General features: G+C 40.9%; 96 protein-coding genes, 5 tRNA genes, 2 pseudogenes and 2 riboswitches (2 of these 105 only partly in view). Of the genes and pseudogenes, 43 read left to right on the forward strand and 60 right to left on the reverse strand.

The genetic code is table 11. The annotated features are described in order from the left end of the window. The 4 genes from HXT44_RS04025 to HXT44_RS04040 all read left to right on the forward strand — a co-directional run. A protein-coding gene (locus HXT44_RS04025; protein WP_421782545.1) for an adenine-specific methyltransferase EcoRI family protein crosses the window boundary here: on the forward strand, positions 1-201 show its final stretch. 1,083 nt of this gene lie to the left of the window's left edge; 201 of the gene's 1,284 nt are visible here — the last part of the coding sequence; the start codon falls outside the window, past its left edge; the stop codon is at positions 199-201. Between the two features lie 12 nt (positions 202-213). Continuing rightward, the gene (locus HXT44_RS04030; RefSeq protein ID WP_421782547.1) at positions 214-1,380 is read left to right on the forward strand and encodes an HNH endonuclease family protein; all 1,167 of its coding nucleotides are present in this window, start codon (positions 214-216) and stop codon (positions 1,378-1,380) included. Between the two features lie 182 nt (positions 1,381-1,562). Then, complete coding sequence (locus HXT44_RS04035; protein WP_421782548.1) at positions 1,563-2,006, forward strand: RipA family octameric membrane protein; 444 nt, start codon at positions 1,563-1,565, stop codon at positions 2,004-2,006. Between the two features lie 10 nt (positions 2,007-2,016). After that, positions 2,017-2,406, forward strand: coding sequence for a TIR domain-containing protein (locus HXT44_RS04040; protein WP_421782550.1), 390 nt, complete (start codon positions 2,017-2,019; stop codon positions 2,404-2,406). A 343-nt stretch (positions 2,407-2,749) separates the two neighbouring features. On the opposite strand, the gene HXT44_RS04045 is transcribed toward HXT44_RS04040, so the two are convergent. Next, positions 2,750-2,899, reverse strand: coding sequence for a hypothetical protein (locus HXT44_RS04045; RefSeq protein WP_421782552.1), 150 nt, complete (start codon positions 2,897-2,899; stop codon positions 2,750-2,752). 915 nt (positions 2,900-3,814) lie between these two features. Here HXT44_RS04045 and HXT44_RS04050 point away from each other — a divergent pair. The 14 genes from HXT44_RS04050 to HXT44_RS04115 all read left to right on the forward strand — a co-directional run bounded on the left by HXT44_RS04050 (position 3,815) and on the right by HXT44_RS04115 (position 18,356). Then, a tRNA-Gly gene (locus HXT44_RS04050) sits at positions 3,815-3,887 on the forward strand. Positions 3,888-3,915: 28 nt separating this feature from the next. Then, positions 3,916-3,986: transfer RNA gene (locus tag HXT44_RS04055), tRNA-Cys, on the forward strand. A gap of 30 nt (positions 3,987-4,016) precedes the next feature. Beyond that, a tRNA-Val gene (locus HXT44_RS04060) sits at positions 4,017-4,088 on the forward strand. Positions 4,089-4,127: 39 nt separating this feature from the next. After that, a tRNA-Val gene (locus HXT44_RS04065) sits at positions 4,128-4,200 on the forward strand. 234 nt (positions 4,201-4,434) lie between these two features. Further along, positions 4,435-4,524, forward strand: a riboswitch (TPP riboswitch). A gap of 173 nt (positions 4,525-4,697) precedes the next feature. Then, positions 4,698-5,939, forward strand: coding sequence for a hydantoinase/carbamoylase family amidase (locus tag HXT44_RS04070; RefSeq protein WP_103013869.1), 1,242 nt, complete (start codon positions 4,698-4,700; stop codon positions 5,937-5,939). Positions 5,940-6,251: 312 nt separating this feature from the next. Next, a complete protein-coding gene (allW, locus tag HXT44_RS04075; protein WP_421782554.1) occupies positions 6,252-7,736 on the forward strand; it encodes an allantoin permease in 1,485 nt (494 codons plus the stop codon). 1 nt (position 7,737) lies between these two features. Beyond that, the gene (allB, locus tag HXT44_RS04080) at positions 7,738-9,114 is read left to right on the forward strand and encodes an allantoinase AllB (protein WP_421782556.1); all 1,377 of its coding nucleotides are present in this window, start codon (positions 7,738-7,740) and stop codon (positions 9,112-9,114) included. A gap of 60 nt (positions 9,115-9,174) precedes the next feature. Continuing rightward, complete coding sequence (gene thiS / locus HXT44_RS04085; protein WP_004106666.1) at positions 9,175-9,372, forward strand: sulfur carrier protein ThiS; 198 nt, start codon at positions 9,175-9,177, stop codon at positions 9,370-9,372. Continuing rightward, the gene (gene thiF, locus HXT44_RS04090; RefSeq protein WP_004108962.1) at positions 9,373-9,996 is read left to right on the forward strand and encodes a sulfur carrier protein ThiS adenylyltransferase ThiF; all 624 of its coding nucleotides are present in this window, start codon (positions 9,373-9,375) and stop codon (positions 9,994-9,996) included. Further along, on the forward strand, positions 9,986-10,753 hold the full coding sequence (locus HXT44_RS04095) for a thiazole synthase (protein ID WP_004108959.1): 768 nt from the start codon (positions 9,986-9,988) through the stop codon (positions 10,751-10,753). Before thiF ends, HXT44_RS04095 begins: the two co-directional genes overlap by 11 nt. 143 nt (positions 10,754-10,896) lie before the next feature. Then, a tRNA-Gly gene (locus HXT44_RS04100) sits at positions 10,897-10,972 on the forward strand. Positions 10,973-11,146: 174 nt separating this feature from the next. Further along, positions 11,147-14,398, forward strand: coding sequence for a tetratricopeptide repeat protein (locus HXT44_RS04105; RefSeq protein ID WP_101886048.1), 3,252 nt, complete (start codon positions 11,147-11,149; stop codon positions 14,396-14,398). A 58-nt stretch (positions 14,399-14,456) separates the two neighbouring features. Further along, positions 14,457-17,225 carry an NAD-dependent DNA ligase LigA gene (gene ligA / locus HXT44_RS04110; RefSeq protein WP_421782558.1) on the forward strand — a complete coding sequence of 923 codons (2,769 nt, stop codon included), beginning with the start codon at positions 14,457-14,459 and terminating at the stop codon, positions 17,223-17,225. Between the two features lie 3 nt (positions 17,226-17,228). Beyond that, the gene (locus tag HXT44_RS04115) at positions 17,229-18,356 is read left to right on the forward strand and encodes an Mrp/NBP35 family ATP-binding protein (protein WP_064621697.1); all 1,128 of its coding nucleotides are present in this window, start codon (positions 17,229-17,231) and stop codon (positions 18,354-18,356) included. A 93-nt stretch (positions 18,357-18,449) separates the two neighbouring features. Here the strand turns inward: HXT44_RS04115 and HXT44_RS04120 are convergent, their stop codons facing one another. Beyond that, entirely contained in the window at positions 18,450-19,820 is a 1,371-nt protein-coding gene (locus tag HXT44_RS04120) for a DUF349 domain-containing protein (RefSeq protein WP_421782561.1), read from the reverse strand. A 96-nt stretch (positions 19,821-19,916) separates the two neighbouring features. Between HXT44_RS04120 and hisS the strand changes: the two genes are divergently transcribed. The 12 genes from hisS to HXT44_RS04180 all read left to right on the forward strand — a co-directional run bounded on the left by hisS (position 19,917) and on the right by HXT44_RS04180 (position 34,886). Beyond that, positions 19,917-21,317 (forward strand): histidine--tRNA ligase, encoded by a 1,401-nt coding sequence (hisS, locus tag HXT44_RS04125; RefSeq protein WP_004108947.1) that lies wholly within the window; start codon positions 19,917-19,919, stop codon positions 21,315-21,317. 88 nt (positions 21,318-21,405) lie between these two features. Next, positions 21,406-23,202, forward strand: coding sequence for an aspartate--tRNA ligase (gene aspS / locus HXT44_RS04130; protein ID WP_119522778.1), 1,797 nt, complete (start codon positions 21,406-21,408; stop codon positions 23,200-23,202). 146 nt (positions 23,203-23,348) lie between these two features. Next, a complete protein-coding gene (locus HXT44_RS04135) occupies positions 23,349-24,161 on the forward strand; it encodes an amino acid ABC transporter ATP-binding protein (RefSeq protein ID WP_012914189.1) in 813 nt (270 codons plus the stop codon). A gap of 70 nt (positions 24,162-24,231) precedes the next feature. Then, positions 24,232-25,065, forward strand: coding sequence for a glutamate ABC transporter substrate-binding protein (locus tag HXT44_RS04140; protein ID WP_102155150.1), 834 nt, complete (start codon positions 24,232-24,234; stop codon positions 25,063-25,065). Between the two features lies 1 nt (position 25,066). Next, positions 25,067-25,744 carry an ABC transporter permease subunit gene (locus HXT44_RS04145; protein ID WP_004108938.1) on the forward strand — a complete coding sequence of 226 codons (678 nt, stop codon included), beginning with the start codon at positions 25,067-25,069 and terminating at the stop codon, positions 25,742-25,744. Between the two features lie 5 nt (positions 25,745-25,749). Continuing rightward, a complete protein-coding gene (locus HXT44_RS04150; RefSeq protein ID WP_064621584.1) occupies positions 25,750-26,835 on the forward strand; it encodes an amino acid ABC transporter permease in 1,086 nt (361 codons plus the stop codon). Positions 26,836-27,044: 209 nt separating this feature from the next. Continuing rightward, positions 27,045-28,484, forward strand: coding sequence for a UTP--glucose-1-phosphate uridylyltransferase (locus tag HXT44_RS04155; RefSeq protein WP_064621583.1), 1,440 nt, complete (start codon positions 27,045-27,047; stop codon positions 28,482-28,484). Between the two features lie 293 nt (positions 28,485-28,777). Beyond that, complete coding sequence (locus HXT44_RS04160) at positions 28,778-30,697, forward strand: helix-turn-helix transcriptional regulator (protein WP_004108930.1); 1,920 nt, start codon at positions 28,778-28,780, stop codon at positions 30,695-30,697. A 2-nt stretch (positions 30,698-30,699) separates the two neighbouring features. Next, the gene (locus HXT44_RS04165; RefSeq protein WP_064622067.1) at positions 30,700-31,041 is read left to right on the forward strand and encodes a hypothetical protein; all 342 of its coding nucleotides are present in this window, start codon (positions 30,700-30,702) and stop codon (positions 31,039-31,041) included. A 27-nt stretch (positions 31,042-31,068) separates the two neighbouring features. After that, positions 31,069-33,702 (forward strand): DEAD/DEAH box helicase, encoded by a 2,634-nt coding sequence (locus HXT44_RS04170; protein ID WP_421782563.1) that lies wholly within the window; start codon positions 31,069-31,071, stop codon positions 33,700-33,702. A 109-nt stretch (positions 33,703-33,811) separates the two neighbouring features. Continuing rightward, a complete protein-coding gene (locus HXT44_RS04175) occupies positions 33,812-34,159 on the forward strand; it encodes an RNA polymerase-binding protein RbpA (RefSeq protein WP_004106625.1) in 348 nt (115 codons plus the stop codon). After that, positions 34,152-34,886 carry an HAD hydrolase-like protein gene (locus HXT44_RS04180; protein ID WP_050770710.1) on the forward strand — a complete coding sequence of 245 codons (735 nt, stop codon included), beginning with the start codon at positions 34,152-34,154 and terminating at the stop codon, positions 34,884-34,886. The genes HXT44_RS04175 and HXT44_RS04180 overlap by 8 nt, the downstream gene beginning before the upstream one ends. A 645-nt stretch (positions 34,887-35,531) precedes the next feature. Here the strand turns inward: HXT44_RS04180 and HXT44_RS04185 are convergent. The 19 genes from HXT44_RS04185 to uvrA all read right to left on the reverse strand — a co-directional run bounded on the left by HXT44_RS04185 (position 35,532) and on the right by uvrA (position 56,226). Further along, entirely contained in the window at positions 35,532-36,137 is a 606-nt protein-coding gene (locus HXT44_RS04185; protein ID WP_102703127.1) for a MerR family transcriptional regulator, read from the reverse strand. After that, positions 36,115-36,555 carry an FHA domain-containing protein gene (locus HXT44_RS04190; protein ID WP_004108920.1) on the reverse strand — a complete coding sequence of 147 codons (441 nt, stop codon included), beginning with the start codon at positions 36,553-36,555 and terminating at the stop codon, positions 36,115-36,117. The genes HXT44_RS04185 and HXT44_RS04190 overlap by 23 nt, the downstream gene beginning before the upstream one ends. Before the next feature lie 18 nt (positions 36,556-36,573). Beyond that, positions 36,574-37,410, reverse strand: coding sequence for a DUF881 domain-containing protein (locus tag HXT44_RS04195; protein WP_004108919.1), 837 nt, complete (start codon positions 37,408-37,410; stop codon positions 36,574-36,576). A 3-nt stretch (positions 37,411-37,413) separates the two neighbouring features. Continuing rightward, positions 37,414-37,746: a small basic family protein gene (locus HXT44_RS04200; protein WP_004106615.1), complete on the reverse strand. Its 333-nt coding sequence runs from the start codon at positions 37,744-37,746 to the stop codon at positions 37,414-37,416. A 2-nt stretch (positions 37,747-37,748) separates the two neighbouring features. After that, positions 37,749-38,798 (reverse strand): DUF881 domain-containing protein, encoded by a 1,050-nt coding sequence (locus HXT44_RS04205; RefSeq protein ID WP_081378935.1) that lies wholly within the window; start codon positions 38,796-38,798, stop codon positions 37,749-37,751. A gap of 15 nt (positions 38,799-38,813) precedes the next feature. Further along, positions 38,814-39,422 (reverse strand): CDP-alcohol phosphatidyltransferase family protein, encoded by a 609-nt coding sequence (locus tag HXT44_RS04210; RefSeq protein WP_064621630.1) that lies wholly within the window; start codon positions 39,420-39,422, stop codon positions 38,814-38,816. Positions 39,423-39,547: 125 nt separating this feature from the next. Then, on the reverse strand, positions 39,548-40,213 hold the full coding sequence (gene rpe, locus HXT44_RS04215) for a ribulose-phosphate 3-epimerase (RefSeq protein WP_415693735.1): 666 nt from the start codon (positions 40,211-40,213) through the stop codon (positions 39,548-39,550). Positions 40,214-40,292: 79 nt separating this feature from the next. Then, positions 40,293-41,210 carry a prolipoprotein diacylglyceryl transferase gene (gene lgt, locus HXT44_RS04220; protein ID WP_004108913.1) on the reverse strand — a complete coding sequence of 306 codons (918 nt, stop codon included), beginning with the start codon at positions 41,208-41,210 and terminating at the stop codon, positions 40,293-40,295. Positions 41,211-41,252: 42 nt separating this feature from the next. Continuing rightward, entirely contained in the window at positions 41,253-42,284 is a 1,032-nt protein-coding gene (locus HXT44_RS04225) for a phosphatidate cytidylyltransferase (RefSeq protein ID WP_004108908.1), read from the reverse strand. Between the two features lie 33 nt (positions 42,285-42,317). Further along, positions 42,318-42,872 (reverse strand): ribosome recycling factor, encoded by a 555-nt coding sequence (gene frr, locus HXT44_RS04230; protein ID WP_004106603.1) that lies wholly within the window; start codon positions 42,870-42,872, stop codon positions 42,318-42,320. 19 nt (positions 42,873-42,891) lie between these two features. Continuing rightward, a complete protein-coding gene (gene pyrH, locus HXT44_RS04235) occupies positions 42,892-43,641 on the reverse strand; it encodes a UMP kinase (protein ID WP_004108906.1) in 750 nt (249 codons plus the stop codon). A gap of 174 nt (positions 43,642-43,815) precedes the next feature. Next, entirely contained in the window at positions 43,816-44,667 is an 852-nt protein-coding gene (gene tsf / locus HXT44_RS04240) for a translation elongation factor Ts (protein ID WP_004106601.1), read from the reverse strand. Between the two features lie 100 nt (positions 44,668-44,767). Beyond that, entirely contained in the window at positions 44,768-45,586 is an 819-nt protein-coding gene (rpsB, locus tag HXT44_RS04245; protein WP_032842488.1) for a 30S ribosomal protein S2, read from the reverse strand. Positions 45,587-45,895: 309 nt separating this feature from the next. Beyond that, positions 45,896-46,384, reverse strand: coding sequence for a peptide deformylase (locus tag HXT44_RS04250; RefSeq protein ID WP_004108893.1), 489 nt, complete (start codon positions 46,382-46,384; stop codon positions 45,896-45,898). 62 nt (positions 46,385-46,446) lie between these two features. Further along, entirely contained in the window at positions 46,447-48,486 is a 2,040-nt protein-coding gene (locus HXT44_RS04255) for an AMP-dependent synthetase/ligase (protein ID WP_076002885.1), read from the reverse strand. Between the two features lie 284 nt (positions 48,487-48,770). Next, positions 48,771-49,361, reverse strand: a complete 591-nt coding sequence (locus tag HXT44_RS04260; protein ID WP_004108888.1) for a hypothetical protein — start codon at positions 49,359-49,361, stop codon at positions 48,771-48,773. A gap of 363 nt (positions 49,362-49,724) precedes the next feature. Continuing rightward, positions 49,725-50,855 (reverse strand): GuaB3 family IMP dehydrogenase-related protein, encoded by a 1,131-nt coding sequence (locus tag HXT44_RS04265; RefSeq protein ID WP_064622111.1) that lies wholly within the window; start codon positions 50,853-50,855, stop codon positions 49,725-49,727. Positions 50,856-50,893: 38 nt separating this feature from the next. Further along, positions 50,894-53,233 carry an excinuclease ABC subunit UvrC gene (gene uvrC, locus HXT44_RS04270; protein WP_421782567.1) on the reverse strand — a complete coding sequence of 780 codons (2,340 nt, stop codon included), beginning with the start codon at positions 53,231-53,233 and terminating at the stop codon, positions 50,894-50,896. A gap of 101 nt (positions 53,234-53,334) precedes the next feature. Then, a complete protein-coding gene (gene uvrA / locus HXT44_RS04275; protein WP_415707588.1) occupies positions 53,335-56,226 on the reverse strand; it encodes an excinuclease ABC subunit UvrA in 2,892 nt (963 codons plus the stop codon). A 283-nt stretch (positions 56,227-56,509) separates the two neighbouring features. Between uvrA and HXT44_RS04280 the strand changes: the two genes are divergently transcribed. Then, the gene (locus tag HXT44_RS04280) at positions 56,510-58,111 is read left to right on the forward strand and encodes an ABC-F family ATP-binding cassette domain-containing protein (RefSeq protein WP_012914200.1); all 1,602 of its coding nucleotides are present in this window, start codon (positions 56,510-56,512) and stop codon (positions 58,109-58,111) included. 46 nt (positions 58,112-58,157) lie between these two features. Beyond that, entirely contained in the window at positions 58,158-60,374 is a 2,217-nt protein-coding gene (locus tag HXT44_RS04285) for a beta-carotene 15,15'-monooxygenase (protein ID WP_421782569.1), read from the forward strand. Between the two features lie 19 nt (positions 60,375-60,393). Here the strand turns inward: HXT44_RS04285 and HXT44_RS04290 are convergent, their stop codons facing one another. The 3 genes from HXT44_RS04290 to HXT44_RS04300 form a co-directional block, all read right to left on the reverse strand. Then, on the reverse strand, positions 60,394-61,581 hold the full coding sequence (locus HXT44_RS04290; protein ID WP_004108878.1) for a pyridoxal phosphate-dependent aminotransferase: 1,188 nt from the start codon (positions 61,579-61,581) through the stop codon (positions 60,394-60,396). A 93-nt stretch (positions 61,582-61,674) separates the two neighbouring features. Further along, positions 61,675-62,448, reverse strand: coding sequence for a polyphosphate--glucose phosphotransferase (gene ppgK, locus HXT44_RS04295; RefSeq protein ID WP_004108876.1), 774 nt, complete (start codon positions 62,446-62,448; stop codon positions 61,675-61,677). A gap of 93 nt (positions 62,449-62,541) precedes the next feature. Then, the gene (locus HXT44_RS04300) at positions 62,542-63,576 is read right to left on the reverse strand and encodes a glycosyltransferase (protein ID WP_004108875.1); all 1,035 of its coding nucleotides are present in this window, start codon (positions 63,574-63,576) and stop codon (positions 62,542-62,544) included. Between the two features lie 72 nt (positions 63,577-63,648). Next, positions 63,649-63,795: riboswitch (FMN riboswitch) on the forward strand. A 6-nt stretch (positions 63,796-63,801) separates the two neighbouring features. Between HXT44_RS04300 and HXT44_RS04305 the strand changes: the two genes are divergently transcribed. The 3 genes from HXT44_RS04305 to HXT44_RS04315 all read left to right on the forward strand — a co-directional run bounded on the left by HXT44_RS04305 (position 63,802) and on the right by HXT44_RS04315 (position 67,239). Beyond that, positions 63,802-64,371: an ECF transporter S component gene (locus HXT44_RS04305; protein ID WP_004108872.1), complete on the forward strand. Its 570-nt coding sequence runs from the start codon at positions 63,802-63,804 to the stop codon at positions 64,369-64,371. A 47-nt stretch (positions 64,372-64,418) separates the two neighbouring features. Then, positions 64,419-66,743 (forward strand): energy-coupling factor transporter ATPase, encoded by a 2,325-nt coding sequence (locus HXT44_RS04310; RefSeq protein WP_004108869.1) that lies wholly within the window; start codon positions 64,419-64,421, stop codon positions 66,741-66,743. A gap of 190 nt (positions 66,744-66,933) precedes the next feature. Then, complete coding sequence (locus tag HXT44_RS04315; RefSeq protein WP_004108863.1) at positions 66,934-67,239, forward strand: YhbY family RNA-binding protein; 306 nt, start codon at positions 66,934-66,936, stop codon at positions 67,237-67,239. Between the two features lie 13 nt (positions 67,240-67,252). Here HXT44_RS04315 and HXT44_RS04320 read toward each other — a convergent pair whose 3' ends face one another. From HXT44_RS04320 to HXT44_RS04335, 4 genes are all read right to left on the reverse strand, one after another. Continuing rightward, on the reverse strand, positions 67,253-68,641 hold the full coding sequence (locus HXT44_RS04320; RefSeq protein WP_004108860.1) for a replication-associated recombination protein A: 1,389 nt from the start codon (positions 68,639-68,641) through the stop codon (positions 67,253-67,255). Between the two features lie 87 nt (positions 68,642-68,728). Next, entirely contained in the window at positions 68,729-71,257 is a 2,529-nt protein-coding gene (locus HXT44_RS04325; protein WP_004108857.1) for a DEAD/DEAH box helicase, read from the reverse strand. Positions 71,258-71,307: 50 nt separating this feature from the next. Continuing rightward, positions 71,308-73,512: a bifunctional cytidylate kinase/GTPase Der gene (gene der, locus HXT44_RS04330; RefSeq protein WP_116431662.1), complete on the reverse strand. Its 2,205-nt coding sequence runs from the start codon at positions 73,510-73,512 to the stop codon at positions 71,308-71,310. Continuing rightward, the gene (locus HXT44_RS04335; protein WP_004106562.1) at positions 73,509-74,282 is read right to left on the reverse strand and encodes a pseudouridine synthase; all 774 of its coding nucleotides are present in this window, start codon (positions 74,280-74,282) and stop codon (positions 73,509-73,511) included. Before HXT44_RS04335 ends, der begins: the two co-directional genes overlap by 4 nt. Before the next feature lie 246 nt (positions 74,283-74,528). Between HXT44_RS04335 and HXT44_RS04340 the strand changes: the two genes are divergently transcribed. After that, positions 74,529-75,500 (forward strand): MIP/aquaporin family protein, encoded by a 972-nt coding sequence (locus HXT44_RS04340; RefSeq protein ID WP_004108851.1) that lies wholly within the window; start codon positions 74,529-74,531, stop codon positions 75,498-75,500. 8 nt (positions 75,501-75,508) lie between these two features. On the opposite strand, the gene HXT44_RS04345 is transcribed toward HXT44_RS04340, so the two are convergent. The 15 genes from HXT44_RS04345 to HXT44_RS04415 all read right to left on the reverse strand — a co-directional run bounded on the left by HXT44_RS04345 (position 75,509) and on the right by HXT44_RS04415 (position 90,533). Beyond that, positions 75,509-75,826 carry a hypothetical protein gene (locus HXT44_RS04345; RefSeq protein ID WP_012914210.1) on the reverse strand — a complete coding sequence of 106 codons (318 nt, stop codon included), beginning with the start codon at positions 75,824-75,826 and terminating at the stop codon, positions 75,509-75,511. Between the two features lie 141 nt (positions 75,827-75,967). Then, positions 75,968-77,638, reverse strand: a complete 1,671-nt coding sequence (gene purH / locus HXT44_RS04350) for a bifunctional phosphoribosylaminoimidazolecarboxamide formyltransferase/IMP cyclohydrolase (RefSeq protein WP_004108847.1) — start codon at positions 77,636-77,638, stop codon at positions 75,968-75,970. A gap of 33 nt (positions 77,639-77,671) precedes the next feature. Continuing rightward, positions 77,672-79,045, reverse strand: coding sequence for a DUF6350 family protein (locus HXT44_RS04355; protein ID WP_033888439.1), 1,374 nt, complete (start codon positions 79,043-79,045; stop codon positions 77,672-77,674). Positions 79,046-79,134: 89 nt separating this feature from the next. Next, the gene (locus tag HXT44_RS04360; RefSeq protein WP_012914213.1) at positions 79,135-79,716 is read right to left on the reverse strand and encodes an adenine phosphoribosyltransferase; all 582 of its coding nucleotides are present in this window, start codon (positions 79,714-79,716) and stop codon (positions 79,135-79,137) included. A 140-nt stretch (positions 79,717-79,856) separates the two neighbouring features. Further along, the gene (gene yajC, locus HXT44_RS04365; RefSeq protein WP_004108823.1) at positions 79,857-80,258 is read right to left on the reverse strand and encodes a preprotein translocase subunit YajC; all 402 of its coding nucleotides are present in this window, start codon (positions 80,256-80,258) and stop codon (positions 79,857-79,859) included. A gap of 59 nt (positions 80,259-80,317) precedes the next feature. After that, positions 80,318-81,322, reverse strand: a complete 1,005-nt coding sequence (ruvB, locus tag HXT44_RS04370; RefSeq protein WP_217431467.1) for a Holliday junction branch migration DNA helicase RuvB — start codon at positions 81,320-81,322, stop codon at positions 80,318-80,320. A 94-nt stretch (positions 81,323-81,416) separates the two neighbouring features. Beyond that, positions 81,417-82,046, reverse strand: coding sequence for a Holliday junction branch migration protein RuvA (gene ruvA / locus HXT44_RS04375; protein WP_004108817.1), 630 nt, complete (start codon positions 82,044-82,046; stop codon positions 81,417-81,419). Positions 82,047-82,133: 87 nt separating this feature from the next. Beyond that, positions 82,134-82,715, reverse strand: coding sequence for a crossover junction endodeoxyribonuclease RuvC (ruvC, locus tag HXT44_RS04380; protein ID WP_012914216.1), 582 nt, complete (start codon positions 82,713-82,715; stop codon positions 82,134-82,136). A gap of 6 nt (positions 82,716-82,721) precedes the next feature. Further along, on the reverse strand, positions 82,722-83,480 hold the full coding sequence (locus tag HXT44_RS04385) for a YebC/PmpR family DNA-binding transcriptional regulator (RefSeq protein ID WP_004108813.1): 759 nt from the start codon (positions 83,478-83,480) through the stop codon (positions 82,722-82,724). 62 nt (positions 83,481-83,542) lie between these two features. Beyond that, positions 83,543-84,199, reverse strand: coding sequence for a CDP-alcohol phosphatidyltransferase family protein (locus tag HXT44_RS04390; protein ID WP_421782573.1), 657 nt, complete (start codon positions 84,197-84,199; stop codon positions 83,543-83,545). 215 nt (positions 84,200-84,414) lie between these two features. Beyond that, the gene (gene thrS / locus HXT44_RS04395) at positions 84,415-86,445 is read right to left on the reverse strand and encodes a threonine--tRNA ligase (RefSeq protein WP_421782575.1); all 2,031 of its coding nucleotides are present in this window, start codon (positions 86,443-86,445) and stop codon (positions 84,415-84,417) included. A gap of 182 nt (positions 86,446-86,627) precedes the next feature. Then, positions 86,628-87,521 (reverse strand): metal ABC transporter permease, encoded by an 894-nt coding sequence (locus HXT44_RS04400; protein WP_004108805.1) that lies wholly within the window; start codon positions 87,519-87,521, stop codon positions 86,628-86,630. After that, entirely contained in the window at positions 87,522-88,478 is a 957-nt protein-coding gene (locus HXT44_RS04405; protein WP_285089378.1) for a metal ABC transporter permease, read from the reverse strand. Between the two features lie 6 nt (positions 88,479-88,484). Beyond that, a complete protein-coding gene (locus HXT44_RS04410; protein WP_004574322.1) occupies positions 88,485-89,207 on the reverse strand; it encodes a metal ABC transporter ATP-binding protein in 723 nt (240 codons plus the stop codon). Positions 89,208-89,351: 144 nt separating this feature from the next. Beyond that, entirely contained in the window at positions 89,352-90,533 is a 1,182-nt protein-coding gene (locus HXT44_RS04415; RefSeq protein ID WP_285089380.1) for a metal ABC transporter substrate-binding protein, read from the reverse strand. Between the two features lie 473 nt (positions 90,534-91,006). Here HXT44_RS04415 and HXT44_RS04420 point away from each other — a divergent pair, with 473 nt between their 5' ends. From HXT44_RS04420 to HXT44_RS04435, 4 genes are all read left to right on the forward strand, one after another. Beyond that, positions 91,007-92,146 (forward strand): ADP-dependent NAD(P)H-hydrate dehydratase, encoded by a 1,140-nt coding sequence (locus tag HXT44_RS04420; RefSeq protein WP_285089386.1) that lies wholly within the window; start codon positions 91,007-91,009, stop codon positions 92,144-92,146. Positions 92,147-92,244: 98 nt separating this feature from the next. Continuing rightward, positions 92,245-92,895 (forward strand): HAD family hydrolase, encoded by a 651-nt coding sequence (locus HXT44_RS04425; protein WP_004119121.1) that lies wholly within the window; start codon positions 92,245-92,247, stop codon positions 92,893-92,895. Positions 92,896-93,075: 180 nt separating this feature from the next. Further along, positions 93,076-94,008: a LysR family transcriptional regulator gene (locus HXT44_RS04430; RefSeq protein ID WP_064621592.1), complete on the forward strand. Its 933-nt coding sequence runs from the start codon at positions 93,076-93,078 to the stop codon at positions 94,006-94,008. A 215-nt stretch (positions 94,009-94,223) separates the two neighbouring features. Next, a complete protein-coding gene (locus tag HXT44_RS04435) occupies positions 94,224-94,673 on the forward strand; it encodes a Panacea domain-containing protein (RefSeq protein WP_004108773.1) in 450 nt (149 codons plus the stop codon). A gap of 261 nt (positions 94,674-94,934) precedes the next feature. Here HXT44_RS04435 and HXT44_RS04440 read toward each other — a convergent pair whose 3' ends face one another. The 3 genes from HXT44_RS04440 to lepA are packed head-to-tail and all read right to left on the reverse strand — an operon-like array spanning position 94,935 to position 98,647. Then, positions 94,935-95,390 (reverse strand): hypothetical protein, encoded by a 456-nt coding sequence (locus HXT44_RS04440; RefSeq protein ID WP_004108771.1) that lies wholly within the window; start codon positions 95,388-95,390, stop codon positions 94,935-94,937. 57 nt (positions 95,391-95,447) lie between these two features. Beyond that, positions 95,448-96,770 (reverse strand): radical SAM family heme chaperone HemW, encoded by a 1,323-nt coding sequence (hemW, locus tag HXT44_RS04445; protein WP_004108768.1) that lies wholly within the window; start codon positions 96,768-96,770, stop codon positions 95,448-95,450. Further along, complete coding sequence (gene lepA, locus HXT44_RS04450) at positions 96,767-98,647, reverse strand: translation elongation factor 4 (RefSeq protein ID WP_012914227.1); 1,881 nt, start codon at positions 98,645-98,647, stop codon at positions 96,767-96,769. The genes hemW and lepA overlap by 4 nt, the downstream gene beginning before the upstream one ends. Before the next feature lie 262 nt (positions 98,648-98,909). Here lepA and rpsT point away from each other — a divergent pair, with 262 nt between their 5' ends. Beyond that, on the forward strand, positions 98,910-99,170 hold the full coding sequence (gene rpsT, locus HXT44_RS04455) for a 30S ribosomal protein S20 (RefSeq protein WP_004106518.1): 261 nt from the start codon (positions 98,910-98,912) through the stop codon (positions 99,168-99,170). 97 nt (positions 99,171-99,267) lie between these two features. Here rpsT and HXT44_RS04460 read toward each other — a convergent pair whose 3' ends face one another. The 6 genes and pseudogenes from HXT44_RS04460 to HXT44_RS04485 all read right to left on the reverse strand — a co-directional run bounded on the left by HXT44_RS04460 (position 99,268) and on the right by HXT44_RS04485 (position 103,862). Then, positions 99,268-99,546 (reverse strand): hypothetical protein, encoded by a 279-nt coding sequence (locus HXT44_RS04460; protein ID WP_064621803.1) that lies wholly within the window; start codon positions 99,544-99,546, stop codon positions 99,268-99,270. A 1-nt stretch (position 99,547) separates the two neighbouring features. Continuing rightward, positions 99,548-100,105 (reverse strand): hypothetical protein, encoded by a 558-nt coding sequence (locus HXT44_RS04465; protein WP_064621801.1) that lies wholly within the window; start codon positions 100,103-100,105, stop codon positions 99,548-99,550. A 310-nt stretch (positions 100,106-100,415) separates the two neighbouring features. After that, positions 100,416-100,811, reverse strand: a pseudogene (locus HXT44_RS04470) (transposase-like zinc-binding domain-containing protein); the annotation flags it as partial. A 153-nt stretch (positions 100,812-100,964) separates the two neighbouring features. Continuing rightward, entirely contained in the window at positions 100,965-101,678 is a 714-nt protein-coding gene (locus tag HXT44_RS04475; protein WP_064621797.1) for a trimeric intracellular cation channel family protein, read from the reverse strand. Between the two features lie 142 nt (positions 101,679-101,820). Further along, positions 101,821-102,990 (reverse strand): branched-chain amino acid aminotransferase, encoded by a 1,170-nt coding sequence (locus tag HXT44_RS04480; RefSeq protein WP_004108753.1) that lies wholly within the window; start codon positions 102,988-102,990, stop codon positions 101,821-101,823. Positions 102,991-103,238: 248 nt separating this feature from the next. Beyond that, positions 103,239-103,862, reverse strand: coding sequence for a 50S ribosomal protein L25/general stress protein Ctc (locus HXT44_RS04485; RefSeq protein WP_064621621.1), 624 nt, complete (start codon positions 103,860-103,862; stop codon positions 103,239-103,241). 326 nt (positions 103,863-104,188) lie between these two features. Here HXT44_RS04485 and HXT44_RS04490 point away from each other — a divergent pair, with 326 nt between their 5' ends. Beyond that, positions 104,189-106,237: an AMP-dependent synthetase/ligase gene (locus HXT44_RS04490; protein WP_004108746.1), complete on the forward strand. Its 2,049-nt coding sequence runs from the start codon at positions 104,189-104,191 to the stop codon at positions 106,235-106,237. Positions 106,238-106,417: 180 nt separating this feature from the next. On the opposite strand, the gene era is transcribed toward HXT44_RS04490, so the two are convergent. The 6 genes from era to HXT44_RS04520 form a co-directional block, all read right to left on the reverse strand. Further along, positions 106,418-107,479 carry a GTPase Era gene (gene era / locus HXT44_RS04495; RefSeq protein WP_064621622.1) on the reverse strand — a complete coding sequence of 354 codons (1,062 nt, stop codon included), beginning with the start codon at positions 107,477-107,479 and terminating at the stop codon, positions 106,418-106,420. A 22-nt stretch (positions 107,480-107,501) separates the two neighbouring features. Further along, positions 107,502-109,001, reverse strand: a complete 1,500-nt coding sequence (locus HXT44_RS04500; RefSeq protein ID WP_421782579.1) for a hemolysin family protein — start codon at positions 108,999-109,001, stop codon at positions 107,502-107,504. Positions 109,002-109,021: 20 nt separating this feature from the next. Further along, positions 109,022-109,582 carry an rRNA maturation RNase YbeY gene (gene ybeY / locus HXT44_RS04505; protein WP_421782581.1) on the reverse strand — a complete coding sequence of 187 codons (561 nt, stop codon included), beginning with the start codon at positions 109,580-109,582 and terminating at the stop codon, positions 109,022-109,024. A gap of 3 nt (positions 109,583-109,585) precedes the next feature. Continuing rightward, positions 109,586-110,779 (reverse strand): PhoH family protein, encoded by a 1,194-nt coding sequence (locus tag HXT44_RS04510; protein ID WP_421782583.1) that lies wholly within the window; start codon positions 110,777-110,779, stop codon positions 109,586-109,588. Positions 110,780-110,782: 3 nt separating this feature from the next. Continuing rightward, entirely contained in the window at positions 110,783-111,145 is a 363-nt protein-coding gene (locus tag HXT44_RS04515; protein WP_004108733.1) for a histidine triad nucleotide-binding protein, read from the reverse strand. A 113-nt stretch (positions 111,146-111,258) separates the two neighbouring features. Continuing rightward, positions 111,259-112,056 (reverse strand): 16S rRNA (uracil(1498)-N(3))-methyltransferase, encoded by a 798-nt coding sequence (locus HXT44_RS04520; RefSeq protein ID WP_103013857.1) that lies wholly within the window; start codon positions 112,054-112,056, stop codon positions 111,259-111,261. A gap of 94 nt (positions 112,057-112,150) precedes the next feature. On the opposite strand from HXT44_RS04520, the gene HXT44_RS04525 reads away from it, so the two are divergent. Next, a complete protein-coding gene (locus HXT44_RS04525; protein WP_064621626.1) occupies positions 112,151-113,245 on the forward strand; it encodes a succinate dehydrogenase/fumarate reductase iron-sulfur subunit in 1,095 nt (364 codons plus the stop codon). Position 113,246: 1 nt separating this feature from the next. Here the strand turns inward: HXT44_RS04525 and HXT44_RS04530 are convergent, their stop codons facing one another. Both HXT44_RS04530 and HXT44_RS04535 read right to left on the reverse strand, forming a co-directional pair. Then, positions 113,247-114,050 (reverse strand): TIGR00730 family Rossman fold protein, encoded by an 804-nt coding sequence (locus HXT44_RS04530; RefSeq protein WP_421782586.1) that lies wholly within the window; start codon positions 114,048-114,050, stop codon positions 113,247-113,249. A 73-nt stretch (positions 114,051-114,123) separates the two neighbouring features. After that, positions 114,124-115,343 (reverse strand): annotated as a pseudogene (locus HXT44_RS04535) (Na+/H+ antiporter NhaA); its annotated part runs 19 nt beyond the window's last position; the annotation flags it as partial.

A 115,343-nucleotide genomic window follows, 5' to 3' on the forward strand; every position in this document is an offset into this window, starting at 1 on the left:
AACGTCGATTCCAGGGATGATAAAGAACGCAGAAGGAAAGATAAATGGGCATCCTACTTACGCGAGAATAACAATCATCCACAAAAGACACCTGTAGAGATTATTTTTCCACTAGCAACGAATTTACAAAATGGGCTTATAAATGATTGCACTATTGATGGGAAGAAAACTTACGTCAGGATGTTAATAAAGAAAAAGTAGAGGTAACTAGTTATGAAAACAACACTTGTAACTGATTGGACAGTTGGAGATATTTGCAAAGGCTTTATTTACGATAAAAATGAAGATAAGGGTCTATTCGGTTTAGACGGTAAGCTTATTATTCAACCTGAGTACCAAAGAAATTATATTTATGGTGACGGTAAGAAAGATGTTGCTGTTGTCGATTCTCTGCTCAAAGGTTATCCGCTTGGTTTAATTTACTTTGTGAAGAATAATGACGGCATGTATGAAGTGCTAGATGGACAACAGCGTATTACATCATTCGCACGTTTTGTTAATCAATCGTGGCAGTTTGCTATTGAACGTGATGGCAAACCAAAATATTTCAACAGTCTTGCCAAAGATGAACAAGATTTAATTAGTAATACAAAGCTTACAATTTATGTATGTGAAGGAACGCCTTCAGAAATTGAAGCATGGTTTGAAACTATTAACATTGCCGGAGTTCCACTAGTAAAACAAGAACTAAGAAATGCAGCTTATCATGGTAGTTTTGTAACGCTTGCTAAGGAAGAATTTTCAAATACTTCTAATTCTAAGCTGAATATGTGGCAAACGTATGTGAAAGGCGATCCTAAACGTCAAGCAATTCTTGAAACAGCTCTCGACTGGGTGAGTGATGGAAACATCGACGATTATATGGCTCAACATAGAAACGATGCAGATATTAAACAGTTGAAAAATCACTTTGATACTGTAATAGATTGGATAGATTCAATATTTGACTATACGGGAAATGAAATGTGCGGCCAAGAATGGGGCAGGCTGTACTCTACGTATCATAAAAATGCTTATAGTAAAGCTCAGATCGCAGCACGAGTATCTGCACTTATGGAAGATTCTCAAGTTCAAAATAAACGTGGTGTTATCGAGTATGTACTTGGTGGAGAATCTGACAAAACTCTTCTTAACATACGAGTATTTGACGAGAAGACAAAAAAGCAAGTGTATGCTCGCCAAACGGAAGCTGCTAAAGAAAAAGACATATCGAATTGTCCGCTTTGTGCTTTGGGCAGTGACAACAATTCTAAACGTATCTATAAATTGAGCGAAATGGACGCAGACCATGTAACAGCTTGGAGCAAAGGTGGTGCGACAAACGAGTCAAATTGCCAAATGCTTTGCAAAACGCACAATAGAGCTAAAGGCAATAAGTAAAATTATATTTCGGTCACAATGTAAAGCGGTATAAAACGCGTTACAGCCTTTTTGCGATGTCTCTGTTGTTAAAAAATGCAGATATACTACTATTCTCTCAATCCACGTGAAAATCGCTGGCATAACAAAAATGACCACCTCAATACGCATATATTTACACATAGAAAGGAGTGAATAACACAATGGATGATACGAATCATGACAGCAACAAAAGTGAAATTATATTAGCTCAATGGCGAACATGTGTAGAAATGGCAAACTCTGTTAGCCAGAGGCGTGATTCGATGAATAATATTTTTATAACACTGAATTTAGCTATTCTTGCGACAATATCAATAGCGTGGAATATTAAGTCTATATTCCTCTTACTATCAGGGATTGTTTTCTGTAGTGTATGGATATTATTTATCAAGAATTATAAGCTACTCAATTGTGAAAAATTTAAAGTGATTGACAGCCTTGAGAGTCAATTGCCTGCGCATCCATTTAGAGAAGAGTGGGATAAATTACAGAAAGTCAAGAAATACAAGGATGGTACTTTTTTAGAAAAAGTACTGCCCGTAACGTTCATCTGCATATATGGGTTTGCCCTTTTGCTTATGGTAATAACTAAATTTTTTGCATAAGAAGGATTTTATGATTTACAACCTATTTATCAGTCATTCTTGGGCTCATTCAGATAATTACGATGGATTAGTAAACTTATTGGACAGCAATCCATATTTTAATTACAAAAACTATTCTGTCCCTAAGGATGATCCTATTCATGATGCAGAAGATGATTATCAGTTAAAGAAAGCAATTAAAAACCAGATGCAACATGCCAGTTGTGTTCTTATATTGGCAGGAGTTTATTCAACGTACAGTAAATGGATCAACATTGAAATTGAGCTAGCACAAGAAATGGGAAAAAAGATTATAGCTGTTGAACCATATGCTGCTGAAAGAACTTCAAGTGTTGTAAAAAATGCTGCTGATGTAATAGTTAAGTGGAGCACTGATTCTATAATTTCAGCTATTAGATGATATTAATAGGTTATTTGAAATTGCTGTTCTTACAAAGCTCATACACTTCCTCAAGCATTGCTTGTGTGTATATATATTGCTCAGTATTTGGAGTATAGCAAGCCCCATTCGAATAACTTTTAGGCAAAACGTATGAAAGTAATGTGGCTTGGCAAATACCACTATAATTACCAAAAAAACAAGGAAAGCCTACTTCATGCAATATGCACTAGGTAGGCTTTCTTATGTTCCCGCTTAAAGGCTTTCAGTCGGTTTTCTTTTAATCCATTACTAAAAACTCATTAAGGGGAGCTAACTCATATAAGAATTAGCTCCCCTTAGCTAATCAATTATGCAAATTGCCTTATTTAGAACTTTTTTTAGTTTGAGATAAAGCACTTCCAGCAACGGACTTAGAAATTTTACTAAATCTCCCATCATGCAAAACTTTACTAGCTTTAGAAGCAACAGACTTAGAAGTTTGCTTCGTATTTCTGATACTATTTCTGGCCATACAATCACCCCCCTCCTTAAAAAAGTTCTTACTATTTATGTAGTATAAATACCCCGCCCCCCTTCATATATAGTACCACATGAATCTAAATTTAACAAAATGTAGTAAATAATGTTTAATGATAAATCTGGTATTGATAATTTATTTACTACAGAAAAGTGATATTTAATTCAAAATAAGTCAACTAACAGATACACTTTTGGGATTATAGGCCAAAAGTGTGTAAGAAATCATGTCTCACGCATTGCAATACAAGGGTTTTGCGGTAATCGAATCTGTTTTCTGCACATTCGCCACCTGGACAAAAAGTGTGTAAAAAATAAGCTCATAAGCCTTATAGCAGTAGGGGCTTATGATATATCGAATGTGGGTATTCTTATGCGCATTGGCGCTCGAGGCATGTATTAGCTGAGTATTTAACAATAAATCGTCAAACGCTGTTACTGGTGCAGTTTATGTACTGCACCAGTAACGTATAACCCCGCTTATTCGTTATTAACGCAGTTTATGTACTGCACCAGTAACATATGACCGTTTTTTCTCAGTCAGTTGACTGAGTTAGTAACAGTGTTTAGATCGTGGATTATAGACACAGAATATTCATCAGCCTAGCTTTACGCACTTTTGGGCCTATAACCCCCTTATTGATTACGCGAGAATAAAAAAAGCAAAAAGCGGGTTATAGGCCAAAAAGCTCTAGGCATAACGCCTAGAGCTTTCGCCGACCGAGTACTCCCAATCCATTTGTTCCATCATTGTATCATATATAATCTTATTTACTAACAAACATCCAACCAACGCACGCAAACACCACCAAACGACACGCCAAAATAGGCGAGGGCTTGCATTTGAGAATATTTCGGGTATAGTAGTTACTCGTGCTTCGGCGCTGACATTGGTCAGTAAAGTTGCATTGCGGACATAGCTTAGTTGGTAAAGCGCAACCTTGCCAAGGTTGAGACCGCGGGTTCGAGTCCCGTTGTCCGCTCTAGGTCCGATGAGTTATTCGACCTTACGGTGGGTTAGCCAAGCGGTTAGGCAGCGGCCTGCAAAGCCGTATAGATGAGTTCGACTCTCGTACCCACCTCGATTAAGCTTCAAGCTTAATTAACAACCTGGGCGGTTGGCGCAGTGGTAGCGCACTTCCCTGACACGGAAGGGGTCACAAGTTCGAACCTTGTATCGCCCACTCGAAAGGATTGCCTTTCACGCATAATTAAAAAATTTTGGGTGATTGGCGCAGCGGCTAGCGCACTTCCTTCACACGGAAGGGGTCATAGGTTCGATTCCTATATCACCCACAATATGTTCGCAGTGTAGAAGCACTGCGTTTTTTGTTATCTGGCTATTTTTTATTTGCTAACCTTCATATGAAAATTTTTCGCAGCCGAACACACATGCAACCACAAATGGAAGCAATATCTCATAGCAGTCAACCAATCAGTCAACCAACCAATCATTTCTTCACAGAAACACACATGATAATGTTCATTTTGAGTTCATTTAATATCGTGCTATACTCATCCGAGTACAAGTGAAAATTGCAGGGGTACTGGAAACAGTTGAGAAACACCCTTTGAACCTGTTTTGTTAAGACATGCGTAGGGAGCAATTACAGTAAGTGATTTCTTTCTATCACGATTTTCGTGATATCTTGCGTTGCCACAAAGTAGTAGCAATTACACGAGTATCAACTAAACAATTAAAAAAAAACTAAACAACCAAAACCAAAACCAAAAAATATCCGCCTGAATGTCACTTTTGGGGAAACTTGCACAAGTGAGGAGGAATACTGCAGATGATTAATAGCAGCATAAGTGCTGAAACTATAGAATCAGCCATAAGCTGGCTTGCAGGATTCACAGAAAAACCAGGAGAACAAGGAGTTACTCGACCTCTTTACACAAAATCTTGGAAACAGGCTCTTTTTGCTCTTCGTCAACGATTTGAAAAACTCGGTATGACTGTAGAATTCGACCAAGTTGGAAACCTAATTGCAACTGTTGAAGGATGCGAAAAGCCAGAAAGCATAATAGCTTGTGGATCGCATATTGACACAGTTTCAAGAGGAGGTCGTTTTGACGGTCAACTTGGAATAGTTGCAGCATATTTAGCAATTAAGAATTTACTTACTAGATATGGAAAGCCAAAGAAAAGTCTTCGCATTATCTGCTTAGCAGAAGAGGAAGGCTCACGTTTCCCATACGTATTCTGGGGTTCAAAGAATTTCTTCGGACTAGCCAAAAAAGAGGACGTAGAAAATATTTGCGACAGTGAAGGTGTTCCTTTCGAAACAGCAATGCGTGAAGCTGGGTTCAATTATCAAACAACTCAACCTAAGTTCGCAAATCTTGAAGCCTGGATTGAGCTACACATTGAGCAGGGACCAACGCTTTACAGCAATCACGAAGATTTAGGTATTATCACTAGCATTGCTGGTCAGCATCGTTGGGATATTCATCTTAAAGGCGTACAAAATCACGCTGGCACAACAATGATGTCCTACAGGCACGATGCAGTAGATTGCATGTCTCATATAATCGCCAAGAATCTTGACAAAGCTAAGCAAGCAGGCGACCCACTGGTACTTACTTTCGGTAGAATCAGCGTAGTTCCAAATCAAGTAAATATTGTTCCTGGAGAAGTTACTTTTTCAATGAACTGCCGTCATACAGATAAAGCTTTTCTTGATAAATTCTTGCAGGAACTCGACGAGGATATTCACGAAACTGCCAAGTCTTATGGCATTACAGCGCAGATTGATAAGTGGATGTCTGACGATCCTACACCACTTAGCAACGATATTATTAATCTTTTGAAAGATCAAGCTAATAAGCAAGGTTATGCGTACAGAGTCATGCATTCAGGTGCTGGTCAAGATACGCAAATTTTTGCTCCGTTTGTAAAATCCGGAATGATTTTCGTTCCTTCAAAAGATGGTATTAGTCACGCCCCAGAAGAGTACACAGATCCACAAGACGCTGTTCACGGAGTAAAGCTTTTACGAGATGCTCTGCATAGTTTGGCTTATGAGGACTAACTAAAACCAACTAAAAAATAACGAAAAAACCAAACGAAAACCAAAAAGAAATAGAAATTTAGGAAGGAAGCAAAAGGCATATACGATGCCAACTTCACTGCTTAATTAATCGCAGCGAAGAAAAGTGAATATCGAATGAGAGTACAACGCTTATTCACGAATAAGAGGCTGATACGAAGGGGCGCACCACCACGGGTACGAAATCCTTTCGTATCTTTTTTTATTTTTGAGCAAAGTTGCGATTATTACTTTCAAAAAACTCAAAACACAAAAAAGAATCAAATTACAAACAAGAAAAGTAAGGAGGTGCGCATGCAAATTAGTAAACTGCTACAAGACGAGCCAGTAGCTAGTAAAAACTTGGAATGTTACCGCGAGCGCGGCTACACCAACGAAGATTTACTGCCAAAGCCGCAAGAAAAACGCACAATGAGCGCTCTTAATTTCTGCACTTTGTGGATGCAGTCTGTACACAATATTCCTAATTATGCTGCAGTTGGCGCATTCCTTTTAATGGGATACTCTCCAATTTACGTAATGATTGGTATCATGCTTGGCGCAATTCTTACAGCAATTGTCATGGTTGCTAACGGTGTTGTAGGTTCCAAATACGGCATACCGTTTTCTATGCATTTGCGCGCAACATACGGAAAAGCAGGCGCTCAACTACCAGGATTCCTCAGGGGAGTAGTTGCTGCAATATGCTGGTATGGCATTCAAACATATATAGGTACGAAAGCTTTAGAGATTCTAGTTGGCAAAATTTGCCCTGAGTTTCTTACTTTTGGAAACAAAATACCATTTGTAGGTTCGCACATACCTATTATTATTTCCTTCGCAATATTTTGGTTGCTTAACTTGGCGATTGGTTTAGGCGGAGGAAAGACTCTTAATAAGCTAACTGTAGTATTAAGCCCACTTATTTACGTTGTTTTTGGTTGCATGAGCGTATGGGCTATTAGCTGTGCTGGTGGATTATCTGCAATCATGCAATATCATGCTACTGTTCAAGCGCCAACTAATTACGGTCTTGGGCTTTTCATGATGATGGTTGTAAATTCTGTACTGGGCGTTTGGGCTGCTCCTGCCGTTTCTATTGCTGATTTTACGCAAAACGCAAAGTCAACTATGGCTCAACTAAAAGGTCAAATTGCTAGCTTCTTGCTAAGTTACGCGCTTTTTGCTTTTACAAGCGTAGTTATTTTAGTGGGCGGATCGCTTTTTTACCATGAAACCATTACAGATGTTCTTGTTATCATAAACAAGTGGGATAATCTTCCTGCAATTGCAATAGCTACTGGGTTGCTTCTACTTACTACAGTTTGCACAAATGCTACTGGCAATATTGTTCCTGCAGCATACCAGCTAACTGCTTTAGCTCCGCGATTTGTAAATTATAAGCGTGGCGTAGTTATTGCAGCTCTTGTAAGCACTGTGTTAATGCCGTGGAAGTTTATGGCTAATATTACAGGCTTCTTGAATCTTATTGGTATGCTTTTAGGCCCTATTGCAGGTGTTCTACTTGCCGACTATTACGTAGTAAAGCGCACGCATATTGATCTTGATCAAATTTATTACGATACAAATAGCTCGTCAAAATCTGCTTATTCTGGAACTAACTGGATATCTTATACTGCTACGATACTTGGGCTTTTATTTGCTCTTTCCGGGCAGATAATTCCTCTACTTTCACCACTTACTCAAATCTCATGGATCGTGGGATGCGCTGTAGGCTTCGTGTGTCAAATATTACTATCAAAAGTTTTTCAGCCAACAATGGCTAAAGAAAGGAAATAATATGAACTACGATGTAGTAATCACAAACGGTTTGGTTGTATTCGATAATGAAGCAACTAAAGCCGATATAGCAATTAAAGACGGCAAGTTTGCCGCTTTTGGAAGCAACTTTACAGCCGATAAAACTATTGACGCAACTGATTTAATAGTTGTTCCTGGAAAAGTTGATTCTCATGTTCATATTAACGCTCCAGGCGGCGGCGTTCGCGACGATTGGGAAGGTTTTGTAACCGCAACTTCTGCCGGCGCAAAAGGCGGTATTACTACAATGCTGCAAATGCCTTGCAATCAAATTCCTGCTACTACTGATGGAAAATCATTTGAGGCAGTTTTAAAAGAGGCTGAAGGAAAACTAAAAGTTGACGTTGGTCAAACTGGTGGTTTGGAGCCACAAAATCTAAACGGTGGAATATGCGAGCAAGATAAGCAAGGTGTTGTTAATTACAAGGCATTCCTTGGAACTACAGGCGACAAGGATTTGCAAGTTGATTTATACAATTGCGACGATTACTCCTTGTACACAGGTATGCAGCAGATTGCTAAAACAGGCAAAATTTTGATTATGCATTGCGAAAACGCTCCTATTACAGACCAGCTTGGAAAGAAAGCTCATCAAATGGGAGCTAGAAAGCTTTCTGAGTTCGTAGCAACCAGACCTGTTTTCACTGAAGTTGAAGCGATTGAACGCGCTTGTCTTTTTGCTAAAGAAACTGGATGCAGAATTCATATTGTTCATGTTTCTTCACCAGAAGGTGCTCAAGCTGTTGCTGACGCTCGTAAGAATGGCGTAGACGTAAGCTGCGAAACTTGCAACCATTACCTGTATTTCGACACTTCTGAGCTTGACGAGATTGGAAATATCGCTAAGTGCACTCCGCCAATTCGTGACAAGGAAAACCAGAATGGCTTGTGGGAAAAGGTTTTTGACGGTTCTATTAACTTCATTGTTTCCGACCATTCACCAGCTCCTTTGAGTTTGAAGCAAACTGATGATGCTTTCACAGCTTGGGGTGGTATTGGTAGCGTTCAAAACGATGTTGATGTGTTCTTTGATGAAGCTGTGCAAAAGCGCGGAATGTCATTAACTCAATTTGTGGCATTGAATTCTAGCAATTCTGCAAAACGCTTCGATTTGAAAGGAAAAGGCAGCATACGTTTGGGTTATGACGCAGATCTTGCATTCATTAAACCAAATGCTCCTTATGTTCTTAAAGCTGAGGATCTTGAGTATCGAAACAAGTTCAGCCCGTACGTTGGTCGCACTATTGGCTGCCAGGTGGTAAGAACTTTGCTTCGCGGTGAAGAAATTTACAGCCAAGAAAATGGAGTTTGCAAAGACTTTAAGGGCAAGTTTATTCTTCATCCAGCTAAGGATTAGGTAGAATCTTTAAACGTAATATTCAAAACTTAAAGCATATTCTACAGAAAGGAGGTAAGTGTGCTGAAACTTAATCACGATACTGTGGATTATGTTGAGAACGAGAATTTACTTGAACTACTTAAGCGCGAAGGCTACGACAGTACTTTTGTTGCAATAGAAGTTGATGGTGAATTAGTAAAACGCAAAGATTTTGAAACTTTCATAGTTAAAGATAACGCAAAAATTGAAGTATTTAGCATTATGGGAGGAGGATGAATGGAAAGTGACGATATTCGCGCAAAAGTTCTTAAACGTCAGCTAAAGGAAGATAATGATTTGTTTGCTCAACAATCAGTTTCAATACTTGGCTGCGGCGGTTTGGGATCAAATATTGCGTTAATGCTTGCGCGAGCCGGCGTAAAAAAGTTGTACATTTACGATTTTGACAGTATCGAGTATTCGAATTTAAACCGTCAAAATTATACGATTAACGAAATTGGACAACACAAAGTATATGCTACTAAAGCGCGACTTAATGAAACTTTGCCGTACGTTGAAGTAGAAGCTTTTGTGCAAAAAGTTACGCCGGAATCGTTGGATGAGATTGCTGAACGCTCCGACTTGTTTATTGAAGCATTCGACAATCGCGAATCGAAAGCAATGGTTCTTGACTATTTCATGAATCATCCTAACAAATATGTTATTACTGCTTCTGGCTTATCTGGACTAGGAGATATTAGGAACGTAAAAATTAAGCATCTTTCAAACGTGTGCTTAGTGGGTGATTTTAAGTCTTCTCCCGAAGAAGGCTTGTATTTGCCTTATGTTTCGATTATCGCAAGTTTAGAAGCCTTAGAAGCGTTGAAATGGATAAAAAATGGAGGAAATTATGGAGAATGAAGATTATTTAGAATTGGGCGGTAAGAAGTTTACTTCTCGATACATTTTGGGTTCTGGAAAGTATTCTGAGGAGCTTATTGATGCCGCAGTAAATAGTGCTAAAGCTGAAATGATTACTGTAGCAATTCGCTATAGCGAGAAAGCTGCAGGAATTTTAAAGCATATTCCAGAAGGCGTTACCATTCTGCCTAATACTAGCGGATGCGTAACTGTAGAGGAAGCAGTTAACACTGCACATATTGCTCGCGAAATGGGTTGCGGAAACTTCATCAAGCTTGAGATTATTCCTGATCGCAAGTATTTGTTGCCAAACAATGAAGCTACTTTGCAAGCAACAAAGATTTTGGCTGACGAAGGCTTTACTGTTCTTCCTTACATGTATCCAGATTTGTACTTTGCTAAGGCAATGCGCGACGCTGGAGCTGCTGCAATTATGCCTCTCGGCTCTTTGATTGGCTCTAACAAGGGTCTTGAAACTAAGAAGTTTATTCAGCTTATTATCGACGAAATCGATCTTCCTGTTATTGTCGATGCCGGCATTGGCGTTCCAAGCCAGGCTGCTGAAGCAATGGAAATGGGTGCTGCAGCTGTAATGGCAAATACTGGAGTTGCTACTGCAAACGATATTGTGCTTATGGCTAAAGCATTCAAGCTTGGTATTGAAGCAGGCCGCGCAGCTTATCTTGCAGGCCCTGGTCGAGTGCTTGAAAAAGGTGCAACACCATCTTCTCCAAAGCGCGATGACGAAAGCAAGTAAGCAAACAAATAAAATAAGTCTTCAACTTAAAACACTGAAAATCTGAAACAAGTAAGCCTTACAAGTGCAGCCAGTACTTGTAAGGCTTGCGACATACCTAATTTGCACTTTTTATGAAAATGATATAAGGTATTCACTTGTTTGCGGACATAGCTTAGTTGGTAAAGCGCAACCTTGCCAAGGTTGAGACCGCGGGTTCGAGTCCCGTTGTCCGCTCCATTTGAAAATAAAATATCCACAATTCTGCAACATTCACACATCGAACATGCGTTTCCTATATACTACTTATATACTGAACTATGATGTGACGAGTGCAGTCAGCGCATAAGATTAAATGCTGAATGCTTACGAACGCAACTTGCATTATGTCAACGACTTGAAAGAATGGGGATTATGGCTGAAGACGTGCAATCTACCGAGCAGACACACTCTAAAGAAGATCGTATGTCAATCATGTCAGACGCTATTGATTCCTTATGGCAACAAGGCGAAATTACTTCCATTCCTACTTTTTCTAAACACCGTATTTTTCGTGATTTTCCAGGACTTCCAGCAAATACCCAACTAGCTTGGTTTAAAATCCCTGGGAAACTATTTGGAATTGCACTAGGTTTATGCAAAGATGATGGAAAACATTTTCGTCAACTTGCAATCGCAGACAAAGATGGGAGAGTTTACACAGGAGATAAAGTAACTCCTGTAGAAGCAATTGAGCGCATACCACAATTGTCATTTATTGAGCAAGGGTCTTTTAATCTATATAACAAAACTAGATTCTATGGATCTAAGCAAATACAAGCATCACATAACTTTACAAAACAACTACAAAGCGTATTTAAAAATTTACGAAAAAAGAAAGTAAATAAGAATACTTCAAGCTCATACGCAAAACAAAACATTAACGATAAGCCTTTTGTCTATGGCGATGTTGTTATGCAAGTTTCTTTAGATGATGGCTTGCATCAAGTTGCTTCATGGATTTGCTTAAACAATGGAAAGCATAAAAAATATACTATTGAAGGCACACGCGTATCGTTGAGTGACGATTTTAGATGCAATCTTTCATATGAAGACGCTATTGCTACAGTATTTTTTGCGACTTTTTTTGTGCCAGATTTACACCAATCATTAGTTGGTTTTGGATATTTTCACGTATTACACCGCTTGCATACAGAAGCTCCTCTTGGCGCAATAAGAAGAAGCGTTTCCGATATTAAAACTGCGCGCAAAGAAGGTTTTAGAGTTTCCGGTTTGGAAGAATACTACGAACGCGTCATGCGCGACGTTGGAGCATTAGAGCAAACTCACAGTCTAGAAGCAGTCCATGCAGCGGAAAGATTACACTTACAACCTGCACAGAAAACTTCAGCACATTACTTGATTTGGGATGATTCATTAGAGCCTTCTGCAGCTTTGAAAGTGTTGCGCATTGAAGGTGCATTAAACAGACTACAAGCAATTTATCAATGCATTCAAGCAAACGCATCGCAAGGTGGTAAAAGTTTAGAAGATAATATTACTTGCGAGCGCATTTGTGCTATCGATAACTCATTTATTGAAGATCCAGCTTTTATTGCTAGCGAAGATTTAGGAATGCAAAGTTTCGGAGATCCTACGCAAGATGACTGTATTCGCCCATTAATGCATTTATGGCGCAAAGCTCGCAAGTGCCAACAGTCTGCATCGTATTTAAAACAGACTGAAGCAGGAGAGTGGTTGTATCGCCAATCTTTAGCTGAACTTATTCGTAGCTTGTATTTACCGTTCCGTTTTGATGCAGATTTTCGCTCTAATTTAGGAGATGGGAAAGTTGCATTAGCTTTTACAGCAACAGGATCATCACTAATGCCAAGAAGTATCTACGATACTCATAAAAATAAGTGGCATGAGTATAGCGATAGCGAAAAGTCCAATATTTCAGTAAATTACAATTTGAGAATTGGAATTATGCTTGCAACTCTCGCTTTTGGTATTAGCGATAAAATACAGCAAGTTTCTATTAGACTTGACTCTATAGGTTTAGAAGAAATGGTTGCTGCACAAGATAGCGCTATTAGCAATCTACTAAATCGTACGCTAAGAGCACTAAATAGAATTGATAACAATAGTACGCACGAAAAAGGTGAGCCAAAAGATGGAGACATTCATGGTGACCCTTCTAAGTTGCAAGATTTGCAACACCTACCGTTTGCTGATGTTGTAGAAGCTGCGCAATCATTAGTAGATGAGCATAGTGATGATTTAACAAGCGCGATGGAAGTCGGAAACAATGAAAACAACGCAAACAACACAAATAACACAAATCCTTTAGCAGCATTTAGCGAACCGCCAGAAGTGCGAACTTTAATGACCGTCACTTTCGAACGTGACAATTTCGTAAAACATATTCGTTCGCACGGATTACAAAATCCTATAGAATTCTACAAAAAATCTAACGCGCGTATAAGCTTAAACGAAAATTGCAAGCTTAACACTGTAGAACCATCATTCGATTTGCATGACACTTGCTTCTCGCCTAACGGCGCACAGGAAGAGCCAGAGTTTTCAGACACACTATTTAACGAAGAACAAGAAGAAATACTCGGAACAGAACATGCTAAAGGTCTTTCTATACAACGAGAAGACTTGCTACAGCAAGCAGTCGCCGATTTTCATCATATTGCTTCACAACCATTGCTAACAACAGCTGAAAAAGCTCGTGAAGCAATGAATATCATCGAACAAATTGGCGACCCAGAGCTTAACAACCAAGCAGATATAGTAACTCGTTCACTTATTGACGAAACTACAATACCGGAACTTCATTTCAAAGCATCTCAAAATATAAGGGATATGCGCATACACGCCCAAGAACAACTCATAGAGGGCGACATTAAACAAGCATTAGAATCTTATGAGAACAATATTGCAAAATTTGACACCATGTTCACAATAGATAATGCTGTGCCACGTTACTTTAATTCATATGCAGAACGAGTAGTGTACAACCGCTTATTCGCAACACCAGACGAGCAAACACTACTTATTCCAGACGGATTATTCTACGCCCACATGGAATTAGCAGATTTGCTCTCACAACTACATCAATATGATGCGGCGTTAAAACATTTAAACACAATGGTTTCATACGCTCCAACATACGCATTATCGCATTTGCGACTTGCAGCAGCATTATCGCAACAAGAAGATTGGACGTCAACAGTAGCAGCATGTCTAAACGCACTTCGAGTCGCATTAGACAAAGACGACGCAGCATTCGCATACTATAGATTAGCTTATGCAGCTTGGATGCAAGACAAGTTCACTCTGGCAGCAAGCGCTTACCGAATGGCAGACTATTTAGCTCCAGGAAGAATAGAACCGCTACAAATGGAACTAGAAGAATTATTATCACGAATGCGCTCGCAGTGTTATAAAGCTCCTACTAGTATGGATGATGTCAGACATTGCTTTATGAGTGACGATATTCCTGTCTGGCCTAATATTGAAGCAAATCATATTATTGGAAAAGCTGCAAAGCTAACTGTTGACGATGGAATGTTTGTAATTGCAAGAACTTTGTGTGTAGCACATATTCGAATGTCACTGAATGACGATTGTGAAGGTGCAGTACAATCACAGTTCTTACGTTCATTAAATGCGTAAATGGTAAGTGACATAATCTATATAAAGCAACAGCTGATTTGAAGGGGGTTTCATGAGTATGGCTCACGATGATATCGAGTCAAAAAACGCACAATGGACTCTTTTTGACGATTTTGACGAGCAAAATGAGACTCATGAAAATACGCAAAAAACAGATACGTGGATTGCTCAACTTCAGCCAACAGACACTGATGCGTTGGCTCTTGGAAACTTGCAGCCAGCGACGCTTACTATAGAGCAAGCTGCGAAACTTTGGGCAAAATTGGCAGCTTGGGCACAATCTGATCAAATTGCTTATTACGTAGAAGATTCTCCGACTAGTTCAGACGCAGCATATGATGCAAGAATGCGAGCGCTAAGCGCTTTAGAAGCTGCCTTCCCAACTTTAGACACACCTCAATCTCCAACACATCGCGTAGGTGGAACTTTTTCTAACGATTTTACTTCTGTAAAGCATCCGTCTCGAATGATGAGTTTGGATGACGTATTTTCAATTGAAGAATTACACGATTGGTATAACAGCGTAATTCGCGATTTACAATGGGATGAGTCTCAACCTCTTCCTATGACTTGCGAAGTAAAAATTGATGGTCTTGCTTTAAATCTTATTTATCGCAACGGTACTCTTGAACAAGGTCTTACTAGAGGCGATGGCGTAACTGGCGAGGATATTACATTAAACGTAAGAACGATTGAAGCAATACCAACACAGCTTCATTCTGATAATCCTGACGATATTCCTGAGTTCGTGGAAATTCGTGGCGAAGTTTTTATGAAATGGGAAGACTTTAGAAAATTAAATGATGAACAAGAAAATGCTGGACGAGTTGCTTTTGCAAACCCTCGTAACGCTGCAGCTGGCTCTTTGCGCCAAAAAGACCCACGAATTACAGCCACGCGTCGATTAAGCTTTTTTGCACACGGACTAGGTGAGCTTCGTTGGAAAGAAAATACAAGCCATAACAATAGTGAAACAAAATTTAATCAGTCTGACGCATATAAGCTCTATCAACAGTGGGGAATACCTGTTTCTCCGTACACAAGAAAAGTCACAAATTTTTCTGAAATAGAAGAAATGATTGACTATTACGGAAAGCATAGAGCAAATATTTTGCACGCTTTAGACGGCATAGTTGTAAAAGTTGATGACAGAGCATTACAGCATCAACTAGGAGCTACTTCTAGAGCTCCACGATGGGCTATTGCATACAAGTATCCTCCTGAAGAAGTTAATACTTATTTGAAGGATATTATTGTCCAGGTTGGAAGAACTGGAAGAGTAACTCCTGTAGCTGTTCTTGAACCTGTTACTGTAGCAGGATCGACAATTTCTCGCACAACTCTTCATAATACTTACGAAGTTGAACATAAAGGTGTGCTAATTGGCGATACTGTCGTAGTTCGTAAAGCTGGGGATGTTATTCCAGAATTAGTCGGACCGGTACTTAAAGCTAGGGAAGGGCGAGAAAGTGAACTTAGAAAGTTTGTTATGCCAGAATACTGCCCATCTTGTGGAACTAAGCTAGCTCCTGCAAAAGAGGGAGATAAAGACATTCGTTGCCCAAATGTAGAAAACTGCCCAGCTCAACTTACAGAACGAATAATTCACTTGGCTTCCAGACAAGCTTTTGATATTGAAAATTTGGGCGATAACGCTGCGCTAGCTCTTACAAATCCTGAGGATTGCAGACCTACAACTGCAGAAGTTTACTGCCCAGATATGGATAAAATTATAATTCAGCGAGGAGCAACTCAACAATCATATATACCGGCACCAGATTTAACGCTACCTGAACCACAAACTCCAGTACTTAGAAATGAAGCTGGATTATTTAGTATTACTGCCGACGATTTGCAAAATGTAATGGTTTGGAAAGAAATTCCTCTTGTTGAAGAGTGGAAAGAAGTTAGTAAAGACGGTAGCTTTAAAAAGCGTACACGCAAAATAGGCGGATCTGGTCTTTGGCATCAAGTTAGAGCATTTTGGACTCGCACAATCGAAGCAAAGTTATCTACAAATTACGAAGCAGAAGGAACTCCCGAAAAAACTACTTCACCAAACGAACAATGGGATCCTCAATATCCTAAATTCCAAGTTCCAATTGACGCTAAAGTGGTACTTTGGAAAAATAAGCGCATTACTAGAAATGCTAAAACTAGCGACAACGCTAAAGAAACAATAAATGTGCCATGGTATACAAGACCTTCTGAAACTACTCGTAGTATGCTTGAAGAAATAGCTCAAAAAGGCAAAAATGCAGCACTGTGGCGAGTTTTGGTTGCTTTATCTATTCGTAGACTAGGTCCACCAACTGCACGTCTTATAGCGGCAAATTTTGGATCTTTAGACAATATTTCCAAAGCATCTATTGAAGAACTTACACAAATTGATGGAGTTGGTCCTGAAATTGCGCAAGCAGTATACAACTGGTTCCAGCAAGCTAAAGACCCTGCTAATTGGCAATTTGAAGTATTAAAATCGTGGCAAGAAGCAGGTGTAGTAGGGAAAGTTGAAACATCATCTTTCGCTCAAACATTAGTAGGTAAAACAATAGTTGTTACAGGATCTTTGCAAGGATTTACACGAGACAGCGCAAAAGAGGCTATAGTCTCAAGAGGCGGCAAAGCATCAGGATCAGTAAGCAAGAACACATATTGCGTTATTCTAGGCGAAAATGCAGGATCCAAGGCAACTAAAGCGCAAGAACTCGGCATTCCTATGCTTAACGAACAACAGTTTAATGCTCTTTTAAAAACTGGGAACTTAGAAGAAATACTACAAATTACAAATAATACTGTGTCAAATCTCATTGCTGAGGAATCATAACGCATGAATACAAGTGAACTCGAAAAACAAGTTTACGATTTGCTGGGTAGCGTTATTGATCCAGAATTAGGTCGCTCTGTTACCGAATTAAATATGGTAACTGGAGTGCATGTGATAAAAAAAGCTGAAACTATTGATGCAACAAAGTTTGCTTATGATGTAGAAATAAATCTTGAACTTACTGTGCCAAATTGCCCTCTTGCAGAAGTGATTACAGGACGAGTTCAAGAAGTTATATCTAAATATCCTCAAGCAATACTCATACCGCACGTTAACGCTACTGCAATGAGTAAAACTAAATTAGAAAAGTTAGTTGCAGATTTAAAAGCTGAACGCAAAGAAAATCCATTTAATAAAGCTGGCACTCGCACGAGAATTTTTGCTATAGCTTCTGGGAAAGGCGGAGTGGGAAAATCTTCTATAACTGCTAATTTAGCTGCAACTTTTGCAGCATTAGGTTACGATACTGCAGCTATCGACGCCGATATTTACGGCTTTTCTTTACCGCGAATGTTTGGAGTTAATTCTCAACCAACAAATTTAAACGGAATGCTTATGCCTGTAGTTGCTTGGGGAGTAAAGCTTATTTCTATTGGAATGTTTGCTGGAACCGATCGTGCTATTTTGTGGAGAGGACCACGATTACAACGTTCTTTAGAACAGTTTCTTTCCGATGTTTGGTGGGGCAACCCCGATGTTTTACTTCTTGATTTAGCTCCAGGCACAGGAGATATGGCATTAGCTGTAGCACAATCCTTACCAAATGTAGAGCTTGTTGTAGTAACAACTCCACAGCCTAGTGCATCAGATGTGGCAGTTAGATCAGGTCTTATGGCTTTGCAAATTCCTGTAAAAGTTCGCGGAGTTGTTGAGAACATGAGCTGGTTTGAAAATAACGGCGAGCGCTTAGAATTGTTTGGTTCAGGAGGAGGAAAGAGAGTAAGCGAACAACTTTGTAACGCTCTTGACACTAATGTGCCTCTTTTAGCTCAACTTCCTTTAGATCCTGCGCTTAGAGAAACTGGTGAAGCAGGGCGACCTGCTGTTCTAACCGAAGATGGAAAATTGGCAGATTCTAATTTAGCTAATACTTTTATTCATTTAGCTAAATCTTTAATAAAAAACTCTTAAAAGCAAATAAATCTTAAAATACAGCCGAAAAATAAGTATGGGGTCGCTTGATTTTTAAGCAACCCCATACTTTTAATTAGTTATAAAACTAATTTACTTAACAGCGTTAAGCCACTGCTCTTTAGTAGCCTTTTCAGCTTCCAACTTAGCTTTACGCTTATTATCGGTTTCCTTAGCAATAGCAGCGTTAAGCTCTTCGAGTTGCGCTTCCAACTGTAAAGCAAAACTGGATTTACGAGCATTAGCTTCAGGATCAGCCTCACGCCAAGCAGCGTCTTCAACAGCCTTAATCTTTTTATCAACGTCGTTCAAGCGAGACTCAATACGACGCATATCTTCACGAGGAACGAAACCAATAGCATCCCATTCTTCCTGAATCTGAGACAAAGCCTTACGAGCCTTCTTAGCAGCTTCTTCATTTTCTACTGGCAACAAAGCCTCTGCTTTTACGAGCAAAGCTTCCTTCTTAGCAAGATTTTCGTGTTCTCCAGCATTAACCTTTTCACGGTCATTTTGACGAGCATGATAGAAAGCATCAGCAGCTTCGCGGAACTTAGCCCACAAAGCATCATCGTGCTGACGACCAGCATTGCCAGCTTTCTTCCAACGATCCATCAAAGCATTGAACTTCATAGAAGTTTCACGCCAATCTTTTGAATCTTTTAAGCTTTCAGCTTCTGCAATAATAGCTTCCTTAAGCTGCTTAGCAGTATTACGCACATGCTCACGTTCTTTAACCCAAGAATTGCGAGCCTGAGAGAACGCAGAACGAGCCTTTGAAAAACGCTGCCACAAAGCATCGGCATCAGACTTATTCAAATGAATAGTAGTACGCTGATGCTCCTGCCATTCGTCAAATAAAGCACGTAACTTATCGTTTAATTCACGCCAGTTTGTAGATTCATTCATTTGTGCTACTAACGATTCTGCACGTTCTACAATATTTGTACGTTCTTTCAAAGCTTTTTCTAGAGCTTCTTTTCGAGCTTTAGAGATTGCTTCTTTCTTTTTATTACCTTTTGCAGCCAATTCGGCGTGTCGCGCACGTAAAGCAGCAATATCGCCTACGGCAGCAGGATTTTCCAATTCAGCTTTCAAAGTATTAAGCGTTTCGTCAATTTCTTTTGCTTTTACATTGGAAGCTTCCAAGCGCTTAGCGAAAAGATCAAGCTTAATCTTCAAATCAAGATAACGATGAATATAGAAAGTCAACGCTTCTTCAGGAGTGCCAGTGGAGTATTGACCAACCTCACGCTCAGCACCGTTTTCAGTAACGTAAACAGTGCCATTTTCATCAACACGGCCAAAGGTTTTTGCGGCTTTAATATCCTCTTCACTATAAGAAATGGTTGGTGCTTGAGCAACAACACGAGTCTTATGCGCGAAGCTTGCTGGAGATGGAGCAACTGGCTTTGGCGCGGTAGTAGTTTTAGTAGTTTCTTCAGGTTTAGTCTGTTCGGTCACGGGACGACTCCTTACAGCAGATGCACGGTAACATTGTTACGAATAAGTATGACGGTAAGCCATGATTTTTCCGCAACACCACCTATTATAGTGGACATGGTACAAGGCTCATCAATATCGGGTTTCCCTGAATGGCTTCCTAGTGAACGCGCTGTTGAACAGCAAGTAATTGACACACTAAGAGAAGTGTTTGAACTCAACGGTTTTATTGGAATTGAAACACGTGCAGTAGAACAGGGTTCAAGCTTATTAAAAAAAGGCGAAACCAGTAAAGAAATTTATTTATTGTCGCGTTTACAAGAAGTTGGTCACGAATCCGACACTCCTGTAGAAGAACGCATTGGTTTACATTTCGATTTAACAGTTCCGCTCAGCCGTTACGTCGTTGAGCATACTGGTGATTTGACGTTCCCATTTAAGCGCTGGCAAATGCAAAAAGTTTGGCGAGGGGAGCGTCCACAAGAAGGTCGTTTCCGTGAGTTTGTTCAAGCTGATATCGATGTAGTAGGAAATGGCGAATTACCTTCACACTACGAAGTTGAACTTCCACTTGTTATGGTTGAAGCTCTTGAACGTTTACGTAAGTTTGGTCTTCCTAAGGCAACTGTTCATGCTAACAATCGAAAGCTTTCTGAAGGTTTTTATCGCGGTATTGGATTAAGCGATATTGAGGGAGTTCTTCGAGAAATCGATAAGCTAGACAAAATTGGTGCTGAAGAAGTATCTAAGCTTTTGGTAAAAGAATGCGGCGCTACGGCTTCTCAAGCTGATGCATGCTTAGAATTAGCTGAACTTACTGCCGAAACAGGAGATGAGTTGAAGTCTCGTTTCGACGAATTATGCGATAAGCATAATATTTCTCGAAGCGATGATAACGAGTCTTACGTTTTAGCTTCTCAAGGTGTTGAAACTCTTGCGATGATTGTAGACGAAGCAGCACGTATCCGTCCAGGTGCTGTTGTTGCTGATTTGAAGATTGCTCGTGGACTTGACTACTATACTGGTTCTGTTTACGAAACTTTCCTTGACAACGCAGAATCTCTTGGTTCAATTTGCTCTGGCGGTCGTTACGATAATTTAGTTTCACAAGGCAAGAAGAAGTATCCAGGCGTAGGACTTTCAATCGGCATGTCTCGACTGCTTTCTTATATGCTTCACACTGCAGGTGCTACTGTTTCTCGAGTTTCTCCTGCTGCAGTACTTGTTGCAGTTTGGAATGAAGAAGATCGCCCTGCATGCAATGCTATTGCTAAAACTTTACGAGATCGAGGCATTGCAGCAGATGTTGCTCCTAGCGCAGCAAAGCTTGGTAAGCAAATAAAATATGCTGACAAGCTCGGCATTCCTTATGTGTGGTTCCCTGCTGATAGCACTGAATCAGAGTCATCTCACGATGAAGTAAAAAATATTATTACTGGCGAACAGGAAACCGCGGATGCCACGTCTTGGCAACCGGATACTGTTTATGCCCGGCAGACAGTTTCTTGCGCTAAATAATGTCTTGCAAATTTGCTTGAATATTGTGCGCAAAATCATGTCAATAGAAACAAATGAATATCAATTAGATTGTAGAGGAAGTGGACTTATGAGCCAGACGGCGTATCGCACACATCATGCCGTTGAAGTGACTGAAGAATTAGTCGGGCAAAAAGTAACCATCGCTGGTTGGGTTGATCGTCGCCGCGATCATGGTGGAGTTGCCTTTGTTGATGTCCGTGATAACACAGGCTTAGTGCAAGTTGTTATTTACGATGAAGAAACTGCACGACCATTGCGTAGTGAATTCGTTGTGCAAGTGACCGGCGAAGTTCGCTTGCGCCCAGATGGCAACGAAAACGATCATTTAGCAACCGGTAAAATTGAGATTGTTGCAGAAACTGTTACTATTCTCGCAAAGTCAGACGCTTTGCCATTCCAGGTTTCAACAGCTTTGGAAAACGAGTCCGAGAACAAGCTTCCAAGCGAAGATGTTCGTTTGAAGTATCGTTACCTTGATTTGCGTCGCCCATCTATGCAGCGCAATTTGAAGCTTCGCTCTGATATGGCTAAGGCTGCCCGCCATGCTTTGGAAGACATGAACTTTACTGAAGTTGAAACACCAACTTTCATTAAGTCAACTCCTGAAGGTGCTCGCGACTTCGTTGTTCCAGCACGATTGGTTCCAGGCTCTTGGTACGCACTTCCACAGTCTCCTCAGCTTCTAAAGCAGTTGCTCATGGTTTCTGGCGTCGAGCGCTACTATCAGCTTGCTCGTTGCTATCGCGACGAAGACTTCCGTGCAGATCGTCAGCCTGAGTTCACTCAGCTTGATATGGAAATGAGCTTTGCAAGTCAGGAAGATGTTATGGCTATGGCAGAGCGCGTTATTGCTGCTATTTGGAAGGAAGCTGGTCACGAGATTACTCTTCCTTTGTCTCGTATTACTTGGCAGGAAGCAATGGATAAGTATGGTTCCGATAAGCCTGATTTGCGTTTTGGAAACCCACTTATTGAGTTGACTGACTACTTTAAGAACACTCCATTCCGCGTGTTCCAAGCTTCATACGTTGGCGCTGTGCTCTTTAAGGGCGGTGCTGCAACTCCTCGTCGCCAATTTGACGCTTGGCAGGATTGGGCTAAGCAGCGCGGAGCTAAAGGTTTGGCTTACGTTGTGTTTGGTGAAGATGGCGAGTTAAAGGGTCCTGTTGCTAAGAATCTTAGTGAAGAAGAGCGCGCAGGTCTTAAGGAAGCTGTTGGAGCAGAAGATGGCGATGCAGTGTTCTTCGCAGCAGGTTCTCGCGAGTCTTCGCAGCTTTTGCTCGGCGCAGTGCGCGTTGAACTTGCTAGCCGCGCAGGATTGCTTCACCCAGATGAGTTTGCTTTCACTTGGGTTGTTGACTTCCCACTATTTAAGCGCACTGATGATCCAGATGATGACGACGTCGCCGTTGGCCACTCAAAGTGGACTTCTATGCACCATCCGTTTACAATGCCATCTGCTGATTGGATTGATAAGTTTGATAAAGATCCAGAGCACGCTATGAGCGATTCTTACGATATTGTGTGCAACGGTAATGAAATGGGCGGCGGATCCGTTCGTATCCACCGCGACGATATTCAAGATCGTGTGCTTAATGTTCTTGGAATCGATAAGGCTGAAGCTGACGAAAAGTTCGGCTTCTTGCTTGAAGCTTTCAAGTATGGTGCTCCACCTCACGCTGGTATTGCTTTGGGTTGGGATCGTACTGCTGCAATTTTGGCAGGCGCAAGCTCAATCCGCGACGTAATTGCATTCCCTAAGGCTGGCGGCGGTCGAGATCCTCTAACCGGCGCTCCTGCTCCGATTTCTGACGAGCAGCGTGCTGAAACTGGTGTTGATTATGATCCAGAAGAAGACGAGTAAATAAAAATACTTGTAAAAAATGTTATTGATAAGCCGTTGATTGTTGATTTTATAATCACAATCAACGGCTTTTTTGTAACGTAAGAGTTACAAAACGTAACGATAGTGATAAATAGCTGTAACACAGATTAGCTAAACTTCTTGTTATGGATAAGCAAGTATCAAAGTCAAATCCAAACGCCGAGGATATGACTAATCGCACTATTTCAGTGCAAAAAGCGGCAAATCCCCTCGTAGAACTAAGTCATGTCGAAAAGCATTATGGAAAACTTCATGTGCTTAAAGACATCAATCTGACTGTTAACAAAGGCGAAGTACTAGTTATTATCGGTCCATCTGGTTCTGGTAAATCGACAATGTGTCGCACAATTAACCGTCTCGAAACTATTGATTCAGGTGACATACGTATTGACGGTGAGCCACTTCCTCAAGAAGGAAAAGAACTTGCAGCTTTGCGAGCAGAAGTTGGTATGGTATTCCAGTCCTTTAATCTTTTCGCTAACAAGACTATTTTGGAAAATGTTACTCTTGCTCCAATGAAAGTGCGCCATATGGATCAGCAAAGTGCTGAATCTCTTGCTATGGAATTGCTCACTCGAGTCGGAGTTGATAATCAAGCAAACAAAATGCCTTCACAACTTTCCGGCGGCCAGCAGCAGCGTGTTGCAATTGCTCGAGCTCTTGCTATGCAGCCAAAAGTTATGCTTTTTGACGAGCCTACATCTGCACTAGATCCGGAAATGGTTAATGAAGTTCTTGATGTCATGGTTGAGCTTGCAAAAGAAGGCATGACTATGATTTGTGTTACCCACGAAATGGGATTTGCACGCAAGGCAGCTGACAGAATTGTATTTATGGCAGATGGTCAAATTCTTGAACAAGGCACTCCTGAAGAATTCTTTGAACATCCAAAAACTGATCGTGCAAAAGATTTCCTTTCCAAGATTCTTACGCATTAATCTGCTTTTTTGTTTTATCTTTCAGTAAAAATTCTGAAACTTTAAAACAGTTCTTACGAAGGGAAAAGATATGAAAATATTACAAAATCGCATTTTTCGTGCGATACTAGCGATGCTTTGTACCGTATGCTGCGTTATGCCGCTTACAGCTTGCGATCGTAGCGATGGTAAAAAAGTCATACGCATTGGTATTAAATTCGATCAGCCTGGTATGGGTTTCAAAAAATCAGGAACTTACGTTGGATTCGACGTTGATGTTGCTAAGTACGTTGCCAAAAAGCTCGGCTATTCAGAAGATCAAATCGTATGGAAAGAATCACCATCTAAACAGCGTGAAACAATGCTTCAAAACGGTGATGTAGATATGATTGTTGCAACATATTCCATTACTGACGCTCGCAAGAAAATGGTTTCGTTTGCAGGACCTTACTTTATTGCCGGTCAGGATTTGCTAATTCGAAAAGATGAGCATAAAGTAAGCGGTCCAAATGATTTGGACGGAAAGCGTTTATGCTCAGTTTCAGGCTCAACATCTGCAATTGCTATTAAGGAGCGTTACTCTTCAAAGGTACAGCTTATGCAACAGCCTGGTTATGCAGAATGTGCAACTGCATTATTCTCAGGAATTGTAGATGCTGTAACTACCGACGACATTATTCTTGCTGGTTTAGCAACCGCTTCTCGAGGTCGTTTAAAGCTTGTAAACAAGCCATTTACCGCAGAATATTACGGAATTGGCATTAAAAAAGGAAATACAGGCTTAGCTAAGAAAATTAATGCAGCCTTAAAAGACATGATTCGTAACGGATCATGGAAAAGAGCTCTAGACGACAATTTACGAGGCACTGGCTTTAAGCCGAACGCAAAGTATAATCCGCCAATTCCTCAAGAAGGAGAGAAGTAATATGCAAGATTTTATGCAGCTATTTACCTCCTACAATATTCCAGGAGCATTCTTGGTTAATATTGAAATAACTTTATGGAGTGTACTTTTTTCATCAATTATTGGCGTAATTCTTGTTACTATGCGCATTTGCCCTGTTTCATCATTACGCATGATTGCTACAGTTTATGTTGAATTGTTTAAAAACATGCCACTTACCATCATTATGGTTTTCATGGTTTTAGGCGTTTACGCTCAGCTTAAGATAGGATTCTCCTCAATTTTTGAAGTGAATTTCTTCTGGCTGGCAGTTGCTGGATTGTCGCTTTATACTGCAGCATTTGTTTGCGAATCTTTGAGATCTGGTCTTAATACCGTACCTGTTGGTCAAGCAGAAGCTTGCCGCGCTCTTGGATTAAATTTCTTCCAATCTGCAACACAAGTAATTCTTCCACAAACTTTCTGCGGTTCAGTAGCACCATTAGGTAATACATTTATTGCTTTGCTTAAGAATTCTACAGTTGCTGCTGCAGCATCAGTTGCCACTGAGACTTCAACAATGATGAGCGAAATGATTGAGAAACATGCAGATTTGATTGTTCCAATCTTCTTAATTTTCGCTTGCGGATACATTATGCTCATCATTCCTATCGGCATTTTGACTACTTATTTGTCAAATAAACTTGCTGTGAGAAGGTGATAACAATGGCTAAACAACGTGAACAATCATTATTATTCGATACTCCAGGTCCAAAAGCTCTTAAGAAAATTCGCATAGCTAATATTATTGCCGGTTGCATTTTTGTTATTTGCATTATTGCTATTCTCGTTCGTTTGAGCAATCCTCCAGAGGGAGAAAACCAACTTTCTTGGACGCTTTGGAATCCTGCACTCGAATCTGAGGCCTGGGTTGATTTTTATCTTCCTGGATTATGGATGACATTAAAAGCATCGTTACTTGCAGTAGTTGGTTCTATTGTATTTGGCTTATTCTTCGGACTTTGCCGTTTACTACCTAATTTTATTATTCGTAGTATTTCCGCAATAGTAGTAGAATTTTGCCGCGCAGTACCAGTATTGATGCTTATGATTTTCTTGTGGAGAGCATTCGCACTTTCTGGTATGAAAGAATCATCATACTGGGCTGTTGTTTTGGCACTGATTATGTATAACGGCTCTGTTGTTGCAGAACTTGTTAGATCAGGTGTTGGCAACTTGCCAAACGGTCAAAGAGAAGCTTCACTTGCATTAGGATTGAGCGAGTACCAATCATTGACACAAATTGAAATGCCTCAGGCAATTATTGCTATGATGCCTGCAGCAGTAACTCAGCTTGTAGTTGTTTTGAAGGATACTGCACTTGGTTCAATTATTATGTACACTGATTTGCTTCAGGAATCGCGCAGACTCGGATCAATGTACTTTAATATTTTGCAAACATTAAGCGTTGCAGCAGTAATATATTTCCTTATTTGCTTGGCATTGTCTTGGTTTGCACAATGGTTGCCATCGCACTTGAAGAATCGAACTGCCGCTCCAACAGAACCAGAGCCTGTTGCTCCAATTGCTATTATGGATCCTTCTAATGTGAACCAAATGGCAGTTGCTAGCGAAGTTAAAGAGCTTCCTTATGGCGGTACTCCACGTAAGTATCACGTACATCATCGCGGTACGAACGCTTCTATTCACCATTGGCGCCACACTCGTTACTTGCAAGGCTACGACGAGCATCATCTAAAAACTGGCGATGAACCGGAAGAAAATGATGACAACAATGCAGAAAATAACTAAATTTCATATTTAGTGGTGTTTAGTAGCAAATTTTCTCATAAGCGCAGTCGGTATTTATTATTGGCTGCGCTTATTATTTTCTATCTTGCAATTTCTAACTTTGGTAGAATCATAATAGTATTTCAAAATAACCGTTAAAAGCAATATTTGCGCAGCAACGCACAAATCGCTAAACTATTAAGGTCACATGCATACGAGGAGGCTTTTACATGGATGACGCGTTTGAGTTGTCCGCTGCAAAGATGCGCGAACAAGGCATGAGCGAAATTGCTATTGAACAATTTAAACACTTATATAATGCTTGGAATTTAGATAAATCAGGGGATAAGTCTGCGGAGTTTATTCGCGAGAGCACGGTTGAGCCTATTAAAAGCGTTCCAACTTTCCACGAAATTTACGAAACTATTGATCACGACAAAGCTGTTAACGCATTCGCAAAAACTGCTTTTATTAAATTAAATGGCGGTTTGGGAACATCTATGGGCTTGTCTTGCGCAAAATCTTTACTACCAGTTCGTAGGCATAAAGCTCGCCAAATGCGCTTTATTGATATTATTATTGGACAAGTTCTTACAGCTCGTCAGCGATTAGGAGTTAATCTTCCGCTTATTTTCATGAATTCTTTCCGCACGTCTCATGATACTTTGCAAGTACTAAAACGCAATCGCAAGTTTGTGCAAGACAATATTCCTGTAGAAATTATTCAACATCAAGAACCAAAATTAGCAGAGGAAACTGGAGAACCGGTTTCTCACAAGGAAGATCGATCTCTTGAATGGTGTCCTCCAGGTCACGGCGATATTTTTTCAACTCTGTGGGAATCTGATTTATTGCATACTCTTAAAGAAAATGGAATTGAGTATTTGTTTATTTCAAATTCTGACAATTTAGGTGCTAGACCGTCGCGCACTCTTGCTCAACATTTTGAAAATACTGGCGCACCTATCATGATTGAGGTTGCGAAGCGAACTCAAGCAGATCGTAAGGGCGGTCACATTGTTAGGGACGCGAAAACAGGAAGACTAATGCTACGAGAAATGACACAGGTTCATCCTGAGGATCGTAGAAGCGCACAAAGCATTAAAAAACATCCATACTTCAACACAAATAATATTTGGGTTCGTGTAGATGCTCTAGAAAAAAAGTTAAAAGAGCACAAAGGGATTTTGCCTTTGCCTGTTATTTTTAATCACAAAACTGTTGACCCAACTGACGAAAGCAGCACTCCGGTAGTGCAATTGGAAACAGCAATGGGAGCAATAGCTTCACTTTTCGATGACGCAATTTGCGTAGAAGTTGATCGCATGCGTTTCTTGCCTGTTAAAACAACCAATGACTTATTTATTATGCGATCAGATAGATTCCATCTTACTGATTCATATGAAATGGAAGATGGTAACTATATATTTCCTGATATTGATTTGGATCCACGTTATTACAAAAACATCAATGATTTCAACGAAAGATTCCCATATTCTGTTCCAGCTTTAGCTGCTGCAAAATCAGTAACTATTAGGGGAGATTGGACATTTGGAAACCAAGTTTCAATGTTTGCTGACGCTGTTTTAGAAGATACAGGAGAACCAAGTTATGTGCCAAATGGAGAATTCGTGGGACCGCAAGGAATTGAACCAGACTCTTGGGTTTAAAGCAGATTTCTTGCAAATATGCGATTTTTATTGATAGTAAATAAAATTATCTATAAAAAAATTATATGGCGTGTCGCGAAAAAATGGCGTATTTTCAACGTTGTTGATGTTCGTGTGAATAAAAAATATATAATTATTAGAAGTTTTTTAAAAAAATGTCCACACGTACCGCAAAACACCATTAAAATAGAAAAGGTGTGCGCAATATTGCAACACAAGTTTTGCTGCATTTCGTAGTCGCTTGTATGCAAGGCGCATAAGTAAATTGATACAAACATGATACGTGAGGACTAATGGTAGAAGGAAGCAACGGAAGGCGACGTTTTTCCGACAAATGGGGCAAACACGAGTTAGATGTACTCGCTGTATTGTCTTCCGCATTCCCGCAATGGCTGACTTCGCGTCAAATTGCACAGCGCGTAAAGGCATATGCAGATTCATACGGTGAGCTTGCAGATCAAGCAGCTAAAGCAGCATTCGCAAAACAGTTCCAGCGAGATCGCGCAAAGCTTGCTGCTATGGGTATTGCAATAGAGTCTAGGCAGCCAGAATATTCTTCGAAGTCCGAAGGTCAAGACTTTGCGTCTTATCGTTTGCAATTAGGCGATGAGCCTCGCGTACGTTTACGTTTCGACCAATCTGAATTACCAGTTTTAGCTGCAGCAAATTATCTTGCTCGTTCAATGTCTATTTCTTCTCTTGATTCAGGTCAACACGAGCAACAGCGCACTTCTCGCACTGCTCCTAGAGTCCCACAAACTCCTATTCCTGGCTTAGGATTAGATTCAATCGCACCTGGTCTTGGAACACAAATGCTACCTGATTCATTGGTAAAAGTTATTGATTCTCGCAGATTTGCCGCAACTGTGGATGTCGATGGTGAACATTTAAACGTTGCTTATACTGATGCTGACGATTTAGCGATGTTTGTACTAGAACATCCTGGATCTAGCGTAGTAAGCCCTCAAGAAGCAGTTGATGCTTTCCATCGCCGTTTGCACGCAGCAGTTAATTTTGCTCAATATGACGAAAATGAGCAAAAAGATGAAGAAGGTGCTATACAAGAAGCGCAAAATATTGAAGAACAAAATAGCAACACTGATAAATCGCATACCAAAAAAGGCTCTTCATTCCAAACTGGAAGTGAAGTAGATCGTAGGCTTCGATTGATGCTTTTCTTGTCTGCTCATCTTGGAGAGGAATTCCCATTAGACGAGCTTGCTGAGCGTTTTATTGGTAGACCAAAAAGCGATGATGAACTTCGTCGATTTGTTACAATTCTTCACAAGGATATAAATACTCTTACTACTGTTTCTGACGATGGGGAAATGGCCGGAAGCCAATTCTTTGATATAGATTGGACTCTTCTTGAGAACGAGGGAATTGTTTCTGCTACTAACTCTTTAGGATTGGAAAGACTTGCTGGAATTTCACAGCAATATTTGAGCATGCTTACTGCGTCTGCTAATTATTTGGCGCATTCCTTGCTTTTGCCTATTGAACAGCGCACACAAGCTGAATCCTTGTATAAGCGTCTTCGCCGTCATGTTCTTCCTGGTCAAACTCCATGGCTGAGTTTAACAGGTTACGAAATTGAGCCTCGAAATTGTTCTATTGTTCGCAGTGCTATTAACTCTGGATCTTTACTAGATATGGAATACACTGACGGGGCAGGACGTATTCGTCGCAAGATTGTTGCACCGTCGAAGATTTACGTTGATGAAGGCGTTTACTATGTTGCAGTATGGACTGATGTAGAGCAGCAAACACCAGAAGATAAACGTGAATTTGTTGCTAAAGATACGACAATTAATAAAGCGAATGGATTGCCTCGCATTTGGCAAGTTCTTCGCGTAGCACGTATTGAACGTGCAGAAGTTGTAGAGCCTGTATCTCAAGTTAAAATTCCAGATGTGCCAGTTAGTGAACTTCGCAAGTGGAGCTTTGATAACGGAACTGAAACTTGCTTCATTACCGATGAAACAGAATTGAACTTTTTGAAGAATCTTTCTGGAGCCACTATGGAAACTTGTGGCAGCGGAGTAAAAGTCCATCTTACTGTTTCTTCTGATTCATGGTTCGTTGCTTTTTGCATTGCTCACGCACGTCATATTACAGCTGTTGCTCCTGAAACATTGCGCAGTATGATTATTGCTCGCGCTCAACGTGAATTAAGCGTTAATCACGCTGATAATGCGAATACAGAGGAATAACAATGCCTTGGTGGATTTGGCTACTCATAACAGTTTTTATGCTGATAATGGTAGCGCTAGGAGTTGTTATTGTCATTTTAAGCGCAATAAAAATAGCTAAGGTCTGTTTTGGTATTTCCGAAGACGTTTCTTCTAGATTTGAACGTTTGCATGAACCAAATAAAGAAGATAATGAAAATCCTCGAGATCCATTATTTACACTTCCTATTAAAGATGCAACGAATCGATATGAGCGAACGCACACAAAAGTTATTGAGCGTCATCAAAAAATTCGCGAAAATCACCGTAAAATATGGCAGCATTGGGATAAAAAATCTCTTCGCGAAGAAGACATTCAGCTATAGCATATAAGAAAGCGACTAATACTTTTTATGTCTCATTTATCACAGAAAAAAGACTGCAAAAATAAATCAAGCAATCCAACTGACTGCAATGAGAATGATGTAGTATTATCTCCTTCACAACGTTTCGCAGCTTTTAAAAATACAATGAAGCACGAGCACTCGATGGCATCTAAATTTGAGCGTTCTTTGTCTTTTGAACTTGATGATTTTCAACTTGAAGCTATTGATGCACTAGAAAATGGCAATAATGTTTTAGTTGCTGCTCCTACTGGAGCTGGTAAAACTGTTGTTGCGGATTTTGCTGTATTTCTTGCGCAAAATCGCAATGTAAAAGCTTTTTACACAACACCTATTAAAGCTTTAAGTAATCAAAAATATCACGATTTCTGCGAACTGTACGGCTCAGACAGAGTAGGGTTATTAACTGGCGATACTTCTGTAAATCCTGAAGCAGACATTGTTGTAATGACTACTGAAGTTTTAAGAAATATGCTTTACGAGCATTCGATTACGTTGCAATCCTTAGGTTTTGTCGTTCTTGACGAAATTCATTATCTTGCAGATAAATTCCGCGGAGCTGTGTGGGAGGAAGTTATTATTCACCTTCCGAAATCGGTGAAAATTATTGGGTTGTCTGCAACTGTTTCAAATGTTGAAGATTTTTCTGCATGGCTAGAATCAGTGCGTGGAGAAACTCATTTGGTTGTCGACGAACACAGACCTGTGCCTTTAGAAAGACATGTTGTTATTCAAGAGGATTCTGCAACTGAGCCTGAGTTACTCGATTTATACGACCATGACAATAATGGAAACGTAACTAAGCGCGTTAACCCTGCATTGACTAGGAAACTTAATGAATTCGAGTACCGAGCTCGTCGCCGTAAAGAATCTTACAGCGATAGCAAATACCGTTACAGAAAAGGTAAGAAACACAGAGTTAACGGGGGAGTTGCACAGTTAGATAAATGCGCGAAACGACATACTCCTCGCCGCTGGGCTGTTATTGACGAATTAGATTACCTAGGAATGCTGCCAGGAATTTATTTTATCTTCTCTCGTTCCGGATGCGATCAAGCTGTTCAACAATGTTTAAACGCAGGATTAATACTTACCTCTGATGAAGAAATGTACGAAATACGTAAAATTGTCGACAGTATGGTTGCAAATCAACTTTCTAAAGAAGATTTACACGCTTTAAGCTTTGAACGTTTTCGTTTTGCTCTCGAACAAGGATTTGCAGCACATCATGCCGGTATGATTGCATTATTCCGTCACATTGTTGAAACACTATTTGAACGCGGACTTATTAAAGTTGTTTTTGCAACAGAAACACTTGCTTTAGGCTTAAATATGCCAGCTCGAAGCGTTGTTGTAGAAAAGCTAGTAAAATTTGACGGCACTGGGCATGTACCTCTTACGCCTGGAGAATTTACGCAACTTACAGGTCGTGCTGGAAGACGTGGAATTGACGATATTGGTTACGCAATTCTTGTAGATCATGCTGATTTCGTCCCTCAACAAGCTGCAGCACTTTCTAGTAAACGCGTATACCCGCTACATTCCAGCTTCGTTCCTACGTTTAATATGGCAGTTAATTTGCTGAACTCAAGCGATGCAGACACTGCTAGAACAACACTAGATTGTTCTTTTGCTCAATGGGAAGCTAATGCTTCTGCTGAACGTTTACATAATCGCATGAACGAACTTGAAACAGCTCTTAAAGGCTATAAAGAAGCATTCCACTGCGAACATGGAGATTTTGCTGAATTCTTACAATTACGCATGAAGCTTAAAGAAGCTCAACACGATCAACGCCGTAAACTTAAACATACTTTATTCCGCACAGATGCAGAACGCACAGCAGCGTTTAAAGCGTTGGATGATGTTATTGCAAATCTTAGAGAAGCTGAGCGAACGCATCCGTGTGCAGGTTGTGCAGATATTCAACAACATTTGCGTTGGGGCTACCATTGGATTAGAGAACATAAGGAACTTGATCAAGTACGTGAACGCTACGAATCTCGTACTGGTTCTGTTGCTAGAACTTTTGACCATATTTGTGACGTATTGTACAGTTTGGATTATTTACAATCTGAAGATTCTTCACAAAACCAAATTTTGCACCTTACTGAGCGCGGTCAATTGTTAAGAAGGTTGTATAACGAACTAGACATTGTATTTGCTGAAGCTATTTGCGAGGGAATTTTTAATGATCTTTCGCCGCTTGAATTATTATCGTGCTTGTCTGCATTAGTTTATGAATCTAGAGGACCTGCAGGGGGAGAACCTAGACGATATCCAGGCGGCAAGGATGGCGCGATATTTAATACAGTATTGCGAATGAAAGAATTATTTATGCGTACTAGCGCATTATGCGCAGACGCTCATTTGCCAGCGTTAAGACCGCTTGAATTTGGTGCTGTAGATATTATGTACGATTGGGCTAATGGTGCTGATCTAGCTGAAATTTTGCGCAATACCGACAGCACTGGAGGAGATTTCGTGCGTCAAACTAAACGTCTTATTGATTTACTTACTCAACTTTTTGCAACAGGAGAATATTTACAAGCTATAGATGGCGTAGATAAAAATCTTGCTTCATGCGCTTATGAAGCTGCAAAACTATTAAACCGTGGAGTTGTAGCATACTCAGATGTATAAGTATGAGCATATACAAATAAAATGCATGTATTTTGTATATATAAATCGTTTTTATATATATAGTCCGTGCAATTCGGTAATTTTATAAAGTACTACACAAGGAGATACTATGGCAGAACGCAGTTTACGCGGTATGAGCATTGGTGCGAAATCATTGGAATCTGACGATAATGTAGATTTCGCTGCACGAAATGATGTTGTGTATGTGTGCCCAAAGGGGCATCGCACGATTCTTCCTTTTGCTCAAGGCGCAGAAATTCCTGAAGAGTGGGAATGCCGCTGCGGCACGATTGCACATCGCGAAGGCGACGATGATCGCCCAGATGATGATTTCAACAAGCCGTCTAGGACGCATTGGGATATGCTGCTTGAACGTCGTAGTGAAGAAGAATTAAAAACTTTACTAGACAAGCGTCTAAAAATGCATCATGAGGGCTGGATTCCTGACTATGAGTGAATTCTCAGTGTCTTCAGGATGTACTAGTCGTCACATTATTCTGCTTGATCTTGATGGCACATTAACAAAGTCAGATGCTGGTATTATTACTTGCGCAAAGCTTGCATTGAAAGAGTTGAAACAGCCTATTCCGGACGATGCTGAAATGCACCGTTTTATAGGTCCTTCAATTTTAGAATCTCTTCAACGCAATAATGTGCCTGAATCGCTGCTAGCAAAGGGACTTGCTACGTATCGCAAGTATTATTCTGAAGTAGCAACTTTTGATGATCCTAATAATCCTGGTACAAAAATTTCAGGATGCCTACTTAACAAAGTATACGATGGAATACTTGAGCAACTCACAAAACTTCGTGAAGCTGGATATTATTTAGCAACCGCATCTTGCAAGCCAGAATATCAAGTAAAGCCTATTTGCGATTATTTTGGTTTAACGAAGTATCTTGACGGAATTTATGGCGCGAGTAAAGATATGTCGCGTATTAGCAAAACTCAAGTTATTCGTTATGTTTTTGATGAGATTGATTACAATCCAGAAAAAGGCGACAGAGCTTTGATGGTTGGCGACCGTTGGACTGATGCTGATGGAGCAAAAGATTGCGGCTTGGATTGCTTGGGATGCGCATGGGGTTATGCTGAGCCTGGAGAGCTTGAAGCACACGGATCTTACAGAATTATTGATAGCGTAAGCGAATTAAGCACTGCAATTTGCGAATATTTCGCTTAATCTAATCAGAATTTTTGTCGTAACGGCTTTTTCTTTACACGTGCGTAAAGTTTCGGTCGGATTTTAGTGAGAAAACGACAGTTTCTTTACAACGCTGCACAGTTTCTGCCGGTTGAGCTTATTATTTGACTAGATTTACTTGATATTTATCCGATAATGTACGTTATGTCAAATTAGAGATAATAATCAAACGCAACCAACAAAGTCTCACACTACTATCAAATAATATCCCTACGATATACTTCTTGCTAAATAATCTAAGACTTGCAACTTCGGTACGCACAAAATAGCATTGCAAAAATATTAGCAAAAATAAGCGCGATAATAATCGCATATGACGCAATCAGCGTTGATCTCATTAATAACCAATAATCATCACAAACAAATCCAAAATCGCGAACAATATGCAAAAGCATGTATGCAAGCATTGCGCAAGGAAGCCCACAACAATGCGTAATAACAATACTCCAAGGCATTAAACCAATAGAACTTCTCTTATTACTATTGCTAATACTATTTGATTTCAAATAAGCATTTTTTCGAAATTTTACTAAAAAACGTACGCAAGCAAATAAACTATATAAAAACAATGATACTGAAGCAAACCAGCAAATAACAGCGATAATAACAACTACGAACATGCCATTATCCCCACGTTTCCTGAACAAGACTCCATGAGTTTGAAGATGTATGAGAAGTAGGTTTTGAACAAGATTTGCGAGTAGACTTACTACTTTTTTCTTCAACTTGCGTAGCATCAACAGAATTTTCAGAAGATAAGTCCTCTTCCACTCTAGAAACAATGCGACCAACAGCAATAGCAAATACTGCTAAACCAGAAGCAAGCATACGACGCATATTATCTTGATTCTCATCGCACTCTTGAACAGATTGACCATCACAAATAATAGTCATACTTCTCAAACGTTCTTCTGAGTATCGATTAAGAAAAATAATAGCCGTAGTAACATTAACTAAATTAACACCAGCATCAAGCAGCCTTTTAGCTACAGCCATAATCGCAATATCTTTAAAAGAATACAAACGACGAGAACCAGAACCGCTAGATGCATGAATTGAAGGCTCTATAATGCTTTTACGAGCCCAATAATCGAGTTGCCGGTAAGTAATACCGGCAACCTTCATAGCGACACTACCACGGTATCCTGAAGCGTGATCAGCAGACAAGGAAAAGTTAAAAAGCTCCCCCTGTACTGCATTAATCACATTATCGGACTGTGACTGCGTCATGTGCGAAAAATACCAGTCTGAATTTGCCAATCATAATTTCATCGCCATTATGCAGCACTGATTCATCAACACGTTCACGATTTACATACGTACCGTTTAGGCTTCCAGAATCTGAAATGCTAAACACGCCATTATGGCGCTTAAACACTGCATGCGCACGCGAAACGGTAGAATCGTCTAACAAAATATCAGCATGCGAATCACGTCCAACTGTTACTAAATCTTCATCGAGAAGATAGCGAGAACCAGACACTGCTCCCCTAGTTGAAATCAACAACGCAGTACCAGGAAGTAATTTCGCTATAGTATCAAAATCATCCTGCTGCATAGGACGATCTGAAGTTGTATTCATTGGAATATGAATAGCTGGCATACCAATAATAGTGGTTTCGCCAGCTGTAGGAATCGGTTCAGTCATACTTGCTATTCTACCTTGTTACTCGACTGGTTTTGCATATTCGTACTGTTTTGGTTCGCGTGTCGAAGTAATTTCTACTTCATCAGGCACTGAAACCATTACAGAAGAACCAAATTTAATTTTTAAACGCGACCCAACACCGCCTGCAATATTAACAGCATTTTGCAAATTCTGAGGGTCACCAATTGCTTTCACAATATAAGGAGGATCAATTATAATATTGTCGCATATAAGACCATGTTTAGTTTGCGAAATATAGCTTGAAGTAACTATTCTTACATCGTTAATAGACATAACTTCTACGCCAGCATTTCGCAATTCCTCTATTAGCTGAAACATCGTAGCGGCATCAATATTCTCTTTTTCACCTGCAGTAATGTGAACTACAATACCTTTACCTACTGCCGGCAGACGTCCAGAAATAAGACCATTTGCTTGAGCATTCTGCTGAGCAATACGACGAGCTTCATCTTGTTTATCTACTGCTTCACGCAACGAATTAAGCTGACCTGTTAATTCACTTTTTCGGCTTTCCAAACTCTGAATTTGAGAATGAGTTTCTGTAATAAGACGAGTCAATTCTTCTTCGCTCATTGTTTCATACAAAAGTGAGTTGCTACGATTAACTTGAATCATGTACGCAAAACCTAATAAAGCGCAGAGCAACATCATTAAAAAACCCGTAAATATACGCGCTCGAGTAACGTGACCGCTTAGTGAAGATTTTACTTTACGATGAACTGCTGGGAAAGATCCAGTTTGAGTTTCATCACTTTCACGATCATGCGATTTTTGACGACGCATTTTATGAAGAATATCATCATCTTGTGGAGAATGAGAAAACATTGAAACCATATGCTAACTCCTGAAGATGAAACGACGAATTGCAGAAACGTTAGAGAAAATACGAATTCCTAAAACAACGATAACTGCAGTTTGTAATTGCGCACCTACGCCAAGCTGATTTCCAAGCAAAACAAGCAACGTAGCTGCTATAACATTTGAGAAGAATGAAATAACAAAAACTTTATCCGAAAAGTTTCTTTCAAAATATGCACGTGCAGCACCAAGCAACGCATCTAGTGCTGCAACGACCATAATAGGTAAATAAGGTTGAATGACAATAGGAATATCTGGATGAACAACAACTCCAATTAATACTCCCAAAATTAATCCAAAAATCGCTGCCATGCTTATCTCCTAATTCTCTCATTGGCAAAACTAATATCGCCTGTGTTTGCTGCACTGAGTCGTATAACTCTCGAAGGTGAAACCTGTGGATTAATGCCTGCATTAACTAAAGATGCGTACCATTTCATGCGTTTCATATCATTACATTGTTTAATTAAATCATCAGAATCGCCAATAACTTCAATAACATATGGACTTTGAGTTTGATTAACTCCAATAAGAATAGTTTGACCAGCAACACGAATAGAAGTTTGCGCTCCAAGTCTATGCCCGTTAACAGAAATAGCTTCAGCACCTGCTTCCCACAATAATGACACAAATTGTTGAATATCACGATCTGTAACTAATCGCATTCTTGCGCCATTACTTTCGCGAGGTAAAGAACCGCTATTCACATCGCTCGAAGCAGAAATAGGATTAGCAATAGTCAAAGTAATCCCAGAACCTTCTACAGCATGAGTGCCATTAACCATATCATCTGATTTACTAACTTCATCCTCTTCAGGCGTAGTAATTTTTTGCGACTCATGATCTACGTTATTTCTCAATGACGTTACTTCTTCTACAAGCTTATCGAAACGAGACGTATAGCCAGACAACTCATTAGCTAATGAAGAACGTATTGCTTTTCTAGGATCAGTGTGCAATTTGCGAACAAACTGGCTCCCAACAGTACCAATAGAAACACACAATAAAAATACTATAGCTCTAGTGAACCACAGATTAAACGGTTTAACAGGTTGTTTACTTAATCTTGCATCCATAAACATTGGATCAACTGGACGATTAGTTAAATCATCAATAAGACGCAAAGCATAATCGTCAATATAACGTCTACGATCATGATTGTGAGCAAAACCACTGGAAGACATTACAACATGATGCGTTGAAATACCAGTAAATGAGTGCGAAAATAATGCCCTACGCCTAGTCAGCGACATCCCATCAGGAGCAGCAAAAGACATTGGCATAGTGCTTTTATGAGACGTATGTTTTACATCTAAATCTTTGATACTATCTTTTAAACTAACAAATTCATCTTGCTTAGTCATATGTGCGTACACGCCTTATTTAGTTTTTGTTGACTTAGCAAGTAACAAATAAGCTTGCATATAGTAAAGCAGACCAGCATACCAATATAGAGCAATACCCCACACTCCACATGCAAGTGCAGCAGCATAAAGTACGAGCATAGACTCAGTAGGTACAGCATAAACAATCATTAAAGAAACAATTGAAAGCATAAGAAGTGCTGTGCCAGCTTTACCTACAAAGTTAACAGGCAAAGGACCATAATCTCTTTGCGCAAGTACTATTACAAGTACAGCCATAATAGCATCACGCAATACTACTAATAAAAGTGCCCACCAAGGGATAATCATTGCAACAGCTAAAGCTAACGTACTGCAAAAAATTAATAGACGATCAGCTATAGGATCAAGAATTTGACCCAACTTACTAACTTGATTCAAAGTACGAGCAATATAACCATCAAGACAATCAGAAAACGCAGATATTGCTAAAACAATAAGAGCAAAAGTCATCTGTTGCTGTGTAATAAGCCAAGCAATATAGGGAATTGAACATATGCGCAAAAAACTGATTAGATTAGGTATTGTCAAAACTCGATTCATTGCTTCAGGACTATATTCCTGATTAATAACGAACTTAGTCATAATATCTTCCTCATACGAAATCACACAATTAATCAGCATATATTCGCATCAAAAAAAAACTCGCTTGTTGTGCAATACTTAATATGTTGGGGACATATTTCATGCCCCCAACATACATCTAATATTTATTCACGCCAAGCAGCTTTTGCAGTATTGCGAATAGCTTCAATCGCTTCTTTAGGACTTTCTGCTCCATAAATTGCAGAACCTGCAACAAGCACATCAGCACCAGCTTCAGCAACTATTGCTGCAGTTGAAGGGCTAACTCCTCCATCAACCTGAATATGAGTATTGAGACCACGACGAGTAATTTCGTCACGTAAACGGCGAACCTTATTCATTTGATTAGCTAAGAACTTCTGTCCACCGAAACCAGGCTCAACAGTCATAATAAGAACCATATCGAATTCATCAAGAATATCGAAAATAGGTTCAACTGGTTCCGCAGGGCGCACAGCAAAGCAAGCTTTACAACCCATATCGCGAAGCTGACGAGCTAATCTCACTGGAGCATGAGTAGCACCCATATGAAAACTCACAGAAGCAGCTCCAAGTCTAGCATATTCTGGAGCCCAACGATCTGGATCCTCAATCATCAAATGTACGTCAACTGGAAGTTTAGTAACCTCACAAATTCGCTTAACAATTGGTTCACCCAAAGTCAAGTTAGGTACAAAGTGATGATCCATTACATCGACATGAACAAGATCCGCATTAGATATTGCATCGAGGTCACGCTCAAGATTGCAAAAATCTGCGGAAAGAATGCTAGGTGCTATTTGTATATTCATGTGTACTATTCTAGAAAATGCAAGCGACTAGTTTTATAAAAACAAGATTTTTAAAATTGCTTTTTCAAATACTTGAATCTTACTTACTAGAAGTGTTCTGAGACTCACGTTCTCTTTCGTCTGAAGTTATATCTATAAGTCGTTCAACAAGAGACTCACGAGTACTAGTACTCTTTTGCAGCAAAGCAAAAACAATAGTTGCACACATGAATACGATAATAGAAACCCAAACATTAATGCGCACACCTAAGAAAACATGTGAAAAATCAATTCGCAATGCCTCAATCCACACGCGTCCAATTGTGTACCACATAACATAAAGTGCGAATACGGAACCGGCTTTTAACTTCTTAGCTATAACTTTGCCAAAATAAATAAGCAATGCAGCACCGATGAAATTCCAAATCATCTCATATAAAAATGTTGGATGAAATAATGTGCCTTCTGGGCACGTTAACCCATCATAACATCTTTCACTATGACCTATTGCTTGAGTAGTATCATAATTTAACTTCAAACCCCACGGCAAGTTAGTAGGAGCTCCGTAAAGTTCTTGATTAAACCAATTCCCCAATCTTCCTATACCTTGAGCAATAAGCACAGCAGGAGCTGCACAATCAGCTAGTAATCCAATAGGATATTTACGATACTTGCATAATACACAAGCAGCCAATGCGCCTAAGAATATACCGCCCCAAATTCCTAGACCACCATTCCAAATTCTAAAAATTTCTAAAAAATCACCATTAGAGCCAAAAAACTTTTCTGGAGTTGTAATAACGTGATACAAACGCGCGCCAATTATTCCAGCAGGAAGACTGACTAAAACAAGATCAAGTATCTGGTTAAAATCTCCTCCAAGACGCTTCCATCGACGCGTAGTAATCCACATTGCCATCAAAATACCGGCAAGAATACTAAGAGCGTAAAACTTTATGTTTACAAAGCCAAGAGAAAATTGCGAAATACTTGGCGACGGAATAAAACAGACTGTCATGGCGTCGATATTAGTCTAAGCCCACGATTGCGACAGATAAATTCAGAAATGAGCAAGTTGCAAAAGCACAAGCAGCACAGGACCGCACAGCAAAATAGAATCTACTCGGTCAAGAACACCACCATGACCTTTTAGCAAATGTCCCATGTCTTTAATACCAATATCTCTTTTAAGCATAGAAGCACACAAGTCACCGAATGTGCCAATAATTCCAGAAGAAATACCCATGACTAATGGCATCCACCAGAAATTGAACCAAGAGGAACCATAAAAACCTGCAATAATTGCATATGCTCCTATAATTGCAAAAAGCATTGAGCCTATTAAGCCTTCTACAGACTTCTTAGGAGAGATTCGCGGAGAAAGCTTATGTTTGCCCAACCATGCACCAGCAAATAATCCGCCAGTGTCACTTAATGCAGGTAAAAATACCAAAAGCATAGCGTGAGCAACTGCGTATTTTGTATTTGTAAGAGCTAATACGATGCAAGAAGCTAAAAGTGGAATGTACAACACCACGAATAGCGAAACAGACGTATTCGTAAATAAAGTATGTTCGTATGATGAGCGGTTAGAACCATCGAGCTTTTTTTCTACAGCTTGCATCGTTCTATCTGAAATAGTACTGCTAAGAGTCGCACAAATTACTGTAAGAAGCAAAGATGCAGTAATTCCACTAGCCATAGCAACAGCATGCCATTTTGCATAGTATGTTGCAAAAATAGTTACAAGCGAACATATTGATAACGTCACGAAAGGAATACGCAAACCGAGAGTTGCAAAATCAACATGTAATTCCCACAATGCCAGAACCATAAAAATGGCCATAAGCACGATAAAGACATCAATGCTAATAATTAAGCAAGAAACAATTGCAACAACTAGTATTGCGGCGGTAGCAACTGCCTGAGGCATATTCCTGCCTGTGCGACGATTAATATCACTTAAAGTTTCATGGGTGCCATGTGTAGCAGTATCTGCTTTGTCAGAAGACAATCCTACTTCTGATGCAGTTTTTTCAGCATTTGCTTTACTGACTTCATTGACAAAATTATGCTGTTTTATTTGACTCATACGGCACCCATTCAGTTTGAAACTACAAAAATCTCAGACTTCCATAATTTCTTTTTGCTTACCTTCAAGCAAAACGTCTAAAGAATCAGTAACTTGCTTAGTTACTTTATCAAGCTCTTTTTGTAAACGATCACCTTCATCTTCGCCAAGTTCACCATCTTTAACAGACTTGTCAATAGATTCCTTAGCTTTGCGACGAATATTGCGAACTGCAACTTTGCCTTCTTCTGCTTTATTCTTAGCAAGCTTGACGTATTCCTTGCGACGCTCTTCCGTGAGCTCTGGCATAGTAACACGAATAACATTGCCATCACGATTAGGGCTTACACCTAAATCAGAATCGCGAATAGCCTTTTCAACAGCATTCGCTTGAGAAGCGTCAAAAGGCGTAACTGAAAGAGTTCTAGGCTCTGGAACACCAATAGATGCAACAGCTTTAATTGGAGTTGGAGCACCATAATAATCAACCATAATTCCGTTTAGCAAAGCAGGATTAGCACGACCGGTGCGAATACCCATAAAATTCTCTTTAGTAGCTTCAACAGACTTATTCATCTGTTCACGGGCTTGATCAATTATTGCTGACATGTGTTCTCCTTTATAATATTTAAGCAAATGTTGGCTCTGCATTAGACACTAATGTGCCAATAGATTCTCCAACAAGAGCACTAGTTACGTTACCTTCGCCCTCAAGACCAAACACACGAATTTTTTGATTATTATCGCGAGCCATAGAAAGCGCAGACGCATCCATAACAGCTAAACCATCAACGATAGCGCGCTTGTAGTTTAATGTTAGGAACTTACGAGCAGTAGAATCTTTACGAGGATCAGCACTATATACGCCATCCACACCATTCTTGCCCATAAGAACTTCATCGCAATGAATTTCCAATGAACGTTGAATAGAAACAGTATCAGTAGAAAAATATGGCATTCCGGCACCAGCACCAAAAATAACCACACGACCCTTTTCAAGGTGACGAATTGCTTTCAACGGAATATAAGGTTCTGCAACCTGACCCATTGTAATAGCAGTTTGTACGCGAGTTGCTTGCCCTGCTTGCTCAAGAAAATCCTGAAGAGCCAAGCAGTTCATTACAGTGCCCAACATACCCATATAATCACCACGGCTACGATCAATACCTGCTTGCTGCAGTTCTGCTCCCCTAAAGAAGTTACCGCCGCCGACAACAATAGCAACCTGAACGCCTTGATTCACTGCAGCTACTATTTCGCCAGCAATCCTACGAATGACATGAGTATCAATACCAACAGCACCACCACCGAATGCTTCTCCAGAAAGCTTTAATAAAACCCTACGGGACTTTCCTTCATCCGTTTGTGCAATAGCCATACAGATTCCTCCAGTCATAACGGCGAATGAGGTATATCTTTGTCAGTTTATCTATCAATAACGACACTCAAAACGCACGTTAAGCTGGACAATGAATATAAAAATGGGTTGCGCACAACTTGTGCACGCAACCCTATATACAAGAACAAAAATAAATTCTCATATAATTAGTGCTTATTCAGCAGCACCTTTGCCAACCTCAACGCGAGCAAAGGCAAGAGCGGTGCCACCAACTTCCTTGAACAAGTCACCAACGCTCTTGGATGGATCCTTAACGTATGCCTGCTCGAGAAGTACAGTTTCCTTGAAGAAGGCGTTCATACGTCCTTCAACAATCTTTGGAACAATCTTCTCTGGCTTGCCTTCAGCTAAGGACTTCTCGGTTGCAACGCGACGCTCAGATTCCAAAACTTCTTCTGGAACATCTTCACGGCGAAGCCACTGCGCACCCATAGCGGAAATCTGCAAAGCAGCTTCGTGAGCAACCTTTGCACCAGCTTCGTCAGTAGCAATCATGGAAACGATGCTTGGAGGCAATTCCACAGACTTCTTGTGAGCGTAAATCTCAACGTGTGGACCGCTTACCTTAGCAACCTGACCAACCTTGACATGCTCGCCGAACAAAGCTGCTGCTTCTTCAACAGATTCCTTAACAGTTGCACCATCAGCTGGGGCTGCAAGTACTTCTTCAGCAGTAGAAGCATTAGCTTCAACAGCATGGTCAAGAACAGTGTTTGAGAATTCCACAAACTTTGGTGTCTTTGCCACAAAGTCAGTTTCAGAATTCAACTCAACTGCGTAACCAGTTTCGCCTTCAGCAGACTTAACAACCTTAGAAGCGATGGTACCTTCCTGAGCCTTACGACCTTCACGCTTACCAGCTGCCTGAATACCCTTAGCACGGATGATTTCCTTAGCGCGGGCAACGTCGCCTTCAGCTTCAGTAAGAGCCTTTTTAACGTCCATCATGCCGGCGCCAGTTTCTTCGCGCACCTGCTTAATCAACGCTGCAGTAATTGCTGCCATTTTGTTCTCCTCGTATCAATATGATTCTTAAAAGCTGCAAAAAGCAAAATCAATTGGATTTTGCAGCTTCTAAATAAGAATCTGGTTGCAAATTAGCTTATCAGGCGTTTGCCTCAGTATTTTCTTCCTTGGCAGGCTTAGCTTCAGCTTCGCCTTCCTTGGTGAGCAATTCCTTCTCCCAAGCTGCCATTGGCTGAGCATCATTACCTTCAGACTTAGCGCCCTTACCGGCATGCTCAAGCAAACCTTCAGCTACAGCATCAGCCATCAAGCTAGTCAATAACTCAATGCCACGAATAGCATCGTCGTTGGCAGGAATTGGATACTCAACAGCCTCAGGATCAGTGTTGGTATCAACAATTGCTACAACTGGGATACCAAGCTTATGAGCTTCTTCAACAGCCAAAGCTTCCTTGTTAATATCAACAACGAACATGGCGGATGGAGTGCGGTTCATGTTGCGAATACCACCGAGCTGCTTGGAAAGCTTGTCCTTCTCGCGCTCGAGAAGCAAAAGTTCCTTCTTAGTCAAGCCGGATCCACGAACATCGCTGAAGTCCATTTCCTCAAGTTCCTTCAAGCGCTTTACGCGAGTAGAAACAGTCTGGAAATTAGTCAACATACCGCCAAGCCAACGCTCGCAAACATAAGGCATGTTTACGCGAGTTGCCTGATTCTGTACAGCTTCCTGAGCCTGCTTCTTAGTACCCACGAAGAGAACAGTGCCGTTGTGAGCAACAGTCTGCTTGATGAAGTCATAAGCCTTGTCGATCATGTCGAGAGACTTGAACAAATTGATGATATGAATACCATTGCGCTGGGTAAGAATGAACTGCTTCATCTTTGGGTTCCAGCGACGAGTCTGATGACCGAAGTGCAAACCAGCCTTCAGCATTTCGCTCATGGTAATCTGTGCCATATCTATATACCTTTCTTGTCGGTTATTTCCTGGCCATGTCTGTTCGCATGCAACTTGGTTAACACATGTCTAAATCCAAGCCGACCGACACGAACGGACGCGTACATGGCGCGTATTTGCGAATCCGTGTAGACAATAAAAAGCGAGCAATCATACAACGCGGCAATACTCATGCTCAAAATGGACACGCAAAGAGCGATTATATCAGATGCTCAATACTAAAAATCGGCATTCTTGTAGTGATAAAAGCAACAAAAACGCCGATAATTTTTAAAAAATTATTTACGCATAAAGCATAAAAACTAAAACTTAGTTACGCATATTATTGCGCAACTCACGCAACGCTTGACGGCGCACGTCCTTTTCAAGCCTATCTAAATAAATATGACCATCTAAATGATCACACTCATGCTGAATCATTCTAGCCATAAGACCTTCACCTTCAAGCACTACAGTCTTACCATCTAAATCAATTCCACAAGCTCTAGCATAATTTGCACGCCTAGTTTTGTACCATAATCCAGGAACAGAAAGGCAACCCTCGTCGTCGTACTGTTCACCTTTTAGCTCTTCAATTACGGGATTTAAAATATAGCCGATTCGACCATTTATATTGTAAGAAAAAGCTCTAAAACTTACACCAATCTGATTAGCAGACAATCCAGCTCTACCTGGGTCATTTACCGTTTCCAATAAATCATCAACTAAATGTTTCACAGCTGGCGTAATTTCACGAATCTCATCACAAGGAGTTCGCAATACGGGATCCGGAACAATACGAATTTTTCTAATAGACACTCGATTACTCTTTCTTTTATGTAAGTAGAAATAACGAAAACAACTACAAATATGTAAGCTTTTTACTCGACATGTTCATTATGATCACTATGCGATGTCGAAGAGGAATCTGATGAAGATTCTTCACCAAAACGCTTCAAATGATTCGCAGCTTGATCGATAGCTTGACGTACTCGAGGAGTTACAGCTTCCTGAGCTTGCTTAACAGTCTCCTGTGCTTGCTTAACAGTCTCAGTAGTTTTATCGAGAATCTTTACAGTTGCTGGCAAAGGACGAGTATTAGGCTTTGGAGCATACAATTGCGTTTCGATAATATCAGCATAGCGAGCAAGAATCTTCGGACGAACAATCTTCATACTTGGAGTCAAGGTTCCAGCATCTTGAGTAAATTCATCTTGCAAAATAACAAACTTACGAACAGACTCAGCGCGAGAAACAGTACTATTAGCTTGGTCAATAAATTGCTGAATTACTGAACGCACTGCTTCGTTAGTAGCAATCTCACTCATAGTAAGGTTAACATCCATACCCTTATTCTTTAGCCAAGAACGAACCATATCTGGATCAAGCTCAATTAAAGCAGAAACGAATGGCTTACCATCGCCCACTACTACAGCATGAGAAACTAATGGGCATTGAGCAATAATACCTTCCATAGGAGCAGGACTTATATTCTTGCCACCGGCAGTAATAATAATATCTTTTTTGCGACCAGTAATAGACAAGAATCCTTCATCATCTATTGAGCCAAGATCGCCTGAATGCAACCATCCATCTTCATCAATAACTTCTGCAGTGAGCTCAGGCTTATTGAAATATCCCATAAATACGTTAGGACCTTTAATAAGCACTTCATCGTCGTCAGCAAGACGGATAGCTATACCAGGACCAGGTCGACCTACAGATCCAACTTGATTTGCATGCTCAAAATTAACTACACAAGGAGCGGCAGTTTCAGTCATTCCATAGCCTTGAATAAAAGTAATGCCATCAAGACCATTAAAGAAATGAGCCAAATCAGCATCCATTGGAGCTCCACCGCAGGCCAACCATGAAAGATTAGGGCCTAAAGCTGAGCGAATAGACGAGCCAACTGTTTTCATATACATCGCATGATTCATGCGTGCAGCAAGAGAATGAGTTTTACCTTCAACATTGTCGCGAGACCATTGAATGAAATGTTTTACAGCTTTAGCAAAGATACGACCCTTTATACCAGCACCAGCTTTTTGTGAGGCAGCATTATAAACTTTTTCAAAAACTCTAGGCACGCCGAGTAAATACGTAGGCTTAAAACTACGCAAATCAGCCAAAAGATGCTTAGCATTAGGCACATATCCAATAACACCGTGAGCACCAATAGCAACATATTGAATGTACCGAGCAAAACAATGCGCCAATGGAAGGAATAAAAGCAAACGATTTGGCTTGCATAGCATATCGTTAAGAACATCATAACCAGCAAAAACAATATGCGTAAAATTACGATTTGAAAGCATTGCGCCTTTAGGTCTACCAGTCGAACCAGAAGTGTAAACAATAGTAGCTAAATCATCTGCCTTAACAGCATCAACAGCTTTATTAAGCTCATCATCAGTAGTAGATTTACCAAAATCAACAACGGCTTCCAAGCCGCCAGCTTTGAAATTAAATACGGTTTTCAAAGTTATATGTTTATGATCCTGACGAACACGCTCTAAGCATTGAGCATGCGCATCGTCTCCAGCAAAAGCAATAACTGGCTTAACTTCATCGATAATGTCAGCTGCCTGCAATGCTGAATCTGTTTCATAAATAGGAATGCTTACAGCACCAATACATGCACAAGCAAAATCGACAACACCCCACTCATAGCATGTAGCAGAGTAAATAACAACTTTGGAGCCATGCTGAACTCCGAGCGCTATTAAGCCTCGAGCTACTGCACGAACTTTCGCGAGCATTTCAGATGAAGTAACATCATGCCAACGACGAGTTTCATCGTCTTGCCATTGAGCAACCAAGTCTTGTGGGCTACGCATAGCACGATTGGCGAGTAAGGAATAAATGGTATCACCGTCTTGAGTTGGGTGAATGGCTTCTACAGCAAATTCTCGGAGCATATTATTTATTGTACTTGATAACAGAATCGACACGACTGCATGAAGTACAAAAAATAATACTTAATATTGTCATTTACAAACAAACACTGAAAAAAACTTAGATTCTACAAGTCGTACAAGTTAGAATGTTTAATCTTACAAAAGTGAACCCCTTTATTGCTAAAAATTGTTGAAAAATCAGCAAATCAAGCAATAAGGGGCTCATATTTTGAATATATGTACATAAGTCTTCAAACGCATTATCATAGATGTCTTATTTCAGCTACCTACTATAAGCGACGATTTTATCCTAGATCTGCATACGTGCAAATCCAACGATTATTTTTCAATTCCAAAGATAACGACGCCCAGTATTTCACAGGTCCTGCACAAATGCGCACAACACCTTCAAAATGATTCGGGCTGACTAACATTCCATTAAACAAACTCGGAACTGCAGGAAAACTACGCACAGCAGAGCGAGTTTCCGAATCGTTATTATCAGTGAAATACTCATCCATCAGTTTCCACATGTTAGTTAATTTAGTAATACAACTTTTTGTTAGAAGCTGCGACATTGCTGGAGAAATAGGCCTACCTCTCGAAATATCTGCAGCTATACAAGCAATTTGACAAGTTTTTAAAGCTAAATTAACAAAAGCCTGCTCATCTCTACTGTCGAAATAACACATTCCAACATGGTATTTCAAGCATTCACGAGAAAAACCAACACTAACTTCACCCTCATATACAGGCAAGCTAATACGAGGTCTACAGAAAACATGTGGAGGATCCTCGTCATTGTTTTTCTTAGTCTTTGAGGACTTATCTTTCAGCTCATCATCACTGTAATCGTTATCATCCATGCCATAGGCATCAGCAAAATCTATCTTCATGTTTCTCTCCTGTTTTAACAATTATTTAAAACTGTTGTTATTTAAAACTTGTTAAGTTTATATTTCTACAAACTAAACGAGTTTAGATAAAAGCTTACAACGTAATTTTTCTCTAACTGCGTAATTAATAAAAATGTGGATAAATTACAAAATATTCGTCGTTTTCATTGAAAATAAACGATTTTATGCGTGTTGAATTATACACATTACGGTTTAAAAGAATAGCAAAAATAGCTAAAAATCATATTTATACATGAATCAATAGAATGTTCATATAGATATATGCATTTTGAAAACAAATATAGCGGTTCAGAACAAATTACTGAACCGCTATATTTTATGCAATAAGCATCATACTTAATACTAACGAATATCTTGATGGAATGGATTAAATACTACGCTACAACGCTGGAAGCTCTTAACATCAACATAACCTGTAGAAGCCATTGTTCTGCGCAATGCACCAACAAAGTTTGTAGTACCATCTGCTTCATGACTTGGGCCAAAAAGAATATTTTCTAACGGAGCCACAGTGCCAACATTTGAGCGCATCCCGCGAGGAAGTGATGAATGACGAGCCTCAGCACCCCAATGAGTGCCATGACCAGGAGCCTCAGTTGCGCGAGCTAATGGAGTACCAAGCATAACTGCGTCAGCTCCAACTGCAAGAGCCTTAATAAAGCTGCCGGAATTACCCATTCCTCCATCAGCAATAATTTGCACGTAACGGCCGCCGGATTCATCCATATAATCCCTACGAGCTTCAGCAACATCCGCAATAGCAGTAGCCATAGGTGCTTGCACACCTAAAGTATTCATGGTTGCGGATACTGCTCCTCCGCCAAATCCGACTAAAATACCTGCAGCTCCAGTTCTCATCAAATGAAGAGCAGAAGTATAATCCGCGCAACCTCCAACAATAACAGGGACATCGAGATCGTAAATAAACTTCTTTAAATCAAGAGGTTCATGATCTTTAGAGACATGTTCCGCAGATACTGCTGTTCCGCGAATCACGAATAAATCAACACCAGCTTCTAGCACAGTGTTATATAATTCTTGCGTGCGTTGTGGAGAAAGAGCTCCTGCTACTGTCACTCCAGCATCTCTGATTGTATGCAAACGCTTTGCAATCAATTCTGGTTTGATCGGCTCAGTATAAATCTCCTGAATGCGGCGGGTTGCAATGTTTGACGGCAACTCAGCTATTTCTTTTAACAAAGGTTCTGGATTCTCATATCGAGTCCATAAACCTTCTAGATCAAGAACTCCAAGACCACCCATTTGACCAATTGCAATCGCAGTATCCGGGCTAGTAACCGAATCCATCGGAGCAGCAATAATTGGGATATCAAACGTATAAGCATCTACTTGCCATGCAGTAGATACAGCTTGAGGATCACGCGAGCGACGCGAAGGAACAATAGCAATATCGTCAAGCGAATATGCAACTCGGGCTTTTTTGCCCAAACCAATTTCAATTTCCTGAGACATACTTCTTAGGCTAGTGCCCTATGCTGACGAGTTGCGACTCATAGTAATTCATCATTATTTTTACGCAAAGCACTGTATATAGCTTTTGCTTTATTCTCACCAATTCCAGGCACTTTTTGCAAATCTTCTAATGAAGCATTTTTCAAAGATTTTATTGAACCAAAAAATGCAAGCAAACGTTTACGATACACTGATCCAATTCCAGGAATAGCATCAAAAGTAGAATGCAATGAACCTTTTCTTCGCAATTTACGATGATACGAAATAGCAAAACGATGAGACTCATCTCTAGCGCGCTGCAATAAATACAATCCTTCTGAGCTTCTCTTAAAAATGATTGGATAATCTTCGTCAGGAAGCCACACTTCTTCAAGCTTCTTAGCTAAACCACAAACAGTAATATCACTTACGCCAGCATCTTCCATAGCTCTTTTAGCAGCTTTTGCTTGTTCTTTTCCTCCATCGACAATAATTAATTGAGGCTTATAAGCAAAATGCCGCGCACTAGTCAACGAATTACCTGAAAAATGCTTATTAGAAATACTGTTGGAATCACAAATATTAATGTCAGATGAGTCAGATGTATCTGATGCATCTAATGTATCAAGCTTATCTTCTGCATAAACATCTTTATGCTTAAACCTTCGCAATAATGTTTCATAAACAGCACTTAAATCATCTGTTTTACCATCACCGTGTTCACCTCGAACCGCAAAATGACGGTACTCACTAGGACGAGCAACACCATCTTCAAAAACAACCATAGAAGCAACTTGATAACTGCCATCAACTGTATTTGAGATATCATAACATTCAATTCGCAAAGGAGATTTACTCATTCCAAGCGCTTTTGCTATTTCATTCATAGCTTCTGTTCTCATATCTATGCTGTTAATACGGCTAGATTTTATGCGTTTCAATTCCTGACTAGCATTATCGTTTGCACGATCCATAAGAGCACGTTTTTCTCCGCGCTCTGCAACTCTAATACTTACTTGAGAACCACGAATATTGCTAAGCCACAATTCAAGCTCTTGCTTACGTTCTTCAGAAATTTTAATTGGAACTATAATCTCACGAGGAACAGGCGAAATAGGAGCAAGTAAATCCTCACGACCTGTTCTCTCTTGACGTTCACGACGAGTTTTAGTAGCTTGTGCTCGCAATATTACATCAGTTGCAGTAGCTTGTTGCGTAGAGCTAACAGCGTCGCGAACTTTCTTAATGCTAATAGTATCTTCATGGTTTTGTGTGTAATTTTGCTCATATTCTGCGTATACGCGAGTTAATAAATCAGCTATAAGATCACTGTCACTGATATGCTCATTTCGTTCTACTGACCAATTTTTCTCTCCACGAATCATTCCAGCTCTGACAAAAAATACATGAATTGACGCTTCAAGCTCATCTCCGCAGAATCCAAAAACATCTGCTTCTACATCATTGTCAAACACAACTGCATTTTGTTGCAAAATAGTGTTCAAAACAGCAATCTCGTCACGCAATTTAGCTGCACGCTCAAATTCTAGCTCTTCACTTGCTTCTTTCATCTCGTTCTTAATTTGTGAAATATAAGACTCTCCAACACTGCCTGTAAGTATGCCAACTACATGTTCTACCATCTTGCGATGTTCGCTAGGATCTATGTTTCCTATACAAGGAGCTGAACATTTACCAATCGAAGCAAATAAGCAAGGCCTACCAGTCCTATGAGCTTTGTTAAAAACAGAGGATGAGCATGTGCGAATAGGAAAAGTTTTAAGTAAAGAATCTAAACTATGACGAAGAGGCCACACTTTTGCATACGGACCAAAATATCTAGCATGCCGCGCACTACGATTTCTAGTAATCCATACTCTTGGAAAAGTTTCTTCTAGCGAAACTGCAACATAAGGATATGTTTTATCGTCACGAAAAACTACATTAAACCTAGGATTAAAAGCTTTAATCCAAGTATATTCAAGTGTAAGAGCCTCAAATTCAGTGCTTACAACAGTCCATTCCAAACTGCGAGCTGTAAGAACCATAGATTGAGTTCTGGGATGAAGTTGGTAAAGAGGTTGAAAATAATTCGCTAAACGATTGCGTAAATTTTTTGCTTTTCCAACGTAAATAACTCGCCCCTCGCCATCACGCCACTTGTATACTCCAGGTTGCGCTGGAATATCACGAGAAGCTGGACGGAATAAATCACGAGTATCACCAAGCAATGGAGCTCCTAATGCATTTACTCTTTCATTATCAAATGATGAATCTTTCGAAAACTGTTCATCTATCATTTCTTGCGTTTTACGCCATTTTTCACTATCTCTCATCCTATTTTCTTCTTGCAAATCATATGGTTTATAAGAATTTTTATTAAGATCATTATCTTTCATTTTCACCTCCTTTCCTAAACAAGATTTATGCAACTATTCATAAGATTTGTCGAATAAATTTCTAAGTTCGCAAATTACAAATCGGTAACTTTTTTGAACGCTTAATGTAACATTTGCTTAAGGAATTTACCTGTCCAACTCTCGCCATTACGCGCTACGCTCTCAGGACTACCTTCTGCAACTAAGGTTCCGCCTTTATCTCCTCCTTCTGGACCTAAATCAATAATCCAATCTGCAGATTTGACAACATCAAGATTATGTTCAATTACAATAACACTGTTGCCTTTATCTACAAGAGATTGCAAAACCGCTAGAAGTTTCCTAACATCTTCAAAATGCAGTCCAGTAGTAGGTTCATCAAGAATATAAACTGTTTTACCAGTAGATCTTCTCTGCAGCTCTGTAGCAAGCTTTACTCGTTGAGACTCACCGCCAGAAAGCGTTGTTGCGCTTTGACCAAGACGAATATAGCCCAAGCCAACTTTTACTAAAGTATCTAAATACCGAGAAATAGAAGGATATGCTTTGAAAAATATTGCAGCTTCACAAATAGGCATATTAAGAACATCTGCAACAGACTTTCCATTATATGTAACTTCCAAAGTTTCACGGTTATAACGTTTACCATGACAAACTTCGCACTCTACGTATACGTCAGGCAAAAAGTTCATTTCTATTTTTAAAGTACCGTCGCCATGGCATGCTTCGCATCTGCCTCCTTTAACATTAAACGAGAAGCGACCAGAACCATAACCACGAACTTTTGCTTCTGGAGTCTGAGCAAACAATGAACGTATTTTATCCCAAACACCAGTGTAAGTTGCTGGATTAGAACGAGGAGTTCTTCCTATAGGATTCTGATCGACATGCACTACTTTGTCACAAAGCTCAATACCATCAATACGTTTGTGTTTTCCTGGCACAATTCGAGCACCATTTAGTTTGTCTGCAAGAACTGGATACAAAATTGAGTTTATAAGTGTTGATTTACCAGATCCAGATACACCCGTTATGCATGTGAATACTCCCAAAGGTATGCTTATATCAATATTTTTTAAATTATGCTCATGGGCATTAATTATATGAAGCATACGATTTTCGTCTACACTACGACGTTGTTCTGGCACATCTATTGAGCGTCTGTGAGCAATATAATCTCCAGTAATTGAACGCTGAGCTTTAATAATTCCATCAGACGGACCTGAATATACTACTTCTCCTCCATGCTCACCAGCTTCTGGACCAATATCAACAAGCCAATCAGACTGACGAATAGTATCTTCATCATGCTCAACAACAATAAGCGTATTACCAAGATTTCGCAGATGATGCAATGTTGCAATCAAACGCTCATTATCTCTTTGATGCAATCCAATAGACGGCTCATCAAGCACGTACATAACACCAACTAAACCTGATCCAATTTGAGTAGCTAAACGAATACGTTGAGCCTCTCCACCAGACAAAGTTTTTGCAGCTCTTGAAAGAGTAAGATAGCTTAAACCCACATCGTTCAAAAAACCAAGTCGAGCACGAATCTCTTTTAATATTTCTGTTGCAATTACTGCTTGAGAACCATCCAAATGCAAAGCATTTACCCATGCTAGACTTCGCTCTACTGGCATATCGCAAACTTCAGCTATGGAAGTATTAGATACTGTAACCGCAAGAACTTCTGGGCGTAAACGCTTTCCATTACATTTTTGGCATGGAACTTCACGCATATACGACTCATAATATTGACGCATTTGATCAGAATCAGTTTCGTCATGTTTGCGCATAAGCGTACGAACTACACCTTCAAAGCCAGTAGAATATTCACGCTGACGCCCCCACCTATTTGTGTAGGAAACTTGAACCGTGAAATCATGACCATACATGATGTCATGTTTAACGTCTTCCGCTAGATCCTTCCACGGAGTATTCATATCAAAATGCAAATCTTTAGCAAGTCCTGAAAGTATGTGCTGATAATACATTCCAGCTGACTTATTCATTGCCCACGGCTCAATAGCTCCTTGCGCAAGAGATTTGTCTGGATCCGGGATAACAAGTTCAGGATCAATTTCGAGATTGTATCCAATGCCAGAACATTCAGAGCAAGCACCATAAGGAGCATTGAATGAAAATGTTCTAGGCTCGATCTCATCAAGCTCTAATTGATGATTATTTGGACATGCACGATGTTCCGAAAATGATTTACGACGCGTTTGCGAGTCTTCTGGTTCGTCAACAAAATCAGCAATTACTACTCCTTTAGATAGTTTTAATGCTGTTTCAATCGAATCAGTTAATCGAACACGAATGCCATCTTTAATAACTAAACGGTCTACTACTACTTCAATTGTATGTTTCTTCTGTTTAGTAAGAGTAATATCTTCAGAAAGCTCATGCATTTGCCCGTCAATAATCGCACGAGCATAACCATCTGAGCGTAAAAGCTCAAGCGTGTCTTTAAATTCTCCCTTACGACCACGAACTACTGGAGCAAGAATTTGCAATCTCGTACGTTCTGGCATAGCAAGCAATGAATCTGTCATTTGCTGAGGAGTTTGAGAACTTACTATTTGACCACATTCAGGACAGTGAGGCACACCAATCCTTGCAAACAATAATCGCAAATAATCATATATTTCTGTAATAGTTCCAACAGTAGAACGAGGATTGCGATTCGTAGTTTTTTGATCAATAGAAACAGCAGGACTTAGACCCTCAATAAAATCAACATCAGGCTTATCCATACGCCCTAAAAATTGGCGAGCATAAGCACTAAGCGACTCAACATAGCGTCGCTGACCTTCTGCAAAAAGCGTATCAAACGCAAGCGAGGACTTACCAGATCCAGAAAGACCAGTAAAAACAACCATACGATTCCTAGGAATCGACAAACTTACATTTTTTAGATTGTGCTCTCTAGCACCCTGGATAGTTATTTTCCATTCAGAAGGAATATTAGATAAATCAGCTATAAAAGTACCGTTGTTAGCGCACATAGGAGCATTATCAAGCAATTCTTGTAACGAGTCGTTTTGTTCATTCGCCTGTTCTGACACAATTACCTCCACACTTCCCCATAATCACTTGAATATTCCCAACCAATACCCAATTTTATCACTGACAAGAAAATTATAGAACAAGTGTTCGAAAAAGTAAAGTATTTGACTATCAACCACTTGCTGTATTCGTTACCAGTAAGCAGTATAATAGTGAGTTTGCTTATGACTTTTATAAGTAATAAATAATAGCAGCCTAATTTTGGGGAACGGAACAGACATTATGCCTATTGACGCACAAGCTTTAACCATTCAGATTGGTGCGCGAACGCTGTTAAATCCTACCGATTTTCACGTCACAAAGGGAGATAAGATCGGTTTAGTCGGCAGAAACGGCGCAGGCAAAACTACGCTTACTCGCGTTATTACAGGAGACATGCTGCCAGCAGGAGGCTCGGTTAGAGTTAGTGGAGGTTTAGGCTACTTACCTCAAGACACACACGCAGCAGACCCAGAACAAAGCGTTATAGATCGCATTATGAGTGCTCGAGATATTGCTTCTATCGTTTCGCGTATTCGCAAAGCGGAAAAAGAAATGACAGATCCAGATCCAGACATAATGACTAAAGCTATGAACCGCTACGACAAAGCAATGCAAGATTTTGAAAAAGCAGGCGGTTATTCAGTGCAATCTGAAGCAATATCGATGGCAACAAGCTTGGGACTTCCACAAGAAGTTATGCAACAAGCTTTAGGCACACTTTCAGGTGGTCAACGTCGCCGCATAGAACTTGCTAGAATTCTGTTTTCTGACGCAGACACATTAATTCTCGATGAGCCTACAAACCACTTAGACGCAGACTCAATAATATGGCTTCGCAATTATCTTAAACGATTTGAAGGTGGTTTCCTAGTAATTTCTCACTCCACAGAATTACTAGACGAAGTAGTAAACAAAGTATGGCATTTAGATGCTCAACTTGCAAAAATAGACATGTACTCAATGGGCTGGAAAGCATACTTGCATCAGCGCGTAGTGGACGAAGAAAGACGTCGTCGCGAACGAGAAGTTGCAGAAAAGAAAGCTGAACGCCTTATGAAACAAGGCATTCGCTTGCACGCAAAAGCTACAAAAGCAGTTGCTGCTCAAAACATGATGCGAAGAGCTGAACGCTTATTAAGCGAAACAAGTGAAGCTCAAAAACAAGAAAAAGTTGCAGATATTCGTTTTCCAGAACCAGCTGCATGCGGAAAAACTCCAATTATGGCAAAAGATATTTCCAAAGCGTATGGTTCTAATATTGTTTTCGCTGGAATTAATCTTGCTATAGACAAAGGTTCACGTGTTGTCATTCTAGGCTATAACGGTGCTGGAAAAACAACAACATTACGAATTTTGGCAGGAGAAGAAACAGCAGATACTGGTGAAGTTCAATACGGACACGGATGCAAAATCGGTTATTTTGCACAGGAACACGATACATTAGACTTGGATTCTACAGTTTTGGAAAACCTTCAGCATGTTGCACCAAACCTGGATGACACACAAGCACGTTCTATGCTTGGCAGCTTCCTGTTTTCTGGCGACGACGCAATGAAGCCTGCCAGAGTGCTTTCAGGTGGCGAAAAAACACGTCTGGCACTTGCAACACTAGTAACTTCCAAAGCCAATGTGCTACTGCTGGACGAACCTACTAACAACTTGGACCCAGCATCTCGAGATGAAATACTTAAAGCTATTGCAAAATATGAGGGAGCAATCGTTCTTGTTACACACGATGAAGGTGCAGTTCAAGCCTTACAACCTGAGCGAGTGCTACTCATGCCTGATGGCGACGAAGACTTGTGGAATGACGAATATCTCGATTTAGTTGCCGAAGAGTAAAATGTTGAACTGAATTACTTGAATTGTACAATAGAATGGTTAAGCAGTGATTTCAACATACGCGTCTAAGACTTTGCCAAATACGACGAATAGTGCCAACAGCCGTATAAGCAATCAAATTGACAATCATTGCATAAAACGTGCGCTACATTTTTTGCGAATACCATTCATCGTAATAATTCTTATAACCTTATTTGAATGTTCTATTGGAAATCTGCCATTTTGGAGCAGTGTTACAGGAAGCACAGATAGCATTTCTGCGCACAACGATATAGGTTCTGGAATTAGACGCTTAGATTCTGGCGGCATTCTTATAACGGATCCTTCAGAAGCATATTTAGAAGTAACATCCGACGGAAGTTCGCCTTATATTCGCTTAGAGCCTGCAATTATTAAAAAGAAAAGCAAAAATAATAATCTTATTTCAAACATCAATGTTTTAGTTGAAGCAAACAAATACTTAAGCAAACCTCAAAGCACAAACACTGCTTCTTTAGACCCATCTTTGCTTAAACTTCCAAAACAAGCAGTAGGAAAATCTTGCATTGTAAGAGTATGGCTGCAACATCCAATAGGATCAATATTAAATATTGAAGACTCAAGAGCAAACGTTCGAGTGCCTTTTAGGTGGTCATGGGGTCGCGTATTAATACTTGCTATTTTTGCATTTCTTGTTACGCTTTGGAATCCTTGGTCCAAGCTTTGGAAAATTAAACTCAACACTCATAGTCTTATTCAACGTTGCTGCTTTGCTGCTTCTCTTCTTCCATTTATTGCTGTTGGTTTAATAACTATTTTTTGGAATTTACGAAACGCAACTCCTATGCATTTTTACACAAACGGTAATTATGCATATGATTTTGATCAATATGCCCACACTGCAGACGCATTGTTAAAAGGTCAAGTGCATTTAAATCTTCCTGTTCCTAATGAGTTAGAACACTTGCAAAATCCTTACGACCCTACGGCTAGAAATAATTTGTTAAACCACTCAGTACAGCATATGTATTGGGATTACGCATACTACAAAGGTCACTGGTACTCCTACTTTGGAGTTCTTCCAGCAATATTGCTATTTTTGCCTTATCGCATTATTTCAAGACTATGGACTCCTGAAGGCTCTATGCTTCCAACAACAGTAGCTACGATAATATTCTTAATTGGTTTTCTTATCGCAGGCTCCCTATTGGTTATTCGAATTATTGAGCAGACTTCAAAAAAAGTATCTTTAGGAACGACATCTATTGTTCTTACTTTATTCTTCATTACTTCAAATACAGTGTATTTGTGGTTTAGAACGTCATTTTATTCCGTACCTATGGCAGCCTCACTTTTCTTCACATCTCTTGGATTGTGGTGCTACCTAGGTTTTAATAGAACACACTCTTTGCTAAATATTGTTTTAGGTTCTTTCTTTATTGCATTAAATTTAGGATGCAGACCTACTTTTTCTATAGCTGTTCTTTTTGCACTTCCTGCAATTTATTCACACATAGAAAAAGATTTACCAAATATTTTGCGCAACTGGAAACAAGTTTCTTCATGGTATAAGCCTTTTAAATATTTTGCAGCTTGGATACTACCATGCATAATTACTGCAATTCCATTTGGTATTTATAATCTTTTGCGCTTTGGCTCACCGTTAAATTTTGGCAATGAGTATCAAATAACTATTACTGACATGACGACTATGCGCTTGCCGTCACAAAATATTTTGCCGTCTATTTTTAGCTATATTGCGCTACCTTTGCGTTTTATTCCAACTTTTCCTTGGATTGGTATTCAGCCTATCGCATTTGACCGTTGGCAATATGCAGAGCCTATGATTGGCGGAATGCTTACACTTTCACCATTAGCATTGGTTGGTATAGTATGCGTATTTATTATGAAAAAACACTGCCGTACGCATATTGCTTGGCGCACAAGCGTAATAGCTATAATAGTTGGGCTTGTTCTTATTGTTTTTGACAGTTTAAAAGCTGGTATCGGATGGAGATATATTGCTGATTTTGCATGGGCTTTTGCCATAGCTGCCGCAATTGGAATTAGCTTGCTTTTAGAGTATGCGTCCACCTTGCAATCAGAAAATTCTTTACATAAAAAAACTATTGCTTACACAATACGCTTACTTGTAGCAGTATTGCTATTTGCTTCTATTGCTATTGCTGTACTCAGTTGGTTTGTTACAGGACGTGAAGACAGCACGCTTCGTTTTAATCCAAACTTATGGTTCGCGTTTAGAAGTTGGATGACATTGTTTTAAATAATTATTTATATAATTACTATTCTTCTAACAATGCATCTACAGTTCGAAGAAGCGCATGTAATCCGCTAATAAACTGTTGCGGCTCTGGCAATAATGACAATGCTAAATACCCATTAACTGGCATATCGAAATAATATCCAGGTTGAGAAACTAGATTATAATCTTTCATCAATCTCAAAGCTAATACATCATCGTCAATGCAAGATGGTACACGCAATAAAATATTCCATCCGCCTTCTGCACGCAACGCGCTAACACAGCATTTAGGCGTGGATACCAATGTTTCTCGAAGCGTATGCAGATTATTAATAACACGATTCCGTACAATAGCGCTTTGAGAAGATGCATATTGCAATAATTCTGGTATTCGCTCAGAAACAGTATTACCAATAGGCAAAAAATCATCCGCTATAACGTCAAGCCTTTTTTGTGCTTCATAAACATCATCTTTAGGACCTGAAACTTCAATCCAACCAACTTTGGCGTGAGGAGCAGCAAGCATTTTGGAGAATCCATCAAGCGCAAAAACTAAAGTAGAAGATTCTCCAGCAAAACGAGCATTGCCAGCAAAAGATTCAAGCGAATATTCATAAAATACTTCGTCTGCAATAATCGCAACACCATTATCACGACATAATTGCAATAGTATTTCACGTTCTTCAGGCTTAACATATGAGCCTGTAGGATTATTTGGATTAATAAGCACAAGAGCTTTAATACGCAAAGACGCATCTTCTAAAAGTTCTCTAACACGCGCAATATCAATAGTCCAAGAACCATCATAGTGCAAAGGATACGGTATTGCATTCACGCATTGCAAGCGTGCAATAGACTCTATAAGAGGATATCCAGGAGTTGGTCCCATAACAGCATCCCCTGCATCGCATAAAAGCATCATAAGCCATGCGTAAGCTTGAGAAGTTGAAGAAAGCACATAAAGCTGATCTGGATTAAGCTTTGGTGGAACAGACTTTTCAGTGCGGTTATCTCGCTTATTGATGAAGTTTGAAAGAATATCGCGAATTTCCTTAGGACCTCTAGGGTCTGCTGTGTAACATCCGCTTAAACATTGAGGAGCTAAGCCGTGAGACGTTGGATTGGAATCGTTTAATTTAGTAAGCTTTACGCCATTAAAAATAGCTTTTCGCTGAGCTAAAATAATAGGATTTGGCTCACTCACATCTACTCTAGAAGAAAATCGCACGAAACTACCCTAACACTTGGCATAACAAAAGCTGGGCTGCAGCATAAACTGCTCACCCAGCTCAATAGATAACAAATAATATTTAGTTATTTTTTAGTTTTGCTGCATTTTTTGCATTGCATAGTAAGCTGCACCAATAATTCCAGCCTCATTATGCAATGTTGCAACAACAATAGGAGTTTTAATATCGATATGCGGCAAGAACTTTTCGCTTACGCGGCTAACACCACCACCGACAACAAACAAATCTGGGTTGAAATACTTTTCCATCAAGCCGTAGTACTTAGTCAAACGCTTAGCCCACTTCTTATAGCCCATATCCAACTTTTCACGAACAGAAGAAGCAGCGTACTTTTCAGCATCGCCTTTACCTTTTTCAAGCTGAATATGACCAAGCTCAGTGTTTGGAATAAGCACACCGTTGTAAATCAAAGCCGTGCCAATACCAGTGCCCAGAGTAGTAGCAATAACCAAGCCATCCTTGTCTTTTGCTGCACCAAAACGCTGCTCAGCTAAACCAGCAGCATCGGCATCGTTAACTACTGTTACAGGACGACCACAAGCCTCGCTAAAGACTTCAGTAACATCAACACCAATCCAAGACTGGTCAAGATTTGCCATAAAATCAAGCTTCTTACCAGGCTTAATTGGAGCAGGGAACGCAATTCCAACAGGAACATCTGCAGGTACTTCAAAATGTTCAAGCTGCTGACGAACAATATCTGCAACTGCTTGAGGCGTAGAAACCGCAGGAGTGAGAATTTTGTATCGAGGTTCTGCGAACTCTCCCTTTTCCAAATTTACTGGAGCAGCCTTAATACCGGATCCACCAATATCGACGCCAAATGCTTGTGCAGTGTCAATCATTTCACTAACACTCCCCTCTGAATGTGTGCTGTATGGACAATTACCAGTATTCTATCGTATATCTGATACGACACGCTTACTGTTTACTAACTTCTACTTCAACGAAGGCATAGGTTTCCAGTCTTGATCGTGCAAAATTTTTCGAGAATCAATCCAACCGGTAAACAATTTACCAATACCCGAAATAATATGCTCACGATCGACAGCAATCAAACGAATAATCTCTTTAGCAGCTGTTAAAGCAGTTCCAAGCGCAAACATAAACGGACGAAAATCACCATAAACCATAAAGTAGCGAGCCATAAAGCCTCTATTTCGCATAATATGATAACGATTCATGTCCGATGTTGAATTTAGCTGACGCACTCCTGCAATATCCCAATTAGGAATATCACGAGTGCGACGAAGAATAATATCCGGAACAACAATAGGGTTCGTAACCTTACTCGCAAGATACCCGTAAGTAGTATCATCCCAGTAAATAAAGTAGCGCGAATCCGGGAAGCCGATTTTTTCAACTATATCTCGACGAATCAAGCCGCCCTCAAAACACATCGTATTCATAACTTTGTATCCAGCTCTGCCGAAAGCAGCAGGAGCAATAGGATTTGGAATACCAAGCGGAACCAAAAAATCATACTGCCAGTAGAAATTACCGCCGTCGTAATCTAAACGACTTCCTTGAACAACAGCGTGACGCTTAGTCCAAGGAGCAAGACGCTCAATAGATTCAGGCACTGTTTCAACATCGTCATCCATAACCCAGAACCACTTAGCTCCAAGTTCATAAGCTTTTTTAACACCAGCACTAAAACCGCCAGCACCACCAAGATTTTCATCTTGCGGAGCATACACAACATGAAGTTCATTGCCTTCACAATCTTTTTGAGCTTTACCCCAACGATTAGTTAAAGAAGCTTCAAGACGAGCAACCATTTCGCCGGTTTTGTCACTGCACTCATTGTCAACAACGACAATACGCCAAGGGCATTCTTTTAAACATTCAAACGAATGGAATAAATTCTCCAAAAGCTCTTGACGCTTATAAGTGACAACAACAATAGCTAATTTATCAATGCTAGTTGCGTTATTAGTACTAATTTTTTTTGATGCACTCGTATTGCTCATACTTGTATTCTCGCACCTACCCTCGCCACACAATTATCACAACAATGTTCTTAGCATGAGATACAAAAGAATAGTTAGTTTCAGGGAAGGTGAAAATCCTTACTGGCGGTAACAAAATACGTGTTTCATGCGTTTTTGAAGCCCGCGAGCAGCTTACAAGCTGCTGATTCGGTTAAATTCCGAAGCCAACGGTTACAGTCCGGATGAAAGAAACGGAGACCCATCATGGGCATTTCTAATACAAATAATCACCAAACTTATGCAAAGAATTCTAACTGGTCTAGTGAAAAAATAGCAAAATACGCTCTATTCGTGGCGCTTTCAATGGCGGTAAGTTTCATAGAATTCCCGCTTATTCCAGACCTCAGCTATCTTAAATACGATCCTTCTGGAATCGTGTGTCTCGTAGCAGGATTCGCGTATGGTCCTGCAGCTGCAGCAATCGTAAGCATACTCGGCTTTGCACCACACTTATTTACCAATCCACTCGGCACAGTTATGGCAGTGCTAGTATCTTTAGGAGCTAGCGTTACAGCAGCAATCGTATACAAAAAAATGCATACCAAAAAAGGCGCAATCATTGCACTTTTGGCAGGCTCGATTGTTGCTATTGCTCTTGCAATAGGTGGAAATCTTGTTATTACTCCTCTTTACGCTCACATAACTGTTTCGCAGGTTGCGGCTCTTATTCTTCCAGCATTACTGCCATTTAATATTATTAAACTTGCTTTGCACGTAGTAGTAACTATGCTTATTTACAAACCAATTTCTAACCTGCTACACGAAAATAAATAATTATCCCAAACGGAATAGTTATGCATAATATCAGCACAAGTAATAGCATGAACGAAGCTAAGAAGCACATGATTGAAAACAATTCGCAAGTAGTGTTGCGAAATATTTGCTTTAGCTACGATGATGGAAAAACTTGGACGCTTAATAATTTAAGTCTTACAATTAATCCTGGCGAACGCGTGGCAATTGTGGGATTAAACGGTTCTGGTAAATCAACCTTAGCAAAAATTATTGCAGGTTTAACAGCTCCAGATAGCGGTTATGTTACATTGTGCGGCGAAAAAGTTTTTGAAAATACTACTGCTTGTGCTGAATCATATAAAAATGCACGAAAATATATTGGTGCACTTTTCCAAAGTCCTGAAGACCAGATTATTACCACAATTACTGAAGAAGATGTTGCTTTTGGACTAGAAAATTTGCAATTCCCTCAAAAAGCAATGTATAAGCGTATCAGTGAAGCTTTAAAAACTGTTCATATGGAAGATAAACGTTATGCTGACCCTAGCACTATGAGCGGCGGACAGCAGCAACGAGTAGCTTTAGCAAGTGCTATTGCTATGAATTCTAAACTGCTTGTTCTTGACGAACCTACTTCTATGCTCGACTCGTTCGCACGTAAAGACGTTGATGCTTTATTTGATAATTTGCACAAAAATGGCACTACTATCGTTCAAATTACACATAATTTTGAGGAATGCAAACGCGCAAATCGCATACTTTTACTAGAAAATGGTAACCTGAAAGAAATAAGCTTTAATGGTTTAAAAACTTACTTTTCTAATATTGAATCAGCAAATAATCATGTAACTAAAATTAGCGAGAACAAGAACTTAACAGATAGCAGATTCAAAGAAAATAAGTCAGATATCGCTGTAGAAATTTCCGGACTAACTGTTCAATATGATAAAACTTCTCCAGCTGTTATTGACGATTATTCACTAACTGTTAAAAGCGGCGAAACAGTTGCAATAATGGGCGAAAACGGCTGCGGTAAATCAACTCTTGCTAAAACAATGTGTGGATTGTTAGAAGCCAATTCAGGAAATATAACAGTACATGGCATATCTGTTAAAGGTAAAACATCTAGAATAATACGACAAAAACTACATCAAACAATTGGCTACGTTATGCAACTGCCAGAACAACAGCTTTTTGCTGATACAGTACGGAACGATGTCGCTTATGGGCCAAAAAATTTTGGGCTAAAAGACAGTGCTCTTAAAGAACGTGTGGATGAAACACTACGCTTACTGAACCTTGAGAATTTGGCCGAAAAATCACCTTTTGCGCTTTCTGGAGGTCAGCAGCGTCTTGTTGCAATAGCTGGCGTTTTAGCTTGCAAGCCACGCGTACTCGTACTGGATGAGCCAACAGCTGGATTAGATTTTGAAGCTGCGTTACGTATCCGAAAAATTCTTGGAATGCTACATAATCAAGGCGTAACCATAATACTTATTACGCATAATCTTCAAGAAGCAGAAAATTTAGGCGCAAGACTAGTAACATTAAAAACAAGGAATAAAGCAAGCAATAAAGAATGCAGCACAGCAAAAAATATTGAAAATACCAAAAACAAAGAAAGTTCCACAAAAGCAAAAACAACTTCACTACTTAAATCTTTTGACCCACGCGCGACGCTTCTATCATGCTTTATTCTTATGCTAAGTGCTTTTAGTATTACTAACTACATACAGTTAGCTATTCTTGCTTTTGTAACATTTACTCTAACTGTTGCTGCAAAAATACCATTCGTTAAACTTATTGCTTCGCTGCACATGATTATTGCAATATTTGTTTTCTCCGGACTACTTAACATTCTCGCAGTGCGAACCGGCACAGTGCTAGCAAATATTGCAACTATTCCTATTACAACCAATGGAATTAACTATGCAATACTTTTTGCAACACGATTCTCGCTTGTTATTATCATTGGAGCAGTTCTAGTATTAACAATGAGTCAGACAACACTTAACGAATCTTGCACACGATTACTATCACCACTTCGACATATTGGAATACCAACGCAAGAAATAGCACTTATTATGAGCCTAGCGCTACGGTTCTTACCAACACTTAGTGCAGAAGCGCACTCTGTGGCACTAGCGCAAATCGCTCGAGGAAGTAGCATTCGAGATGGTTCTTTTAAACAACGAGTACACGCCATAACAGCTTTAATTGTGCCAGGTTTTGCAGGAGTAATTCGCCATGCTGACATTCTTGCGCTCGCATTAGATGCACGCTGCTACGCGCCTGGAGCTGAAAGAACTCACTTGCACTCATGGAAAATGCGTATAAAAGATGTACTGCTATTAGTAGTTACTCTTTGTGTTGTAAGCGCGATTATTGTGTGCAAAATGCTACCTTTGTAATAAAAAATTTTGAAAATATTTCACCTTTTGCAGCAAGCGCAATAAATACGGAATAACTACGGAATAAATGCGCAATAAATAAATTTGTATTATCACATGCAACAATTCGCAATATACTGTATAATCCGTTAAGCACTATGTAATTTATGTAATATTTGCGTTATAAAACTTGCATTTGAAAGGACTCCTTATGGCATTGACAAAGAAGCAGATTAAGCAGCTTCGCGCGCTCGCTAATACGCTTAGCCCACTTTTATACGTTGGCAAGAACGATATTACTGATGCAGCTGTGAAGCAAGCAGACGAAACCATGCAGTACCACGAGCTCATGAAGTGTGCTGTGCAAGATGGTTCCGGATTAAGCGCCAAAGAAGCTGCTGATGCACTTGCTCAAAAGCTCGGTGCCGAAGTCGTGCAAGTAATCGGCAATCGTTTTGTTTTGTTCCGCGTATCCCCATTAGACAGCGTTGAACACATTATGCTTGTGCGTGAATAAATGAATAAAACATTTACGAATTAGTTTTATTATTTTTATTTTCAGAATTGTGAAGAATGGCACGGATTTGAGATAAGCGTTGAGTAAGCTCATGCTCGTAGCCACGATTCGACGGCTGATAGTATTCGCGACCAACTAGCTCATCTGGCATATACTGTTGCGATGCCACAGCACCCGGATAATCGTGAGCATACTTGTACCCGTCATGGTTTCCCCAACTTTTCATCAAAGCAGTCGGGGCGTTGCGTAAATGAAGAGGCACTTGACCAATATTTCCAGCATCAACGTCTTGCAAAGCCTTATTAATAGCGTTATAGCTTGCGTTTGATTTAGGAGCAGTTGCTACAGCAATCACAGCTTCAGAAAGAATAATGCGCGCTTCCGGCATGCCGATTAAAGCAACAGCTTGAGCTGCAGCAACAGTTACTTGCAAAATTTGCGGAGCTGCCATACCAACTTCTTCTGCAGCAGCAATCATAATTCGCCTGGCAATAAAACGCGGGTCTTCCCCAGCTCTAAGCATTCGCGCTAAGTAATGCAAAGAAGCGTCAACATCACTTCCACGCATCGATTTAATAAAAGCAGAAATCACATCGTAATGATCGTCGCCATCTTTGTCGTAACGAACTGTAGTAGTATCCATTACGTTAGAAACAATATCAGCAGTAATTACAGGCTTCTTTTTGCCGTGCTGTAACGCAACATCTCCTGTTACTGCCCCTGCAGCCGCCTCTAAAATGGTGAGAGTTTTACGAGCATCTCCCCCACTTAAACGAATAATAGAATCAATAGCGTCATCGTTGATTTTAAGCTGATTATTAAGACCGTTTTCGCTAGTTAGCGCACGTTCAATAAGCGTATGCAAATCTTCAACGCTAAGCGACGCAAGTTTAACAACTACTGATCTGCTAAGTAACGGCTTAATGATTGAAAAGCTTGGGTTTTCGGTAGTAGCACCAATAAAAGTTACGTCGCGATTTTCAACGCTTGGAAGCAAAGCATCCTGCTGAGATTTAGAAAAACGGTGAACTTCGTCAATAAATAAAACTGTTTCTTGACCATTACTCACTAAACGCTCATGCGCTCGATCAAGTACCGCACGAACGTCTTTAACTCCGGACGTTACAGCAGAAAGCTCTTCAAACACTCGACCAGACTGACGAGCAACAATATAAGCGAGCGTAGTCTTACCGACTCCCGGAGGACCAAACAACACAACAGAACTTGGAGCAGTAAGAGAACCTTTAGATTGCGGATTTGCAAGCCTACGCAAAGGCGAACCTTCTTTTAGAGCATGCGACTGCCCTAGCACGTCTTCAATACTGCTCGGGCGCATACGCACTGCCAGCGGACGAGTTACATCACTCGGCACGCTACTTGCTGCAAATAAATCCTGCTCCATAAATACCAGCTTACACTACATATAGAACAAACGTTCGATTGCATTTTGCGTCTTGCATTTCGCATTCTGTTAGCACATTTTTAAAAATCACACGTGCGAAACTTGGTAATCGAAGAACACAACTTCACCTTCATCTTGCGTTGTATCTAAATCGACAACGCCAGTAATAGCCCAATTATGATCCCCGTCTGAATCGTCAATAATTTGCCGAACTTTCCAAGAATGCTCACTTTTTTCTAGAGAATCATCCAAAATAAACAAGTCGCCACTACGAGCTTTAGCATCTATACCAACATACTCGTGCTCATCATAATAGTCGTCAAGCACATCATTCCACTCATGAACGCCGTAACCCCAAGCTTTGTCAAGCTCTCCTAAAGTATCCGCATCTTCCAAATCCATAAGCTGCACGCGGCGGAACATTGCGTTTCTAATCAACACAATAAGTCCACGACGATCCTCAACAACAGACTCAGCAGTTGAAGGTGCAGCCGTAGTTACTGCACTAGCTTCAGCGTCAGACCCTCCTGCGCTCTCCCACTCGTCAACAAGACTTGAATCAATAGAGCGCACAACAAGACGAAGCCACGAAATAATGTCACGCAATTCTTCGTTAAACATATCTTCTGGCACAGTGCGAGCAAGCGAACGGTAAGCGTCCGAAAGATAGCGAAGAAGCGTTCCCTCACTTCTAGCAATGCCATAGCGCGAAATATATCCAGTAAAATCGGAAGCAGTTTCAACCATGTCTCGAAGCACAGATTTAGGCTTAATCCAGTAGTCGTTTGCCCAAGGAACATCCTTGCGATACTGTGCAAAAGCAGGCTCAAGCAAATCTCCAAGAGGCTTAGGGTAACTGACTTCCGCCAAGCGTTCCATGCGCTCCTCGTAGTCAACGCCATCATCTTTCATGCCAGCCATTGCAGCGTCGCGAGCTTTGCGCTCTTGAGCACGAAGCACAGGCTTAGGGTCATCCAAAGTTGCTTCAACCATAGAAATTACGTCAAGCGCGTAGCTTTGAGATTCTGGGTCAAGAAGTTCCAAAGCTGCGAGCAAGAACGGAGAAAGCGGCTGATCTAGAGCAAAACCCTCTGGCATAGCAACATCAAGATCATAATCGCAAGAACCATCCGAAAACTCTCTGCATTCAATCACTTGAGTATCGAGCAGAGTTTGGAAAATATCGTTGCAACGCTCAAGCAATTTCTCTTTATCTTGCGGCTTTTGTGCACTATCTTCAATAAGTTTTTCAACGCGTGCTCTAGCGTCTCCGCCTTGCGTAACTTCGTTCAAAATCATTGAATGCGTTACAACCATATGCGGATTCAAAGTTTCTGGAGCACTTTCAATAAGCTTAGTAAACGTTGGCTCGCCCCAAACTACAAATCCTTCTGGAGCCTTCTTACGCTTAACTTTTTTAAGCTTTTTAGGGTCATTGCCAGCTTTTGCAACAGCGCGCGCGTTTTCAATCTCGAACTCTGGAGCCTCTGCAACTACTAAGCCCTCTGTATCAAACCCCATTCTGCCTGCACGACCTGCAATTTGATGAAACTCGCGAGCGCGAAGCTTGCGACTACGATTCCCATCAAACTTTGTTAGCGCTGTAAGCACAACAGAGTGAATTGGCACATTAATGCCAACGCCGAGAGTGTCTGTGCCGCAAATAACTGGTAGCAGTCCTTGCTGAGCCAGCTGTTCGACAAGTCTGCGGTAGCGCGGAAGCATGCCAGCATGATGCACTCCAACGCCGGTTCTAAGTATTCTTTGCAAAATTTTGCCGAAACCTGTAGTAAATTTAGTACCTTTAATGGCTTGAGCAATTTTGTCTCGCTGCTCTTTGCTTGAAACTCCCGTACTTGCGAGCGCTTGCGCTGTTTCAAGAGCTGCATCTTGCGAAAAATGAACTACGTAAATTGGCGTTAAACCCTTGTTAAATAAGAGTTCTACAGTTGTTGCAAGCGGCTTATCTGTGTACTCGTATTCGAGCGGGATTGGTCTTGGAGCGTCTGCAATAATATCTACGTTTCTTTTTGTTGATTTTTCTAAGCGTTCCGCAATATCCGTTACGTCTCCAAGAGTTGCACTCATAAGTAAGAATTGCGTATTTGGAAGTGTAAGCAGCGGAACTTGCCAAGCCCATCCACGCTCTGGATCACCATAGTAGTGGAATTCGTCCATTGCAACGCAATCAACTTCAGCATTTACGCCTTCACGTAAAGCTTGATTTGCTAAGATTTCCGCCGTGCAGCAGATTATTGGAGCATCCGCATTAATATGCGAGTCGCCTGTAATCATACCAACGTTGTCACGCCCAAAAATAGCTACTAAATCGAAGAATTTTTCGGATACGAGAGCTTTAATTGGCGCAGTATAGTAGGAGCGTCTGCCGGTGGCGAGTGCTGTGAAATGCATGCCGAGTGCTACTAGAGATTTTCCAGAACCTGTTGGAGTGTTTAAAATAACGTGGTCTCCTGCAAGCAAATCCATGATGGATTCTTCTTGATGCGGCCACAAATCTACATGTTTGTTATCTTTAACCCAATCAACAAATGCTTGAAAAATCTCATCTTCGCTAGCATGATGCAAATCGAAAGCTAACTCGCTCAAACCAGCCATATACGCTCCTACTTTACTTAACACCAACTTACTTGTGACTTAATCGCGCTTTATTTGCGCTTCTTCTTATCTCGTACTTTTACGGAGATTTGAATAGGAGTTCCCTCGAATCCAAATTCTTCTCGAAGTGATCGCTCAATAAAGCGACGGTATCCGTGCTCTAAGAAGCCGGTTGTGAATATTACGAAACGCGGAGGACGCGTAGAAGCTTGCGTAGCAAATAAGATTCGCGCTTGCTTTCCACCTCGCAAAGGATGCGGATGAGCAGACTGAATACGACCTAAGAAAGCGTTGAGCTTGCCTGTAGGAATACGCTTATCCCAGCTGTCTAAAGCTGTTCGCATAGCGCGCGCAAGACGATTCGTATGCCATCCTGTTTTTGCGGAAAGATTTACGCGCTCAGCCCAAGTTACGCGCTCAAACTCAGTTTTCCACAAGCGTTCCATACGTTGTCTGGAAAATTCGTCCATCAAGTCCCACTTGTTAAACACAAGTACGATTGCGCGACCCGCGTCTACAGCCTGGCTCATAACTTTCAAATCCTGCTCTGCAATAGGCTGGGAAGAATCGAAAAGAATCAAAGCAAGTTCCGAGCGTTCAATCGCAGCTTGCGTACGAAGTGAAGAATAGTATTCAGCACCCGTAAGCTTGTGCTGCCTGCGCTTAATACCAGCAGTGTCAATAAACAGCCAATCCTCGCCGTCAACTCGCACAACCTCATCAACAGGGTCACGAGTAGTTCCAGCCAAATCGTTTACAACAGATCGCTCTTCATGAGCTAAATGATTCAAAAGCGAAGACTTACCAACGTTTGGACGACCTACTAAAGCAACTCTGCGAAGTCCTTCTGGAGTTAAGAATCCTGAAGTTTTATTCGCTTTCTTCAAAGAATTGAGAGCTGCATCAAGCAAATCTCCAACGCCTCTGCCGTGCATTGCAGAAATTCCGTAAGGCTCACCCATTCCGAGCTTCCAAAACTCTGCAGTCAAATACTCGCTTCTAGCATCGTCAACCTTGTTAACTGCCAGAGTAATAGGCTTACCTGCAGCGCGAAGCATTGAAACAATACGCTCGTCTGTAGCTGTTAAACCAACTTGACCATCTACTAGGAAAATCACAGCATCGCTTAAACGCACTGCTACTTGCGCTTGTTGAGCAATAGAAGAATCGATGCCTTCAACATCTGCTTCCCAGCCGCCAGTGTCAACCAGCTTGAAGTTGGTTCCAGCCCACTCAGCGTCGTAGCTTACGCGATCTCTCGTAACACCTGGAGTATCTTCTACAACAGCTACACGATGACCCAAAATACGATTTACAAGCGTTGACTTTCCAACGTTTGGTCGACCTATAATGGCGATTACTCCAACAGCTTTAGAGTCTTTTGCATCGTCTTGACTTACTTCGCCGCCTCGAAGAAGCGCACGGTCTTCATCGTCAAGATCGTAGCCTTCAAGATTAGCAGCATAGCGGTCGTACTCATCTTGCTCGATAGCAGCGTCAACCATTTCAACAAGAGCATCGAGAGTCTGCTCAAAAGTCAAATCAGAATTATCTAGCGTTGTAACACCGTCTGCTGCTTGAAGAAAATGCGTAACTTTAGCATCTTTAGCGTCACGAGCGCGAATATCGTCTTCTTCAGATTCATTATTTTTAGATTCATTATTTTGCAAATTTTCTTGCGCAATATTCTGCTTGTTTCTGCGAGCTTGACGCACTTCTTCGCGTGCAGTAAGAAGCACTCGAACTTGAGCATTAGGAGCAACAACAGTAGTAATATCGCGTCCTTCTGCAACTATTCCCTCTCCGCCTGAGAAAGAATCTTCATCTGACTCTGAAGCAATATACGCTCGCTGAGCAGCAATAAGCATACGGCGAACTACAGGAATCGAAGATACAGTAGACACATGCGAAGAAACTTCGCTGGAACGCAATTCTTCGCTAATATCCTCACCTTCGACAGTCACTACAGGATTCTTAGGATCAACACTAAAGTCAGCGTCACTTTCAGTAAATAAGGCTCCAACAGCTTCAATGATTTGATTAAAACGTTCAGTATCCGCTGGATTTACAGGATTTCCTTCTTCATCCAATTCAAGCTTCGTGCTTAAGTCAATACCTTGTTTCAAGCACCACCAAGCAGCAGCTCTATACATTGCACCCGTATCTAAATACGCAAAACCGTAGTATTGTGCTAAAGCACGAGAAGTAGAAGACTTACCTACTCCTGCTGGTCCATCAATTGCTACACAAATCACAGGCCAACCTCCTTAGAAAGCGAACGCACTTCTGTTTGAGAAAGCACGCGATACGATCCAGCTTTTAAGTCACCCAATTTAATAGGGCCAATTTGCGTACGAACAAGACGCTTTACAGGGTATCCTACGGCTCCAAAAATCCTGCGAACAATACGATTTTTGCCAGAATGCAACACAACTTTTACCATGGTTGTGTCGTGATTCTGGTCGATTATTGCGCAGCGGTCGAGCTTAATCCAACCATCTTCAAGATTCACGCCTTGCGAAACCAAGCGGCGGCAAACCATACCGTTGATTTTGCCTTCAACAGTTGCAATATAAGTTTTCTCAACCTCATACTTTGGGTGCATTACGTGCTGGCTTAGCTCGCCATCGTTGGTCATTAAAATAAGACCTTCAGAATCGTAATCCAAGCGTCCCATGTGGAAAATTCGCTCGTACTTGTCTCCAACAATATCTCTTAAAGTAAAGCGACCTTTTGGATCGTCCATTGCGCTAAGAACTCGCTTAGGCTTATGCAATGCGAGCGTTACTAGCTTTGTGTTGAACTTTACGCGAGATCCATCAACGCGCACTTTTTGACGTTTTGGATCTACTCGAGTACCAAGTGTTGTAACCAATTCGTCGTCTACTTCAACACGCCCGTCAAGAATAATCTCTTCACACTTGCGTCTTGAACCAAATCCCGCTTCAGCAAGCAGCTTCTGCAGTCGAATGGCGTTGTTGTCATCTGAATGCGCCTGATTGGCGCGGGAATATGCGTTTGGCATCGTTCTCCCAACGTGACCTAAAGAATTACATACATACTTGCGCCAGAATTTACTCAAGAATACGCAGTATAAGCAATTCATTACTCATTAACTTACTAATGCATGTGGCAATTTATTAAATTTTCAATAAATCAAAAAACACCACGTCTTTCTATGTTACCGTATGGCATAGCCGTGATAATATAGCCTAGGTTTCATTGTGTTGCAATCATTAACAAAGCGGCACAACTAAAATTAAGGAAAGTTATGATTAAAACTACAGATACACCGTGCAGCACAACTAAAACTGCTGCGCCACTTATTGTTCGTATTGGTACTGAATTTATTGCTACAGCTTTAGCGATGTTCGTTGTTTACACTTTTTATTCTCTTACTACCGTAATGTACGGAATCAACGTTTTAATGATTGCTGCCGGCACTGGTATCGCTTATGCTGCAGCGACATATATTGCATCTAAAGTTTCTGGAGGCCACCTTAACCCTGCAGTAACAGTTGCTTCGATGCTTACTGGACGCACTTCATACACTGCAGGATTATGCTACATTGTTGCCCAAGTTCTTGGTGCTATTGCAGCTGCAGGATTGTTCATTCTTATTATTCCTCAGCAGAATTCAAGCATTAATCCATCACAAGTTGGCCAAGGCTCAGGTTTTGACAAAAAGTATTGGTTTGTTTCAATAGTAAACGGATTCGAAAAGGCATCTCTTTCTGCACGTCAACTAAAAGAAATAAACTTGTCTTTCGGAATAGTATCTGCGTTATTAGTTGAAGTTATTGCTGTTATTTTGATTGTTGCCACTGCATTGCGCAGCACAGACCATGAAGGTAATACTAAATGCGGTTATGCAACACACATCGGTATTGCATACGCAGCTGGCGCTTTCATTACATATCAAATTACAGGAGCTGGTTTGAATCCTGCTCGTTCTACCGGCATTGCATTATTCGCAAACTCTCATGATTTGGAAGTTAAACCACTAAGTCAATTGTGGGTATTCTGGATTGCTCCAATTTTTGCTGCAGCGCTTGTTAGCCTAGTTTTGCTATTAACAAAGCTTCTTTCAAACTCAGCACAAAAACCTGCTGTATCAAATGAAACAAATCCTGCACCAATACAAAACTTTGCAGACACAAAAGCAGATGCTCCTGTAGCACCAGATATGAGCTATGAATACGTTCAAAACGTATCTGACAATAACGTTGCGAACAATCTTTAAGAATAAAATTATAGCAAAAATATAATTGAAGCGTATGTTATAAGCAAACCTATGCCGAGCGTAATACTGATGAAAGAATCAAAGCCAACTGAGCGAACTTTCCAAGGGCTACGCTGACGCATAATTAAGCGCATAACTCCTAGAAGTACAGCCGTCACAGAAATAACAACTGTGGCGGCTTTTACATATCCTATAAATGCCAATAATGCGCAAAGTCCAATAATAATTGCTACAATCCATTCAGCATAAGGTTTACCCTCACGTTTTTCCGACACGTACGGATGTTCCGTTTTAGTGCTTCTAGTCTGATGCTCACTATCTGTCATACTTGTATCATACCTGCTCCGCGATAAGAAAACATGAGTTGTTTTAGGTACTAACACAAAGATGCAGCGCTTGAAGTACACAAACGCTGCATCCATAATATTGATTAATTTATTTGTCTATGAATCTTAGCTAAAGCAATTTTAGTGGAAGAAGTGACGAGTACCGGTAGTGTACATCGTTACACCAGATTTGCGCGCAGCTTCGAACACTTCTTCGTCGCGAATAGAGCCACCAGGCTGCACGATTGCGCGAACGCCAGCTTCAATCAAAATTTGCGGACCGTCAGCGAATGGGAAGAAAGCATCCGAAGCCGCAACAGCTCCACGAGCACGTTCAGCACCATCAGCCAAAGTATTCGCACGTTCAACAGCCAAATGGCACGAATCCACGCGATTAACCTGCCCCATACCAATGCCAACAGTAGCATTATCATGCGCAAGTAGAATTGCGTTAGACTTTACACAACGAAGCGAACGCCAGGCAAATTGCAAATCGCGCAAAGTATCAGCATCAGCAGGATCTCCAGAAACAAGCGTCCAGTTTTCAGGATTATCACCAACTGCATCAATCTTATCTGCAGACTGAACTAAAGCACCGCCGTCAATAGGATGAACTTGCAAACCTAAAACTGGCGGAGTTGCAACCTTCAAAATGCGGAGGTTCTTTTTTTTAGTGCGAAGCAATTCCAAAGCTTCAGGCTCATAGTCTGGAGCCACAATAACCTCTGTGAAAATTGGACGCACACTTTCTGCCATTTCTAAAGTGACTGTAGTATTTGAAGCAATCACACCACCGTAAGCACTTACAGGATCGCAAGCGTGAGCTTTCTTGTGAGCTTCAGCTGCATTAGTTCCAATAGCTAAACCGCATGGATTATTATGCTTGCAAACAGCAACTGCAATTTGTGGAGCAAAATCCCAAACCGCACGCCAAGCAGCATCCGCATCCACATAATTGTTGTAGCTCATAGGTTTTCCGCCAAGAAGCTCAGCTTGAGCTAAACCGCCCTTATGCAGAGGATCTAAATACAATCCTGCTTGCTGATGAGGGTTCTCGCCATATCGAAGCGTATGCTCTAAGCTCCAAGTGCGCGTGTAGTTTGCAGGAAGCTTTACAGATTCAGCATTTTTACTATCTTCTTCATCATTTGTGTTCAAACTTTCAGGCTTCTGCCATGCTTTACTTGTCCACTCAGATATAGAAGCATCGTAAGCTGCTGTATGAGCAAATGCTTTACCAGCCAAATATTCGCGCTCTTGCAAATTAAAGCCTTCACCTGAAACGATTCTATTAGCTAAAAGCTGGTAATCTGCAGGATCTGTAATAACGGCAACAGACTTATGATTCTTTGCTGCAGCACGAATCATAGAAGGTCCACCAATATCAATTTTTTCAATAATTGCGTCACTATCAGCACCGCTCATTACAGTGTCTACGAACGGATACAAATTAACTACTACAGCATCAAACGGCTTTATGTTTAGCTTTTCAAGTTGCTTTACATGATCAGCATTACTCATATCTGCAAGAATTCCAGCGTGAATATGCGGATCTAAAGTCTTCACCCTTCCATCAAGACTTTCTGGGAAACCAGTAACGTCAGAAACTTCAGTAACACGAACGCCAAGTTCCGCCAATTTAGCAGCAGTAGAGCCGGTTGAAACTACTTCAGTATCAGCCTTTCTAAATGCTTCAGCTAATATTTCAAGTCCTTCTTTATGAAAAACTGAAACAAGAACTCTACGAATTTGCCTTTCACCTGTGGTTATCAGCACATTTGCGTTTGATTCTTTGCTCTGTGTCTGTTGCACGGCGGCCTTCCTTCCCAAAATAGTAGTGAGGAATTATTTTCTTTTAGCCTTCGATGAAACCGTCCTAGGAGCGGCTTTTTTCAAAGGCAAAGGTTGATTATTTTTATTACTAGCCTTATTTTCGATTAATTCTGCAAATTTTACAGGTTTATTCGACTTACTAGCAACAATAAGATTTAAGCAATATCTCGCACCACAAATAAGTAGAATACTAAAAATTGAAATAACCAATGCTACAGCAGAAGCGTATAGAGTAAGATGACCAACAGCTCTAGTACTTTCAATAATGTCAACTCCAATATAAGAAAGTCGACATTCCCCTAATGAACCATTTGCTATTGAAAAAACAACAGTCCACATAATTGTAATTAAAGCGGATACGCCAACACTATCAGTTGCAGCTTCTATAGCGTTCAACATAAAAGACTCCCGCTCAGTTTTATCAATAATATTTTTTAGGCGCAAGCCACAGCCGCTTTTATGCAATAAAGTTACAAGCATTACAATAAAGCATAAAGTTGGAACTATAGAGTAAAAAACAGTGCGATGCACAACGTCAATAACAGCATCAGGAAATATTCCAAAAACCGGAATAGGCGGCAAAGATTTACGTTGAGAAACTGTTAAAGTAAATTGTGCAACAGATCCAATATTAAATCCAGATCCACAAATCCAAGATAATGCCCAAATAGCAACATTAGGCAACCAAACTAAGCAAGCAATAGTTGTAAGAATACGCGAACCATTTTGCATGCCTAATTTATTGAAATATGAATTAACATAACCAAAATTTGTACAAGCCCAAACCACAACAGTTATTAGTGCAACAAAAGCATATAAACCGAACAAAATTACCGCAGTTCGCTTAGTAATACGAATATTTTTTTGAATATACTCAGGACATATTTGCTTATAACGCTGCTTAGCAGATACAAACAGTGAGCTGCTTGGAAAAACCGCTATAAGTAACGAAATTAAATAAACACAAGAAGATTTACAAGCAACAATAAAAGTAGAATCAAGTAAAGTAACATGCGTATTTTGAGAAAGTATCGCATTAATAGCAGCCCAGACTACAAGCCCAGTAAAATATGCTATATTCCCACCTTTAATACGACGAATTAAGCATACAAGCGTTGAAATAAGTAGAAAAGTAAGGCCTAAAGGAATAATCGTAAGAATGCAATTTCCAAAAGTAAGACCCACGCCTTGAGCAAACATAAACACAGCCCAAGTCATAGACATTGCAGATTCAGAAAGATTACCTGTTCCTTCTTCGATAGAAACCACAAGAAGTGTGAGAGATAAGAAAAGACCTATCGTAAGAGAAAAAATAAGAATAACAATAACAGGAGTTATTACACCTTTAGACATGTTTATTAAGGATGACTTAAGCTTTTCAACCATGCCTTTTCCTTTCAATTCTTTTAGGTGCAAAACCAATATATTGTTTTAAATAGGATATTACTTTAATAATAAGCGATAATAATAAACTTTTAAGCTGGCATAGTAATTAAACTGCTGCAAGGATAATCGCATAATTCACTCATTCCACTAATACCAGTAAGTTCAATAACAAAACTAAAACCTGCAACTATTCCTTGAGCGCGCTTGACAATATTTGCAGCAGCTTTTGCAGTGCCTCCAGTTGCAATAAGATCGTCAACAATAAGCACACGTTGACCTGGCTTAATAGCGTCGCTTTCAATTTCAATACTTGCCTGACCATACTCAAGCATGTATGACTCAGTAATAACTGGAGGAGGTAGCTTACCAGCTTTACGAATAGCAAGAAAACCTTTGCCTAACCGAGATGCCAATAATGGTCCAAAAAGAAAGCCTCGAGCTTCAAGCCCAGCAATCAAATCAATTGAATCAGCTGGCACAGGCAAGGCATCAATCAAAGAATCAATAAGAATTCGCGAAGAGCGCGCATTTGAAAATATAGGAAGAAAATCACGGAATATAATACTAGGATTGGGGAATCCTGGAACGGTACGAATCAAAGAAGCAAGATAAGCGGCATCATCGTTGCTTACTGTTTTCAACGTTTTCACTGTAATATCCGTTGCTGTCATAATCCTAACGTTCTTTTCTTCACAAGACTTGTTATTGGAATATGGAAAGAATGTCACATATTCGCGTGATGCGTGAGACATGTGCTGACTCACACATCACGACTTAAGTATTAAATTATAAATTTATGAGATAAAAGTTATTACTTTTCAGAAGCTGCAGATTCTGATACTGGCTCGTTATCTTCGTTTACAGATTTATTTGCATCATCTTGCTTAGCTTCTTCAGCTTGTGCAGCTTCTTCTGCTTCTTCATCGCTAATAAATGCTGGACGCACATACAATCTGTTCACAGCGCGGAAAGATACTCGCATCAAGCTACCTTCTGAATCGATAACAATCTCTTCATATTGAGTATCTACGCTTACAATCTTGCCGATAATGCCGCCGATTGTAATAATTTCAGTACCTGGTTCCAAAGATTCATGGAAGGAACGCATTTCAGCTTGACGCTTCTTAGCATTGCGAGTCTGGAACATCATCATGCAAACCATTGCTACAACGAGAATAATAAGCATGCCATACTGCTGGAAAAATTGAGGCAAAGTAAACTCCTTAAGTATCCAACCCTAAGACGGTCGAAATGCCGTCCAAGTTAATTATTTTAAGCTAGCTCACTGACATTACTAGGCTCTTTAAAGCCCAAATGTTTCCAAGCTTTACTAGTTGCAACACGACCTTTAGGAGTGCGAATTAAGAATCCTTCACGCACTAGATATGGTTCACATACTGTTTCAACAGTTTCAGCTTCTTCACCAACCATTGCAGCTAGATTATTAAGACCAACCGGTCCACCGTTAAACTGACAAACCATAGCCTTCAAAACTGCAATATCAAGTCGATCAAGACCTTGTGTATCAATCTGGTATAAAGCTAACGCTTCAACAACAGCTTCATGATTTACTTCTGACAAATCATGCACAATAGCCCAATCTCTGACACGTCTCAACAAGCGATTCGCTATACGAGGAGTGCCACGAGAGCGTAACGATAGCTCTTTAGCAGCTTGATCTATAAGGCGAATTCCTAAGACTTTAGCAGATCGCTCAATAAGTTTTTCAAGCTCTTCGTGAGGATAAAAATCAAGGTGAGCAGTAAAACCAAAACGAGCGCGCAATGGAGAAGGCAACATTCCTTCCCTAGTGGTAGCTCCAACTACAGTAAAACGAGGAAGAGTTAGCGGTATTGATGAGGCACCAGGACCTTTGCCGACCATAACGTCAACGCGAAAATCTTCCATAGCAATATAAAGCAACTCTTCTGCAGCACGAGGCAAACGATGGATTTCGTCAATAAACAACACCTCACCTGCGTCAAGCGCGCTTAGTATAGAAGCTAAATCTCCAGCATGCTGGATAGCAGGACCTGAAGTAATTCGAATAGGAACTTGCAATTCATTAGCAACAATCATTGCTAATGTAGTTTTTCCCAATCCAGGAGGGCCAGCCAATAACATATGGTCAGGCGCAACATCACGCTTTTTAGCAGCATCTAAAAACAGTTGCAATTGCGCTTTTAAAACTGGTTGACCAATAAAACCTTCTAATGCGCGAGGACGAAGTTCCTCATCACTGAGTTGCTCATTTCCTAAAGGCGTTGAAGAAACCATGCGTAAGGATTCTTCAGCAACACCAGTATTTAGCGCAGAAGTATACTCTTCACTCACTTCAACTCCCCCAATACTAGATTCTTTACAAACATGATTACCTACCCCTATCAAGTGAAGCTAATGCCATTCGTAAAACATTAGGCAAATCTGCATCAGATATAGGAATTGAAATATTATTCTCTGCACAAACTTGCTCAACTGCTCTTTGAGCGTCAACTTGTCTCCAACCCAATGAAACAAGACCCTCTATTACGCATTGCACGCTAGAATCAACAATCTGCTTATTAGATTGAGTAGAATCATTAGAACTATCTGCCAGTATTGAAGAATCAAGAGAACCCTTCAATTCCAAAATAATCTTCTGCGCACCCTTTTTCCCTAAACCAGGAGCAGAAGAAAGAGAAGTTACATCTCCCTCAGAAATAGCTTGTAAAAGACGATCAACATTCAAAGTTGAAAGCATAGAAAGAGCAACTTTAGGACCAATTCCACTAACTTTTTGCACTTGCAAAAACATTCGTTTAGCAGCTTGAGTTGTAAAACCATAAAGAGTTAAAGCATCTTGCGAAACTTGAAGCGACGTATAAACGCGAACTTCCTGGCCTTCATGCAAAGAAGACAAATCTTGAGAAGGCATATAAGTCTCATAGCCAACTCCAGAAACAACAATAAGAGCAGAACGAGCATCAATTGACGCAACTTGTCCAACAAGCATTCCAATCATAAACTCACTCCCACTTAACAAAAACTCATAGCTTAAAGCACATAAAGTCAAATACAATTATAATAGAACATCTGTTCTATTAATATCCTACATGCCTCGAACGACAGAAGAAGATTTACGCGCCTGAGCTTGAGCTAAAGCCCACTGTTTCTGCGCAGCAGTTAGATGCTGCTCGCGCTCGCCACCTTGTAAAGCACCAGAAGGACGAAGAGCATGACAAATAGCTTGAGCTAAAGCGTCGGCAGCATCAGCAGGAGTAGGCAAAACATTAAGTCCAAGTAGTCGCGCGACCATGCGCTCTACTTGAGGTTTTTGAGCTTTTCCGTTTCCAGCTACAGCAAGTTTAACTTCAGTAGGAGTGTGTAAAGCAACAGGAATATTGCGCTGAGCTGCAGCAAGCATTGCAATACCTGCAACCTGTGCAGTGCCAAGAACAGTATTTCGATTTTCTTGCGCAAAAACACGTTCAATAGACACAGTATCAGGCGAAAAACGCTCAATTTTTTCAACTAATCCATTATAAATCTTTAAAAGTCGCAAATCTTGCGAAAGATCAGGCTCAGACCTCAACACATCGACGTGAATAAAAGAAAGCCGACGCGAGACGCCGGCTTCAATCACGCCGACCCCGCAGCGAGTAAGCCCGGGGTCAACGCCCAAAATCATCATAGGAGACTATTCAGCTTCCTCAAGCTGAGCCATAACTTCATCTGAAGCGGTCCAGTTGCTGTAAATATTCTGAACATCGTCCAAGTCATCGAGATTATCGATTAAGCGAGAAACCTTTTGAGCATCTTCGAAGCTCAATTCAACCTCATTATTTGGATGCATAATAATATCTGCAGAATCATAGTCGAAACCAGCTTCCTGCAAAGCCTTACGCACAGTTACCAAATCACTGGAATTGGTGTAAACAGAATAAACATCGCCATCATCAGCAACATCTTCAGCTCCAGCTTCAGCTGCAACTTCGAAAAGCTTATCGTAGTCAACACCTTCGGATGGAACTTCAATCAAACCTTTACGTTCGAAGTTGAAGCTCACGGAACCGCTTGTTGCCAAAGAACCGTTGCCCTTAGTAAGAGTTGAACGCACATCAGCAGCAGCACGATTACGGTTATCAGTAAGGCATTCAATAATCAATCCAACACCTGCAGGAGCGTAACCTTCGTAAACAATCTCTTCATAGTTTGCGCCGCCAGCTTCTTCACCAGAACCACGCTTTACAGCGCGCTTGATATTGTCAGCAGGCATGGAAGCCTTCTTAGCTTTAACGATGGCATCGTACAGCGTAGGGTTACCATCAGGATCGCCACCACCCAAACGTGCAGCAATTTCAATGTTCTTAATAAGCTTGGCAAAAAGCTTGCCACGCTTTGCGTCGATAGCGGCCTTCTTGTGCTTTGTAGTCGCCCACTTGGAATGACCTGACATGATACTCCTAAAACGTACAGTTAATCAAACGAAACGATTTTATTGCGCTTTCGCGACAAATTTTATTTATCTTTTATATCAAGCCCATGCTTTACTTCAAAAATACGCTGGAAAACTGTAATAATACCGCCAATAGCAAGCAGAATCATAGCAAAACTTAACCAAAAAAGTTGATTTGTAAGACCAACAAGCCCCATAGCAACAAGAATCACAGCAACTCTATCTGCACGAGTTATTAAACCTTTTTTAGGATCTACATTTATTGACTGACCGCGAGCGCGAGTGTATGAAGTTACGAAAGCTGCCATAAGAGCAACCAAACAGCTTAATAATCCTACACACTTTATTGCTTTGCCATTCAAAGTTGAAATCCAAGTGCACATATCTTTTTCGTGAGCTTCATACAAACAAATGCATACAGAGGAAAATAATGACCAGTCTGCAATGCGATCGAGAGTTGAGTCAAGAAATGCACCAAATTTTGTGCCGCCTGTTGTCAAAGCAGCAACAGAACCATCTAAACTGTCTGCAAGCACAAAAATAGTTAAAAATATAGTGCCAACAACAAACTGTTTAGTAAAAGCAGTAACAAAAGCAATAATAACTACAGCTATTGTGCCGACAATTGTTACACAGTTAGCACTTATGCCTAATCGGACTAGCAATTTTGCAATTGGAGAAATAGTGCGCTTAAACCCGCTGCGTAATGATTCCAACATTGAATGCAACCTTCCTAGCGTAATCAAGCAAATAAAACTTGGGTTCAATAAACAATCTCATATTAGTCAATCGGCTGTAATACACACAAAAGCCCACACAACTTTAAGAAGTGTGGACTTTTGCTTATTTCGTTTATTTATTGCAATTTAGTTTTCAAGCGAAACTGTGCTGCTTAAGTAACGTTATTTAAGTTACATAACTTAAATAGCTTATGCTACTTAGTGTAACGCTCGAAATCTTCTGCAGTATTGACCTGAACGCGCTGCTTAATGATGGACAAAATCCACTCTTTAGCTTGCGAAACAGGAACGCCATTCAATTGGCTGCCATCGCGGAAGCGGAAGCTCACAGCATTGTTGTTCACATCCTCTTCTCCAGCAATCAAAGTGAACGGCACCTTAGACTTAGAAGCGTTACGAATCTTCTTGCCGAAGCGATCGTCAGAGTTGTCCATTTCGCAACGAACCATATTCTCTTCCAAATCGCTAATCAATTTTTGCAAGTGTGGAGCGAACTCGTCTGCAACAGGAACGCCAGTTACTTGAACTGGAGCCAACCATGCTGGGAATGCACCTGCATAATGCTCAAGCAAAATAGCGAAGAAACGCTCAATAGAGCCAAAGAGTGCGCGGTGAATCATCACAGGACGCTGGTGGCTACCGTCAGCCGCAATGTACTCCAACTTAAAGCGCTCAGGCAAGTTGAAGTCGAGCTGAATAGTAGAAACCTGCCAAGTGCGACCGATTGCATCGCGAGCTTGCACGGAAATCTTCGGGCCGTAGAATGCAGCTCCACCTGGATCGTCCACGAGTTCCAAACCAGACTCTTTAGCAACCTCTGCCAAAGTATTAGTTGCTTCTTCCCAAATCTCGTCGGAACCGACGAACTTATGCTCATCCTTAGTGGAAAGCTCCAAGTAGAAGTCGTTCAAACCGAAGTCTTTAAGAAGACCAAGCACAAAGTTAAGCAAGCTCTTCAGCTCATCGCGCATCTGCTCGCGAGTGCAATAAATGTGCGAATCATCCTGAGTCAATCCACGAACACGAGTTAAACCATGCACAACGCCAGACTTTTCGTAGCGATACACAGTACCAAACTCAAACAAGCGCAAAGGAAGCTCGCGATAAGAACGCTGGCGAGACTTGAAGATCAAGTTATGCATTGGGCAATTCATTGGCTTCAAGTAGTAGTCAGCACCTTGGCGAGTTACGTTACCATTTTCGTCGCGCTCTTCGTCAAGCTTCATTGGAGGATACATGCCATCCTTGTACCACTGCAAGTGGCCGGAAGTCTCATATAAGCCACCCTTAGTAATGTGCGGAGTTTGTACGAAGCTGTAGTGATGCTTTCTGTGCTGCTCGCGCGAATAATCTTCCATTGCGTTAATAATTGCAGCACCCTTTGGATGGAATACGGCTAAGCCTGGGCCAATCTCGTCTGGGAAGGAGAACAAATCCATCTCTTGACCAAGCTTGCGGTGATCGCGCTTAGCAGCTTCTTCCATGCGAGTTGTGTAAGCTTTAAGCTCTTCCTTGCTAGGCCAAGCAGTGCCGTAAATGCGCTGAAGCATAGGATTCTGCTCCGAGCCACGCCAGTAAGCTGCAGCCACACGCTCAAGCTTAAAAGCCTTAATGTAACGCGTGTTTGGAAGGTGAGGTCCGCGGCACAAATCGCTCCAAACCTTGTTTCCTTCGCGATCTACATTGTCGTACATGCTAAGCTCATGCTTGCTGATTTCGCCAGAGGCAGCAGGATCAAGAGCTGCTTCCTTATCCCCAATCAACTCCAACTTATAAGGTTGATTTGCTTCTTCTTCGCGCGCTTCGTCCTCTGTTACAACGCGACGACAGAAGCTTTGAGACTCTTTAATAATGCGCTGCATATGCTTTTCGATTTGCTTCAAATCGTCTGGCGTAAATGGAGTATCAACATCGAAATCGTAGTAGAAGCCGTCTTTAATTACAGGACCTACGCCCAACTTTGCGTCTGGTCGAATTTCTTGAACAGCTTGAGCCATCACGTGAGTAGCGGAATGACGCATGATTGCGATGCCATCTTCACTATCAAGGGCCACTGATTCCACGGTATCGCCGTCATGAAGAGACGTGTACAAATCACGCAACTCGCCATTTAAACGCACAGCAATAATATTCTTATCTTCCGCGAAAAGTTGGGCGCCAGTGAAGCTTGCATCCACCTCCTTGCGTTCCTCGTTTACGGTGATGGAGATGGTATTTTCAGCCATAATTGTCCTTTTCTATCGGGGTCTTGCGTTACTAATGTGCAGACCTGGACTTGTGTGGCGTCGATAAACTTACGCGATTAAACAATCAACAAAACGCGCAAAAACGACGTCAATCGCGCGCATTTTTCACGCACAATTCGTTGACATTTTAGGACAATAGAGCGACTTTTAAAACTCTTTCGCTAAATAGCGTTTTCGGCTACTTTTTCTCGCCTTGCATGCAATCTTGATGAAAAATCATTAATTTTTATAAAAATGCTTTCGCCAATTTTGACTATTAAGAAGAAAGCTCCAGCGCAAATAGCAATAGTGCCACCGGCAGAAAGCTTCAGTATTACAGCTAAAGCTAGTCCAATTAAAGCAATTGAAACAGCAGTAATTACGCATGCAAGTACGAATTTATTTATAGAAGCAATTCTTCCCTTTAATGCTGCAGCAGGAGCAGCAATAAGAGATACTGAAACAACTGTACCAACTGCTGGAATAATAACGGAAACAGTAATAATAATCAAAGCAAGAACCATGCCCTGTATAAAACCTGATCTTCCACCTGCAGCACGGTAATTAATCGGATCAAACGAGCAATGCACAAGATTAGCAGAATTAAAAATCCATAATCCCAAAACAAGCAAGAAAGCAACAGATGCTGAAATCACGTCTGCAGGAGTGCAATTAAGCAATGATCCAGTTAAAAATCCCTCAATACGCAATGGCAATGGAGCAAACCACTTATTTAAAAAGTATCCACTAGCAAAGCCAACAGTTAAAGTAATACCAGCTGCAGCTTGCGAAGAAATGCCCTTAAGATGCGAAAGTGCATACATTACTAAGGAAAGTACAACGCACGCAACAGCAGCACCGACAAAAAGCCCAAGCGACAAAATATTTTGATCTATTGTATAAGCAGAAGTTAAAACTACACCTAATACTGCTCCAGGAAAAGCAGCATGAGTAATAGATTCAGTAAAGAATATTCGCTGGTTAAGAAGCGCAAGAGAGCCAACGAAACCGCATAGAGCACCTACAACAATTGCTTCAACTATAGGTAGAGCGATAATTTGCCAAATACTTACCATCTATTCCCTACCTTTATAAGATTTTGCTAAAACTTTTATATCGCTACCGCTTGTATGAGTTTTATGCGCAAAAACTATAGATGAAATAACTTGGAATAGCCAGCGTACAATAAGCACAACTACGAACATTGCACACATGCTTAATGCAATTGCAGCTTGAGGAGAAATAGGATGATCAAGCTCCAAATTCATAACGTACATACCAAGAACAACTCCAGCAATACCAACAAAGATACCAACTGCAACCATGCGCCCAACTGTTCTAGACACTAAACGAGCACTAGCTCCTGGAATAATAAGGTATCCAATCACAAGAAGAACACCAACAGCTGAAGATGCAGAAACAACAACCGCAGCAATACCAACGTTAAGAACAATATCGACAAAAAGAGTATGCACTCCCATTAATGGAGCACTAGCTCGATCAAAAGCAACAATAATCTGCTGTTTCCAAGTTGCCAAAAGCACAATAATTGCAAACAAGCAAATCCACATTGCTTGAGTCATTCGCTCATCAGTGACATCGAGCAGCCTACCAAACATCAATGCCTCGAGCTGACCTGACATATCACCTTTTTTTAGTGAAATTACTACACCAAGAGCAAAGAAAGTAGTTAAAACAGTTGCGATAATCGATTCATTTATGCGAGTTGAACGAGAAGCCCACACTAATGCAGCAACTAAAAATACTGAACAAATTGCAGCACCAGGAATAATTTGATCTATGCCACCGTATAAAGCACCTACAACAATTCCAGGAAATATGCCATGCACAATAGCTTCCGCATTAAATTCAGCACATCTCAAGTTCACAAATACACCAACGATTCCGCTAGCTATGGACAGAACTATAAGTAAGCAGAACGGGCGAAAAATATAAGGAGCAGAAGCAATAAAATCAAAACCAGGAATTGGTTCCAGAACTTTTCTTAATGACTCAACTAATTGGGCAAGCATTGAAAATCAGCCTTCCGCAATTTCCGAAAAAGTAAGACCTGCAGAAGCAGCAGGCATGCTTCCACCATACGCGCGAGTAATATTTTCTTTAGTCATTACTTCTTTAAGCGCGCCAAAAGCAATCTGCTTACCAGCTAAAAGTAGCGCTTTTTCACAAATAGCATCTGCAATAACTAAATCGTGCGTAGATACAACAAAAGCAATACCTTCTTGCTTTGCTGATTTCATAATATTAAGAAGTTCTCGGCGATTCGGTTCATCAAGACCATTAAAAGGTTCGTCGAGCAAAATAAGCGTTGGCTTTGCAACAATAGCGCGCGCAAGAAGAATACGCTGGCGCTGACCGCCAGAAAGGTCACCAAATCGCACATCTGCGCGATTTAATAAACCAACATGATTAAGAGCATCCTCAACAGCTTTTTTCTGATCTTTTTTAAGCAATCCAAGAAAACCTGTCTGTCTACTTAAGCCCATTGCAACAACTTGCCGTGCAGTAATCGGGAACGTTAAATCCAAATCAACCTGCTGTGGAACATATCCAATAGACAAAGCCTTAGGCATTTTCAGTTCACCGCGACTTACGCGCACGATACCAATAATAGCCTGCAAAAACGTTGTTTTCCCAGAACCATTTGGACCTATTAAAGCCAAAGCTTCCCCGGCTTGCACACTGCCATTAATACCAGTCACTACAGTTTTATAACCGTATGCCAGGTCGCAATTTTTCATTGCAAGGACGCTCTTATTCACTATATTTCCAGTCTTTTCAGTTTATCAATAAGTATTCGTAACAGTAACTTCTTGCTTTCGCTATTAAACTTTCGCTACTAAAGTTACTGTTACGATACTATTATTTTTACTGTTATTTATATGTTACTTCTTCAATGCAGTCTTAACTGAATCTGGAAGTTCAGGAACATTACCATTCCAAGCTTTCACCAATGTTTCAACATTGTGAACAATGGAACCGATGTAAGTTTCGCCTGCAGATCCGACTGGTCCAAGCGAATCTCCATAAAGTGCGTCGTCGCCAATAACAGCCTTTACTCCTGCTGCTGCAGCAACAGCCTTGATAGACTTGGAATTGTTAGAATTCTCAGCAAAGATGGCAATAGCTCCGGACTTCTTGACATCTTCTGCAGCTTTCTGAATATGATCTGCAGTAGCATCCTGCTGGCTGTTGAAATCAGAAAGTGCTGCACCAATGAACTTCACATTGTAGTCACGAGAGAAGTAACCGAATGCATCGTGAGAAGTGAAGAGAACACGATGCTTTTGTGGCACACTATTCAAAGCTTTAGTTGCCCAAGCATCCAAATCAGTCAAAGACTTAACGAACTTTTCAACATGCTCATCGAAAATAGATTTGCTCTTAGGAAGAGCTTTTCCGAGGAAATAACCGATATTCTTAACCTGAATCATCGTGTTCTTCGTGCTGGTCCAAATATGTGGATCGTACTGGAATTCAGGCTCCTTCTCGCCTTCTTCTGGAGGGAATGGCCACTTTTCAGCATGCACCTTAGCGATACCGCGATCAACCTTGTATGGAAGATCCTTTTCCTTAGCAGTCTCAGCCTTTGGATCCTTGATTTCGTCAGCAGTGAGAATACCGGAAGTTACACCCATAGTGCCCTTAAAACCGGTAGCTTTCACAGCTTGATCCAAGAAGTGCTCGAGATCTACACCAGAAACAAGCATCAAATCAGCCTTAGAAAGAGCTTTAGATTGAGCTGGAGTCATTTCATGCTCATGAGCAGAAGCGTTTGGCGCAAGCAAACAGGTCAAATTAATTGTTGACTTTGCTTTGTCTTGAGGAGCTCCGATTACAGACTTCTTGCCCTGAGAATCAGTCTTATTGAGGCTCAATCCAGATTTTGCGTCAGCAGTTGAAGCGATTTGAGTTACGTAATCGCAAATTTGAGTTGTAGTTGCCACTACATTTACTTGATTGCCCTTCGCCTTATTTTCGGCATTTTTTGCAGAGCCGCAAGCACCCATAGAAGTTGCTAATAATGCAACCGCAGCTGCAGTTGCGAAAATTCGTGAAGTTTTCACACTCGTTCCTTTCGGGAATCTTTAACTGTTATTGCATGGGTTGATTGTGAGAGGTACTCATGAAAGCTATTCATGAAAAAAATAATCATTCGCAATAACGCTTATAGCATAAGAAAAATATACGTGACGGTCAATAAAAAATGTGAAAAAATATAATTATTTTTGCAAAAATGCGTTTCGTGAATTTTTCATCTGCTATAATGCAAAATTTCAAAAAAGACCATGCTGCTTTCTGCTTTATCTTGCATTAAAAAACGTTAATATACCAACGAAAAAATAAATATGATTATAACATTTGGACAAATTTATTAATCAGGCATTTTTGTTTATTTTTTACGCAAAAACTAGTAGCGACACGCCATAATACTCACGACACGCAGAATAACAAAAAAATTACAAATATTTTCAAAATGTTTACAAATTGTAACAATACATAAGTTTAGACAGTAATACACATGTTTAGCCAACTCTGCATGTGCTTAACGACGATTACACTTAATACTATGTTTGGCAATACAGATGGTATGAATTACATTGCAAAACCTGACAGTTCGCACACTGACGATAAAAACTCTGCAAATAATGAAATATCAGTAGATATTCATCTTGCTTCCACACCATTGCGCACGCCTCATGCAAGCGATAATAAATATTCAAGAGGCGTTCTAGGCGTAATTACCGGTTCAAACGACTATCCCGGAGCAGCAGTGTTAAGCACAAGCGCTGCAATACATGCAAATATTGGAATGGTCCGTTATTCAGGTCCTCTTCGTGCACAAAATTTAGTATTGCAAGCATCCCCTGAAGTAGTAGCATACGAACAATTAAACGGAAAAATCGACGCAATAACAGTTGGATGCGGCATACCAGACGAAAGCCATTGCAACGACGAAACGGCTTTATCTCAAAGAAAATACATTGCTAGCATACTTGCAAAATACTCCAACGAAAACAAAAACGACAACAAAAACGACAACGCTGAAACGCAATTAAATAACAATCTTCCGCCAATATGCGTAGATGCTGGAGCATTAGACTTACTGCCAAAACAAGTTTGCGAAAAAGTAGTTCTCACACCTCATACAGGAGAATTAAGCTCGCTTTTTACTAGATACGATTTAGAAGTAAGCGCACAACAAATAGCCAGCAACCCAACACACTACGCTCAAAAAGCAGCCAATCTTACTGGAGCAACTGTGTTAGTTAAAGGCGCAACAACAGCAGTTGCATCACCATCAAAATTGCACTCTCCTATTTATATTGCACAATACGCTCCATCCTGGCTAGCAACTGCAGGTTCAGGAGATGTTCTAGCAGGAATTTTAGGAGCATTGCTGGCTCAGCACGAAAAAGATAACGAAAACAACGCGAACAACAACGAGAAAAACAATGCGAACAACAAAAATTACGCACTTATTGCAGCGAGCGCAGCTGTGATTCACGGAGTTTGCGCAGTATTTGCATCACGCAGCAGTGGAGGAAACAATTACACTCAACTAGTGCAAGACATAGTGAAATCAAAGCGTGCTTTGACTTTGGAACATCCAATTGTGGCAAGCGATATTATAAATGCATTACCGCATGTTCTTGGGATTCTTATTAATATAAAGTAGCGCGCGGAATAATATCGGCAGTGTGCAAAATTAACGCATGAAACAAAATACGCAAATGTAAAATAACGTATGAAACAAAATAGAAGGAGTAGAAATAAATGACTAACGCACAAAATATTGAGATCCATGACGTCATGTTTGACTATTGCAAAGTTCTACTCGAATGGAATTGCCGAAACTGTTTGCAAAAGCAGTTCCCGAATTTAGTTGATACTATTTGCCCTAATGGAAGCTTTGGAAAGAACGATTTAGCCGGGTTCTATGAATTTGAGGACCGCATGGATGGCGGCGAGCTTTTGAAAGATCTTATGCCTGAATACGAACGTCGCTTTGGAAGCGAACTTGCTGAGGCTTTCCGTTGGTATTGCGCTCATTATGACCAAGTTTTGACACGAATGATGCCTGGAATGGTTGATTTATTGCATGATTTACGTAAAGCTGGATACGGCGTATGGGGCTTAACAAATTGGTCTAAAGAAACTTTCCCACTTGCGTTACGCAAATTCCCAGAACTTTCTACTCTTTTGCAAGGAACTATTATTTCCGGTGTTGAGCATTTGCATAAGCCAGAACCGGAAATTTTTGAACTTGCTATAAGTAGATTTGGATTAAATCCGCAAACAACTGTTTTCTTCGACGATAAGCCAGCAAATATTGATGGAGCTCATAGAGTTGGCATGCATGGATTTGTTTTTACAACTGCAGAGCAAGCGCGTAAGGATTTAGCTTCAGTAGGAGTAAATCTCTAATAATTGCTTAAATATTTAGCTTATACTACTAAGATTATATATAAAACTATGGTTATGTGGAACTATGGTTATGACAACTAAGAATTAGGTTATGCCTATACCTTTTGCTAGATTCGTTAGCGGCTCATTTATGTGATTTTTGATGATTATCGTAACTTTTAGCTCACGAAAGAAGCTCGTATGACTTTGCTACAACTGAAGTATATTGTAAAAATCGTTGACTGCGGTTCAATGAATGAAGCAGCACGAGCACTATATATTTCACAACCAGCATTGAGCTCTTCTGTAAAAGAGCTTGAAAGAGAACTTAACATTGAAATTTTCACTAGATCCACTCAAGGAATTGCATTAACAGCTGATGGAGCTGAGTTTTTGACGTACGCTCGACAAGTAATTGAGCAGGCGGATCTTCTTGAAGAACGCTACAAAAGTACTAAGCCTCGCCCACAATTATGCAGCGTTGCAACACAACACTACATGTTTGCTGTTGAAGCATTCGTCGATATGATTCGCAGTATTCATTCTAACGAATACGAGTTTTCAATTCGCGAGACGCGCACAAAAAATATCATTAAGCAAGTAAGCGATATGCGCGCAGACCTTGGAATTCTTTATCTTTCTGACTACAACAAGGATGTAATAGGCAAGCTGCTTCGTGAAAAACATTTGGAATTCCACCCGCTTTTCCGAGCAAAATTGCATGTTTTTCTTTCTAGAAATAATCCGCTTGCAGTGCAAAAAAGCTTGAGCTTGGAAGATTTGAAACCGTATCCGTTTATTCAATACGAACAGGGAGAAGAAGGAAGTTTCTTCTTCGCAGAAGAAGCGGTTTGGCCTACTCGCCCACCGAAAAAGATCAACGTTTCTGACCGCGCTACCATTTTAAACTTTATTATTGGGTTGAATGGTTACACTGTTTGCACTGGAATAGATAACGGCGATTTAAACAATGAAAAAATTGTCACTATTCCGCTTGAATGTGATGACACTATGCTTGTTGGCTGGATTACCAACGAGCGCACGAAGCTTTCAAGAGCTTCACTCGCTTATCTTACGCAACTTAAATCTGTGCTTGTAAGACATGGCTACGCGCTTATAGATTCACGAAATTAGTTTATTAACTTACTCGCTTATTAACTTATTGCATGTTGAACTATTAAATGATTAGTTCGCAAAACAACAATCAAATAAGTTGAACTTGCAAAATAACACAAACTAAAAAATAACTCATAATACAAGTTGTCCACATTTCTTTAATCGAATTGACGCTCACTTTTTCCATTCATAAAATCGCTATTAATTTGTTGCAAAGAAAAAGGAGGTGCGTGATGGGCATTATTAATGTAGCGGCAAAAATATTGGAAATTATGGGACCAATGACAACTATGAAGCTGCAGAAGCTTGTGTATTATTCTCAAGCGCACAGCTTAGCTACAACTGGATTGTCACTATTTCCGGAAGATTTTGAAGCTTGGACGAACGGTCCGGTTTCATTGGAATTATTTAACAGGCATCGAGGAAGATTCACAATTCGCAAAGAAGAACTACTGATTTCTCTTCCAGAAAGATGCGCAACTTTAGAATATGAGCAGGTCAAGATTATAGAGGAAGTGTGCGCAAAACTTGGAAATCTTACAGGAAATCAGCTCAGCGAAAGAACGCATAAAGAAGATCCGTGGATTCGCGCGAGAATCGGCATATCTGCAAATCAAGGCAGCGAGGAAATAATTTCCAAGAAGTCAATGCACGACTACTACATTAAGCATCCTATTGTGTAAATGCGCGAATGTCCGAAAAGCGCCAACTAGAGACCGTAACGCAGTATGCGCTCGCGCGGGTAACGCGCTCGCTTACGAAACTCGCGTTGGAAGTCCAGTGGACTTCCAACTTAAGCGAGTTTCCGCTCCGAGTTGCTTTCGCGCGCTACGCTCTAAGCGCGAAAGCAGGTCGGAGCGCACACAAATAATTAAGGCGAGCACGTTGTTATTAGCAAGTGCCCACCTTAATCATTAAAAAACATTCTTATTTTATAAGTACATCTAAATCGCAGTGCCGTGCTCGTCAAGGCGCGGATTCTGCCTAGAATTACTAAAGCTAAAGAACAAGCCAAACACGCCTAATGCAAACAAAACGGAAACTACCACAACAAGCACAATAGGCTGGCTAGGAAGCCACATAATCACCAAGAAAGCAAGCGCGGAAAGCAAAATCACAGCCCAGGAAAACACTCCGACAACTTTACGAACAACATTCCAAGTATCATCGCCCACCTGAGATCTCTTAACATTGCGAGCCAGTCTCTCCTCCTCAGCTGTCACGTTAGAAGTTGGCTTCCAAGGACCAGTTCCCCTCTCTTGAAGTCTTCTAGAGCGTTCTTGTAAATTGTATTCGTCAATCATGCCTCCGCGAGCGCGACCTTTTGTTTCATCATATTGAGAAGGAATCCCCTTGCGGCTCTGCCTTTCCTTCGCGCGACGCTCTTTGCGGTTTGCCATGATTGTTCCTTTCTACATTGAATTTTCGTATATCAAGCATTTATGACACAATACGCACTATTTTAGCACGGTAAGGCCTTCTTCACACGCGTCGACAATTCTTTCTATTAATAAATCGTTGAGCAGCCTACCTTTGCGTGTTGCGATAATGCGATTTTCGTGCAACACTGCCAAATCTTCCTTACACACTTCGCGTAACACTTTTTGCAAATGCGAATCATCGAACACCTTATTAGTTTCGCGCATCTTTTCGCACAATTGCAAAATATTAAGACCTTCTTTAATGCGAAGCCCAAGCATTACTTCTTCAATAAGCGCATCTTCAGCATTTATACACTCGTAGTTTTGCCACGGCACATTTCCAAGATTTATAGCATGCGCCCATCGTTTTGGGTGCAAAATATCCCATGAGCGAAGGTTATAAAACTCGTTTGGATTAGCTAAAGAAGCACTATCATCCATGCTTTGTTTACTAATACGATTGGCAGCATTGTAGTGCGAATGTGCTCCAGGACCAATTCCAGCCCAATCAATATTTCGCCAGTAGCCAAGATTATGTTGAGATTCAAAACCCGGACGCGCCCAATTAGAAATCTCGTACCATTGTAATCCAGCAGAGTTAAAAAGTTCGTCCGCCAACTCGTATTTTTGAGCTTCATCATCGTCGTTTGGCGCTTGAATAGTGCCAGCAGCGATTTGACGACCCATTTTTGTGCGCGGCTCTACCGTTAGCGCATATGCAGAAATATGGTTAACACCTAGGCTTAAAGCCATTTCTACTGACTCTCGCCAATCGTCTAGACTCTCTCCCGGAGCACCATAAATCAAGTCAACACTTGAACGCAAACCACATGCGTTTGCTGCTTTTACACCGCGAGTTACATTTTCTGGAGTATGCGTGCGGTCAAGAGTTTTAAGAACATGCGGCACTGCTGATTGCATTCCAAAAGATATTCGAGTAAATCCACCTTCTGCAAGCGTTTCAATATACTTTTCATCTGCAGTATCCGGATTTGCTTCAGTAGTTATTTCCGCGTCTTTATTAAACCCCCACAAGTTGCGTATTTCTTGCAAAATTCGCACTAAATCTTGCGCTTTAAGAACTGTTGGAGTGCCTCCACCGAAGAAAACAGATTGCGCTTTAGGTTCGAAAATTCCGTGATATTCCTGCCATTTTTTTACAAGACGCATCTCTTGAATCGCAACATCCGCATAACCTTCGCGACTTGCACCTTCACCCAAATCGCGAGCAGTATACGTGTTAAAATCGCAATAACCGCAGCGGCGCAAGCAAAACGGCACGTGCACGTACACTTCAAAAGGCATACTTTCAGTTTGCATAGCTGATTTATTTAATTCAGCATCCAACTCTAAACTCATCCTTCAGACTTTTGCGCTGCGCGAATCTTATCTTTAGTATCGCGATCGTTTGCGCTCTCGTCTGTAGCCAAAGCCGCAACGAATGCTTCCTGCGGAACTTCAACATGTCCGAGCATCTTCATGCGCTTCTTACCAGCCTTCTGTTTTTCAAGAAGCTTACGTTTACGCGTAATATCGCCGCCGTAGCACTTAGCGAGCACATCTTTTCGAAGAGCGCTAATAGTCTCGCGAGCAATAATTCTAGAGCCGATTGCCGCCTGAATTGGAATCTCAAACTGCTGGCGAGGAATAAGACCGCGAAGCTTCTTAGTCATCATAACGCCGTAAGAATAAGCCTTATCGCGGTGCACAATCGCACTAAAAGCGTCAACCTTATCTCCCTGAATAAGAATATCAACTTTCACTAAATCGGCAGCTTGCTCGCCATCTTCGTGGTAGTCAAGAGAAGCATAGCCTTTTGTGCGGCTTTTAAGCTGATCAAAGAAGTCAAAAACGATTTCTGCAAGAGGAATCCTGTAATGCATTTCCACGCGGTCTGCACTAATATATTCCATTGTGCCCATTTCTCCGCGATGATCCTGGCACAAATCCATTACAGCACCAATAAACTCTTTCGGAGTGATAATATCTGCAGCAACCATTGGCTCAATAATGCGCTTAATCTTGCCTTCTGGAAACTCGCTAGGATTTGTTACGTGATGTTCTTTACCATCTTCGCTAGTGACGTCATAAGTTACGTTAGGAGCAGTGGAAATAAGATCCAAGCCAAACTCGCGGCTTAAGCGCTCTGAAACAATCTCCATGTGTAGAAGACCTAAGAATCCACAACGGAAACCAAAGCCCAACGCAACAGACGTTTCTGGCTCGTAAATAAGAGCCGCATCATTAAGTTTTAGCTTGTCGAGAGCATCTCGAAGATCTGGGAATTGAGCGTTATCAATTGGGAAAAGACCTGCGTAAACCATAGGTTTAGGGTCGCGATAACCATCCAAAGGCTCAGATGCAGGATTTACGGCACTGGTAATAGTGTCGCCAACTTTAGATTGACTCACGTCTTTTGCACCTGTAATTACATAGCCTACTTCTCCGGCTCCAAGCGCCTTAGTTGGAGTCATATCTGGGCTAATAACGCCGATTTCAATAGGATCGTGCGTCATGCCGATTCCCATCATATGCAATTTTTCGCGCGACTTAAGTTCGCCATCAACCATACGAATATAGGTGACAATTCCGCGATAAGAATCGTAGACGGAGTCAAAAATGAGCGCGCGAGCAGGAGAATCAGGATTTCCGCTTGGGGCTGGAACTTCCAGCACAATTTGATCAAGTAAGTCTTTAACACCTTCGCCGGTTTTACCAGAAACACGCAACACGTCCTCCGGCTTGCAACCAATTAAACCAGCTATTTCTTCAGCATGCTTATCTGGTTCAGCACTAGGCAAATCGATTTTGTTAAGAACAGGAATAATCGTTAAATTATGGTCGATTGCCATATAAAGATTAGAAAGCGTTTGCGCTTCAATACCTTGAGTAGCATCTACTAACAGCACAGCACCTTCGCATGCTGCCAGCGCGCGCGAAACTTCATAAGTAAAATCGACGTGTCCAGGAGTATCGATCATGCCAAGCGAATACTCTTTGCCTTCAAAAGTCCAAGGAACGCGAACAGCCTGCGATTTAATAGTAATACCGCGCTCTTGCTCAATATCCATGCGATCCAAGAAACGGTCTCGCATTTCACGCTCTGGCACGATTCCTGAAAGTTGTAAAATGCGATCTGCTACAGTGGACTTGCCGTGATCTATATGCGCAATAATGCAGAAATTGCGTATCAACGATTGATCCGTAAATCCTGGCTGGTTATGCGGTGTAATCAAGGCAAATATCTCCTTTTAAGAATGCGAATACATGAAAACATGCAAGCATGAATCAAGCACTATAACTAATCAATATTAGCAAATCTACCGCCTTAGCGTAAGGTGCAAAATACGAAAGTTATTTATTAAGTAGCATATTCAATAAGTTTTTAATTAAACCAACAATAACAAATTAATTATATAAATTACTATATTTATCTAATAAGCATGATACACTTACTATTTGTATGTCCTTATATAGCAAACGTCGTTTGGAGTAACAGTGGCAAACATTAAGTCGCAGAAAAAGCGTGTTCTCACTAACGAGAAAGCACATAAGCGTAACGTAGCAGTAAAGTCTGCTTTGAAGACTGCTATTCGTGCTACTCGTGAAGCCATCACCGCTGGTGATAAGGCTGCAGCGCAGGCCGCTTTCGCAGTAGCCGCTAAGAAGCTTGACAAGGCTGCAGGTCGTGGCGTGATTCATAAGAATCAGGCTGCAAACCGCAAGTCTGGTCTTGCTGTAGCGATTAACGCTCTGTGAAGTTTGTGCAGGTAACTGCATAACACAGCATGTAAGGAAAATCCCCAGTACCAATCGGTGCTGGGGATTATTTATATCACTCTATCGGCAACGTAATTTAGACGATATACGCCAATACGAGTACCACTACGAGTATAACTGCCACGGCAGCAGCAAACACCACGTAATCCATAGGCTTCACATGGTGATGCTGCAACAATGCATGGCATACAAACGCTGCGATCAGCAAGATTACCCCTGAAATAGCATTGGCATACCAAGGTAAATGATTGATGCACGAGAAAACAACACTCGTCAGCCAAATGGTAGCAAACGAAGCAAGCCATGACCGATGCCCTGTTGTGGCATGCTTCTTCGAAATAGTTACATCATCCATATTAACACCCCAATGCTGCTGTCAAAGTGCCACCTGCAGCGCTACAAGCTATATCAGCCGAAACACCAGCAATTGGTGACGCCAATCCAGAAATACCAAGTGATAATGGAGTACAAACTGTTGCATCCCATAAAACATTCCATCCCACACCAATCCATTTAGGAATACAATGATGTTTCTTTCCACCACGTTCTAGAGCTGTCTCTAAGGAAACAGTAGGAGCAATCCTATGAAGAACTTTGCTATAGTCAAAATCAACATGCTGCCCGTCATGAACTGTTAAATTGATAGTTGCTATAGTATGATTTGTTGCATCTCTCCAAGTAGCTATATTATTCTTTACTACGATAGTATCACCAGCTAGCGTATGCACATTCAATCCTTGTCCAGATACTGGAACAATTGAACGTCGACCATCTGGAGAACGCAATCCTCTCATTTCAGACTTAAAATTCCCATATTGTGATGTTGATTGAACTGCAAAAGATGGAGTTGCAAACACCATACTTCCAAGTAATGATGCTGCAGCTATTAACAATGAACTAACTTTCTTCATCATAAGATGACCTCTCTAATATTGGCCTTATCAATTAGTGAGTAAGCGTATTCCAGTAAACAGCATGTTGGCCAAACATGTGGTGAGTGACTCACGTTGTCATGCTCACAAGTCAACAGTATAATACTTGATTGATAGAAACGCCGTCATAATCAGGTAAGCGGCAAAAAGTGTGTCTGTAAACGTGTTTATTCAGGCGTGTCGTTAGTGTAGTGTTCCTTTTCTAATTGATATATCTGAGTAGTAATCTGCCCTACATAAGTCAAAGCTTGCATCGAAACCCGAAGACCCAATTGATTGCTGGTCATCAATAATTTTCTTTGTTACACCATTGCAAAGCAATAACTTTATCCTTGCTTGCCGCGGTTAATAAACACCACCCGTATGGAAGGTATGTTCCATCGATTTGAACATAGTCATAAATTTCGCCTGTCTCGGGTAATTCTGGTTTAACATTCCAATACCATTCAATTCGATATCGCCATGTTCTCTCAGAACCACTAGGACAGGCTTCACATTGAGTCTGGTTTCCCATAATCCAATGAATGAATTTATCAAATTGTGCTGCACGTGTAATATCTTCACGTTTCCTTGTAAAAGACATTCCACATGCAGTACATCTCCAACGGATAGCACCTTTACGTGTTTTACCATTTCTCTTCATTGAATGAGAGCATATTGGGCAGCGTTTACTACTTAATCTAGGCATGTATTAAGCACATCGCACGCCTTATACCTCTATTTGTTTTCAATGTCAAGTAATACTAAATGTTAAGCTTTTTAGCTTAATGACAGCGAGTTTCCCTTGGTATTTCAACGAAAACTCGGGTTTTAGACACACTTTTTTGCCACTTACCCAATATTAACGGTGACGACGATTATTAATACGACGAATACGAGGACGTCTAACCTTAATAGGTTCCGTGCGGTTCATTGCTCCAAATAAAGTTAAATCTAGTTTCACAGACAACAAACGCATTGCAACAACAAGAGCAACAATAAGGACATCAAGCAATATTTCAACAGTTAAACCAAAATAACCTGCATGCCTTGCTTTTACAACACAAACGGTTAGTATACATCCCACTGAAGCAGGGAAAGCATACCAATGCTTATCCCGCACAATAACAGGAACTTGATTCAAAATCATGTCGCGAATCAAACCACCTCCTAAAGCAGTTGCCATTCCTAAAAATACTGAAGCCATACCAGACATGTGGAAGTCCAAACCTTTTGCTGTGCCATTCACAGCAAACAGGCCCAACGCCAAGGCATCAAGCGTAAGCATAAACCAACGCCATTTATCAATCTCAGGGTGAGCAACAGCCACAATAACACCAGAAAGCAGACCTGTAATAACAAAACCACGATCAGCAATACCAACAGGTGGCAATGCTCCAAGCAACACATCACGAACAATACCGCCACCCAATGCAGTTATCCAAGACGTAGTAATAATCGCAAAAACATCATAATTCTTACGAATAGCCCACATGCCGCCAACCATGCCACAACATCCCATAGCAACATACTCAACTATAAGAAAAAAGATGTTATCCCCTAACGCACCTTCCAAAGCATTTCCCTTCAAATAAATTCACCAAAACACTGCGCGCATAACAAACAAACGCGTTGTACTCTATACGATATCTAAATATATAGAGTACAACGCGCCATAAGCAACATTAGATTAGATAATATTAACTAACTTATATAAATCAGTCGCAAACTTTCCACATCCAGTTATGCTTATCTTCGACATCACCGAGCTGAATGCCAAGTAACTCATCGCGCAAAGCCTGAGTTAACTCACCAACGCCACCATCGGCAACCTTAAGATCGAATTCATCGGACTTAAAGCGACCAATTGGCGTAATGATTGCAGCAGTACCGCAAGCAAAGACTTCAGTAACCTCGCCAGAACGAATGTCGTCAAGCAACCCTTGAAGAGGAATCATGGTTTCAACAACCTTATGTCCTGCTTCCTCAGCAAGCTGAATCAAAGAACGACGCGTAACGCCAGGAAGAATACTGCCAGTAAGAGATGGAGTTTCCAAATGGCCATCCTTGTGGAGTGCGAACATATTCATGCCACCAAGCTCTTCCAAATAAGTCTTAGTTGCAGCATCGACGAAGCACACCTGCTCGCAACCGTGCTCAATACCCTTGTATTCACCAAGCAAGGAAGCAGCGTAATTTCCACCGCACTTAGCAAAACCAGTACCACCAGGACCAGTACGGAACCACTGATCTTCAACCCAAATGCTAACAGGCTTCAAACCACCCTTGAAGTATGGGCCGGATGGAGAAGCGATAACACAGTATTCAACTTCGTGAGCTTCGCGCACACCGAGGAACGGCTCGGAAGCAAACATGAATGGACGCATGTAAAGCGTATACTCTCGACGGCTCGGAACCCATTGCTTATCTCGCTTTACCAAGGCTGCAACCGATCCAATAAAATCATCAATAGAGAGTTCCGGCAAATACAAACGCTTAGCAGAATTTTGGAAACGAGCAGCATTAATATCTGGGCGGAAAAGCCAAATAGAGCCGTCGGCGCGCTTATAAGCCTTCAAACCTTCAAAGCACTCCTGAGCATAGTGCAACACAGATGCACCTGGATCCATTTTCAATGGACCATAAGGCTCTACACGACGATCAGACCATCCTTCGCCTTTAGTCCAAGACATATGAACCATATTGTCGGAGAAAATCTGACCGAAAGCAGGCTTATCAATAAGTTCGTTGCGCTTTGCGTCCGAAACTGGATTATCATTCGGCAGAACTTCAAAGTTGCCAGCCAATTTGTTCAACAGAGTTGTATCGCTATGATCATAAGACTCATAAGCGTCAGAAAACTCTGGAGCTACTTCTAAATCAGCCATTATGTCTCTTTTCTATGTGGATTATTTCTACTTGCCTTTTACCGCAATTAACGTATAGAATAATACGATTCTTGTTTTTCGCAAAACTTACACGCCAAAATATCTTAAGAAATATTTCAAAAAATATGCTTTAAAGTAAAAATTATTTAGCAAATTTGTTGATTTTATATGAAAAAAGCCGCATAAGAACTGACTTATGCGGCTTAAAATTTTAAACTATTTTATAATCTATAAGTAAATACGTTAACTTACTTTTCTTCTGCAGCAGGAGCAGCAGCTGGAGCGGCGGCAGCAGCATCTGCAGCAGGAGCAGCAGCTTCGGCTGTAGCAGCATCTTCAGGAACAGTGACGCTCACAACGGATTCTTCACCATCCATATCGAGCTCAACACCCTCAGGAAGCTTGACATCCTTAGCAAACACCTTGATGCCGTCGGTCAAACCATCAACGTTAACAACCAAACGCTCTGGCAAGTTAGCAACGTCTGCGCGAACCTTGAGCTCCTGGACATCCACGAATGCAACTGCAGCACCCTTTGGAGTGCCTTCAACGAAGACTGGAACTTCAACGTCAATCTTTTCGCCAGCCTTAACTTCGTAGAAGTCAATGTGTTCTACAATGCGCTTAACAGGGTTACGCTGAACATCCTTAACAACTGCAATGCGAGATTCCTCGCCAAACTTAATAGTGAACAAAGCATTAGCATGACGCAAAGCCAAAGTGGTTTCGCGCATTGGAAGAGTAACATGCACTGGTTCAGCACCGCCAGCATAAAGGCTTGCTGGAATCAGCTGAGCTACGCGCAAACGACGAGCAACACCCTTACCAAACTCAGTGCGCAATTCGCCTTCAAGAGTAATTTTTGTAGCCATATCGGTCTCCTTATGGTCTGGATAGTTTAGTTTGTTAATCCAGCTTCAGGCGCACCGACGCGCCGAAAACCATAAGAGGCTATCAGCCCAGTCGATAACGGAACTCTGCCACAAAGCTAGCGGCACATTCCCTCGCCAAAGCAACTTTGTTATTCTAACGACAGGCTACGACTTATGGCAAATACAAAATTATTACTAATCAAATCGAATATAACTGCTACTTGAGCATACGAACGATTATTATAGTTAATAGTATGAAAGTGCATAGCATGATACTATGATGTGCGCTTAATCCGCAAGCCGTTTGGCATAATGAAGGAGCAAATGTGTCCGTTTTTAATGCACTCCAACAGCAAGCGTTTAATCTTGCCCGTAAAGCATTGCGTATTGGCAGTAACTTCGCGCACCCAGTCAGCGATGACCGTGCAGGCGAACCAGACTACCTTAATACGGATCAAGAAAACACAAATACTTTACTTTCACAAAAGCAACGCCTTCCACACGTAGAAGAGTGGGGCGCGCAAATGCCAACAACGACGTTTATCGATCCGAAAACAGGCTTGCTGACCACAAAAACCGAAAGCGCAGCACCTCTTGACGAAGGCACAAGCATTTATGACTTATACGCAGATCGCGCAGCACGTATGGGCGACGATCCTCTTTACACTTATAAAGAAAACGATAAGTGGGTCACAAAAACAGCTAATCAGTTCCTTCAAGAAGTACGCGATGCTGCAAAAGGTTTGATGCACTACGGATTGCGCAAAGGCGACGCCGTTGCCCTTATGTGCAAAACATCATATGAGTGGGACGTCACCGACGCAGCAGTTATGGCTTGTGGTGGTGTTCTTGCAACTATTTATGACACGGATTCAGCTGAGCAAATTCGCAATATTGTGAATAATTCCGACTCGCGTTTCCTTATTGTTGAAACAACTGACATGCGAGATAAAGCTGATGGAGCTATTGAAGAATGCCCAAGCTTGGAACGCATTATTTGCATTGAAACAGGCGGTTTAGCAGAACTTCAAGCTTTCGGATACGCTGTTAGCGATGAGGAACTAGATGCTCGCATTGATTCTGTAAAGAAAACAGACTTGTGCTCTATTGTTTACACTTCTGGTTCCACAGCTGCACCTAAAGGCGTGGAAATGACTCACGAACACTATTGCACTACAGCGTTGAATTTGCCTGTTTACTTGCCAAATTTGCTTAGCGAAAAAGACGGTTCTGTGCTTTTGTTCCTTCCTCAAGCACACTCTTTTGCAAGAGCAATTAACTATATTGTTGTTGCAAGTACATTGCGCATTTATATTGCTCAAGGTATTCCTACTTTGATTTCTGATTTGCAAGTTGCAAAACCTACGGTTATGATTGTTGTCCCTCGAGTTCTTGAGAAGGTTTATAACGCAGCTTCGCAGAAGGCTGGTCACGGTGCTAAAGGCTTGGCTTTCCAGGGTGCTGTTGTGACGGCTCAACAGTATATGAAGGAAGTTCAGGAATTTGGTGATGCTAAAGCTCTTACTAAAGCTCGCCGCACTGCTTACGATCCGCTTGTTTATCGTCCACTTCGCCAAGCTCTTGGCGGTCGCGCACGCTGGATTGTTGCAGGTGGAGCTCCTCTAGATCCTGAATTGCTTTCATTCTTCCGCGGAGCAGGAGTTCCTGTCTACGAAGGTTATGGTCTTACAGAAACTACTGCACCATGCGCGTTTACTCCTATTGGAGTTCCATTCCGAGAAGGTTCTGTTGGCATTGCATTCCCAGCTTTTACTTTGCGAATCGCATCCGACGGCGAAGTTCAAATTAAAGGCACTTGCGTATTCCATAAGTATCACAAAAACGATGAAGCAACAGAAACTTCATTTACTAAAGATGGATGGTATGCAACAGGCGATTTGGGACGAATTGACGACGATGGCATGCTTTATATTACCGGACGTAAGAAGGATTTGATCATTACTGCTGGCGGTAAGAATGTTGCTCCTGGACCTATTGAAGAGATGATTAAGAGATGCGAACTTGTGTCTCAAGCTCTCGTTCTTGGAGATAAGCGTCCGTTTATTTCTGCACTTGTTACTTTAGACGAAGAAACTTTACGAAATTGGCTTAAACTCAAGGGTCTTGACGCTACTATGAGCATGGAAGAGGCTGCTAATAATGCTGTCGTTCGTGCTGAAGTGCAAAAATTTATAGATCTTGCCAACGAAGGCGTGTCACGCGCAGAATCTGTGCGAAAGTTCATTATTTTGCCAGAAGAGTTTACGCAAGAAAACGGCTTAATGACTGCGTCTATGAAGATTATTCGTCCACGAGTTATTAAGCGCTACACTACTTTACTTAATACACAAATGTATACGACGCGCAAAAAGTAGTTTGTTTAAATTAACTTAACTAAGTGCATATCGCAAAACCGCGGCTTAACTTGTTTTATTCAACTTGCTCGCCGCGGCTTTGCATTAATTTACGACAATTTTGTGCAAACACATTAGGCTTAAGGCACAATAAAATTAAGTAATTGTCCAATAATATCGAAATAAGCAAAATATGCTCTACTAGAACCCTAAACGCTCAAGCTTCTTAGGGTCGCTCTGCCATCCTTTTGCAACTTTCACATGCAATTCAAGCACAGCTTTTGTTCCAGTAATACGATTTACCGCCGTGCGCAAACGCTTCTTTACGCGCACTAAATGCTCCGCACGATGACCAATAATAATCGGCTTTTGAGAATCACGCTCAACATAAACAGATACAAGCACATGCGCTTTATTGTCATCATATTGAGTATCTTCGCCATCCCCCGGATACACAATATCGTCAACTACAACAGCTAAAGAATGAGGCAACTCGTCGTCCAACTCTTCCAAAAATGCGCCGCGAATAAGCTCCGAAATCATGCTTTCTGGGCTTTCCTCACTAAGCTGATCCGCCGGATACATTTGCGGACCTTCCGGCAAGTTCTGAATCAAAACATTCTTAACTTCGTCAACATTGTCGCGTTCCAACGCACTCACAGGCACAATATCCGTAAAATCGGCAAACTGCTGAATTTGAAGCAAATGCGCAACTAACTCGCTGCGGCTAAGCGTATCGATTTTCGTAACAATACCGATAAGCGGAACTTTCCAAGTCCAATTGCCCTTCTCATCTTTTTTAGCAAAATCAGAACGAAGTCGACTCAGAATTCGCCTATCCCCAGGACCAATCTCCTGGTCTGCTGGAAGCAAAAATGCAATCGCGTCAACATCTGAAAGTGACTCGTCAACAATATCGTTCAAACGCTGACCAAGAAGCGTACGAGGACGGTGAATACCAGGAGTATCAACCAACACCATTTGTGCATTATCGGTAGTAACAATCCCTCGAATAGCTTTACGCGTAGTTTCCGGACGAGACGACGCAATAGCAATTTGCGTACCAATAAGAGCATTCATAAGCGTAGACTTACCAACGTTTGGTCTACCAACTACAGCTACGAAACCGGAACGATAACCGTGAAAATCAGGAGTAGAAATCGTTGCGCGAGTTGAAGCGTCTAGATTTGCAAACATCTCGTCGTCAAAGTCATCAGTGTCATCGAAGTCATCAGTATCGTCAAAGTTGTTAATATTATTCACGTTATTCTTACCGTCCAGTTCTTTATTTCAGCATATTCGTTTGTTTCATAGTACTAGCTTGCTTCAAAGCATTGGTTTGTTTGCTTTCAGCAGATTTTTCGGAAGAGCTAATGTCATTTTGATTATCCTTAGACTCTTCCAAAACTTGCGCATCTCGTTCTACTAAAATAGTAGATACTTTCTTTCGCCTACCAGCTGAATCTACAGCAGTTAATTTTAGTCCTCTTGTAACAGCACTGGAACCAACAATCGGCACATTGCCAATCAACTTCGTAAGCAAACCAAACACAGTATCCACATCGTCTTCGTCAATATGAACTTCAAAAATATCTTCCAAATCTGCGATTGACGTTCGAGCAGGCATCTTCCACACGCCGTCACGTATTTCTTCCGGATCTGCATGCTGAGTGCGATCGTGCTCATCTTCCAACTCGCCAACAATTTGCTCAATAGCATCCTCAATAGTAACCAAGCCTGCAATACCGCCGTATTCGTCAACCACTACTGCCACATGCTGGCGAATTCGTTGCATTTCATGGAATAAATCGTCAACCGGCTTCGACTCAGGAACAAGCATAGGGTCTCGGCTAATTGTTTCAATTGCTCTAGAAGATGCTGCAGGATTAAACACAGTAGCGCGTACAGCATCCTTCAAATAAGCAACGCCTACTAAATCATCTACAGAATCTCCAATGACGGGAACTCGAGAAAATCCTGAACGAGAGCATAATTTAAGGAAATTTTCCAGCGTTTCGTCACTTTTTACGCAAATCATATCAGTTCTAGGCACCATTATTTCGCGAGTCAAAGTATCTGAAAGCGTGAGCACATTGCGCATCATTTCAGAAACTTCCGGATCGAAATCATTCGCTTCAACAAGTCGGTCAATACTCGCCTTTGCTTGATCCAGCTGAATATCTTCCAAAGCTTCATCATCTGAAAGATCAACATGCTTTTTCCTAGAAGTGACGTCAACATCGCTAGCAATATGCACTAAAGGATTAATCGCAATAGCAATAGACACAATGCGAGAAAGCCGTATCAACTTTGCTACAGGTTGAGCCGCACCAACCGAACGTGGACGAACAAGAATAGAAATCACAGCTACAACTACTGAAACAACAACACCAATAATAAGAGTTACCCATAAAGGCGAGCCAAAAAATGCAGCTAAAGAAGCAAACAAAACTCCATCTAAAACGTTACATAGCACACGCACAAAAGCACATGCTCCAGAAGTTGTATAACGGTCAGCAATCAGTTTTTTTACACGATGGATTCTAGCAATTCGACGCATACGCACTATGGCACTAGTTTCATCATCATGCGTTTGCGCTTCAATCATAAGATTATTTAAGCTTGCACGAGTAACTCTAGGCACTGCCCCTTCTGCAGCAGCCATAGCAAGCGAAAGCCATACAAGCAGCATTGCCAGCACAAGCAATGCAGCTAAGCCAATCCAGATATGCAACGGCAATTGCGGAACTGATATACTAGAAAATATTTGCTTAATATATTCCATAATTATGCTCTTAATGCGCTTTAATGCTGTTTTTTATTTTTATTTTTGACGCTACTCACCTCATGCTCAGCATCGTAACGCTCAAGCTCGTTTACTGCACCTTCTGGCAAAGTTGCATCATACAATTCTCCAGATCGAGCAGCGAAAAAAGTAAGCATTAGTTGACGTTGCAAACCAAACATTTGCTTTTCTTCTTCCGGAGTAGTGTGATCATAGCCAAGCAAATGCAAAATACCATGAATAGTTAGCAACAACATTTCTTCCATAGTACTATGCCCAGCTGCGAGCGCCTGCTGTTGAGCAACCCACGGGCAAATCACCAAGTCTCCAAGCATTCCTTCAGAAACTTTTTCATCGCTTCCAGGAGTAAGCTCGTCCATTGGGAAACTCATAACATCCGTTGGACCTTCTAGGTTCATCCAACGTTCATGCAAACAAGCAATTGGCTCTGGATCAACAAAAGTAATCGATAAATCCGAATGCGTACTTACTTTCATTTGTTGAAGAACCCACATTCCAAGATCCGAGAAGATTTTAGCGTCAATATTCCACACTGTTTCATTCATGACTTCAATGCTCATGATTTATTCGTTATTCCTCTCAGTAGATTCTTTAGTACGTTCACGTTTTTTACGCTCAAGCATTGCATCGTAATTTTCGTACGCTTCCACAATACGACCAATCAAAGCATGACGCACAACGTCTTCTGCTTGCAAATGCACAAAAGCAATATCTTTAACTTCGCCCAAAATCTTCTCGATAGAAACAAGACCAGAACGTACAACTGCTAAATCAACCTGCGTGCTATCTCCTGTAATCACCATGGTTGTATTAAAACCAAGTCGAGTCAGGAACATTTTTAATTGCTGAACAGTCGCATTTTGCGCTTCATCAAGAATAACAAAAGCATCGTTTAATGTGCGCCCTCGCATATAAGCAAGAGGAGCAACTTCAACAACATTCTCGTCAAGATAGCGTTTTAGTTGTGCAGATCCAAGCATATCAGAAAGCGCATCATAGAGTGGACGCAAATATGGATCAACCTTATCGTTTAAAGTACCAGGCAAGAATCCTAAGTTTTCGCCAGCTTCAACAGCAGGACGAGTAAGAACAATTCTGCGGACTCTTCCATCTTCCAATGCACGAACAGCTTTAGCAACTGCTAAATACGTTTTTCCAGTGCCAGCAGGACCAATCCCAAACGTTACAATATTGCAATCCATTGCTTGCACGTACGCTGTTTGTCCAGCAGTTTTTGCGCGAACAGGATTTCCTCCAGCAAACGTAATCACGCCTTTACTCATTCGAGCTCTTCTACTCATAGCACGGCGATGCGCTTCTTCACTAGAAGGCAACAGCTCACTTGAATCTCTTGAAAACTCATTTTCAGTGCGCGAAACAGAATTATTAATTACATACGACGAAGAAGTAATACTATTCCCAAGCATTCCACCATCATGACCGATACGGTTTATACGCACATTGTGTTCACCGTTATGCAAAATATCACGCTCAAGCATGCGTCTTACTTCGTACGCATCCATAGGTTGTTCGTAAGCCGCATCAATCATGCGTCTAAACGCATACTCAGCTTTAGCTGCATCTTCATCTGCTCTAGCTGAACGAGCAACAATTTGAACATCTTTGCCTCGCACAGTAATATCTGCTTCTGGAAAAGCATGTTCTACTTCACGCAAACCAGCATCTGCAGCACCTAAAACTGCAACCGAGCTTAATTCGCTAGGAATTTGCACAAAACGCGTAGTACTTTTCGTCACGGTTTACAAGCTACCTTCTACAAGTTTTTCGCCAGTCAATACGTGAGCATGAACATGAAACACTGTTTGACCAGCATCAATACCAGTATTAAATACGAGTCGATAATCACCGTTGAATTCATCATCAGCAATTTTTTGCGCAACACCAGCAATATGAGCCAAAGTTTCAGGAGCCTTACTAGCAAGCTCAGCAACATTCTTATAGTGATTGCGCGGCACAATCAGCACATGCACTTTTGCTTGCGGATTAATATCTTTAAAAGCAACTACCGAATCGTCTTCATAAACTCTGCTGCTCGGTATTTCTCCAGCAACAATTTTACAAAAAATGCAATCAGCATCAGTATTGTAAGTGATACCACTCATGGTTTCTCCCCTATTTGTTACTAAATGAAATCAATGCCTTAAGCTAAAAAGCAATCGACATGCTTCTTACTATTTTACACAATTATGAGCACTTTTAGATACGATTTATGCGATTATTCGTAACGTCCTAAAGCGCGCGAAAGAAGAGAAAGAGCTACAGGGCCTGCAGTAGATGCACGAAGAATATTACTGCCTAAAACGCAGCTTTTAGCACCAGCATCAATAAACATTGACACTTCATCGTCACTAATACCGCCTTCTGGCCCAACCAAAACGTAAACAGTGCGCTCTTTACCATCCTCCAAACAGCGCTCGCTAAGAGTATTTACTGCTTGTTCTATTTGATTCCAGCAATCAGTTGCGTCTTGATGCAATACAATTACGAGATTTCCGTAAACGCACGCACGCCTACATATTGCCACTATTTGCTTGCTTGAAACACATTCTTGAAGTTCAGGCATCCATGCGCGACGAGATTGCTCTGTAGCAGACTGTAAAACTTGGCTCCAACGCTTATCTGTGCGACCAGGTTTCCACTTTGCAATTGAACGATCCGCACACCAAGGGATTACTTCATCCACGCCAATTTGCGTAGCCATATCAATTGCTTGCTCATCGTGCCCTGTTTTTGCCAAAGCTTGAACAAGCGCAAGTCTAGTCATGCGAGGAGCTTCCCTAGTAAATGCTTCTACACAAACCAAGCCGTTTTCTACATCCGTCACCTTTGCGTGAATGCGCAAGCCTTTGCCGTCAGAAAGTTGCAAAGCATCGCCTTCTGATAACCGCATGGCGGATATAGCGTGACGTTTTACTTGAGATGGAAGCGCAATCGTCCACCCTTCTTCGATTCCTTCTGCAAGCACAGGAGCATTATCGTGATCAGTATCAAGCAAAAATAAAGCGTCAGTCATAGTTCAAGCCTAACGTGAGGATGCGCCAAGTACTAAAAAATGTTTCTGTGCAAGTATTGTGGCAAACTAGAACAGTACGTATTGGAGGTTTGCAATGAGTAATGAGCTTGGTGATAACACTGCGCTTGTTACTTTGCGTATTTCACGTTTTACTCCATTTGATAAATCTGAAGATAATTCAAACAGTAAACAGACGGAGCACAAGCGCAGAGAAAGTCCTTTTGCGCGCAGGAAGCGCAGTAATCCTTTCGCAAAACTAGATTCTTCAGAAAATAACATAAACAATTCTTCAGAATCTAGTGAATCCAGAATATCTAGTAAATCCAGTGAATCTTCCGGACCTTACGAATCTTCTCCAAAACGAATTCAAGGTAAGCATTGGGTTCAAGATTACAGTTTACGCGTTCATTCTACTGACACTATTCTTGACTGTTTACTAGCTATTAAACGCACAATCGACCCAACTTTAGCTTTCCGCTACTCATGCGGTCACGGCGTTTGCGGTTCTGACGCTGCAAACGTAAATGGCATGCCAACCTTACTATGCAGTGCAACTATTGGCGCAAACGCACGTCCTGAAAGCACAAATAGCGTGCAATCTCGAGGCTTTAGAAAAACTGGAACTACTAACAGCTCCTCACAGTCGGAAAAATCGCTAACTTTACAGCAAAAATCTAAAGAAACTACCACTTTGCAAAATGGCACTTTTGGTGTTATTGAGCTTGCTCCACTTTCAGGATTTGCAGTTCAGCGAGATCTTATTTGCGATATTTCGCCTATGATTTCGCAAATAAAACGCTTAGAACCTTATTTGCAAGCCTCTAACGTTTCTACTAGAAATACTGAAGGGAAACTCCAGCTTATTGAGTTTTTGCAACACCCTGAGGAACTTAAAAAATTTGAGCTTTTGAGCAATTGCATTATGTGCGGTGCTTGCGAAGGAATTTGCCCAATTTATGCAGGCGGAGAAGCCTTTATTGGGCCTGCAGCATTGGTTAACGCGGCTCGTTTTATTTACGATTCCAGAGACAATGCAACAGAGCATCGCCTTGATCTAATAGACAGCAGTGACGGTATTAGCGCATGCCAGTCAGTTAGAGCATGTTCAAGACAATGCCCTCGCGGAATTGATATTGGCGAAGAAATTTGGCAGCTTACAACGCTTGTAAACGAACGCAAAAACTCTTAGATTATTCAATTCCAGATGCTATGCGCACCGCCTCTATTGGGTCGTCTGTAACAGCAAACAAGTGCGGATCGAGCGAAGAAATAAAACCTCGTTGAGTTACTGTAGACTTCAGCCAGTCAATCAAACCATTCCAGTACGAAGTACCAAAAAGAACAACAGGCACGCGCGCAACCTTATGCGTTTGCACTAAAGTCAAAGCTTCAAACATTTCATCCATTGTGCCAAAACCGCCAGGGCACACAATAATTCCAGAAGAATATTTCATAAACATTGTTTTGCGTACGAAAAAATACCGAAATTGCATGCCAAGATTAATCCATTTATTCAAACCCTGCTCATGAGGAAGCTCAATCCCCAATCCTACAGACGTACCACCAGCTTCTGCAGCCCCACGGTTTGCAGCTTCCATAATTCCAGGACCGCCACCTGTAATAACAGCAAAACCACGTTTTGCAAGCTCTGAGCCCATAGTGCGCGCTAAAGAATACTCGGGATCGTTTTCTTTTATTCGAGCAGAACCAAAAATACTAACAGCTTTACCTAACGATGCAAGCGCGTCAAAACCATCAACAAACTCAGCTTGAATACGAAGCGCACGCCACGGATCCGCACTACGCCAATCCCATCTTTTATCTACTTCTACACCAACTCCAGAAACAAGCTGCTGATTGTTATCGTTACGAAGAAGCGTTTCTGTAGTGCTCTCCTTAGGAATCATAGAACCGCGCATTACAACAGAACCACGATGATACGTGTTATTCCAAGGTGAAACATCTACTGAAAAATCCTCTTTACTATTAGACATAATTACTCCATTAGAAACTTACTTGCAAAGATGTTAAGAATAATAATTGAAATTAGTCTTCAACTTCATCTAATTCTTCTTCCATATGCTTTGATTGCATAGAAAGTAAGAATCCAGAAACTCCTGCAGCAATAATAGAAGCAACAAGAACGCCAAAACGTGCTTCAGCAGACAAATCTGCGTCAGAATACGCAAGAGAAGCAATAAGAAGAGAAACAGTGAAACCAATTCCACAGGCACATGCTGTAGGCATTAAGTCTACTACTCGAAGACCATCAGGAACTTTCAAGCCCAGAACACGCTTTGATATCCAAGCAGTTACCATAATTCCAACAGGTTTACCAACAACAAGAGCAATAGTGATAGCAATCAAAATTGGCGAGAAGAACAACTCCCAAGTCAATGTTTCAAAATGCACTCCTGTAGCAAAAAGAGCGAAAATTGGAAGAGCCAGCAGCGCAGAAACAGGCTGAATTTTTTCACGATAGCGTTCAGCCCGAAGCGTTTTTTCACCATGAACTAAATGCGCCGGAGTTAGCAAACCCACCATTACTCCAGCTAAAGTTGGATGCACACCAGCTTCATACATCATAATCCATGCCATAATTCCTACTATTACAACCAACGGCCACGGAACACGCTTTAAACGCACTAAAGTAGTCCAAACCAAACCACAAGCAACTACTCCAGCAAACCAATACCATGCGTTAAGAGACGAGAAGAACACAGCAATAAGTGCTATTCCAAGCAAATCGTCTACTGTAGCAAGAGTCATAAGAAATGCGCGCAAAGCATGTGGCAAAGTTTTTGCAAATAAAGCAAGAACAGCAAGAGAGAAAGCTATATCCGTTGCCGTAGGTATCGCCCACCCGTCACGAACCATATCAAGCGAAGGTAAAGCGCCAGAAGTAAGACGCATAATCTCCTGCCCGGCATGCAATTCAGAAAATACAGTTACTGTAGCAACAAACAGTAAAGGAGGTACAATCATTCCACCAACAGCACAAATCATTGGCATTGCAGCTGCACGAGGATCAGAAAGCGAACCAGCAATAAGTTCGTGTTTTAAATCTAAGCCAACTGACAGGAAGAAAATAGTAAGCACGCCGTCTTGCACCCAATGACCAATTGACATATGTATATTCGTCCACGGAATGCCTACATGAGTATGCGATATGGCTTCAAATATTGGCGCTGTTAAAGGAATGTTTGCAAGCAATAAGCCAGTAAGAGCAAAACCAAGCATAATTAATCCAGAAATTCGCTCATTATTTGCAATATTGCAAGCTATTC

Origin of the sequence: Gardnerella sp. DNF01198P (genome assembly GCF_049244165.1) — a bacterium.
In the GTDB taxonomy this organism is placed as follows: domain Bacteria; phylum Actinomycetota; class Actinomycetes; order Actinomycetales; family Bifidobacteriaceae; genus Bifidobacterium; species Bifidobacterium swidsinskii.

Coding starts and splice junctions, on each gene's coding strand:
- HXT44_RS04030 (WP_421782547.1), top strand. CDS start 214: ATGAAAACAACACTTGTAACTGATTGGACAGTTGGAGATATTTGCAAA.
- HXT44_RS04035 (WP_421782548.1), top strand. CDS start 1,563: ATGGATGATACGAATCATGACAGCAACAAAAGTGAAATTATATTAGCT.
- HXT44_RS04040 (WP_421782550.1), top strand. CDS start 2,017: ATGATTTACAACCTATTTATCAGTCATTCTTGGGCTCATTCAGATAAT.
- HXT44_RS04045 (WP_421782552.1), bottom strand. CDS start 2,899: ATGGCCAGAAATAGTATCAGAAATACGAAGCAAACTTCTAAGTCTGTT.
- HXT44_RS04070 (WP_103013869.1), top strand. CDS start 4,698: ATGATTAATAGCAGCATAAGTGCTGAAACTATAGAATCAGCCATAAGC.
- allW (WP_421782554.1), top strand. CDS start 6,252: ATGCAAATTAGTAAACTGCTACAAGACGAGCCAGTAGCTAGTAAAAAC.
- allB (WP_421782556.1), top strand. CDS start 7,738: ATGAACTACGATGTAGTAATCACAAACGGTTTGGTTGTATTCGATAAT.
- thiF (WP_004108962.1), top strand. CDS start 9,373: ATGGAAAGTGACGATATTCGCGCAAAAGTTCTTAAACGTCAGCTAAAG.
- HXT44_RS04095 (WP_004108959.1), top strand. CDS start 9,986: ATGGAGAATGAAGATTATTTAGAATTGGGCGGTAAGAAGTTTACTTCT.
- HXT44_RS04105 (WP_101886048.1), top strand. CDS start 11,147: ATGGCTGAAGACGTGCAATCTACCGAGCAGACACACTCTAAAGAAGAT.
- ligA (WP_421782558.1), top strand. CDS start 14,457: ATGGCTCACGATGATATCGAGTCAAAAAACGCACAATGGACTCTTTTT.
- HXT44_RS04115 (WP_064621697.1), top strand. CDS start 17,229: ATGAATACAAGTGAACTCGAAAAACAAGTTTACGATTTGCTGGGTAGC.
- hisS (WP_004108947.1), top strand. CDS start 19,917: ATGGTACAAGGCTCATCAATATCGGGTTTCCCTGAATGGCTTCCTAGT.
- aspS (WP_119522778.1), top strand. CDS start 21,406: ATGAGCCAGACGGCGTATCGCACACATCATGCCGTTGAAGTGACTGAA.
- HXT44_RS04135 (WP_012914189.1), top strand. CDS start 23,349: ATGGATAAGCAAGTATCAAAGTCAAATCCAAACGCCGAGGATATGACT.
- HXT44_RS04140 (WP_102155150.1), top strand. CDS start 24,232: ATGAAAATATTACAAAATCGCATTTTTCGTGCGATACTAGCGATGCTT.
- HXT44_RS04145 (WP_004108938.1), top strand. CDS start 25,067: ATGCAAGATTTTATGCAGCTATTTACCTCCTACAATATTCCAGGAGCA.
- HXT44_RS04150 (WP_064621584.1), top strand. CDS start 25,750: ATGGCTAAACAACGTGAACAATCATTATTATTCGATACTCCAGGTCCA.
- HXT44_RS04155 (WP_064621583.1), top strand. CDS start 27,045: ATGGATGACGCGTTTGAGTTGTCCGCTGCAAAGATGCGCGAACAAGGC.
- HXT44_RS04160 (WP_004108930.1), top strand. CDS start 28,778: ATGGTAGAAGGAAGCAACGGAAGGCGACGTTTTTCCGACAAATGGGGC.
- HXT44_RS04165 (WP_064622067.1), top strand. CDS start 30,700: ATGCCTTGGTGGATTTGGCTACTCATAACAGTTTTTATGCTGATAATG.
- HXT44_RS04170 (WP_421782563.1), top strand. CDS start 31,069: ATGTCTCATTTATCACAGAAAAAAGACTGCAAAAATAAATCAAGCAAT.
- HXT44_RS04175 (WP_004106625.1), top strand. CDS start 33,812: ATGGCAGAACGCAGTTTACGCGGTATGAGCATTGGTGCGAAATCATTG.
- HXT44_RS04180 (WP_050770710.1), top strand. CDS start 34,152: ATGAGTGAATTCTCAGTGTCTTCAGGATGTACTAGTCGTCACATTATT.
- HXT44_RS04185 (WP_102703127.1), bottom strand. CDS start 36,137: ATGACGCAGTCACAGTCCGATAATGTGATTAATGCAGTACAGGGGGAG.
- HXT44_RS04190 (WP_004108920.1), bottom strand. CDS start 36,555: ATGACTGAACCGATTCCTACAGCTGGCGAAACCACTATTATTGGTATG.
- HXT44_RS04195 (WP_004108919.1), bottom strand. CDS start 37,410: ATGGTTTCAATGTTTTCTCATTCTCCACAAGATGATGATATTCTTCAT.
- HXT44_RS04200 (WP_004106615.1), bottom strand. CDS start 37,746: ATGGCAGCGATTTTTGGATTAATTTTGGGAGTATTAATTGGAGTTGTT.
- HXT44_RS04205 (WP_081378935.1), bottom strand. CDS start 38,798: ATGACTAAGCAAGATGAATTTGTTAGTTTAAAAGATAGTATCAAAGAT.
- HXT44_RS04210 (WP_064621630.1), bottom strand. CDS start 39,422: ATGACTAAGTTCGTTATTAATCAGGAATATAGTCCTGAAGCAATGAAT.
- rpe (WP_415693735.1), bottom strand. CDS start 40,213: ATGAATATACAAATAGCACCTAGCATTCTTTCCGCAGATTTTTGCAAT.
- lgt (WP_004108913.1), bottom strand. CDS start 41,210: ATGACAGTCTGTTTTATTCCGTCGCCAAGTATTTCGCAATTTTCTCTT.
- HXT44_RS04225 (WP_004108908.1), bottom strand. CDS start 42,284: ATGAGTCAAATAAAACAGCATAATTTTGTCAATGAAGTCAGTAAAGCA.
- frr (WP_004106603.1), bottom strand. CDS start 42,872: ATGTCAGCAATAATTGATCAAGCCCGTGAACAGATGAATAAGTCTGTT.
- pyrH (WP_004108906.1), bottom strand. CDS start 43,641: ATGGCTATTGCACAAACGGATGAAGGAAAGTCCCGTAGGGTTTTATTA.
- tsf (WP_004106601.1), bottom strand. CDS start 44,667: ATGGCAGCAATTACTGCAGCGTTGATTAAGCAGGTGCGCGAAGAAACT.
- rpsB (WP_032842488.1), bottom strand. CDS start 45,586: ATGGCACAGATTACCATGAGCGAAATGCTGAAGGCTGGTTTGCACTTC.
- HXT44_RS04255 (WP_076002885.1), bottom strand. CDS start 48,486: ATGCTCCGAGAATTTGCTGTAGAAGCCATTCACCCAACTCAAGACGGT.
- HXT44_RS04260 (WP_004108888.1), bottom strand. CDS start 49,361: ATGAAGATAGATTTTGCTGATGCCTATGGCATGGATGATAACGATTAC.
- HXT44_RS04265 (WP_064622111.1), bottom strand. CDS start 50,855: ATGTCTCAGGAAATTGAAATTGGTTTGGGCAAAAAAGCCCGAGTTGCA.
- uvrC (WP_421782567.1), bottom strand. CDS start 53,233: ATGAAAGATAATGATCTTAATAAAAATTCTTATAAACCATATGATTTG.
- uvrA (WP_415707588.1), bottom strand. CDS start 56,226: ATGTGCGCTAACAACGGTACTTTTATAGCTGATTTATCTAATATTCCT.
- HXT44_RS04280 (WP_012914200.1), top strand. CDS start 56,510: ATGCCTATTGACGCACAAGCTTTAACCATTCAGATTGGTGCGCGAACG.
- ppgK (WP_004108876.1), bottom strand. CDS start 62,448: ATGATTGACACTGCACAAGCATTTGGCGTCGATATTGGTGGATCCGGT.
- HXT44_RS04300 (WP_004108875.1), bottom strand. CDS start 63,576: ATGAGCAATACGAGTGCATCAAAAAAAATTAGTACTAATAACGCAACT.
- HXT44_RS04305 (WP_004108872.1), top strand. CDS start 63,802: ATGGGCATTTCTAATACAAATAATCACCAAACTTATGCAAAGAATTCT.
- HXT44_RS04310 (WP_004108869.1), top strand. CDS start 64,419: ATGAACGAAGCTAAGAAGCACATGATTGAAAACAATTCGCAAGTAGTG.
- HXT44_RS04315 (WP_004108863.1), top strand. CDS start 66,934: ATGGCATTGACAAAGAAGCAGATTAAGCAGCTTCGCGCGCTCGCTAAT.
- HXT44_RS04320 (WP_004108860.1), bottom strand. CDS start 68,641: ATGGAGCAGGATTTATTTGCAGCAAGTAGCGTGCCGAGTGATGTAACT.
- HXT44_RS04325 (WP_004108857.1), bottom strand. CDS start 71,257: ATGGCTGGTTTGAGCGAGTTAGCTTTCGATTTGCATCATGCTAGCGAA.
- HXT44_RS04335 (WP_004106562.1), bottom strand. CDS start 74,282: ATGCCAAACGCATATTCCCGCGCCAATCAGGCGCATTCAGATGACAAC.
- HXT44_RS04340 (WP_004108851.1), top strand. CDS start 74,529: ATGATTAAAACTACAGATACACCGTGCAGCACAACTAAAACTGCTGCG.
- HXT44_RS04345 (WP_012914210.1), bottom strand. CDS start 75,826: ATGACAGATAGTGAGCATCAGACTAGAAGCACTAAAACGGAACATCCG.
- HXT44_RS04355 (WP_033888439.1), bottom strand. CDS start 79,045: ATGGTTGAAAAGCTTAAGTCATCCTTAATAAACATGTCTAAAGGTGTA.
- HXT44_RS04360 (WP_012914213.1), bottom strand. CDS start 79,716: ATGACAGCAACGGATATTACAGTGAAAACGTTGAAAACAGTAAGCAAC.
- ruvB (WP_217431467.1), bottom strand. CDS start 81,322: ATGGTTTCTTCAACGCCTTTAGGAAATGAGCAACTCAGTGATGAGGAA.
- ruvA (WP_004108817.1), bottom strand. CDS start 82,046: ATGATTGGAATGCTTGTTGGACAAGTTGCGTCAATTGATGCTCGTTCT.
- ruvC (WP_012914216.1), bottom strand. CDS start 82,715: ATGATGATTTTGGGCGTTGACCCCGGGCTTACTCGCTGCGGGGTCGGC.
- HXT44_RS04385 (WP_004108813.1), bottom strand. CDS start 83,480: ATGTCAGGTCATTCCAAGTGGGCGACTACAAAGCACAAGAAGGCCGCT.
- HXT44_RS04390 (WP_421782573.1), bottom strand. CDS start 84,199: ATGTTGGAATCATTACGCAGCGGGTTTAAGCGCACTATTTCTCCAATT.
- thrS (WP_421782575.1), bottom strand. CDS start 86,445: ATGGCTGAAAATACCATCTCCATCACCGTAAACGAGGAACGCAAGGAG.
- HXT44_RS04400 (WP_004108805.1), bottom strand. CDS start 87,521: ATGGTAAGTATTTGGCAAATTATCGCTCTACCTATAGTTGAAGCAATT.
- HXT44_RS04405 (WP_285089378.1), bottom strand. CDS start 88,478: ATGCTTGCCCAATTAGTTGAGTCATTAAGAAAAGTTCTGGAACCAATT.
- HXT44_RS04410 (WP_004574322.1), bottom strand. CDS start 89,207: ATGAAAAATTGCGACCTGGCATACGGTTATAAAACTGTAGTGACTGGT.
- HXT44_RS04420 (WP_285089386.1), top strand. CDS start 91,007: ATGTGCTTAACGACGATTACACTTAATACTATGTTTGGCAATACAGAT.
- HXT44_RS04425 (WP_004119121.1), top strand. CDS start 92,245: ATGACTAACGCACAAAATATTGAGATCCATGACGTCATGTTTGACTAT.
- HXT44_RS04430 (WP_064621592.1), top strand. CDS start 93,076: ATGACTTTGCTACAACTGAAGTATATTGTAAAAATCGTTGACTGCGGT.
- HXT44_RS04435 (WP_004108773.1), top strand. CDS start 94,224: ATGGGCATTATTAATGTAGCGGCAAAAATATTGGAAATTATGGGACCA.
- HXT44_RS04440 (WP_004108771.1), bottom strand. CDS start 95,390: ATGGCAAACCGCAAAGAGCGTCGCGCGAAGGAAAGGCAGAGCCGCAAG.
- hemW (WP_004108768.1), bottom strand. CDS start 96,770: ATGAGTTTAGAGTTGGATGCTGAATTAAATAAATCAGCTATGCAAACT.
- HXT44_RS04460 (WP_064621803.1), bottom strand. CDS start 99,546: ATGGATGATGTAACTATTTCGAAGAAGCATGCCACAACAGGGCATCGG.
- HXT44_RS04465 (WP_064621801.1), bottom strand. CDS start 100,105: ATGATGAAGAAAGTTAGTTCATTGTTAATAGCTGCAGCATCATTACTT.
- HXT44_RS04480 (WP_004108753.1), bottom strand. CDS start 102,990: ATGGCTGATTTAGAAGTAGCTCCAGAGTTTTCTGACGCTTATGAGTCT.
- HXT44_RS04485 (WP_064621621.1), bottom strand. CDS start 103,862: ATGGCTACAAAAATTACTCTTGAAGGCGAATTGCGCACTGAGTTTGGT.
- HXT44_RS04500 (WP_421782579.1), bottom strand. CDS start 109,001: ATGGAATATATTAAGCAAATATTTTCTAGTATATCAGTTCCGCAATTG.
- ybeY (WP_421782581.1), bottom strand. CDS start 109,582: ATGAGCATTGAAGTCATGAATGAAACAGTGTGGAATATTGACGCTAAA.
- HXT44_RS04515 (WP_004108733.1), bottom strand. CDS start 111,145: ATGAGTGGTATCACTTACAATACTGATGCTGATTGCATTTTTTGTAAA.
- HXT44_RS04520 (WP_103013857.1), bottom strand. CDS start 112,056: ATGACTGACGCTTTATTTTTGCTTGATACTGATCACGATAATGCTCCT.
- HXT44_RS04525 (WP_064621626.1), top strand. CDS start 112,151: ATGAGTAATGAGCTTGGTGATAACACTGCGCTTGTTACTTTGCGTATT.
- HXT44_RS04530 (WP_421782586.1), bottom strand. CDS start 114,050: ATGTCTAATAGTAAAGAGGATTTTTCAGTAGATGTTTCACCTTGGAAT.